This is a genomic window from Paraburkholderia sediminicola (genome assembly GCF_902859805.1).
Lineage (GTDB): Bacteria > Pseudomonadota > Gammaproteobacteria > Burkholderiales > Burkholderiaceae > Paraburkholderia > Paraburkholderia sediminicola.
Genome location: NZ_CADIKC010000014.1, coordinates 1 through 115,343 on the forward strand (window position 1 = coordinate 1; position 115,343 = coordinate 115,343).

Consider the following 115,343-nt stretch of genomic DNA (forward strand, 5'->3'; position numbering starts at 1 on the left):
GGCGTAGCCTGATCTCGAACACTCACGCTACAATCCATGCACCTCGCAGCACCGCCCTCCAGCTTGTTCGACTTCACCGAAACGAGCGTTCGCCTTCCCCGAAATCCGCACATTGAGCTGATGGGAGGGATCACGCGCGGTGTGGTGTTCTACCGATGGTCACTGCTCGAACAATGGCTGCTGCTCGTGGCGAATCCGAAAGGAATCGCCTTTTGCGATCTTGATGTTCCGTCCGCGCTTCTTGCGTTCGTGCGTGTCGTGGTGCGGGCCTCGTCCCAGCAACCCCTCGGTTTCCGCGAAGTAGCTTCTGGCATCAATGTCTGGCGGCATGACGAACGGCGTGTCGGCCTTTCGATTGTTGCCTTAGATTTTGATCGAGGGATGGGAATCCGATGCGCCGTGTCGCCGAAACGCATGCTTGTCTAGATGCCTAGAACTGGAAAACGCTGACCCCAGTGTGAAGCTTCGTGGCTTGATCGTCGAGTGACCGTGCAGTTGCGGCGGCCTGCTCCACCAGTGCCGCATTTCGCTGGGTCGCCTCGTCCATTTGCGTGACGGCTCGCCCGACCTGATCAATGCCCTTACTCTGTTCGTGAGAAGCGATCGCGATTTCGCCCATGATGTCCGTCACGCGCTTGATGCTGCCTACCACTTCGCCCATGGTTTTGCCCGCCCGATCGACGAGCTTCGTCCCGGCTTCGATCTGGCTTACGGAGTTCTCGATCAGCGCCTTGATTTCCTTGGCCGCGGCGGCCGCACGTTGCGCGAGCGTACGCACTTCGGCGGCGACGACGGCGAAGCCCCGGCCGTGCTCGCCCGCACGCGCGGCTTCCACCGCGGCGTTGAGGGCGAGAATGTTGGTCTGGAATGCGATGCCGTCGATGACGCCAATGATATCGGCGATCTTCTCGGAGCTCGCGTTGATCTGTTCCATCGTCGCGACCACCTCGCCTACCACGTTGCCTCCCTGCACGGCGACAGCGGCGGAGGACTGCGCGAGCCCGTTGGCTTGACGGGCGTTCTCCGCGTTCTGCCGCACTGTGCCGGCCAGTTCCTCCATGCTCGCGGCTGTTTGCTGAAGAGAAGCGGCTTGTTCTTCCGTGCGGCTCGATAAATCGACATTGCCTGCAGCAATCTGTTTTGATGCAATATTAACCGATTGGACAGAATCACGTACCGCGGTCATGACTTCACCGATCCGGTCGATCAAATGGTTGAAGGCGGTCGCCGCCTGGCTGATTTCGTCATTGCCCTGGATTGGTACTCGCATCGTCAGGTCCAGCGAATCGCTCGCCTGCTGCAGCGTTCCCTGGAAACTCACCAATGACCGATGGATCGAACGGGAGAGCAACACGATGCATCCGACGACGAGCACCATTACAATGACGAGCACGGAGATGACGATCTTGACGACATTCGCGCGGGTCTGCGCGGCATGTTGTTCGGCCCGCTCGCCGCGCTTGCCCACATCTGCGACGAGGGTCTCGATGGTCGCAATGAGCGGCTCGAAATCGGAATGATAGACTGCGACCACCTGATCGTTGGCGGCCTTCGCATCGGTGGCCGCGAGCTCAATCAGCTGATGTGAGTTCCGATCGTAAGCAATCCCTTGGGCTCGCAGCGCCGCCAACCGGGTCCGCTCATCGGCGGAGTCGAACAGGGGGCAATCGTCTCGCTCCACTTGCCGATGTTCTGCTCCGCATCGGCGAACATCTTCTTCGTATCGTTGGAGGTCGGATCGTGCTCGACCGTCGAAAGGGCGCTGGCCTTAATTTCAGTCAGGCCGCGTATCTGTTTCTCGCGGCGGTTCGAGTCTGCCTCCGCACTGCTTACGGCATTGAAGCCGAGGGCCGTCACGACGATGCCAACACCGGTGGCAATAAGTGTGGCCACTATCAGAATTCTGAGCCTTATCTTGATTGTCATAAATGCACCACTGCACATCGAAAAATTACAGAAAAAATCGGGGCGCATCGTGATACTCGTATCGACATGTACCGCCCCGCCCGATCAGCATCACGATGCATGGCGCACGTGCGTATTGCTGCGAACGGCGTTCGCGAGGCGCTTACTGTAGTCGGTAGACCTCGTTTTCCTCATTAGAAACGCAGCGAAAACACCGTCTCTTCGGGACGGGACAAGTGCGGTGGCTCGATAAGATCACGCTAACCGCACATGTGCGAGAGAATCTCCGGCTTCGTACCGATATTCGAAGAGGGCGACGCCTACTTCTGAGAGAACCGCCGAATATGTTCCAAGGACCGCATCAGGACTGATCGCGCCGGCGATCTCCGCCAAACGCAGGCGAGAACCTTCGGTCTGGGTCCGCGCCGTTCCGTCGATAGTGACATAGCTGCCTGCGGATTCCGCGTGCACCCATGGGTTCGCAACACAGGCGGAGAGCAGACCTCCGTGCGCGGAGAACTCCACGCTTCCTTTGAATCGCAGTAGTCCCGATTCCGATGCCTCAAGCGGGAACACGAAGCCTTCTCCGTCCTCGCCCGCAGGCTCAACAACGGTTACGCTGCCGAACCTTCGCACGTAGTCGACGAAGGTATCTTTAATCCGCCAAGTAAAAGATTTAATCATGGATAGAGGCAGTATCAGTCAGATGGGAATAGCGCGCGCGCATCATTCCACGAAATCCTTTCGGCAATCACACGTCGGTACTTCATAATCCGGCGTGGCTCGTTCAGCGTCGCTGCACCGATCAGCCGCTCCCCCGCCCGATACAGAGCGACCCATCGATCGCTGTCTTCGTGTCCGGACACCAACACGACCTCATCGCACTCGGCTTTGCCCACAACCTGGAGGCGCTGACCGTACCAATCGCTCCAGAAATATGGCACGGTGAAGTACGGTTTCGCAGTCTCGGGCGAAACCGCGTTCTGAGCGGCGTGGCGGCCCTGATCCGCCGCGTTCGTCCAATTCTCCAGACGCATCGTCGAATCCATGATCGAATTTGGCCAATGAACCACGTCCCCGGCAGCGTATACATCGGGCACCGATGTGCGGAGTTGGGCGTCGCAGACAATTCCGCCATCGAGCGGACTGAGCTCAACACCGCTTCCGATCAACCACGAAGTTGCGGGCGCTGCACCGATCCCAACTACCACGATGTCCGCTGGGATAATAGTTCCACCGGTAAGTCGGACACCACTAACCGCTTCCTTCCCTTCAAGACCTTCGATTCGGGCGGACAGATGCAGTTGCACGTCGTTTCGCGCGTGCAATCGAGAAACAACCTGCCCAACAACCTCGCCCAGTGCGCGCTTAAGTGGAGCTGGAGCCGCCTCAAGAATTATTACATCAGCTCCGGACGCCTTGGCAGAGGACGCGATCTCCGACCCTATGAACCCTGCGCCGATTACAACAATGCGCTTTCCTGGGGTAATGTGCTCGCGCAACGATTTGGCGTCGTCCAAGGTGCGTAGCGTCACAACCCCCCGTAGTGCGGGGACGTTCGGTAACGTGCGCGGACCCGCACCGGTAGCAACGATCAGTCGTCCATAGGTAACGGGCTCGCCGTTGACGGTTACAACGTGTGCCTGCGAATCCAGGGAAGTCGCAGTACTCGACAACCTGACTTCCACATCAAGTTCATTGCGAAGCTCTTCCTCGGCAGTCAGGAAGTCTGGCGAAGTGCCAGGCAGAAGAAACTGCTTCGACAGAGGCGGCCGATCGTAAGGCACGTGCCTTTCGGAGCCGATCAAAATGACTCGGCCAGTGTAGCCGCTAGCGCGCGCAGCTTGCACAGCGCGCAGCCCTGCCAGAGAAGCTCCGATAACGACCAGAGGGGCGTTGGCTACGGCAGTCATTGCTCGACCTTAAGCGAAAGGGCACGAGCAGGACAGCTTTGCACAGCTTCTCTTATCCTTTCGAACTCCTCCGGGGGCACTGATTCGCCCCGGATGAGAGTTAGCACGCCGTCATCACCGACTTCAAAGTAATCCTCTGCGATGGACTCACAAAGTCCAATTCCGGTACAGCGAGAACGGTCGACGATTATCTTCACGATTCCTTCTTGAGCGATCTTCATGATTCTTTCCTCTCGAGCACGCCACCCAGAACTGTGGGCGGCGCCTCACACTTACTTTATCGTACGTATTTATGCATTGCCGCTTCTCGGCCTTGTCAAGGGATATGTACCGGTAGACGGCGCGTGTAGTTGAATACCTCACTGACCAGGAACTCGGGCTCTCCCACCTCCATATTAGAGAGCTTTTCGAGGAACTGGCGGAATAAAGCACGCATTTGAGCCTTAGCAATGGCGTTACCAAGGCAGTAGTGAATACCGCCTCCGCCGAATCCAACGTGCGGATTTGGGGTTCGACTTAGATCAAATTTCCACGGATCTTTAAAGACCTCCTCGTCTCGGTTGCCCGAGCCGTAGTACATCACCACCTTGTCATGCTTGGCGATCTGCTTACCGCCAAGTTCGATATCTCCCGTTGCAGTGCGGGAGAACGTCTGTACCGGCGAAGTGTGGCGTACGAATTCTTCGATTGCGGCACCGATGCGATTGTCATAGTCCTCGGCAAGCCACTTTTTTTGCACCGGATCGTTCCACAATTGATGTACGGACCAGGATGTTGTCTGTTTCGTTGTGTCGTTCCCGGCGGTACTAAGTAGTAGGGTGACCGCTCCGATTTCTGCGTCGGTCAGCGCCCTGCCGTCGTGCCTGGCTTGACCGAGCGCCGTCGCCAGATCTTCTGCAGGGTTCTTGCGCCTGTAGTTGACAACCTCAACGCCAATCTCGTTGATAGCTGCGATTTGTTGACCAATAAACTCCATCGGGCCCATACCGTCCGGCCGCACTCGTGGGTCAAAGGCGGTTGCGAACTTATCTCCGGCCTGCGTAAACGATTCCACCAAGTGATCCGGGATGCCAAAGAGATCGGCGATCGTGAGCATGGGGAGACGGGACGAGACCTCGTGCACGAAATCAATGTTGCCAGCGCCTACGACACGGTCCACGATCTCGCCCGCCCTCTGCTCGATTTTCTCCACAAGCCGGCCAACCGCTTTCGGGGTGAAGGCCGCGCTGATCATCTGCCGATACCGCTCGTGTTCAGGGGGATCGGAAAGAAGCATGCTGGGATCGAACGGCGGCGTGGGCCGTGCGTGCAACGTTCGCGAGATAGCGGAACTGAAGAGTTCGTGGTTCTGACTGACGTAACGGATGTCGGCCGCCTTGGTCACCGCCCAAAAACCGGCCTCATTGTGCGGAAAGCCCTGCCCGTCCATCGGTCGATGCCAACTGACCGCAGCGTTCGCGCGCAACCAGGCAAAGGTCTCGTCACGTTCACGAAACGAACGCGCCCAGAATGCATCGCTCGATATGTCTTTGTCGGTATCGAACGGATGCTCTGTTGCAAAAAAAACTCTTTGATCTGTCATGTCTACTCCTTGAGAATCAGGTCGGCGGGCCGTCGTTATCCCTAACACTTCGTTGACGTCAATACGTCAGAGACGTAGAGCTTGCGACCTCGGTGGCCGTACTCTTTCAACTAAGACCGGATGTGATCACCACACGGGCGACACCGGGCTCCTTCAGCGCCGCGTAACCTTCGTTCACGGCGTCCAGCGCGATCTCGCGGCTGACGAGTCCGTCAAGTTCAAACCGACCCTGGAGGTACATTTCGACATACAGGGGAATGTCACGCTTCGCCGTCGCAGAGCCCATGTAGACCCCTTGAATCTTCTTTTGAGAAAGGACGAGATTGAGGTTGGAAACCTGGATGCTCGATGTCGGATCGGTAGCGCCAATCAGATAGAGCCCGCCTCCGATCCGAAGCATATCAAGGCCCGCTTGCGTAACAGAGGGAGCACCAACGAAATCGAACGCCGAGTCGGCACCCGCCCGACCTGTGATAGCGAGAACTTCAGCGACGGGATCAACTTTGCTCGAATTGATGGTGTGCGTGGCACCGAACTTCTTCGCCTTCTCGAGCTTGTCGTCACTGATGTCGACCGCGATGATAATCGACGCGCCCGCAACGACGGCGCCGTTGATTGCATTGAGACCGACACCACCAACACCGATGATAACGACGGAGTCTCCAGCCTGCGTGTTGGAAGTATTGATGACAGCGCCGGCACCGGTGACCACGCCACACCCCAGCAGCGCCGCCTGGGGAAACGGTACACGCTCGTCCACTTTAACAAGCTGGTTTTCATGGATGAGCGCTTTTTGCGCGAATCCACCAAGACCAAAGCCCTGCGTCACACAACAGCCCTTTACACTCAGGCGAGGCGGCTGATCAGCGTGGCGAAGAGTCTTTTCAGGGTGCCGGCATTGATACGAGCGCCCGGCTAGACAGTCGACGCAGTTGCCGCAAACTTGAAGCAGACAACCCACGACATGGTCTCCGACGGCGAACTCCGATACTTCCGGCCCTATCGCCGCAACGACTCCGGCCACCTCGTGACCTAGGGCCAGGGGAAGCGGCGTTCCCAGATCAAACTGCGACACGCTGAGGTCCGTGTGACATAAGCCCGACGCCTTAACGTCTACGAGTACCTCTCGCCCGAGGGGTGTGGCGATCTCGACTTCTTCTGTAACAAACCCTGCGCCGTATTTCCGTACTAGTGCAGCTTTCATGGTGTTTTCCTACGTAAGCCCCCGTTGACCGGAGGCAGTTATCAGCTTTGTCCTTGCGTGCCGGTTCAGCCGAAGGCTACTGCTCGACTATGTGAGAACTCACGAAAACCTGCGATGCCGTGATATCGACCCATCCCGCTGTCACCGATGCCGCCGAACGGCAGAGCGTCCTCCCAATAGTGGACCGCCCATCCGTTGACTGTGACCCCACCTGAAGAGGTATTCTCCAGAACCTGCTCAACGAACTGATTGTCTTTGGAGAAAATGAACATGGCGAGCGGGTTCGTCCCACCTCGGACGTGACTGATGATGTTGTCGACGTCGTCGTATCCGACGACAGGAACTATCGGTCCGAAGATTTCATTAGACAAGACATCAGCCTCGGCAGGGACATCGATCAAAATAGTTGGTTCAATGACTAGCGCGTCCTCATAGGCCTTGCCGCCGAATGCGACAGTCGCCCCTCGTTCTACGGCATCGTCAAGATAACCCTTCAATCGCTTGAAGTTAGCACCATTGACGATGCGAGAGTTTCGTGACGCCTGGTAGACACCGTCGGCGTAGAAGGTATTCTTGAAAAAGGCGCTGAGCCTGGTCACCAGTTCGTCGCGCAGTCTGTTTGGAACAAGAATGTAGTCGACGCTCAAGCACACTTGACCGCAGTTGACCATCGTTGCCACGCCCAGCTGATCGACCACCGCATCGAGATCTGCCGTTGTATCGATGATCGCCGGCGACTTCCCCCCAAGTTCCAACGTTACAGAGGAAAGATTCTTCGCCGCGGCAGCCATGACGGCGCGCCCAACTTTGGGGCTGCCCGTAAGGAAAATATGGTCAAACGGCAACTCGAGCAACGCTTCCGCGACATCGATCCCGCCCTCGATCGCCGCAACCTCCCGTTCCTCGAAGACGTCACGGATGATCTCCGCCGTAATACGACTCGAAGCGGGAGCGATCTCATTGGGCTTAACGACCGCAGTGTTGCCCGCAGCGAGAAGCGCGACGAGCGGTTCAAATACCAAAGAAATGGGGAAATTCCATGGACCAAAGAGCAACACGACACCCCGGGGCTCCCAGCGAATCGCAGCCGATGACGCCTGGACCAAATTAGACACAGGGGTGGGGGCCATCCAATCGTCAAGATGTTTGATAGTTTCATCAATCTTTCGGATGGGCTGGAACACTTCCATGGCAGCGACATCCGCAGGGCGCCCCATGTCATCCGCCAAAGCCTTGACAATGTCATCGGTACGCGCGGATAGGGCTTCTCGCAGTCGAAGCAAAGTCTGTTTGCGTTGCTCCGCAGTCGTCTTTCGCGCACTCCAACGGGTGCGGCGCTGCAAATCGAAAACTCGCTGAACCTCTTCGCGAGAAGCTGCGGCTTGACTGTCCGGCTGAATGGTCACTTGGAACCTCCCTGTCCCTATTGGTATTGGATTACCGCTATTCGAATAGAGCGGTGTTCTAGAAAATTCGCCTGGGCTCAAGCTTGGACGCTCGAGTCAGGCGGAGCCGCCACGTCTGCATCAGAAGTTATGCGAATAACCAATTCCAAGGTACTGCATATTGGCCTTGATGCTGGTGCCAGCAGATGGCCCCGTTCCGACAACAGTTTTCGGAATGACATAAGTAAAAGCCGCACTGACTTCGTCTTTTGGTGTAACGCGGTAGCTGACCCCAGCCGAGACGGAACGTCTGAGGATGACCGCAGGTCCCAGAATGTTGGCGACCGTGTTGTCTGTGCCGAATTGATTGGATGTTGCGTGGGCCCCGAGGCGCAGTGTCCACTTCGAATTTACGTCCCAGGAAAGCCCAACGCCAAGTACATTCTGAACTTTCCATCCGTAAGTCGCCGGGTCACTGAAAACAGCAACGGAGGACCAATAGATGCGTGAGCCGTCCACGGCGAGCGTGACGCTCGGCGTGACATGCACTGCAATGCCCACGTTTAGGCGGGAGGGTTGATCGATACGCCCCCCATAAGCTGCAAGTATGTCGTCGGAATATCCGCTTAGCCTCCCGTAGTTAACCTTGCTATAGTATGCGGCACCGAAACTCACCAAAGGAATAGGTTGCCACAGCAGACCCGTGCCGAAACCAATACCGAACGCACTTGAATTGCCGTGACTTGGAATGGCAATCGGCGCACCATCGGGCCCTGAGGCCACCAGCCCATTCGCGCGGAACTGCTCCCAACTCAGCACCATCGAAAGCCCCAGCGAAAGGCTCGGAATAGGCCGGTATGTAACAGTCGGCAAAACATTAAACGCCGTAAAACTAGCCTTCGCAACGCCGGCTTTCGTATTCGGCAGAAGAGTTTGGCCGTAGTTCGAAGCAAACCCGGCACCGTCGACCCCGACCCCGAGGGTCCACTTCGGAGCAACTTGCCAATTGAAACCGCCTTCCAGAGCGGGCGCAATAGGTGAAGCCGTCAGGTGGTTCTCCGGTGAAGCGAAGGTCGTATGTACCCGGCCTATGATGGCCTGGAAGTCTTCATCAAATCTTGTACCCAGTAACGCCATGCCCGCCGGGTTGCTCTCCGTTACGAGAACGTCCTGCGGAAATGCAACGGACGTGCCTCCCATACCCGCGGCATGGATACCGTAACCATCTAAATAGATCCCAGCCGTTGCGTGAGCATTGGGAGATACCATTAGCGCTCCGAGCGAGATCACCGGGATGAGCATGGATCTTTGTGGACAAACCCTAATCATTTGGGGACTCCTGTATGAGTACAGCTTTTAGTCAGTGTGTGACGCACAAGATTAGGTTGTCGCAAATCTGGTCCACGCGTCGGAGTGAACCCATACCGAGAGCGCCTTTTTTCGCTTCTGGCTGACGTCGGCATCACCCATATAACGAATATGAGTTCAGATTCAATTTTAGAGCATTCCGAGAAGCGTCGCCACCCAAGGTTCCTCGGGGTTTTCACGGACGGTGCCCCCAACGCATGCACGTCGGGTGGCCATCGACGAGCAGTCGGTCAAAGAGCTCGCCCCGCCCGCGCATGACGGTCTCACGTCGATTGTCGAAGACTAGCGAGTCGTTCTTCACAAGTATCCACCCTGGAGGGTGTAGCCGTAGAACTGGCTCTACTGCTCGACGATGGTTTTTATAGCAGTTTGAGCCTAGCATTGGGGCAGAAATTTATCATCGTGCAGCGCACCGACGCGGTTTCTCTCAGCGAACCCTAGGCGTACGTACTACCCCTAGGCAAATACGTGCGAATTCCTTATAAAGTCGGTGGTGGATGCCGCATCAGCGGGCCGGTATGTGACTAGGGAGTTCCGAGGCAATGCAAGAAACCACCGCAACAACTACATCTATCGCAAACGTCGATCGCAGCGAGTTATGGCGCGAAGTAGTGTGCAGCATGATTCACGACGTCGAAGTCGCTCAGATGGGACAAGAGGCCTTCGCAGCACAGATTCATGCGCGGCGACACAGCGGCATCGCCTGTGCCTCGTTCTGGAGCAGACCCCATGAATTGCGATGTGGCAGGGAGTATCCGGGCGACACCTCAGAAGGTGGATACCTGGTTAGCTGGCAACTCGCGGGGAATGCCCATGTCACTCAAGGGTATATGGAGTTCGAACAGCTTCCCGGAACGCTTGCCATCATTGATGGGCGACGCCCGATGCGTGTCGTCTTCCCCCATGAGGTGCGTCGAATCATCGCAAAGCTCCCGGCCCGCACGCTGGAAGACCGTATTCCTTCGCTGCTCGGCGGACATTGCATGGCGTTCACGCCGAGCGGCCCGTTCGCCAAGATTCTCAAGGAATATTTCGACGAATTATCACGCGGCCCTACGCCTCTGCTGTCATCCGAGATGGAGCTGCTCGTTGCGAACATCGCGAACTTACTCAAGATCACCGCTGGTCAAGAAAGCATCGCCGCATGTGAGTCCAAGGAGTTTCGACGACAGGCCATGTTGCGCTTTATCCGCCAAAACGCCTGCGACCCTCATCTGTCCGTGGAGAGTGTGGCAAGCCACCTTAACGTCTCGCGTCGTCTGGTGCAGCAGACGTTACGCGAGATCGAGACAAGCTTCACCAGCTTCATCACGGAAGAGCGGCTACAGTCGGCGGCGAGCAAGCTTGAGCACGCCCCCGACTTGCCCGTATCGCGCGTGGCGTATGCCTGCGGCTTCAACGACGTGTCTCATTTCAATCATCTCTTCAAGAGGCGCTTTGGCGTGCCCCCGTCTGACTACCGCCGCTCTCGGCGTTGAGCAGTCTACGGGCAGTTTAGCTTCCGCAGTGCTGTGAGAAACAGCCCATCGGGAGCGCGCAGTTGCGACAGAACACTGAAATGGTCCTCCGCGTCAACCGGCCAATAGCAGCTTACGTTACCGGAATCGCTCCATGCCCCCGACATCTCCCGACTTTGGCGCAAGAATTCCGGCGTCTCCGTACCGCCTACCAGAAAAACGGCCGGCGGCATATGCTGTTTCACGCGGCTGGCAGGTGAACACATCTGGGCCAACGAATCGTCAAGCCGCAATTTGTCGTTCAGCGATGTCTGCACGAGTGGCGCGAGGTCATAGATACCGCTGATCGCCACAATGCCGGCGATACGCTTGCCCTTCGGCGTATCCGTATCCTGCGAAAGTGCCAGTTCGATACTCAAGTGGCCGCCAGCGGAGTGACCGGAGACGATAAGCGGCACGTCATGCTGCGCCCTTGGCAATGCTTCCGATACCGCAGCGACTACATCACGGACACAGGTGGTCAGCTGCGGCAGAGTTACGTCAGGACAAAGAGGATAATTCACCATCGCTACGTTATAGCCCGCATCGTTCAGTGCCGGAGCAAGGAAGCGAAACTGCGCCTTATCACGCGACTGCCAGTAGCCCGCGTGGAAGTAGATAACAGTCCCGATGGGCTCATCACGCGCCAAGCATAAGTCGAAGGTCTGGCGAGTGTGCGCGCCATAGGGAAGGTCGAGACGCCACGTCCGCCCCCATAGCGCGCGCAAATTTTCGTCCTCGAACTGCGCAAACAGCGCTGCGAAACCAGGTCTGGCCTGGCCTGTAACATACTGGAATTCTGCAGTCGAATCGTCCATAGCCCGCCTCAAGGAGTAAGTCTGCCGCCATTGAGATGCAGCACCTGTCCGGTCATGTACGCAGCCCCCCTTCCAGCCAAAAATAGAATTGGCCCCGCAACATCCGACGGCGCGGCGACTCGGCCGAGCGGAACAGCCGACACGTATTTGTCGCTCATTGCGTCGAACCAGGTTCGGTCGTTACCGAGCTCTTCACGCCCAGTGCCGCCACCGAGGAACTCCGTCTCCACGGCACCGGGAGCCACCGCATTCACGCGTATCTTCGGCGCCAGCTCCATTGCCAGCGCCTTCGTCAGGCTTACTAGCGCACCCTTGGATGTAGCGTAGGCACCCATGCCTGGCATCACCTGGTAGCCCAGGCTTGACGCCACCGTCGTAATCGATGGCCACTCGCTTTCGCGCAACAGCGGCAGCAACGCATTAGTCAATAGATACGCGGATGTAAGGTTAACCTGCATCAAGTCATTCCATGCCGACAGAGAAACTTCGGACAGTGGACGCCGTGGCAGAATAGGGTAGCCACACAGGAATACAAAAGCATCCACGTGCTTCCACTGGTCGGCCACCTTCGATATGGCTGCGCCGATGGACGCCTCGTCGCGAGCATCGAAGCTAATATAGCGGGCGCCCTCAATGCAATGTGCCGGAACGATGCTGCCTGGGAGATCCAGCACCGTCACATCCACGCCATATGCGACGGCCTGTGCCACGAGTTCCCGGCCAATGCCGCCGCAGCCCCCGGCCACGATCATATGGGAGCCACGCGCAGGTCCCAGCCAATTCAGTTGTTGCTCCATCTTTCTGTTCCTTTTTCCTCTTAGTTCGAAAAACGAATGCCGTACTTTCCCGGGCTGATTACGCCGTTGGGGTCCAGCGCCTTTTTGATCGCTTCGCATGCGGCGCGAAACTCCGGGATCATCTGTTCCATATGGAGCTCGTAGTAATCGGCCGGTGCACGCCCCACTCCCACACCGCGCCGGGCAAATTCAACCGTCAATTCACGGTAGCAGGCATCGGCGCGGGCGTTCTCCTCTGGATCATCCTTGTTCCAGACCAGGACGTGGAGGCCACGCGCAAAGCGCGCCGAAGCCACATGCATGACGATGTAGTCCATGCCGTGCTTCGCGAAAATGGCGCGTCCTATGCGGTCGAGTTCCAGGGCCTGTCGCCCCACCATCGGCGTACCCGGCAGGAACCAGGAGTTCCCGCTACCAGGGCGCCATTGCAACATTCCCAATTCCGCTGCGCTCGGCTTGCCGTCCATCGAGTCGATAGCGATGCGCAGGGGTGCGATGTCGAGTGCTTCCTCATGGCTGATGAAGTGCGCCTTGCCGCTCCGTTCAAAATGTGCCCGAACGCGTTGGATCATCGGTTCGATGGCGGCATCGGATGCTCCATAGAACATTCCCGACACTTGCCACGCCCCGAGCGTATGCTTGCGTTGTAGCGCTAAACGGCCCTCATTTGAGAAACATTCCTTGCTGCCCGCGAGGTATTCGCCGTTGCGCTCCTCGGGCGCGATTGCGTAAAGATCGTTGGCGATTCGGAACAGCGATGGCACGAAGTTGGACAGCTTGAGCGGACGGCACAGGTCGATGATTTGCTCAATGTCGTCGTCATCGGGAAAGACGAAGTGGAACGACTTTGACACCGGCGGCCTCGGCATAAGCCAGATTCCAACGCGCGTAACGATGCCATAGTTCGATTGCGCGAACAGTCCGTCTAGCGCCGGCCCAGACGAAAATTTGGAGACGTGCCAGTTGATCGGCTTGTCGGTATTCAGGCTGCCGTCCCCAGTGCGGATGACATCGCCGTTCCCCAGCACGATTTCCATGCCGCATAGCATGCCGAAATGGTCGAAATACGGCCCATATCCCGCACCGCGGTCCATCGCGTTTCCGAGCACACCTCCGTGCGGCGGTCCGGAGGTGGCAGATACCATTAGCTTGTTACCGCGCCTGGCGAGCTCGTCGTGGAACATCTGGAAGCTTACCCCCGGCTCCACCTCGGCGTAACAGGTCTCTTCGTTGATCTCCAAGATGCGGTTCATGCGGTAGCCCAGGTCTACCACCACCTGCCCGGCGCTAGTCGGTGCGCGAGAACCAAGGCCGATGTTATTGCCGGTGCTGATAGGATACAGTTCGACGCGATACCGATTCGCCGCTAGTACTATTTGGCGCACTTGTTCCGTCGATTCCGGGAACAGCACAGCTGACGGAATCCGTGAAGCGGCGGGAAGAGTGTGCTCACCATAGCGAGCCAACGTCTCGTCGCGTACGTCTACCCATTGCTGACCGATAGCGTCACCGACATTCTTAAGGAATGCCTGCAATTCTTGATTCACGTCTCTCTCCAGTATCGATTATTACCAGACACCCACGTCACCTTCACGGGATGCGTTGTTGTTTACGAATCGGATCACCTGCGCACCGGCAGTCTCTTCCGGCGAAGCATCAATGGCTTGCTCTGCAGGAAGCGCCTCTAGCTCGTGGCCATTCAAGGCCTGGGGCAATGCTCCCCCGTATGCCCAGTCGAGCAGTTCGACCGTATGGACGATCGGCACTCGGGCGTATAAACCGATTTGCGTAATGCAGCCGATGTTTCCCGCTGCCACGATTTGCGGCAACGTGCTAGCGATATTTTCAGCCTTTCGCTCCCCAAGCTGGCGGGCCAATTCGGGTTGCAGCATGTTGTACGTGCCTGCCGACCCACAACAAAAATGCGACTCCGGCACGTCTACCACTTCGAATCCGGCTTTGCGCAACAGCTTGCGCGGCTGCGCCGTGACCTTTTGCGCATTGCGTAGCGAACACGCGTCGTGATACGCCACTCGATACCGTCGGGCTTGCTCGGGGGGCGGCAGTTCCATACGGACGAGCCATTCAGAAAAATCCATTGCCAGTGCTGCTACGCGCGCCGCTCCAGAAGCGACCTCCGTGTCTTCGCTCAGGAGGTGCGCATAGTCCTTCACCGTAGTTCCGCAGCCCGAGGCATTGATCAGGATCGCGTCGAGGCCCTCGCCATCTATCTCGTGCAACCACGATGCCACGTTAGCACGCGCAAACCCTCGGGCCGCATCGGTATCGCCCATGTGCAGATTCAGGGACCCGCAACAGCCAGCGGATCGCGGCACCACCACTTCACACCCAAAGCGCGTCAATAAGGCAATCGTTGCGACGTTAATGTGGGGCGACATGACCGGCTGCACGCACCCGGCCAACAGCGCGACACGCCATTTGCGTGGCCCCTGAGACGGGAAAACTGTCTGTTGTGTGGATGGTCCAGCCGCCGCACCCGGCGGGACCAGTCGAAGCATGTGTCGCATCTTCGCCGGGGCAAATCGCTCGAAAGGAGCCATCAGACGCCCCATGCCGAGCGCAAGGCGGAACATAGCTGGACGAGGCAACACGTAGCCCAAAGTTCGCCGCAGCAAGCGCTCAGCGAGCGGCCGTTTATACGTTGCCGCGATGTGCGCCCTCGCGGTATCGACGAGGTGCATGTAATCGACCTTCACGGCACATGTAGTCATGCAAGACATGCACGACAGACAACGGTCGATGTGCTCCACAGCTTTATCTGTCGGTGGCGCATCGGACTCCAACATCTCCTTGATCAGATCGATACGCCCGCGCGGACCGTCATTTTCGTCATGTAAAAGGACATATGTCGGACAGCCTGACGTGCAGAAGCCGAAGTGCTGACAGCTCCGCAGGATCTGATCCGCCTCCGCCAAATGCGGCTGGGCAAGTTGGGCCTCTGTGAAATCAGTTTTCATGTCTCTTACCTTGCATCCATTTCTATTGCATGCATTTTGGACCGGCGAGTGCCATCCGTCTTGGGCACCTGCGCATGCGTCTTGGGCTCAGTGTCATCGCACAGAAAAGCGCCATCCGCGCCCTGAAGAGACCGGCTTATGCAGCGGCTCTATCGGATCAATGGCGGCTAGCTAGCCGCGCGAATAATTTTCCCGCTGGGCTTGCCAACGAAGTTGACGCCGGCATTGCCACCAAAATCTGCCGGCGTGCCCAGTGCTCCCCGATAGGGACCCTTTGCAACCCGCGGAATGGCCCAAGTACTTCCCACGCCCGACTCGGGAAAATGGCAACGCCCAAGCCAGCCTGTGCCATCCGCACCATTGCATCCAAACTAGACACTTCGACTGAAGAGCGAAGGCGCAATCCGCGCCGACGGGCTTGGTCCGCAGTTAAACGCTGCGTTTCTGTACCTCGGGGCGTGGAAATGATTTCGAAGTCGGCAATGTCAGCAAGCCCCGCCGACTTACGCTTGGCGAGCGTATGGCTTTCGGGTACGAGTAACGCAAGGGAATCCTCCTCATACACCTTCGCCGTCAGTCCGTCCGGAACTTCCGGGGACGCGAATACGCCAACATCAATTTCGTTCTTAAGCAATGCAGCAATCACATCCCTGCTCGCTCGGCTACGCAATTCCAACGTCACCAGCGGGAACTCACGCCGAAAGGCAGCAAGGTCGTCAGAGAGGTGATCGATGAGTGCGAACACGGATCCCCCAAAGCGCACGGTTCCACGGGTCCCCCCAGCGAATGCCGAGAGTTCCTCGGCCAATGCATCAATTTCGCCAAGGATTCTTCTGCCGCGCGCCAAGACGCTTTTCCCAGCCGAAGTGAAGTCCACCCCTTGAGGCGTACGACGCAGGAGTTGTGTGCCAATCGTCGCCTCCAATTCAGCGATTCGTCGGCTGACCGCGGACGGCACCAGCCTTACCTGTGCCGCGGCGCGCGTCAGGCTTCCTTGCTCCTCAACCGCCAAGAGAATCTGCAGGGTCTGCGCATTGATATGGGAGCGGATGGTCTTAAGAGCAGGCCCTGACATACGTCTTCCTTTGCCACGGTGGATCCGCGATTTGCGCGTGACACAAGGCCGCCGGCCTCTAAGATCACGCATGGATTCGATGCCCATCTCATTATGGAGCCGTAGCATCTGGCAAGAATTCCCCCAACTGATGGGTGCAAGCTGCCGAGCTCTCGCAACTTCGCCGCCATTGGTTGGTCAAAAAGAAAAGTGTACGTGCACCCTTCTCCATGACCTCAGGCTCGCGGGTGCAGGAGGTGCATGCTTGCCCCCGCCGTCAGCCGCGCAATGGCAAAATGGACATGTCCGAGCTGCTATTGCGGTGTGCTCACGGCTTCGTATGGAATTGCACCTGCCGCGACAACACCGACTCCTTCAATTCCATGTTTAGCCAACGATTCTGCAATGAATCCGCTATTGACCAGGTCGCTCAGGATGCCCTCAATAAGTTCACGGGCTTCACACGAGCAGTCGCGAGGAAGCGCCACCGCCTGATTGATAGCCATAAAACTTCCGGGCAGCATGTGCAAGCCGCCCTCACGCTTCATGTCTTGAGACAGCGCCTGCTTAACTCCCGCTAAGATCTTGCGGCCAGGTCGGTCTTGCAACAGCGCGGAGAAGGCCTCTTCTCCTGTGGGGAACCGGCGCACACTTGCATGTTGGAGCGCGCGACTAAGATAGAGATCGTATGCACTAGTCTCAATGACAAGGACCTCGACCCCCTCTCGATCTACGTCGGTGATACGATGGAATTCCGAATCCTCCAGCGCCAGGTAGCCCGCTTCGATTTGTACATAAGGAGCAGTAAATTGGACTTTTTCTGCTCTCTTGGAATCCACAGCCAGGAAAGCGACATCTGCTTGCTGCTCCACCAACGCCTGAAAGGCGTCGCCAGGGTTGCCCCATTCACGAAATTCGGCCGAGACGCCAAGCCGGCGTGCGAACTCTCTCGACAAGTCGATCGTAACACCGGCCAGCTTCGCCGAATCAGTGTAGCTGAATGCCAGGACGGTGCTGGCCAAGTTGATCGAAGCACGCAAACGCCCAGTAGGCGCGATCTCTTCTACCAACGCGGGATTGATATTCATCGATTTCCAGAATTAGTTAACACAGCAAATGCTATTTTGGCCATACGAAAGAATGCAGTTTCTTTCCGAGCGGATCTTCGAAGTCCAAAAGGGAATCGAGAATATCGTAGTGGTTACGATCTTCGACGATCATATGCTCGACATCGTAGCTCCGCGATCGCAACGCAGCCGCAAAGTCCACGGTTTGCCTGACGTACTCGGCCGTCTCCTGGCTGCCAACGGCGAGCAGGTAGGGGATCCGACGGCTCGGAGTATTGTAGAAGCAGGAATTCCTTAGAGATTCTTCTTCACTTAGGCGAATGAACTCGTTGACGTACGACAGCCTTCTCGGCTCCTGATCGTACATTCCGCTAATCGCGATGGCCGCCTTGATGACATCGTGCGGAGTTCTATGAAAAAAACTCCAGTCGGTCTCGAGCATACGTGCGACGGTGTGCGCTCCGGAAGAATGTCCTGAGATCGTGATAGCGTTCGGGTTGCCTCCCATTATGCGTGCGTTGGCGTACACCCAGGCGATACTTGACCTTGTCTGCTGAATGATGTCATCGAGCCGAACCGACGGACATAGTCCATAGTTTGGAATGACAACAATGGCGCCGGCCTCCACTAATGGCTCGGCAACATAACTGAAATTCCATTTGTCTTGCGAACGGTATCCGCCCCCGTGAAAGAAGATATGGATAGGACAATTAGAACGGCTATTCGGGAAGAAGATGTCGAGGGTCTCGGCACTGGAAGTGCCGTAGGGAACGTCAAAGGACGCACCAACCTTTTCCCTTGTAGCTTTACTACGACTCAGGTACTGCACGAAGTATGACTGCACGCCCTCCACTGACGCTGCGACGTCATACTCTTTATTGAGCTCCTCGCGCGTGAAATTTTTGTACACTTTGGTCATGGGATTTCTCTCTTCCGTTTCCTTTAGCCTCGTCCGATAATTGCCTGCGGATCTACGATCTTGCCTCCATCGATAAACACTTCACCGTCGAAGGAGACCGTGCAATCAGTCATAGGCATGTCAATGTGGCCCTTCGTGCGACGATGCGGCCCAGGTCCAGTCGAGAATAGGAAGTTCCCCGCGTAGCCTCGCGCTGCCATTGTGAGGTCCGTGATGCTGTTACCGTAAGTGAGAATGTCATACCAGAAGGCATTGGGATGCAATCCAAAGCCCAAATGAGACACCGCATACGGATCCAGGTCGTCTGCTGACCGGCGGTTGCGATCAAGCCAATCCTGGAACGCCTTCGCGTCCAAGCCTCCTTGAATATTCCGGATGAAACCCTCGCGAACTTCAAGCCGGATCTCGCTTTCAATTGCCCGCACAAAAGGGAGAATCCAGAGATCACCCGGTTTGATAATTACTTGACCATCGGCAGTCCCCTCATCCGGGAAATCAGCGACCATTGCCAGGCCCCACTGATCGAAGCGGCCGGGCTCGTCAGCGTACCCATAGTATGCTCGAAGCTCCCCCCACCTTGGGTCACCGCGTCGGTACGTCAGATCAGTGCCCGCCTCGCTCGTGACACGAATAGTCGTAGCTTCGCTATACTTTCGGGCCGCGTAAAGAACAGCTTCCTTAGTCCCTTCGGGGGCTTGCAACCGCTTGAGTTGGTCCGGCTTGTCCGTAATCGACAAAACCCGAGTACCCTCTTTTCGACATTCCGCCAACCACGGTGATAGGTTGGGAGGAAAGAATGTGCAAAGCAAATCAGCCGACTGCAATGCTGACATCAAGCCCAGACCGCCACCTGGCCGGTCATGGCCTACTCGCTGCAAGTCGAACGTCCGCGAGAGCCCTACCTCGAAGACTTCAGCGCCGAGCGCTGTGGCCGCAACGAAGGCGGCCTGCACCACGTCGCGGCTGGTGTTGTGATCCGTCAGCAGCACTACAGTTTCGCCAGACTTGACTGCACACCTAGTGAACTGACGCTCAAAAAGAGATGGGAGTTCGGCGTTGGTAACCTGTGGAAGTGGCATTTTCTTGGTCCATTTAACTTATCGGGTGCCATGTCAGCGTAATTCAGCATCAGCCCGCATGCCAGCGACCATTGGTCAAAGCGTGCTTCTCATTCCGGCAAGGGCCCTGAGACTTGGTTCAGCGGTTTAGAAGCGATCGAATAGCTTGGGGTTAACTGAGTTCGAAAGCCACCTACATCATTGACCAGCGAGCTGTAAGAACAACCTACCCGCCGGCGTGGCAAGGGCAGTGGACGCCGGCATGGCCACCATTATTTGGCGGTGCGCCCAGTGCTCCTGGATCGGAAGGCTTCGCAAGCCATGAAATGGTCCGAATGCATCCCACGCGTGACCGGGAACAATGGCAATACCCAAGCCTGCCCGTGTCATCAACACCATTGCATCAAGGCTAGATACTTCGATTGAAGAACGAAGCCGCAAGCCGCGTCGGCGCGCTTGATCCGTAGTCAGCTGTCGCGTTTCGGTTCCCGGCGGCGATGACACCAACTCGTAGTCAGCAATGTCGTCAAGCCCCACAGATTCGCGCTCGGCGAGTGGATGGTGATCGGGGATCAACAAAGTCAGAACGTCCTCCTCGTACACCATTGCCCTCAGCCCCGGCGGAACTTCAGACGATGCAAAGACACCCACGTCAATATCGTCCTTCAGTAAACCGGCAACCACATCCCGGCTGGTACGAGTGTGGAACTCAAGCGATATTTGTGGGAAGGTACGTCGGAAGCTCGCAAGATCGCTCGGGAGTCGGTGAGTGAGCGAGAAGACGGATCCAGCAAAGCGCACTGCCCCGCGGGTGCCTTCCGCGAAGGACGCAAGTTCGTCGGCCAACGCGTCGATTTCACCGAGGATCGTCCGGGCATGGGACAGCACACTCCTGCCTGCCGCTGTAAACTCGGCGCCATGCGGGGTTCGGCGCAGAAGCTGAGTGCCGATCGTTGCCTCCAGCTCCGCAATACGGCGGCTCAGCGCGGAAGGAACTAACCTTACTTGTTCGGCCGCACGTGTAAGGCTTCCATGCTCTTCGACGGCCAACAGAATCTGAAGCGTCTGCGCATTGATCTGTGCCCGAACCGTCCCGAGGGAGAACCTCGACATACATCTTCCTTTATCAAGATAGCCGCCGCTTCTAAAGGAACGTGTTGCGGCGAGAGGAGAAACACTGTCGGAACACAGCAAGCGTCCGGCCAGCGCGGTCTGGCCGGAGTGCGCAAAGCGAGCGAAACGCGAGGCGTATCGTTACCGAGTTCGTTCGAGATCGCGAAAGTCATCCCGCGCAAAGAATTGCCTGCGTAGCCAGTCTCGACTCCAATTCAATAAAAACCAAGCACATGAAATGGCTGACCTCTACGACTACCGAATGTGCCGCTCATTGCTCGATCGCGAAATCGGCCTAGCTCTTTGTATTTGTAACTCGTGCGGCCAAAACCGCGCGTCGTAGCAGCGGCTCGGAGCTCATCAACGCAAAAGCCGAGAAATACCTTTTCGGGGGGGCTCGCGAAGAAGTCAAAAGGTGTCTGTTGCGCGACAAAAGACTACCTCTGCTCTTGTTCGGTTTGCGCGCCGGCGGTTTGCGTCCCATTGGGCAAGAGCGAAAACAATGCTGCTGCGAACCGCTCAAGTGCCTGCAACGAGCCGGTTACACTACTGTATTCCTCGCGGCCGATTCGGGCGTTCAGCATGACTTGCATACCCGACTCCTGCGCGATTTTCAGGATATCCATTTCGGTACTCCCGCTTCCCTTTGACTAACGAACTGGACTACTACACTGTCCGGCTCCCCAGCTTCCCATCCCACTAAACTGCGTAGTCAGGGACCGTTCCGGCACCTACTAGTCGGCGCTTCTTTGACTATTTATTGGTGCCACAACATGTTGAAATGGACAGCCGGGATGGGAACCACTAGCATCGCGGCCCCTGGATAGTATTCGTGCGCGTCGTTGAGCGTCTGCCCGCTTGATGTAGCGCGAAAGTGCCAGACGACGAGGAACACCGCAATACCAACGGCGCTCGCGATTCCAATGCTTCGTTTCACTATGCCCCCTCGTCACAAAGGTCTCGTTACATATGCCACTGTCTGGCGGGTCGATGGCGCACTCAAACCGTCAAGGCACGAAGCGGTAAGCTCGGCCTGCCGCCCCGCCGTTATTGGCCGAATCCGTCTACCGTGGATTGACATTCCGCGCGCATCGCCGGCCCACGAGGAGCAGGAGGAAAAACGCGCCAAGCTCCATCGTCATGTTGGAAGAAAAAGATCTTCAGTGACTGCGTCGGGCCGCACAACTGCCCGAGCACGCAACGCCTTTGGTTGGCGTTCGCTCGCCCGTATCGGGTCAGATGAAGAGGAGCGGCAGACGTCGGCCCCAGCCACTTGTCGATAACCCAGCGCAACGATTGCTCGCGAGATCCCATTTCCTGCTCCTCAACATCACCTCGGCCCCCAGCCAAGTCGGCCGGCCGAACCTCGACGTGCCGGACGTGGCGTCCTGAACCCCGAATAAGCTGCATATCAACACCGTCGTTTGACGCAATACTATCCGTCTATTGACTGAATGCTAGCCGTCAATTGACGTAATTTCAATGTGAAATTAGCTAGGGAAAATGCTAATCGATGCTTCGCTGTCAGGCAGAAGCTAGGCTAAGCTGTGGGTGAGCTGGCTTCCCGGCTTTATGTGGCGGGGATTTTGAAGTATTATGAATCCGTCAGCTGACGGCATTTATATGGTGCTCGGGCGGATATCGCCCATCGCGGGCGCATGTACCGTGCGAATTTGCAGCCGTCCCACCATGGAGACTGAGTACAGAATGCGAGAAATATCCATCACGTCTGCGCAGGTCCTGGGCATACCGTCCGAAGATTCGCCGAAGCGTCGAGGAAGGGCCACCCGAATACCTGAAATCCTTGAAGTGTCGATCCGCGTCTTTGCGATCCACGGCAACGCGGGATTCACGCAACGTCGGATCGCCAATGATGTCGGGATCCATCTTCGGAGCCTGCAGCATTACTTCAGTACACGGGAAGAACTGCTGAGAGCCACTGTTGAGGAAGTGGCCAGACGTTACCTTCAGCGGTACCGTACGATCGTCAAGGATAAGTTGCGGCCGCCGGAGGCTCGACTCGATGCTGTCGTCGATGAGATATTTACGACGCTAACGGCGACTACCAATATCCTGAGCGCTTTTGCGCTCGAAGCGTGGAGCTTGGCAGAGCGCGATGAGTTTGTGCGCGAGCTCCTTGTAAACACGACTCGGGAGTTCCAGGAAATGTTTGCGGGGCTGGTTGGGGAGATCAATCCGACGATGACAACGGGGGAATGTACTCTGCGCGGAGCATTGCTCGTCTCTCATCTGCAAGGGCTGATCGTCTATATTCGCCGCGCAGGTGAAAACCCACTTGATATGCACGCGTTCCAGCATGCCACCAAAGTCGCTTGGAAGGCTCTCAGCAAAGCCCCGGAATAGTTCCGGTGCAGCACACGCATCGGGCTTCGCATCCAAGCGAGTGAAGTGTCACATTCGGCGTCTACACGTGGTTGCTCTCAGACGCGCACGAACCGGGAAGGCTTCGCCCTAGTTCACACAACACCCGCAACCGCCAACACGCGATTTGACTGAGAGCTTCCGCAAGCCCAAACCGACGCCAGAAAACGGCGAAAGCGCGGTTGCAAAATCCAGCAAAAAATCGCATTTTTAACATCCTTCGAAATCGCGTTTCGTGGCCATTCACAGGTGGCGGGGCTGGGCACCAGAATCGGAGGGGGTTTTGAGCATGTGTGCGGCGGTCGATACCCGCGTGTCCACACCCCGGACCAATCCACCGACCGGCAACGGCGGGAATTGCGCAACTACGCGAAAGCCCGCGGCTGGAAGATCGTGCGAGAGATGCAGGAAACCGTCAGCGGCGCGTCACACAAGCGGCCGCTGCGCGAAGATGTCATGCAACTGGCGCGCACCCGCGCCGTCGATGTGATCCTGGTCGGGGCCCCGGACCGTTGGGGCCTCAGCGTGCAGGACCTGATCCTGACAATGGCGGAACTGGAAGCGCTTGGAGTGGCCTTCGTGGTACCTTGCCAGATCGACATGAGCACACCAGTGGGCCGGATGCAGGCGCATTTGCTCTCGGCGGTCGCGGAATTCGAAAGGGAGCTTATTCGGGAACGTGTCCGCTCGGGCTTGGCCAATTCGCGCTCCAGGGGCAAGCGCCTCGGCCGGCCCAACGCGACACCGCGCCTGGTGAACAAGGGCTTGTCGCTGATCAGGCAAGGAATGACCTACCAGCAAGCAGCCGAGCAATCGGGGGGAGCATTTCTACGCTACTGCGTGCCCGCAGGAAAGACACGGCCACGTGACAGTCGAAAAAGTCGGTCGATGACGCCAGCCCCCGGAATGGTTCACTCTCCGACTTCCAAGCTGCTATTAGTCAGCTAACGCTTTATCCAGCCGCGTCCTTCCGTCTGCGCAAACCTCATCCCCTGCCCGCTGGTTTGACGATACCTTCCAGTCGGTAAAGCTCGATCTTGCGATAGAGCGTGCTGCGCGAAACGCCCAGGGCGCGTGCGGCCTGCGCAAGGTTGCCGTGCGCATTGTGTACGGCGCGTGCAATGGCAATACGCTCCGTTTCCTCGAGACTCGCGCCCTCGTCCCGCAGCGAAGGCAGGACCCCGGACGTCGAGATTTCATCGAGCAACTCGGCAGGCAAATCGTCGAGCGACACAGCGGGCTCGCTGGACGTCAAAAGCATATTCTCGATCACGTTGCGCATTTCCCTTACGTTGCCGGGCCACGAATAGGCGCGCAGGACTGCCAGGATCTCGGCGCTCAGTTGTCGTTCGGGCACACCGTGGCGCAAGGCAAGCTTCCGGTTAAAGTGCTCGACGAGCAGATCGATATCAATGTCCCGCTCACGCAGCGGCGGAATACGTATACGCGTAACACTGATCCGGTAATACAGATCACGGCGAAAGCGACCGGACTCGACCTCTACGCGCAGGTTGCGGTTGGTCATCGCCAACAGGCGCACATCGACGCGGCGCGGCTGCGTGTCGCCAAGCCGGTAGATGATCCCCTCTTCCAGCACACGCAACAGAACGGGCTGAAGTTCGAGCGGCATCTCACCAATCTCGTCGAGACAAAGCGTCCCGCCATGCGCCAGTTCAAAACGGCCGGCCCGCCCTTCGTTTGTCGCGCCGGTAAAGGCGCCGCGTACGTGACCAAACAACTCGCTGGCAATCAGTTCTTTTGACGCCGCACCGCAGTTATACGCGACAAACGGGCCGGCGCCTCCTTCTTCACCATGAATCGCGCGCGCGAAGAGTTCCTTGCCAACCCCTGTTTCACCCTCGATCAGCACCGGTACGCGCCTGCTGGCAAGCTGGTGCCCGCGATTGACGGCGGCCAGCATCGCCGCGCTTTGCCCCTGAATTTGCGCGAAGCAGTTGCGCTGAGGATCCGCTTCTCCGTTGCGCTCCGCGACCCGCGCAGTGACGGGCCGGGTTCGTGTGGGCACGACCAGCATCGCCCCAATCGTGATGCCGTCAACGACGACAGGGTTGAACCATTCGGCGTTCAACCCCTCGGGCAAATGTCGCGCCCAGTCTTCCACCGCAGAGGTCTCTCCCATCCCCGGGAAACGCTCGCCGATGGCGACCGGCAAAGTGACTCTGCCTGTGGTGTGCACAAGGCGGCCACTACGATCTATGGCAACCATCCCGGTTGCATGCGACGAAGACATCCGCTGCAGGCAGAAAGCCAACAAACGCATATGCTCGCGAGCGGCCTGCTCGGCGAGCACCATTTCAATTTGCCGCGCAGCGGTCACGGCCAACGTGAGGTTATTGATCTGATAGGTGGTAGGCGGTCCGGAGATATCAAGTACACCGATCACTGCGCCGGTGCCCGGCTCGCAGATCGGCGCTGCCGCGCAACTCCACGACTTGATGCCTTCACAGAAATGCTCCGAAGCATGGATATAAGTGGGCTCACGGGTTGCAAGCGCGGTGCCGATACCATTGGTGCCCGCGCTGCCCTCGCCCCAGTCGCCGCCAATCGTCAAATGGATTTTTTCGCCTGCCGCCTGCGTGCGCAAGTCGCCGGCCGCTTTAAGGATTACGCCGTCCTGGTTCGTGAGCAGCAGGATTGAATGTGAATCGGCGAAAAGGTCCGCCGTGACAGCGAACAGGCGTTCGGCTGCTGCCAGCAGGTCGCGATGGCGCCAGAGCAGTGCCGCAACTGCGTCACCGTGCACCGCGATCGGCGCCGAAACCGCAGTCGGGCTGACGCCGGACTGCAAGCTACGCTGCCACGAGTCGATGAGCGCCGGGGGAGCAGACGTCGAAGGCTCGCCCGCCAGAAAGCGCTCCCATGCGAGCATCGTGCCCCGGTCGGAATGACGGAGGTTCGCGCGCTGCGCGTTGGCCACGATACCACGCATCGCGGCCTGATCACCTAGACCCAACATGCTGCCAAGCTGATGTCTCCTCGCCACAACTTTCCTCCAGGGCGATGGGTTAACGCGGAGCCGGGCTCTGCGGCTGGCTTCGTCTTGACTAGCTAGAATGTCATGGCTAGGCGCATCCTGTGGACGTCTATTTTTCGAACCCAGCAGCTAACGCGCGGTCAGTATATGCCTCAATTTTCAACAAGTCCTTTGGGGGAAACACGGTCAGTGCGCTGGATCGCATCCCTTAGCCAGCCGCCCCAGCCCCTTTTTTTAATCCCTTTGTCAGCTGGTTTGTCAGCCAGTCAGACCGGGAATACCAACACCAAATGTCTGCAGCACTAGCACGACGTTAAACCCTAAAACCGTCAGCGCGGCCAACGTCGCGATGACCGTCATCGAGGCGCGATTCGTGTAACCGCCCATCACCGCATCGCAACGCGTGAACCACAGCAAGGCTGCCATCGGAAACGGTAGCGCAAGACTCAATACCACCTGGCTCAAGATAAGCGCATGCGTCGCGTCGACACCAAGCGCCACCACGGCGAAAGCTGGCAACATTGTGACGGCCCTGCGCACCCAGAGCGGAATTCGAAAACCGACAAACCCCTGCATGATCATCTGGCCCGCCATCGTGCCCACCACGGAACTGGATATGCCCGAAGCGATCAGCGACAACAGAAAGATGCCTGCCGCGCCAACACCAAGTAGCGGCGCAAGCGTGTGATACGCCTCTTCGATTTCCGCGACCTCGGGACGACCGTGATGAAATGCACTCGCAGCCATGATGACCATGGCCATATTGATGACTCCGGCGATGCTCAGCGCGATAACCACTTCGATGTTTGAAAAATTCAGCAGCGTCCTGCGCTCCTTCACGGTCCGAGCGAACACGCGATTCTGCGTGAGTCCAGAATGCAGGAACAGCGTATGTGGCATAACCGTTGCGCCGACGATACCGACCGAGATTGTCAACGCATCCTTGTCTGGCAATCGTGGCGAAAACGTATGGAGCAGCACCTCCGGCCAGACCACCGGCGCGATGAACAGCTCGGCCAGATAGGACAGACCAATGATGCCCACCAGTGCGCCGATAGCCAGTTCAAGGGGCCGAAACCCAGCGCTCTCGAACAACAGCAGGCCATACGTTACCAACGCCGTGATCGTCATACCCGCCAGCAACGGCAGGTGAAATAGCAACGCGAGCCCGATCGCTCCGCCAAGAAACTCAGCTAGATCAGTGGCCATTGCTGCGATCTCGCTCCCCCCCCACATTAACAGCACAATCGGCTTCGGGAACCGTTCGCGGCACAATTGCGCGAGGTTTTTTCCGGTGACGATCCCGAGTTTCGCCGACATCACCTGAAACAGCATGGCTACAAGGTTCGCCAGCAACACCACCCACAGCAACGCGTAACCGTATCTGGCACCCGCCTGAATATTCGTCGCGAAATTGCCGGGGTCCATATAGGCAACGGAAACGACGACCGCCGGACCCGCAAACGGCAGCAGATTCAACGCACCGCGGCGGCGTCCTTCCAGTACCTCGCGCGCAGCGAGCGCCGCACGTGCGGTTCTTACCCCTGAATTCGCCAGGCCGGTTGGCCGAACACGATCATCCATGCGTGCGCTCCCCTTTTTCCCCCAATTCGCAGCAGCGGCCGCCCGGACAGGCATGCATGACGATCACGCGATTGCTTTAATGATCGCACCTGCGACGCTGTGCAAAAATGGAGCGATCGTTGCGCTTACATCGTTCATCAGGATAGACATCCCACATAGTGTGATGCTCCAACCCACTGTGACCCTGAACAGGCGCGTCGAAGGCATCGCGCCAAGATGCCGGACTGTCATCGTGACCACGCCGAAGTGGCGGCCGGTTCCAGTTACCATCGTTTGTCTCCCTCTAGCGGCGGCCGCCCGTTCGTGCCGTCAGCGGCCTTGCTGTGCCGGCCCGTGAATACGGAGGCCGGCCATGTCAATCTCACGCGTCTATGGCCGGCCGAGCAGTTCGGCGCCTGCGCCCAGCGCCGGTCCGGCGGTCGGATCGATCGTCTCCAGCTTCTTGGCGATCAGCGTCTGGGTGGTGAGAATCAGCCCTGCCACCGATGCCGCATTGCGCACCGCGCTGTAGCTGACCTTGACCGGATCGATGATGCCGGCCTCGACGAGATCGACGAATGCGCCGTTACGTGCGTCGAGACCCATGCCGGGCTTTGTCCGCACCGCCTCGCTTACGATGGCCGCGCCGTCGAGGCCGCAATTCGTCGCGATGTGAAAGAGCGGCTTCGCCAACGCGCGCTGCAAGAGCCGTGCGCCTTGCTGCACGCTGCCGTGGCTGCGGGCAATGACGCCCTCCAGTTCGGACGCAACGCGCAACAAGGCCATGCCGCCGCCCGGCACGACGCCTTCGGCAATCGCCGCGCGCGCCGCGTGAATCGCGTCGTCGATCAGATGCAGTCGACGCTTCTGTTCGACCGGCGTCGCGCCACCCGCGAGAATCAGCGCGGTGCCGCCCGACAGTTTGGCGAGGCGCACCTGAAACTTGTCGCGCTCGACATTCTCCGGCGCCATTTCATACTGGCGCGCCACCTGCTGACGGCGCGCCGCCACCGCCGCCGGATCGCCGCCGCCCGCCGTGATGATGGTCTGGTTCGACGAAATGCGGACCTGCCGCGCGCTACCGAGGTCGCGCAACTCAGTGGCTTCCAGCTTGCCGCCCAGGTCGCGGGCAACGACCTTGCCGCCTGTGACGATTGCGATGTCCTCGAGCATCGCCTTGCGCCAGTGTCCGTACTCCGGCGGATGAATCGCCGCCACAGGCATGCCGCCGTTGTCCCGCCATGCGAGCAGGGTCATGACACAGGCCGGCGCCACCTCCTCGGCAATGATCAGCAGCGGACGTTTACTCCGGGTCGCCAATGCCTGAAGCGCTGCGACTTCTTCCTGCGCTTGCAGCCGCTGGTCGGTCATCAGAATGAGCGGATTATCCAGCACCACCTGCATTCTCTCGATGTCCGTCACCATGTGGTGCGACAGGTAGCCGCGATCGAAAGCCATCCCGTCCACCACCTCCAGACGCGTTTCGACGGTGGTGCCGTATTCCACATCGACGATCCCATCGGCGCCCACCCGTTCCAATGCTTCGGCCACCAGCTTTCCTGTGAATTCGTCGTTGGCTGCCACCACTGCCACGGCGCGCACTTCGTCACCGCTGCGCAGGGGCGTCGCCGCGCGCTTGAGCGCGTCGATTGCTTCGCTGACCGCCAGTTCCAGACCTTGCACCAGTTCGACAGGGTTGGCGCCTTGCGCGAGGCAGGCGAGGCCGTCCTGCACCAGTGCGTCGGCCAGGACGGTCGCGGTGGTCGTGCCGTCCCCGGCAACTTCGTTGGTCTGCCTGGATACTTCGCGGACGACTTGCGCACCGATATTCTCGAATGGATCTTCGAGTTCGATCTCGCTGGCAATGCTGACACCGTCGCGCGAGATGATCGGCGTGCCGATTGGCCGGTCGATGATCGCGTTCATTCCGCGTGGACCGAGCGTGCCTCGCACTGCCTTGGCCAGTTTCGCAACGCCTCGACCCAGCGCCATGCGCGCGTCGTCGTCATGCAGCATGATATTCGGCATGATCCTGCTCCTCCTGATCCAGTTAGTTCGGATTGCTGTTTTTTACTCTGCCGCGCTGCGTGTCTCGCATGCTGGCGCGTACGTACCGCCGGGCTTCGAACCGCCAGTGCGGAAGAAATGCACCGGTTTGATCTCGACCGCCGGCGTCGCCGGGGTGCAGCTTTCGCCATAACGGGCAGCCAGAAGACCGCGGCATAGCGCGCCGTTGAATTCGGCATTGACGCCGACCCTTCGCAACGCGCGCAGGTATGCACCGAGCTCGTCAGGATTCAACGGTGCGCCTTGGGTGTCGATAAACGCCGGTTCATCCGTCTGCGCTGCTTCGTCAATGCCGCGCCCCACTACGAAACGCCGCTCGCGATATCGCGCGACGAGGCGCTGGGTTTTTCCGTCGTCCGTGCTCGCGCTTGCAAGCGCCGAGAGCTGCGCCATGGTCAGGCGCACCAGCGTCGCAGGCTCGTTGCCTTGCGCCAGCAGGCAGCTTAGAAGCGCTTCCTGTCGCCGCTGAAAAGCCTTGACGAGAAAAATGCGCCGCACGTCCTCCACATCGCCACTCGCTTCGCTGCCAAAGGTTTGCTGGAACGACCGTCCGGCGGCGACACCCCGATTGATCTCGGTGGCATACATATGCTCGTCGAGTGTGATCGCGATGTCCGTCACCCATGGCAAGGCCGCTAACGCCTCGCGCATGTCGTCGGCCATCAGGTAGGCGAAGTTGGCCGCGCACCAGTAGGTCGGCAGGCGGAAGCCGACCGACACGCAGCCGCCGTCGACCTCCACTGCGGTGACGAAACCCAACTCCGTCACCGGCTCATCGAGTTCCGGATCGTCGACCGAATCCAGCCGGGACCAGACCTCGGCGACCCGGTCGGAAGCGCTCTTCGACACGATGACAGCCGGTGCCTGCTCAGCGCGCACGGTGCTCATGCGCTGACCGCGGCCGGTTGCCGGACGTCCTCCAGCCGCGCCTTCTGCGCCTCGACGTCGATGCCGTACAACCGCGCCGCATTGAGCCCAAGGATCTTCTTCTTGGCCGTCAGCGACAACTGCACGCCGGTTTCCTTACTCACCGACTCGGGCAGCTCGAAGGCCATGAACTTCTCGATCAGCCATTTCGGCGACCAGATGCCATAGTCGCTGCCGTAGAGGAGCTTGTCCTCGCCGATCCAGAACAGCAGTTCCGAGATCACATGCGCGAAGTAATCAGGCCGCGTATGGATGAACGGCAGCACCACGGCGAGACCACCGTAGACATTCGTCTCCTGGGTCGCGATCCAGCAGAAATCGTCGAGCCGTGGCAAGCCACAGTGCTCAACGATGAAATTCAGGTTCTGAAAGCTGGTGGCGGCGTCGTCGACATCGGCCACGTCGAACGCGTCGCGATTCAGCGGCAGAATCGTCGGTCCCTTGTGAACGTGAATGTTCTTGATGCCCAGCTTCTCGCAGCGTTCGAAATAACGCCGCACGCCGGGGTCGGACAGCTTGTAGCCCTTGCTGTCGCCGCGCCATTCCGCCGTGTAAAGCTTGACGCCCTGAATCTTGTAGAGGGACGCAAGCTCCTCGAGACGATCGAGTCCTGCTTCCCCATCGCGCGGATCGAATGCGCCGTTGACGATAAAGCGGTTCGGATACTTCTGCTTCAGCACGTAGTTGGCTTCGGTCGTGTTGAAGCCGTTCTTGTAGAAGTCCGTCAGGTAGGTTGGCTGACAGATCGCCATGTCATCGTAACCCGTGACGAACAGGTCGTTGTACATCGCTTCTTCGCCGTACTTGTCGAACTTCTCCTTCGGCCACAAATACTCCTTGGGGCTCAGGTTCGAGTGATACGCGTAGAAGCAGTCAATGAATTGCTGACCGTGCACGTTTTTAAGGTTGGCCTTGCTGCCGTCCCATAGATGAACGTGTCCGTCGATGATGAAGATTTCCTCACCGTCCGTGGTTCGATACATGGCATTCGTCTCCTTGGTTGCATGGGCGGCCCGGCGCCCTTGAGAGCGCCCGGCCGCCCGATTAGCTGGCGGCGTGTTCGCTCACTCGTAAGCCATCGCATCGTCCATATTGCCGAACAGCACCACCGTCTCGTCGTCGATCATCACCATCCGCCCGTAGTGGGTCGAAGTGGAAATCTCGAACAGATGCGGCGTCATCTCGCGACCGAGCACTTCGCTGATCTCGCCCATCTTGAACTCGATCTTGCCCTGCCCGTCGATACGGATCATCGCGGGCAGATAGGTCACCGTGATACCGGGTTTGGCGGACATCAGTTCGGCAATCGCCCTGGCCTCGACACTGTCGTTCATCGTCACGCCGCATTGATGCGAAATGGTCTGCTCGAAGCGGACGTCCTTCATGGACTTGAAAATATTGTCGGTATGCACTGTCATTGCGTACTCCTCTTGGCGGTTGGTTCGATTGGTTCGAGAAGCGCTCACGCGCGGATCGACGACGGAAAGTGAACGCCGATTTCTCTCGCGATCATCTCCGCCCGCTCTATCGAACTGTTCAGACAGTCGTTGAAATGGGCCGTCTTCACATGCGGAATCGACCAGATCGACTGCAACTGCTTTGCTGCCGCTGAGGCCAGCGCGCCGTGCTTTTCCAGCCACTCGCCGAACAGCTTGCGATTGGGTTCGCCGTGCTGCGGGTCGTTAGCGAGCATATGGAACAGTTCGACGGCGTTGGCCAGATTGCGCTCATAGTCGCCTTCCGCCGCAGACACGACGGTCGGAGTCAGAAAATCGTTTTGCGAGGCAGCGACCTGCATGATAAATCCGCTGCGAAACAGATCCGCCACGAGCGGCTCGAATACGACGTTCACGGCGAAGTACTTCTCGAGAAAATCAGTCGCGCCGCCGATGGTCTCGATCGCCCTGCGCGTGTCCTGCCAGATTGGGTCGGTAAGCCAATGCTGCTTGCCGGCGTCGAGGTCGAGATTGGGCAGGTCCAACGCGATCTCGCCCAAATAAAGCGTCAGGTCCTGAGCAAAGCGCAGCTTGTACGACGCGTTCGTGAGGATGGCGCTATTGATCATCTGGGTGTAGCCGTAGCGTTGCGCATGCATCGTGGCCGTGCCCAAGCCGAACTCCGCATGCTTGTATGCGCCCAGATGCTGTTCCAGCACCTTGATCCAGGTCTTGTCGAAGCGCTTTACCGCCCCTGAGCGCCGCGCGTTCTGGATCGCACCCGTGATCATGCCGACAATGGTCGACTGACGCTGGTAATGGGTGCGCTCCCACTCTTCGTCCACAGCGCGGAACTGATGCCAGTCCGAGCTTTTGGCAGCCGTCCATGTTTTCGAATACGTTGGCGTGCCGTCAGCGAATGCGAGAATCCAGTCTTGCAGCAGATAACGATTCGGGTCCGGCTGTACATCCACGGTCATGTCTTCGTAGTGGCTCGCCTTGCGTCCCTTCGGCTCGAAGTAGTTGTACTTGCGGCTGTCCCAGCCGGAAAACTGGGCCGCGCCGGCCGCGCCCGACTTCACTGGCGACTGTTCTGTCAACGTACTCATGTTAGTCCTCCTTTGTGTTTCGGTTATAGGCACTTCGAATAGGCTTTCTGCCAGCTTCGATCAGCGAACCGCCTGCGTGAACTTGTCGAAATAGAGCCGCTCGGGCGCGACACCCGCCATCTGAAGAACCGGCATCACCGCCTCGATCATCGGGGTAGGACCGCATGTGTAGGCGTCGATCTCGCCAGCGAGCGCCTCCTTGCGCAAGGTGCGGCTGAGTACTTCGTGGATGAAGCCGGTCTCGCCCGTCCAGCCGTCATCCGGGTCGGCATTTGAGAGCGCCGGAATAAAGCGGAAATCCGGCAGTTTTTCTTCCAGCTCCGCGAACTCGTCGAGATAGAACAGATCACGACGACTGCGCGCGCCGTAGAAAAAACGGATCGGTCGCTCCTCACCGCTTTGCACGTGATCGCTGAGGATCGACCACAGCGGCGACATCCCGGACCCTCCGCCCACCAGCACCATCGGTCCAGGTTGGTCCTCGCGCCGGAAACAGGTACCATACGGCCCCTTCGCGACCAGCCTGTCGCCAGGGCTCAGACCACCGTCCAGTTGCGACGAAAACGCACCGTTGGGGTACTTCCTGATGATGAATTTCAGCGTCGATTCGCCGTCAGGCCTATTCGCCATCGAGAAAGATCGCGTGATGCCCGCTCCCGGAATCGTCAGGTCGACGTACTGCCCGGCCCCAAAGCGCAGCGGCCTCGACAACCTCACTTCCAGCAGCCTGATGTCGTGCGTGAGCGCGGTGATCTTCGTGAGCGTCGCATCATATTCGCTCACCGCAATCGAGCGGCGCATCAGGTCCTCGTCATAGTTCAGCAGCTCGACTGTCAGATCGCTATAGGCGAGCGTGCGGCAGAGCAGGATATGGCCGGATTCGCGTTCGTAGTCGGGCAGCGCGAACGTCGAGTATTTCTTGAGTTCGACCTCGCCTTCGACCAGCAGCGACTTGCAGCTGCTGCACTGCCCCTCCTTGCATCCATGCATCACTGCAATGCCCTGGCGAAATGCGGCATCGAGCACTGTCTCGCCTTCGGCCACCGACATCTGCACACCGACCGGCTCGAAGTAAACGGTATGGAATATTTTGTCGTCGCCTGTGTCCGCCATCTCGCGCCTCGTCTCTTGCGTGTCGCTCATCTTGTGCTCCTGATCCGTCCGGTGGCGATTCAGGCGCCGCCGGATCGGATGCCTTTCTCAATTCACCGGATTGATCTTGAAGCCTGCGCGATATTCCGCGATGTGTTTCTCGCGCTGTTCCGGCGTCATGCCCCGTAACAAGACGAGTGGGCTCTGGATCGTGTGGCCACGCACATGGTCGAGCGTCCACATCTGCCTGTCGTCAAAGCGTAGATGCGGTTGCGGCACGAGCGTCTTGCCGTCGCCGCGCACGAAGCCGAGATCCTTGATGCAATCGGCCAGATCCCAGCCGTGGTAGCACTCTTCCCATTGACGACGCCCGCTGAAGCGCCCCATTGCTGGAGTCGGTCTGCCTTCGTATTCCTCCGCGAACGCCACCTTATGCGTCCAGCGGCACAGCTCCGAGCAATACGTGTACAGTTGGCCGTTGACCTCGTCGACCACGAAGTCTTCACGGATTAGACAGGGCACCAGACAGCTCCAGCAACGGTGCGGATACACATAGCCGTTTTCCTGATCGAACAGCATGTTGGTTTCGCCCGGCACGCTCTTCTTCGCATACCACTTCCAGAAGTCGCCGAATTCCGCGTACCAGCCGGGGTACTTGTGTTCGAACCATTCGAAGTCTTTTTCGGTCTGCGCTTCGATGCGCCAGAAGTTGACAGGCCAGCCCACGGAGAAGAACTGCGCGACCTTGTGGACATAGTTTTTCTTGACAATGCGATCCCAAGCGGCGGCAACGTCGTCGTGGTGAATCTTGATGCCGTACTTTTCCAGCGGCAGCATGTAGGTGCGGTAGTAATCCTCGTAGATCCACCGGTGCCACAACTCGGCGTACGATTCCTTGTTCTTGTCGCGGTCCGTGGTGCCGTACTCGATGAACGTGCCAATAGCGGCGTCGACGATTGCGTGGTTCTGCCAGAACGCATAGCGCAGGTCGCGCTCGAGCAGCAGATGGTTGTCCGGATCGTTGATGATCGACATCACCAGCGAGTGGCCATTGCCGATATGGCGGCTTTCGTCCGACTGCACCGAAAGGAACACAGTTGGCAATGCGTAGTCGCCGTTGCGGGCGGCTTCCGACGGCATCGCGACAAACAGCGTATTCGTGAACGCCGTTTCCGCCACCACTTGCAGAAACACGTTGGCCGCCGTGACCGCATCGCCGGTGAGGAACCCCTCGGCGAACTGACGGCCGATCGTGGTGGCATAGCACTTGCCAAACGCCGCTTCAGTAATATCGAACCCGGCCGGATCGATATAGTTTTCCATGTACCACTTTTTCAGGTTCATCTGGATCGTGGAGTGCCGGAACTCGTCGACCATCTGCATCGTAAAACCGGTGCGTAACTCTTCACCGGGTGCGAGCCGGCCGAGCATCGCCATCGAACGCGCCGCCGAAATCTCGGGGAACGGAATGATGGCGAGGAACAGCTTCATCCATTCCACCCAGCGAGGCTGGACATTGCGGAACATGTCGCCGCGCAATGCCGCGTCGAGTGCGCCGTAGACGCGGTTGTCCTTTTCCTCCTGCATCGGAAAATAAGAGCGCAGCACCTGTTTCATCGGGTCACGTGGCGCCTTACTGATCTTGTAGTCCGTCGGGAAGGTCATGGCCTCCTGGACATAACTCGGAGTCCAGCCGAGATCGGCAACGCGGCGTGCCGCTTCGCCAATGCTGATCCCGCGCTGGGACGTGATCTTGTTGAGCGTTAATCCATCAGACATTGAGCTCTCCTAGTTCCATTTCGATAACTGTCGCAATGCGACGCTTCGGGCAGGGCCGGCTACCGCCAGGACCAGAGTCAACAACACGGGCGGGCCGTCTCGTTAGCAAGCGAAAAGTTCGGGAGAAGGAACGGAAGGACAAGCCCGCCGGGCCGGTCTTCATGATCGTGTCTCCTACTGTTTTCGTTTCGCGTTTTGTGACGTCGACGCTTTCGGTTTGACCTGCACTGATAGAGCGATAAGCGTGCCAAAGGAAGTCCTTTATTCCGCGCCAAGCCTGGTAACGAGCAAGGGCTTGCGGTAAAAATTCTTGCAGTGCGCCATGTTGTGTTCTGCGACAAATCCGTCTCAAGACGCTGTCCGATATTGGGACGTTTGAATCGAGAGATGGACGCCGGATCGAATGCCTATATTTATTCGGATACCTTATTTTCTACGACGAATAGCGCGGCTGCGCTGCTATGTTGCGACGCTGCCGTGGTTTTCACTCGTAAGAATCACGCTTCGAGCGGCGCCGTCTGGCTCTTTTCCTTCAGCAACAAAACGTGCCGTTAGAATTAGCGCGCCCAGTGCGAAGTCCTTGCCGTACACTTCGATCATCTCGTCTGCCACGGCGCCAAGGCGCTCGAAAAACTGCTCTTTGGGTGTGTGTCCATTATTCATGGTTGTCTCCGTTTTGACATGTGATGGGAGAATGGCCCGTTTATCCACGGCGTCCGAAGCGGAACAGCTCGTCCGGCAGAAACACCAGCGCCAGCTCGCCCGCCTCGGTTCCCAGAGCGAGCCGTCCACCGTCCGGCGACCAGGCCATCGCGCTGACCGCGCTGTTGCCGGAACCCTTGATGAACAGAATGTCGCTACTGCCTGGCTGACACAGCAACACCGCACCGCTGTGATAACCCACTGCAATCAGCGGATGAGCCGGATGGCAGGCCACCCGGCTTACCGGCGCCTTGCCGGGAACGCCGCATTCGTGTGGCTCATCGTTCGCGCCGGGCGGATCGAAGCGCCAGCACACTGCGCGCATGCCGCCGCTGGTGGCAAGAAAGCGGCCGTCAGCGGAAAACGATAACGAGCGCGGCTGCCCGGGATAGCCGCCCATCTCGATGTCTGCTCCGTCGGGCAGCCGCCAGCCATGCAGCGCGTTCTCCTCCATACCGCTCACGAGATAGCGGCCATCAGGGCTCCACGCCACGTTACGGTGATAGCCCGGCCACGCAAGCTGACGCTCCCGGAGCGTGTCGGCCGCCCAAAGCGTGACGCCACCATGATGCGAGATCGCCAGTTGTGTACCAGCCGTGTCGAAAGCCAGCGATGTTGCGGATCCGGGCAGCATCAGGCACGCGGGTTTGGCCCCAAGCCAATGAACCCGGTGGCCGCTTGCATAGGCTCGACCACCCGCCTGGCTGGTGGCCACGTGGTCGATCCATGCGCCGGCCGCGTGCGCGACGAGTTCGCTCGTGCCATCGCGGCGCAGATGGACAAGACGGCCGTCATCACCACCGCTTACGAATCCGCCCGCAGGGTCGGAGGCGAGGGCCAGGCACGTGCCCTCATGCACGCTGAAGCGTGCGAGCGGCGCGGGTGGCGCTTGCGCCTGCACGACCTCGACGCCGCCGCTCTCGCGTGGTTTGAGTCGAGGGCCGCCGTCCCAGACACCGGTGGCGAGCGCAAGCGTACCGTCGCCGAGGGCGAATCCAGCAGTTTGCCCCGCCGTGTCCCACACGACTTCGACGACGGACGCGTCGGTGACCCAACACGCCCCAAGCAGTTCGATCAGAACGGGGGGCGCGTTCATGAGTCGATCTCGCAGTACCGGATGCTCTCCCGCAACTCGCGCCGGTCGAGATTGCGGCCGATAAACACCAGGCGGCTGTCACGGTGTTCGCCGGCTCGCCAGGGCCGGTCGAAATCCGTATCCATCGTCGTGTGCACGCCCTGAAACACGAAGCGATGCTCCGATCCGGCGAGATCGACGATACCTTTTGCACGCAACAGGTTCTGGCCTTGCTCGACCACCAACTGCTGCAACCAGGAGAGAAAGCGCGTACGTTCGAGCGGGCGCTCGACGCGCAGCGATACGCTATCGATACCGTGGCTATGGCGACCCTGTTTGACGGGGGCGCCTGCGCGAAGCGGCACGTAGTGGTAAGTCCGCTCGCCGCGTGATGATTCACCGGCCTCACCCGCCGATGTGGCAAGCGCCATGCGCGTGAGATCGAACGCCCCGCGATCGAGCAGCGCGGCAAGCGATATTTCGCAACGCACGCTGGTCCGCCATTCCACAGTCGGGTTGATGCGCCGCACGGCGTCCTGAACCGAAGCGAGACCGGCCGGATCGACGAGGTCGATCTTGTTGATCAGTACGATGTCGGCCTGCGCGAGTTGCTCCGCGGCCTCGCGGCTGTCTGCGAGGCGCGCCTGCAAATGCGCAGCATCGGCCACGCAGATTATGCTGTCGAGCCGCGTGCGCTGCCGGATCTCATCATCGATAAAGAAGGTTTGCACTACCGGCGCGGGGTCAGCCAGACCGGAAGTTTCAATCAGGATCCCGTCGAAGCCAACCTTACGCTTGACCAGGGCCGCCACCACGCGAATCAGATCGCCGCGCACCTTGCAACAGACACAGCCGTTGTTCAATTCGATGACCTCGTCTTCCGCGCCGACGACAAGACCACCGTCAATGCCGATCGCGCCGAATTCGTTGACGATCACCGCATAGCGCCGGCCTTGCTGCTCGCGCAGAATACGATTGAGCAGCGTGGTCTTGCCAGCGCCTAGAAAGCCGGTGAGCACCGTAACCGGAATCCGATTCATTGCCAGCCCCCTTGTGTCTCAGACGACGCTCGACTGTCCAATCGGGCCAGCTCGTTCGCAAGCCGCTCCCGCTCGGATTCGATCGCCCGCAGCGCGCTTTCGACCTCGCCGAGGCGCTCGCGCAATTGCTCGATATGCGACGTTCCTTCTGGAGAGACACCGTCGCGCGCCTCGCAAGCCAGTTCGATCTCCGCGCCCGCGCGTCTGCTTTCTCCACGCAAGTGGCGGGAATTGACTTCGGTCAGTGCAATAACCAGACGCATGCGCTCGAAAAGCGAGGCTGCGTCACGCTCCACAGTCACGGCAATCTCCACGTCAAGGTCCGTCCGTCGAGGCGTCTACGGAATCAGCACCGCCCGGCCCTTGACCTGGCCGTGGTGCAGATCCTTGAGTGCCTGGTTCGCCTCGCTCAGACGGTATTCCCGTGTCGACAGATGGACGAGGCCACGGTCGGCGAGCGCCATCAGTTCCACGAGTTCGGGATAGGTGCCGACCAGGTTGCCGACGATGGTCTTCTCGCTGGTGATCATGTCGATGGTCGGCAACTCGATCTTTCCGCCATAGCCAACGATGTAGTAGAAACCCGCGTTGCGCGTCATGGCGAGGCCCTTTGCGATTGCGTCGCCTTCGCCGACAAAATCGATTACCGCTTCGGCGCCGTTGCCGCCTGTCAGCTCGAGTACGCGCTCGACTTCATGACCATCGCCCTTGACCGTGTGATGCGCGCCGCAATCCTTCGCAAGCTGCAGCGCGACATCGGAGCGGTCGACCACGATGATCTCAGCCGCGCAAAGCGCGTTAAGGACCTGAATGCCGATATGCCCCAGACCACCGGCGCCGATCACGACGGCAAATTGACCGGGGAGCAAATGGCGCGATGCTTTTTTTGCAGCGCGGTACGCGGTCAAGCCGGCGTCGGTATACGGTGCAACGTCCTTCGGCGCGAGCGATTTCGGCAACTGGATCAGCGAGCGTTCGCCCGTCAGCAGATATTGCGCGTAGCCGCCGTTGGCATTGATGCCGGGAAACCGGCTGTCCGTGGCATGCATATCGTCGCCACGCCGGCAGGCGAGGCAATGTCCGCTCGTCACGAGGGGATGGCAGATGACCGGGTCGCCCACTTTGACACTCTCCACACCACGGCCCACCTCTTCGACCCAGCCGGCGTTTTCATGGCCCATGATATAAGGCAATGCGACATCGACCTTGAAGCGCCAGATGCCTTCCACGACGTGCAGATCGGTGCGGCACACACCGGCGCCACCAATCCGGACGATTACATCGGTGGGCCGCACGATCTTTGGATCATCGACATCTTCGTAGCGCACGAATTCTTCGCGAGTCAAAGACTCGTCGTACTGATGCAGCACAGCAGCTTTCACTTTTACGTCTCCTCTGTTTATGTATGGCGACGAAATGCACGAGCCCTAGGACGAGCGTTTTTGCGCGCGGCGAACACTGCTCAGGCAATGTCCATGCCAAAGGCGACGAAAATGACCAAGCCGTCCTCCGTCGATGAGCAGGCATGAAGAAGAGGAGTTGTCTGCAGCGGCGAACTGGCACGCGTGCGGGCCTGATGTCGCAAAATCGGACGTTTAATGAGGATGAGAGTTGAAACGGTGTCTGAAAATGGGACGCGTCGAGCTGGCAGATCCCGTGTGCGTCTTCGGGGCGCTGTCAACTTGCTCAATTGGTTGTATATGAACGCGTCCCGATTGCGCCAGTGTTTCGTGTGTTCCGACATCGACAGGATGGGTTGCAGCTGTATACATGGCCTCGTCCCGTTTGCCAAACAATCTGTTCTACAGCGAGCAGGTGCGAGATTGCATATATACATTCGGCCTTTCTGTGGCACGCATGTGCCTGGCCCCAATGGATTTCGCCCGGCCACTCCTACTTATATCCACGGCTTCGAGAGCCCTAAGACTGCGCAGGTTTTGTCGCCGACGGTCCGACCTGTTTGCCATTGAATCAGATCATTTGTGCAACCAGTGAAGAGGTAAAGCGATTGCCGGCATGCGATCACGTGCTCCGTTCATGCCGGTGGTGCGTACTCCAGACCTCGTGCGAGCAGTACCCAGATTGTCCTGGCGATCTTGTTGGCAAGTGCCACGACCGCGATGTTTGTTCCGCGCCTCGCCTGAACCTCCAGTATCCATCGAGACAGGGTATCCGTATGCTTTATCGCCTGCTGAACTACGGATCTCGCGCCGTGTACCAGAAGCATTCGCAGATAGCCATTACCGCGCTTCGTGATACCGGACAGGCGATCCTTGCCGCCCGAGGAATGCTGGCGTGGGGTCAAGCCCAGCCATGCTGCAAACTGTCTCCCATTTGAGAATTCTGTGGCACTTCCCGCTGCGGCGATGACAGCGGTTGCGATCAGCGGCCCGACGCCGCGAATTTTCTCCAGTCGCTGACTGGCAGGGGATGCCTTGTGTACTTGATGGATCAACTCATCGTACCGGGAGATCTGCTTATCCAGCAGTACGAGTCGCTCGTACATATCGCGCATCATTGATCGACTCAGTTCGGTCAGCTCATTGTGTTCGTCGTCAATAATCGCCGGAAGCTGTTGCCGTACTTTCAATGCCGTTTGTGCAATGACCACACCGTATTCGGCCAGCAGGCCACGTATCTGGTTGATTTGCGCGATACGGTCACGCATGAGCAGGCTGCGGATTCGGTGCATGGACTGGATATCCTGCTGCTGAACGCTATTGACCGCAACGTAGCGCATGGTCGGACGAGATGCAGCCTCGACGATCGCCTCCGCATCGTTGCGATCGTTCTTCTGGGATTTGACGAACGGTTTGACGAATCGAGGCGCAATGATCTGCACATGGTGCCCCATCGCCGAGAACCGCCGCGCCCAGTAATGCGCTCCTCCACAGGCCTCCATCACGATTCGGCAACAGGGGAGACTGACAATGGATTCCAGAAGCTTGTTGCGGCTGACTCGCCGACTCAACAATGGGTGACCGCGTTCGTCCACGCCGTACAGCTGGAAAACGTTTTTGGCGAGGTCAATGCTCAGCAACGCGACTTTCATGACGGCCTCCGTTCAGTCGTGGACCAGGAATCGCCCATACTGCCATGTCTCCCAGCAATGAGCGTTCATGTATCGAAGGTGGGACGAGGCCATTCCACTATATCCGGCCTTGTTGCAGCCGATACCGCCGCTGCGGGCCCCGATGAAATCCGCCGACTCACACCTCATTGCGGGTACGAGCTCGAAGCTCGGCAACCAGTTCAGGTTTAGTGAGTCCCGGTCCGACCTGTCTTGTCATCTCACGCGATTGCCAACGCAACTTTTCGACATCCACCCTGTGTTAAACGTTAATCTTCTACGTTTCGGACGGCCGCTCAGACGGGCTTCATGCTCACGTACCCTTTTTCATACGATCGGTCATGAGCGAGCACCGCCCAGATAGTCCGCGCCATCTTGTTCGCCAAAGCAGTCACCACCACGTTGGGTGGTCGCCGTTTTTTCATCTGCTCAACCCACGGACCAGGCTCCTTCGCGCGCGTCAGCACGGCCCGCGCGCCGTGGATCAGTAGCGTGCGCAGGTAGGTGTCGCCCCTCTGATATGCCTTATTTTGTGGGGCCAAACTACAGTCTTACATTAGCGTAATATATGGACACGATTAGCGGTTTCTAAGGACTTCAACAGTAACGGCCCTCAATAAGTGACGTCGCTTCGCAAGTGGACCGGCGCCTCGAAATGCTTCCCCGTATGCTGACCGCAGGAGAAATCTTTTCTACCGCAACGCGAACTCACTGCCCGATGCGACTGACGAGGCGAAGAACGACACCGCCCTGACCAACATCCACACAAGGGGATGTTCAACGCCCCCGATGTAACATACAAAGTGCCGTACTGTATGGCGTTTTTGATCTGCGCACTGAGATGGGCACCTTCCGAAGATCAAAAAAAGGACCTCTGGTATTTGCACGTGCGGCCGCTTCAAGCGAATGCACCTGTCGGGCTCCTCTACAACCGCATTAGCCGAATTAGCGGACACGCCAAACGCGTTAGCAAAATCAACGGACATCCGAGCGTGCGTGCGTTGCTGAAACACAACGCCTAGAAAAGCGTGCGAAACCGCCGCTATGCCTTATTTCGCGGGGTCAAAATACAGTCTTACGTTAGCGTAATCTATGGACACGATTAGCAGTTACTACGAACGTCAACAGTTGCTTAAGGAATTCTTGCGCCAACACGCTTCTGCGCTCCTCGTCCGATCGCAAACTCCGACGCTGCCGCGCACCACAACAGTTGGTGCGCCGTCGGGCGCCGTGGCCTGCGCGGACAAGGACGAAAGGGACGATTTTTCGCCCTCCGTCAGTTTTGATAACTGCTAATAGCAAAACCGCATTTAATAGCCACAATTTGTCGAGGTATCAACGAATGTCCGCAAAGGAAGGGCATGAAAGCCGCAACTATCGCCCCCTTCATTTTCCTGCTCCACCCCATTGGTCAGACGGTGATAACCCGCGTTATCGCCGCAACCCGTCGGGCCAGTCTGGATAGCCGCACGACAGGGCAATAGCCTATGGCCCTCGTTGGACATATTCAGAGGTCCACACATTTCCGGCCGGCAAGCATGGGAACCGAATTTTTTCGAGCTCGTGCACGGTCGAGTGCGACCATCCTGGCATGCAATAGCACGATGCTAATTGTGCTTCAACGACACACAGCGCTTAACTGCTGTCTGTCGGCCGCACACGGCATGAAGTCATCGAACGAGGTGGTCGAAATCTGCCGCTTCGCTACGCGAAGCGGCTGCCAGCACCAGATCAGCGATCGCGTGCATGATTCGCGGCGTATACGGGACCGGCTGTGTGTGCAATTTCTGGTTCGTCGACTCGCGACGTCCAGTCAAACATGCCTGCATCGCTGGGCAGCGCCCTCACCCCGCGAGCGTAATCGGGTTGCCTTGGCCTGCAAAAGGTCCGTTTCCGCCCCCTCGCCTGTCCCTGCCGCAGATTGCAGGCTTAAGGTCATCTTGCAGCCGCGACAGCGCAAAGGAACGTCTCGGCGGAGTCGATCGCGTCGCTCGTGGTCATGTCCGGAACCGGTTTGATCATTCTGACCCGACACCTCGCTTTTGATGAAGCGCAGTACTTTTCCGGGTTCAGCACGTAGGACATCGGCCCTTCACATCGCCGCAACGAAAATGCTGCTTCGCCTGAGCAGCGTCCTGATTCAGGGATTGAGCGTAGCGGCAGAGGCGCGCGCCGTCGCGACTAAAGCGGCGCCCCGATGGCGGCGCCTCCAGCGCCGAACCCGCGAAACTATGGAATGCTCAGAATTCGTCCGTCCCGCGCCGGAATTCCGAAGCCCGGACAAGGTCCAGTGGAATGAACAACATCGATTCCTGTGTGCGAGCGCCACTTCGAACGAGTTCGCGCGACTCCTCCTGATACCGCCGCTTGGCCGCGCGAAGGATCTCGTCTTCAAGTGCATTGTCGGTCCGTTTTTCCATGAGGCACCTGGCGTCAGTGGCGCGCAACCGACTGGCCACGCGGATTCATTGCAGGCGAAAGCACGCAGGCTGTTTACGGCGTGTCTGGCGAGGGGGCGCGATCCATCATCGCATGGCGGTTTGCGCGCGCATCCACCAGCGCATGATGCCGGCCGTGATGCTCGCGGTAGTAATCCTCCTGGCGTCCCGGATCGAGTAGCTGACCCACGTGGTACGCCTGCCATCCTGCAGGCGGCCCATCGACCAGATCGCACAGCAGTTCCCAGTCACCGAAGTAATCGAAGCACAGCACACGTTCGGGTTCGTCCGCGAACTGGTCAAGCCACGCGACGAGTGCCGCGCGTAGCGTCTCGCGCGTAAATACGCGGTCAGGATATTGGCCGAGCTGGGACAGTACCGCCGCACGCACGAATTCACTGCAGCTCGTGCGATCGAAATCCGATCGCTCGCCGTAGAACTCGCGACCATCGTCGGCCACGAGCGCAACGCTCACGAGGTCGCACCCGATGAAATTGCTAAATTCCGTGTCGACAAAAACGCGCATGTTCAGGCTCCTGATGCCGGTTCGCGGGCCTGTTCCAGCTCGTCCAGGGCCGCGCTGAGCGTACGCTTCATGCTCCGCAGAAAGGCCTCCCAGCCCTCCCACGTGAGCGCCACGCGCCCGCTGTCGTCGTGCCGGGCAAAGTCTTCCGGCGACGCGTCGAGCCAGTGCCGCAGCGCGGCGCGCAGCTCCACGGGCGCGGCGTCGAGATACAGCACCGGTTCGTCGTGCAGTTCGCTGATCGGCGTGCGGGCGGCCATGCCCTCCCGCAACGCATGCGCCGCATCATGCGGGCCGCCCTGCCCCTCGCTGCCGGCATCGAGCTGCGCGCCCATCCAGTCGAGAAAGCGGCCCCACACCGCCCAGGTGATGCCCATCCGGCCACGGTCGTCAAAGCGCAGCGCACACGCGGCTGAATCCCGGAGCAGCAGATCGTCGTGCAGCAGCAGCCAGCGCGCGAGCGCGTCTTCGAGTTCGTACGGCACATGCCTGAACAGCAGCACCTTTTCTCCGGCCAGCTCGCACGCCGGCACGCCGGCAGCGAGGCCGAACGTGAACGCCCGGAACTTGTCCTGGAATGCCATGCTGTCGCTGCCTTTTCAGTTCAGAACCGTCTGTTGTGCCGGCGCTGAAGCTCGCTCAACCCGCGTCCTCATGAAATGAGCCGGACAGCGCCCCGGTTCCGGCTACGGGTCCGGCCGGCACCAGATGAAAAGCGCACCTTCACCCGCGCGGAAACCGGCCGTGCAGCCAGTCGGACCCGTCCCACGCCTACGCGCACTCGCCCCGGCCGTCGATCACCGGACAGGCCGACCCGCGCAGCGCCACGCGAAACGCGTCCTGCCACCGCGCGGGAATCTCACCCAGACACACGTAATACGGGCGGCCCCCCTGCGCATGCACGGGCACGGCCTGCCGCAGCGCGAGGCGTTCGGCGCCGGTCATGCAGTGCTGCCCAGTTCGTTAAGGCGCGCATGAAAGGCAATCCTGTGACCGCCGGCGGGCGCGGTGTCGCCCTCGCGCCAGTCCGGCATGCTCACGTGACCATGCCGCGCACCGGCCGCAAACATGCGCCCGGCCAGCTCGCACGGGTCAACGCATGCGATGGTCACGCCATCCTCGAACGTGCCGATGAGCAGGCCGCGTGCGGGATCAAACCGGACGTGTGCGGCCTTCACCGGTTGCGCGTCGCAGGTGGGCGTGCAGGTGAACTTGCAGGCTGCCGCGCAGGCCTGCGTCATGTCGTCGACCGACACGGGCTGGTCCGGCTGGCCGATGATCCCCTTGAGCGACTGGATGGGATGGCTGTCCGGTCTGTGGGTCACAGTTCACCTCCTCCGACTGGATGCAGCCGGTCTGGTGGGCCGCCCCTGGTAAAGGGGGGCGGCAGATCTTGCGTTAGCCGTACGCACCACTTTGCGCCGTGGCGAGCAGATTCGCGATCCGGTCGCGGCCGTCCTGGGTCGTCAGGTATCCGACGGGGCGCTGTCCGCCGAGGGCGGGGTTGGACTGCATGAGCCACGTGCAGGTCCAGCCTGACGCGTCAAACCCTGCCGGATTGCCGCTTTCGTCGACCATCGTCTGTACCTGCGCAACCAGCCCGCAGCCGTCGGCGAGCGCGCGCAGTGCCTGTTCGCCGGAACCGTCCTGCGCCGTGAGCGCTACCGCAACCAGCGTCTGAATCGTTGCGTCGTTCATGACGTGTTATCCCGCATCCTTGTCATCCGTGAGATCGAACGGCGCATCGAAGTCGGGCGCGATCGTGATGCGTCCCGCCAGTGCGCCAAAGCGCCGTGCCGGTATGCCTGCCTGCTGCGTCGTTGAGGATGGGTCGTTGAGCGGCCAGACAGGATCGGTCGGGCTGTCGTAACGCAGGACCGTGCCGCGTAGCTGCACCAGCGGCCTGGGCGTGCAGGCTTCGGCGCAGGCCTGCGTCCTGTCGTCGGGCAAAACGGGCCGGTCCGGCTGGCCGATGCGCCCCTTGAGCGACTGAACGGGATTGCTGTCCGCTTGTCTGGTCATAGTTTGCCTCCCTCGATTGAATGCAGTCCGTCTGGCGGGGCCGGTTCCGGTAAATGGGCGACATCAGGGCGACATCAGGGTGACACCAGGTTTTATGTCAAACGCCGCTCGCCAAACCCAGTCGGGCCGGCGGCGGCACATCACCGCAGCTATTCGGTTGGGCATTCGCATTCTTGCCGGCGGTGTATAACATCAGTCATGTATTCTTGACTTAGGCTCCTTTCACTACGTTTTGAAGACTCACTGGGAAACCATATGATTGTGGCTACGCTTCAGGTACCGGCAACAGTTTGGTTGTCTGCAGACGAGGACGTCGTCATTGCCTATGTTGAATCCCAGATCACCTCAGCGGAATTCGACATACTTGTTTTGCCACAGTGGGCATCACATCTGAGGCCGCATCAGGAGAGACCGGACGATCTTCTCACACGTCAAAAGACGCTTCGGTACTGGATCAGTCTGAGTGGTCGGAAGCACGCACTCGTGGTGGCGGGCGCAGCGGAAAAAGTGAGGCCCAGGAGCGGCCCAGACAAGTATTTTCTGACAACCCTGGCAGCGTTCGAGGGTGAACTGGTCGCACGTTATGCGAAGGTTCACCTCGAGATTGACGAAGCTGTGCATTTCAACCGCGGAAGTCATTACCGTTGCCACGTCGATTTGCCCTTCTTCACCGTCGCGGTGACCTCTGGTTCGGAGCTGCGCAACGCCCAATCCACGGCTGCCTTCGACGCACCGTTCGTCCCCATCGCCCTCGTCTCCTCGGCCGTGGCTGATACGAGCATGGCTCAGCATGCAAGGCTGATCGCGAGACAGTTCGGTCTATACGCGGTCTTCTCGAACGTGGTCGGCGACTACCGCGCAAATGGGAAAGCAATAAATTTCTCCGGGCAAAGTGCAATATACACCCGATATGGCGATGTGCTCGGGAGAATGGACGACGAGTCTGGGATCGGATTCGCCGAGATACCTGATATTCCGACCAGGCTGGAAGGTCTTGGAAATATACATTTTGGCGCGAAGCGAAGTACACTGCGCGCCCATCGCTGGTTGGCGCGAAACGATACCCTGAAGAAAGATGGATTTGCGGATTTAGTCTAGCCTTCGCCGAGCAACGGAGACATGCGGGATTGCCTGAACCGCGACCTGTCAAGTGATCGCTGACGGCGCTCTACCCAGCGGAAGAGTTCAAGTCCGTCCCGGACGTGTACCTGGGGATTTTCGAACCTTCCCAACGGTAGTCCTTCTATTTCTGGAAAGATCACGTTTCCGATCCAAGGCCACGTCTTGTCATAAATGAATCGCGCGATGATCGTATCGGCAGGAACGAAGTCCTTGCGAGTAGTCGATTGCAACCGTTTTATCAACCAGAAGAATGCGGCAAACTGCCCGAGTAAAACCGCTTGTGTGGAAAGATCGCTGTTATGCACGTTCCATCTCACGAAAGTGTCGGAGCGCTGCAAGGGACTGAAGGGAGTGGCTCGGAGCTGCAGTTCAGAATGTACCGTCAAGCTGTCGTCGCCTTCCCAGACATACCGGATCAGCGCGTATGCCAGTGCACTTGCTGGCCATTCACCGCGACGGAGCTCTCCTCCGCCATCGAAGAGTTGCCAACGCTTGACGCAGACGGACGGCAATTGTCCTTCGCTCACGATCCACTTTTTTATTTCACCGAGCAACGCCATGTACGTCAGAACGTCATCGCGGTTGCTGTTAAAGGCTGTGGGTCCCGTCACAGGCCAGCACAGCCACGTCATCGCTCTTCCCGGATTCTTGCCATCGTGCTCACAGCCGGGTGGCAGGTTGTCTATACGGCCGCTCATACGAAAATACATGTCGCTTGTGGGCCACCATCTCTCTATCCGCTGCGAGGGTGGCTGACCAAAGAAGGTAACCCGGCGAATTTGGTGTGTGAGCTGAAGGTGGCGTTTTCGCCACTTCTCCAAGGGAGCAAACGCTCGAACTATGGTATCTGGATCTTTTCTTAACGCGATGTGTGATGCGAGCGACGGGTCCTGGCTACAGACCCACTCCCGACACTTTGAACATCGATATGGGTGTTTCCCCGGTGACGAATCTGCAACACGATAACGGTGTAGAGGCCCACCACATCGTTCACACGAAAATCTAAGCCGGCACCTATGAATCGGGCATCGTTCGAGCCCTTTTAGTTGATGCCATCCACTGTGATAAAGGGCTGCGACACAGAGGGGGCAGAACCGCAAAGCTTCTTCGAAGTATCCGGTACCCCAACTATCCATTGATGAGATAGGATCGCGATGTCCGGCAATCTCTTTCAGGACTGGTGGAGTAAAGAACGGCGCAAGCTTCGCTGTCTCGCTCAAACGCCGTATGCCGCCTGTTTTCCGATTTTCCTGAGGGAAATGTGCGCAAAGGTGAATACTACCGATCGTTATCCTGTTGAGCACACATACCCGTCCGAAGATTGAGTATTCGGACTCGCAAGGCAGCGGACCCCAGTGCTGGCCGATGAACTTCGACTTATCAGCGACCATCCTTAGGCCCCATCAGGGGGATCTTCAAGCGAAAAAGTCAATTTGGTCGCTCGCACAACAAACAAGGCGTCTTCCCATGCTCGATCGACCAGCGCGAAATCACGGCTATCTCTGCGGGCGTTCATCACAAGGACCCACCGGATCGCATCGAAGAGGTTGTGGACTGTTACGTTCCGCGATGGAGTCTTGACGATAGCGGAGAGGAGAATCTCCGACTCGTTCTTCAATCTGAACCCACCTTGATAGGCTTCGGGTAAAAAAACCGCTCCCCAGCTTCGGGGGTCATCTCTTCCGAGGGGGGTGGTGTCTATGGCATCAAGGATGGTGGCCAGATCCTGTTCAGTGTTTAACGAGCGCAAGACGTAAGTCGATCCAAGGAGCAACTGTACGTCCTTAGCCGCCAGGTCGCCTGCATTGGCAAGATTCGCCGAGAATTGCGAAAGATTCCCACAACCGATCGTGAACAACTTGAATCCTCTCCTGCCCAATGCATCCGACACATCAAGGAGAATGTTTGTCATGCCGGGATCGAGATACTCGATGTTTCTTATAAATAAGGCGAGATGCCGGTGCGGTGAGCCATAAAGCCTTTCCTCAAGCATCCACAACACACGACGGCGCATTTCCTCGATCGAACCGCCCAGAACCCCGTGGCCGAGTTCTCCGAGCAGGGCCTGCCACCGAGCACGGCAGGTTTGGGGTGCATCCCTGCGCAAGACGATCTCGGCAACGGCGATAGAAGGGAAATCCTGCAACAGTTGCAACTTGAACGAGACAAGCGCCGACTTAAGCCCCATGCCCCGCTCACCTAGTAGTGAAAATCCATTGAATCCGAAGCACAGCCGTCGCTTGCCCTCCAGATATGCCTCGTTACACGGATCGGTCCGGATGACGGTGTGGTTAAGAAGTGGATGATTGAGGAGTTGTTCTTCGGCAGAAAGGCCAACCGACAACTCGTCAGCCACATCTCGTGGCGCACTCGGGTCACCCTGCACTTCTCGCAGGTCCAGAATCGATCTTGGCTTAGACACGCCGACCTCGCAGTGGTCTCGGCGAGAACAATCCAAACGGATCGCTCGCATTTGTCGGGTTTGAACTGTCACTCGGTGCGGAGCTTATACTGCCAAACCTATTGCCCGACGCTGAACGCGCGTCGACCGGGAGATCAGTCGAGGAATGCTTGGCGTCTTGCTCCGCCCCATGTCGCCGCTGGTCCTCCAGGCGTTTTGCCTCCCGCAACGCATCGGTGTCGGTCTTTTCGTGTTTTGCTCTACCTTGCCTTGTCTTCGCTGATGACGGGGACGCCCGCTCGGGATACCGGTTGGGATCACGGCTTCTAAGTCGCGCGCCCGCCGTGCTGATCAGCTTGTGGGCACGAATGGAGATGCATGCGTCACGCCAACGATCAGGACGTATCGCACCCAGTAACTCCGTCTTGCAATCGGAACCCGGCAGGCAGATCCGGTCCTGTGGATCCCAGATCGACGCAACTGCGTTTCTGAGATCAAACCGCTTGAAGTGGCAGAGCAACTGTTTGCCGATCAGTTCGGGATGGCTTCGAATCAGATCGTTCGTGTAATTGCGTCTGCAGAACTGCACGTACGGGCGCACTCCTTTGGACACATTGCCGTGTACGGTTGCGATTATCGTATGGTCAAGCAGCTTGCCCGCTCTTCGAGTCACTTCAGGCAACGGTTGCCGGAGTGGTCGACTTGTGGGATCCGCAAGCATAGTCTGCAGAGCTTCGACGGGTGATGAATAGTTCAAGCGTTCCGTAGCGGTGAGGTTGATACCCTTGGCCGCATTTAGAAACGAATTGACAAGGTCATCGACGGGTATGGCAACGTTGCGTTGATCGTCGGGCTTTGTACGTCGTGCCAGTTCCTCATTGGCACGCTCGACGACATTGCGTGAGACCCACGTGTAGGTGGGGCCAAAATGAACTGCACAGCCGAACGTGTAGATGGCGTTGCGAACGAATCCGTCAGCTATGTTGCCCCACGCGTTATCCAGACGCAGCACACAAAACGAATTACCCTTCAACAAGGCGACGATTTCGTATGCGAAAAAGGCAGCGTATTCGCCGTGCGCACTGCCGTAACTATTGGGGCGATATCGGACCGGATCAATGAAGCAGTCAAGCGCTTCCAGCCCACTGTCGGCACTCGGTGTTTTTTCGAGCGTTGCGACGCATGACAGGATCGCCGAATACATCTCCTCGACGAGCACGGAGAAGTACCATCTGGGTAGTTGCTTGACAAGCGTCTTTCCATATCCGTTTTCGATCGACACCTTCGTTGCCTGCGAGTGGCGGTGAAAATCGAGGATTGCGAATGAGCCGGGCCTGATTGGGCGTATCAGGCGCTGTGGCACGCCGCCCGTCATCCTCCATCGCTTTCCTACTGTGTCACCGCCGTAGATCGCCTGATAAGCATCTGCGTTCGCAGCGATGAGTGCTTTGGCGTGCTTGAGGAAGGGTCCCTTACCCTTGTCGCCATTCGATAGGGGATACTCGTCTTCGGTGATGCCACATTTTTCAATCTCGCTCAGGACTCGCATCCAGCTATCATCGATGCTAAATTCCTGCCCATCATGGCTCGGCGCACGTCCCAACAGTTCTTCATAGATCTTGTCGCGAATGTTGTCATGCTTCTCCAGAAATGCTGTCCAGGCACCCGCGAGTCCGCTCTGCAGGCCATCACTCGGAACTATCCCTTTGGTTCGATGATAAGGTTTCAGCCGTTGCCCCGGGATGAGTGCGTAATAGCCCAGACACGTACCGTCTATCTTGCGTTCGACACAACGTGTTACGAGCCGCCGCACTTCGTTTTCGCTTAGCTTTGTAATTACCCTAATGTACGAAAACGTCGCGCCCTGACGATACAGTTCCACTGCCGTTTTGCGATTCAGGTACTGATTCAGACAGTCGCCCAACGTGGCTTCATCCGGCGCTGGCCATTGAAGACCAGCAAGTTCGGCCGGGATAATGCTGCGGGGGCGCCCCCTTGCGCGAGCGCGATTCACCACGATCTCTGACGCACCGCGATCGGCGTTCACTGGCAATGCGGGGCGGTTCTCCCCGAGCACTGATGCAATGGACTGCTTTTGCGGCGTCGACGGCGACCATTGCGTGGGATGGGCCGTGCGTCTCAGAAGTGTCGCGTCCGAAAACAGATGCTGGCTAAGATCGGCGCACAGGACACCTTCGATCAACAGCCTCGCCACGGCGGCACGTAACAAAGCCGGATCGTGCCCTGGAATGTTCACAAGGTCGCCAACCGTCGCACTTTCTTTCTGCAAAAGGAAGGAACTCAAAGCCTGCCGCGCCGGGCCCAGATCGATGAACGTTGCTGCGTTTATCGCCTGGCAAAGCGTCAGCCCATTGTCGAATTCGATCCGGGCATTATCAATATCCTGACCGGTGACCAGCAAGACGTTGTTCTGGACGGACGGGTCGGCTTCAAGCGCTTCCCGCCGGCAAAGTACCAGTTGGGTGTCGCCGGTCCTATAGTTCACCCACAGGTCGGCACGTGCACCACCCGCGTGAGCGAGGTCAGCGCTGTCGACGGGGCCATAGGACAGGACCTCGGGACGAATTTCCAGAATTATTATGTAGGCAAATAACACATCACTTTCGATGGCCAGGAGCTTCCCCAGTTTTGGGGAGTGAAAGAACCAGAGATTCACCATCCGGCCCTTCCTGGCCTTGATTATCTGGGCTGTAGACTTTTCGTCCCGGAGAAATCCAGGCGAAAGGAAAGTTATTCGGCTCACGCGCGCCTCACGGGTGGGCACACCGCGGGCAAATAATTAGCCCTTGACTTTGGCTGAAAAACGCGCAAAATCAAATGCGGGTGCAACAAGAGGATGCGGACTCTGCAAAGTCCGTGTCACTGGGTTCCTGGAAAATCTGAGTTGATTTCTCCTGAAGATATATGAAAGCCGACTTTGCCGAGTCGGCTTTCTTTTTTGGATCAACGACATAGTGCAGTCTTGAAAATAGTCCAACTATGGATTGAATCCAAATAAAGTTCAATCTCATTTTGGCGGCAGCGTGTCAGTGGATAGAGTGGAAATGACAGCCGCGGCGGCTTTTCCGAATCAGTGAATGCGACAGCCCCATCGGCCTTGTGCGGTCTGCGTTTGCGTGGGACAGAGCCACTTGCCTGAATTTAGCCGAACTTGAATCTGAATATCAGGAAATTGTCATTACGTGTAATGTATCTTCATAATACCGCTGACCCACTGATTCTTAACACGTGCACATAATACAGATCGATTTTATTCCCCAACCTTTTTAACAGGAAGCTATTTTTTATTATGCATGCCATGTTGCAATCGTGAAACACACATGATTTGGCAAATAGTTCAGTGAACTAACCGATCATGCAATGAGTCGAGTATCCAGCGCAAATATTAGATATGGATGCAGGTGTGCGAAGGTAGGGGGGAGATAGCGATTAATACCCACGCGCGCAGAAGCGCACTGATTCGATTGTGGGTAGTCTGCTCCCGGGCGTACTACATTCCCGCGAGTATCAGCAGCTTTGACGGTGGGCACTGCAACGCATCGGCGATGCGGATAAGGTTGAGTATGGTCAGGTTGCGTTCACCACGCTCAATGCGCCCCATGTGACTGCGATCAATCCCAGTCGCGTATGCCAAGGCTTCCTGCGACCAGCCCAAGTCGTGCCGGTACTGGCGCAGGGCTGCGCCAACGGCCTTCAGGTGGCCTGCATCGTCGATTTTCCCGGAGACTCTTCCCATCCCGGGATGGTGCGGAAGTCAACATATTTTGACCACGGCATTTACGACCCATTTCGATTAGCGACCCGTTTGGATATCGATGCATGGTCGGGCGCTTTGCGATCGTGCCGCTGCGAAGGATCGCTACGATATTGCTCTCTCTCGGGATGTTGGCTACCGCGAATAGCCTCCCGGATCGAGTCGGACAACTGCGCGCGAGACGTCGCCCTCAGAAGTTGCTTCGTTGCTTCCGATCAAGCCGTCAGACCTTGTTGTCGGTGCGGCAGCGGATCAACCGGGTCGCCTTGTACAGCTTTAGTCCGGTGCAATCACGGTTCGCCCTGGTGGTCTGCCTTCAAGATCTCCGCCCCCAACAAGTTGCAGCCTGAATTCATGTCTTTTACCCGAACCCGTGGTTGGGATTTGCACGCAGTTTCCAAGTGCTTCTTTCAGGCAATGCTGGCAAAGGTTCCGCCCAGCGTCATCTCTCGGCCACAGCGGTCGCAAGAGACGCTTGCAAAGTCCAGTGCGATATTTGATTTGAAGTCCTTTGTACAGACTCGCACGAACTATCTGTAAGATTTTTGGACAGGTGCGGTTGGCACACTCAGGCGACCTGCGTACGCGGTCAGGCTCACAGCGCAAGGAGATCTTATGTGGTCGATGAATTTCACCGTGAAAACTGCGTCAGCATCGCAGTTCGCTGGCCCATTGATGCCCTTGGTCTTCTGAAAGCGCCTTCAGTGTCAGAATCAGATCGCGTCTAAGGCAGTGATCGGCAAGTGTCTGAAGTACTACAGGCCGAATCGTCCGCAGTTCGCTTACGAGATTTGTAGCGTGTTCAAGTTCCCCGCGGTCGCTATCCGCAAGCAACTCGATGATTGCCCTCTCACGATGTGAGACCATTACATCATGATGCTTCAGCGGAAGCGCTGATACGGCATAGCACGCGTCGAGGTCACTATCAAAAAGCGGCCGTTGCTCATACCGAAGTAACAATAGAGCTTTCGCCCAAACCGGAAAGATGAAGCTTCCAGTACCGCGAAGGTGCACACGCTCGCGTACGTATAGGAAATGGCGGATGCCCCTACGATCGAGCGCGCTCCGCCCTGCGATGTGCAGGTTCGGCACATGTCGTGACAGATAAGCTACCGTCCCTTCCACCGTCGGCTTATCCCCCCTGAGAAGATAGGCATTCTCGGAGAGTTCGTTCAGCCATCCATTCTTCACAAGCACCGGTAATTTCGCCGGCAGAACACCGATGCTCGCGACGTACCGGCGATCAAATGGCTGCCCCCGCACGGCCAGGTCCATCAACGTCTGCACATCGCGCGTGAGCTTCTGCAGCATCGGGTTGGGCTTGGTTAGAAAACTTCTTCCTTGTACCCGACAGCCGCCTCTGCAACTTGCCAGACAACTGTCTTCCGTATCGCGTGCGCGGGATCCGGTTGCGTAGGCTCACATTTCATGACCCGCCCCTCCCGGTCGGTATATGCAAAGTAGGCCATGGAAAGTCGCCCGCGCTCTGTGTAGGACCAAAACTCCTCAACAGCGACCAGTCGATCCCACTCGAGCGCGTACACTTTCACGGCATCCCTACCCACTCCCTCAAGGATGGATTTCAGAACGTGTGGGCCGAAGACGAGATATGAATAGCCGTCACCGTCGTCGCGATGGGCTTGAGCAGAGCGAACAACAAATACCGTCGAATAGTGTGTCACCCCTGCCATCTCCCAACGAGTGAACGCGTCCCCGGCAACTTTCATTGGAGACTGCCAGGAGGGCTTGGTGAAAAACATTTCGCAAACACAACAACGTAGAAGGGACAGGGGAAAATTTACGGCAAATCTTTGGGTCGTAAATGCCGTGGCCGTAAATGTATCACAGTTCCCGAACACGATAAAATGCTTTGCCATGGTTCGCGGGGCTGGCCGGAAACCCATCCTGCAAATCAGTCGAACCTCCCCACATGAGCATAGCTTCGACCAAGGAGCAAGACATCAAGCACAGTTCGGGGGCGAAAACAGGCTTGGTCAAACCATTCAGTTTCTCGCCGCTAACAGCAGGGAGTTGAGAATGGCGATTGTGTCCAGATCGACGCCGCAACGTAGCCCCAGCAAGTCACTCGTTACCCCTCCCGGATCGGCAACGATAGCTACCCCGCACTGAATGTCGTTGGTTTCAGCGACGACCAGAGACAACGCATCGGTAGGGATTTCACATGCCACTCTGTAGTCAAATACGCCAGACCTTATATATTGGCGTGCTGCCGCGACCAACGCCGCGAACCCTGAAATGAACACGGCACGGCAAGCCGGCGAATGCAGGAGATTGTTGGCCAGCGCATTCGTAAGCCGCGCCGTTTGCAGTGCCTCAACGCGATCAAGTTCATATCGCAACACGGATAACGATTCACAGTGACATCTCAGTAGCACAAACGCCAACTGCTCGGGCGTCCAGGTACCCCGCAGGACGCACCGGCCGTCGGAGAAATCGAGTGAGGGAGGACAATCATCCTCCCGACGCGAATCAATGGCAGTTTTTAGCTGGCGCAGCAACGCACAATATGTGTTCCACACTGTACCTGCTGAAAGAAGACGTGATCTCGCCGCCACCTCGAGGCTTTGCATCATCGGCCTGTAATGACGAACTTGCCATGCAAGCAGACGCGCATGCCGATGCTGCGACGCGCAGCCAGTCGGAAACCGATGAATTAGATTAACGGTTCCCCGCCATACATCGGCATCCGAGGGTGCAAAACGACGAACCGGCCACCTTCGACGGCGGCGCTTGGCTTCCGCAAGGAATAACAAATGACGTGTGGCTGAAAGGAGCCATTCCCGGTACCGAGTGGCCCTGACAAACAATTCAACAGCCTGCTCCCGAAACGCAGCATGAGCGTCAATGGTAAAGGCCACTCCCGCAATATCATCGCCACAACCTGAGCAACGAAAGCGATGCCCAATAAGTTGTGGCGTCAGCCTGTACTCGTCCAGCGTCGTGTTACAGCACATGCATCGCTTCCGCAATGGGCATGCATGAATCAAACAGACTTCGAGCGCAACAAATTGATGCCAGACGCTGTGGTAACCCGCCTCCATGCAGACAGGACAATACCTGAGCGTCTCCGACCAGAGTATTTCCTTCAGGGATGCAAGTTTTCTCAACGCAGGCGGATCGCCATATTTCAACTCCCAGCCCAGCAGTGAACGCAGGGACATCGTGTCAAGCGGTTCCGCGTCGTCACGTCCGTCTTTGAAAAAGAGATGACGAACGTCTCGCGCCGTCAGCTCGTTAATTCTGGAGATCCGCGTTAGCGACCCATACCACGACTCCTCGGGTAGAGGCGACAACTCGCGGCCGACAAGCAGAGCCACCAGACTGATCTTTTCCGCCATGTCTTGATCAACCCTGTGTGAGAGTCCCGGCAAGCACTGCCACATGCCGTCAGACGAGAGTCAACCGACCGTCATCGATTCAGGTCGGAATAATGGGTCGTAAATGCCGTGTGCATAAATGCATCATAGCAATGTCACGGAGAAAGAGGAAAGGGACAATGGAAAGGTATAGATTGGGGATCAGACGATTACAGGAAATCCGCGTGGCGGGCGGGTCTCTGTTTGGAAATTGAAAGTACGGCAAATGCTCGCGCCATGCGATCAGAGATGTCAGGGGACAAGCTGACGCTTGGCTTTTGGTGAAGAGAACGCCGATTCCGCGGACGCTAATCACACATGAACGCCTGTTATCCCCGCCCCACGGTGTTCCGCGATTTTCGACATGCCATTACTATGACTTGGATTATTACATACATTACGACGCACTATTGCTCGACTTTACGGTCCAGCGATGAATTTCGACATACCACGGATTGAGGCGATTTCATCCATGTTGAAAAGTCTCGTTCCGGCCGCTCGGCCTTGTCGCCATTGAGACGAATTACCGCATGCCTTTCTTCTCGAGCACTATATAAACTCCCCACATGCCCCCAGAAATCGACTACCTCAACCCAGCCCTTCCTTCCGGCCTCCGCCACGTGTCGATGCCCGTGGTCGACGCGACTCCAGAAACCCTCACCGGATTTGGCAAGCTTGTAACGGACCCAAGCGAGTGTTCGATCGAGATTGTCCAGTGGCCGGCGTTGGGGACAAGACCCATAGACCCCGGAACCGGTGATGAAGCAGGCACAACCGAAGGCACATTCGTGAGCGAATGGCGCGGGGACATTCTCTACGGTCGAAACGACGCTGTCGGTGGCAACTACATCCTTGCATACGCAAAGGAACCTGAAGCAGCCCACGACGACCACGCCAATGCACCCGAACGCATGCTGCTCTGGCACGCGAACTACCACCCGGACGGCGGACAGCTCTTCTTCCCTCTAGACCATCGCCCCTTCTACGTTCCATTGGCATTACCCGGTGACGACATCGCACCGGAGAAGTTCGTGTGCTTTCGCTTCGACGGACAGCAGGGTCTCTACATCCATCCAAACATCTGGCATGAAGGCGTGTTCACGCTTGGAGGGACACAGCGGTTCTTTGACAAGCAAGGCGCCGTCCACGCTCGCGTCTCTGTCGACTTTGCCCGCGAGTTTGGCTGCCTTCTCGAGGCGCCGATCTTCAGCGACGCCTAACCGTTTGGTCAAGAAACGGTCATCCGGCCATCGAGCAACCACTTCAAACCCTCAAATCAGCCAGAATCTGTTCAGCAAGAAAATCGCAGGGCGGTCGCCCGGACCGCGCACTGCGAGCCAGAACAACTTCCAGGTCATTCAGCGGCGGCAGCCCTTCGTTCTGCGATAGCTGAACGAGGTGCGCCGGCACGCTGCATCGTGCAAGAGGCGCTATCGCGAGCCCTGCTTCGACCATGCTGATCAGGCCCAACAAACTCGGGCTTTCGTAGGACATCCGGTATTTGATATTTTCCCGCTGGAGCGCGCTGACGGCATGGGCACGAGCAGTACTGCCATGTGCAAAAACGGCAATCGAAAGCGGGCGCTCTTTCCACACTTTTCTTGCGGGCGACCCGACCCACACCATTGGCTCGAACCGGATGAATTCGCCCGCAACGCCCCTTGTTTTCGTGAAGCAAGCCAGGTCGAGCGTGTTGTCTTTTAGCAATGGAACAAGCTCACTGCTTGGCAAACCGATCACCCGAATTTCTACACGCGGATGAGCAACCGCGAACTTTGCCAGAACCTGCGGCAGCAGCGATGAAGCGTAGTCGTCCGGAACACCGATGGTTACGCGCCCCTTGATCTCCGGGCGCACTACTGACGCCCACGCTTCCTCGCGCATCGCAAGCATTCGACGACCGTAGTCGAGGAGCGTCTTGCCCTCGGCGGTAATCGCTACGTTGCGGGTGCTTCGCACGAAGAGCGGTTTTCCCAGCGCTTCTTCAAGCGTCTTTATCTGCATGCTCACTGCCGACGGCGACCGGCGCACGGACTCCGCACCTCGAACAAACGATCCTGTATCAGCGACCGCCACCAGCATTTCAAGCACGTCCAGATCGAGTTTTTTCACTTTAGTCAGAAAATCTGATTAATACATTCAGTTTAATCCGTTTTACGGGTGTATTCATCAAAGCGATACTACGACCGATGATCACTTGGCGGAGCCCGGGAAAATGCACGGTACGGTTTCGATATACGGATTTCTGGCGGTCGGCGGAATGCTCGCTGTGACACCGGGGCCGAACATGATCTACGTGATGTCGCGCTCGATTGCGCAAGGACGCACGGCCGGGCTGATCTCGCTTGCAGGCGTCATGCTCGGCTACCTCTTCTATATGTTTGGTGCAGCGTTCGGTATCACGGCGTTTTTTGTGAGCGTGCCTTATGCAGCCAGCGTTCTGGGCGCGGGAGGTGCTGCGTATCTGTTCTATCTTGCGTGGCAGGCTGTGAAGCCTGGTGGCCGCTCTCCCCTGGAGGTTCGTGAGCTGCCCCGCGAACAGCCTCGCCGGCTCTTCGCGATGGGCGCGACGACTAGTCTGTTGAATCCCAAGCTCGCGATGATCTTTCTGTCACTGCTGCCGCAATTCATCAATTACCAGGACGGCAGCGTTCTCAGGCAATCGCTCGTGCTCGGCTCGTCGTTGATTGTTGCGTTTGCATCCGTGAATGGTTTCGTGGCGGTCTGCTCGGGCAGCATGGCGAAGTTTCTCTCCAGTCGCCCGGGACTTCTACAGGCTCAACGCTGGACGATGGGAGTTGTTCTAGTGGCCCTCGGTGCACATATGACCGTCGATGCATTGAAGCTGGCAGGCATCAACTGATGCAACCGCTACGCCCTGCTGTCACCGCCCTTCCCCTGAGACATATTGAACGCTGCGTCTGTATTGGCTGGGTGTCACGCCCTGCTGACGAACAAAGAAACGCGTGAAATTGCCCGGCGAGTCAAAGCCCAGATCGAGCGCGATATCCTGAAGCGCCATTTCCTGCTGCGAAGAAACACGCTCGATCGACAGATCCATCCTCAGCATGCTGCTGAAAGTCGCGGGCGTCATGCCGGTTTGCTTGTGAAATAGATGGAAGAAATGCGGACGCGATAGCCCAACCCTTTGCGCAAGATCGTCGAAGTCGGGTGTAAGGCCCCTCGCCTGTTTCATTGCTTCGATCGCACGACGAATCCTGATGTCATACGCGATACTGCCGACGAGTCCCGCTGCTGAAAGTACGTCCCCTCGGGGCGATTTACCGACGAGTTCGCCAGTCATGTCGGCGATCAGCCCTTGGACCGCCTGAAGCGACCGGCCCTCACGGTCGGTCAGAATGTCGAGCAGATCAGAATGGAGGCGGTTGAGCTTGCCCTGCAACAGCACGGACGAGCTCGGAAAGAACCGGGGATGAACACTGTACGCGAAACGCCGGTCAACATCCCTCAACCAATCCGGCTCCAGATAAAGTGCGAGCAACACTGTCGACTGCGATTGTGGGCGATGTTCATAAAAATGCGGCTCCCACGCATTCACGAGCAGCACGTTCTTGTCTGACAAAACATACTCGCGATTGCGGACCCCGAACTGAATGTCGGGACCACCTTCCTTGAAGATGACGTGGGAAACCCGATGCGCGTGGAGGACCATGCTTTGATCAAGCAGCAGCAACGCCACTCTTCCGAACGGCCCGTGAATGATTCGTAAAGGCTCGGACATGTAATTACCTCCTGCCGCCCTGATGAATTCAAAGCGTTCGCCGTGTCTCGGCCGCATCGCGCCAAAAAGTCACCATACGGAATGATAAATCGGCATCGTCCGTGACAAGTCTGCATACGGCCGGAGCCACGACAAGTGGGACATTCGCCTACTCTGCGTACAGGCCCTCTTGCACCGCAGCTATCGAAGTACGGCCTGAAGGCGGCCAACACGTTTTGAACTCCGAACGTGAATGGCGCGTGCTGCAATGCAGGATGCCCCTCGCTACATTCGCACACTCAAGGAGACGATCATGGCTGGTGTCGGCAGTGAAAAGGTATTTGAGAATGACAAAGTGATTGTATGGAACTTCGTTCTCGCACCGGGCGAGGAAACGCCGGTACATACCCACACGCTTTCATACATGTGGTACGCGATCGAAGGTGCGCCCTTGCATATCTTTGATGAAAACGGCGGAGACCTCGGCATCTTCGAAGTACCGACGGGTGCGATTTACTCACTCAAATGCGAGAACGGGTATCTGGAAGTGCTGTCCGAAATCGGCAAGGGCGCCAAGGTTCCCGCGACGCACAAGGCGCGCAACGAGGGTAGCAATCCATACCGCGAAGTACTGGTCGAGTACAAATAGCCGCGCCTGACTGAGTCTGAGTTGGCACCTTGGCAGTACCCCCGAACGCCCCGCGATGTGAGGCGGCGGCGTTCGGGCGATCCGACAGACAACAATGACTTAAGCGCGACGCTGCAGCAATGCGGTTATGTTGCGCGTCTCGATCTCCGTGAACTGTTCCACGGCATCGGCACCCTCCAGCAACAGATCCGGGTCAAGCCCGTCTGCCAGACGTTCGAGTTGCATGTTATTCCACGGCAGAAGATGAAACGGATGGAGCGCAGCTTCGGGACTAGGCGCACGATCAACTTCACCGGCGAGAATGCGCTTCGGGATCTCAGGATCGGCAATGATCGGACGACCGAGCCCGATGACATCCAGTTCACCGCGCTCCAGCGATTCGATCATGGCTGCCGTCGTGCGAAATCCACCGACCACCATCACGGGCATCTTCGCTGCGGCACGAACGGAGGCCGCAAAATCCACGAAAAAGGCTTCGCGCTTGACGGTGCTTTCGCGCGGTGCGTCTTCTCCCTCGTCCATTAACGTAAGGCCGGCAATCTTCGGCTGCTCGAGCGAACCGCCCGATAGCTCGAGCAGATCGAGCGAAGAATCGTTGAGTTTCTTCACGAGTTCGACGCACTCGGCATTGGTGAATCCGCCCTTCTGAAAATCAGAAGAATTGAGCTTCAGCGCAACCGGAAAGTCCGGACCAACGGCTGAGCGAACCGCAGCCACCACCTCGAGCACGAAACGGGAGCGGTTTTCAAGCGAACCTCCCCATCTGTCTGCGCGCTTGTTCGCGAGCGGGCTAAGGAACTGCGAAATCAGGTAACCATGGGCCCCATGCAACGAGACACCGGTGAAACCGGCCTCGCGCACTTTCCTGGCTGCGAAGGCGAATTGCCCGACGGCCTGCATGATCTGCTCTTCCGTCATTTTGCGCGGCGTGGCGAACGAAAAGCCGGCGCCCCTCATCACGTCGATATCCACTGAAGACGGCGCAAGGGGTGACGTGTTGATCACGTCTTGCACCTGCCGTCCGGTATGACTGAGTTGAGCCCAGAAATGCGCGCCTTCCGACGTTCCCGCAGCGGCGAGCCGTGCGAGTTGCTCCTGTCCACTGTCGTCGTCGATCACGATATTGCCTGGGCGCTCGAGATGCCACCGGTCCACCTGGATATTGCCGGAGAGAAGCAGCCCGGCGCCGGAACGCGCCCAACGCCGATACAACGCTTCGAGGCGCGGTGTCGAATGATTGTTAGCGTCGGCCATGCCTTCGCTCATGGCCGCCTTGACGAGACGGTTTGCGAGAATCGCGCCACTGGGTAGACGCAACGATTGTGAAAGAGGATTGCTCATCTGAATGTCCATCTGGAAACGGTCACATGTAAGCCAAGCCCTTGCCCACAAAGGCAAAATCGACCCGGCACAGTAACGACAGTGGTCGCTGTCGTTTGTAGTATAGTGATCGCTGTCGTATCATTCGTCAAGCAGATAAAAGAGGGACACTTATGGTCAAGACCTGGTCGGACGACAATCCGAAAGCCGCGTTGATGTCGCGCAAGCGAACGATGATCGTCGACGCTGCGCTGCGGGCGTTCCTTGAAAGCGGCTATGCCGAAAGCTCGGTCAATCGCATCGCGGCGGACGCCGGTGTGTCCATCAAGACGCTGTACCGTCACTTCGAGAGCAAAGACGATCTGTTCAGTGCAGTGATGCAGGCGGCCTGCTCGCCGTCCGCCGCACAGTCGGCTGACGCCTCAGAACCCGCGGAACCGGGCGAACCAACCTGGTTTAGCGAACCGCCGGCAGTCGCATTGCCAATTGCGGGCAGCGATTACTTACGACACGCTCTTTCGAAAGAGCAGTTGGACCTTTATCGCGTCGTCACACGGGACGCACCTCGCTTCCCCGAGCTGGCGCGCCGCTATCGCGAGGAGGTGACGGGTACGCGTGACGCATTGTTCACGAGCTACCTTGATCGATGGCTACCTGTCACGGGCTGGGAAGTAAGAGATAAGTACGGCGCGGCGGCAACCTTCGCGGCACTCCTGAAAGCCAGGCTTTTCGACGATGCGTTGCTTGGTTTAAAAAGTCCCAGCGAAGAAGATATCGCCGGATGTGCAGCCGATGCCGCCATCCAGATGCTCACGCTCATGGAAACCGGCCGGCTTTAATCTACCCAACCGTCCTCACCAATTAGCGGTACGAAGCTCACTTCGCCCAACCAGCACTCGTGATACTCCTGTTCGCCGTGACGCATCAGTTTGATCAATCGCTGATGATGACGCTCACGCCCTACCGGCATGACGATCCGGCCACCGATCGACAGCTGCGAACGCCATGCCTGTGGGATACGCGGTCCGCCAGCCCCGGCGATGATCGCGTCGTACGGCGCATAGGCAGTCAAACCGACCGTGCCGTCGCCAAGATGAACAGTCACGTTGAATATGCCCAACCGCGCCAGCGTCTCGCGAGCGGAGTCGGCGAGCACCGGATCGCGTTCAACGGAATGGACGTGCGCCACGATTGCCGCCGCAATTGCGGCGGCATACCCCGACCCCGTGCCGACGTCGAGAACCTGGTCGCTCGGACCCAGTTCGGCCGCCTCCATCATCTGCGCGACAATGGCGGGCTGCGAAATCGCTTGCTGGTGCGCGATAGGCAACGCGCCATCGTCGTACGCGAACTCACGCAGTTGCGCAGGTACGAATTCCTCGCGCGGCACACGGCGCATGGCGGATAGCACGTTGACGTCGCGGATACCCCGCGCAACGATTTGCCGTACAACCATCCGCTCCCGGGCTTCCCTGAAATCGATCACTGTGGCCTCCGTCTGAGGGTCGCGCAGGCTTTGCAGCAGCCTGCGGATAACTTCCACCGGACGATTCAATTTTGCGCCTCGTTCGATGTCGGCGAACTCGCATCGACCCTGCGCTCAACGCATCCCGACGAATCAGGTATTCGATGACCGGAGTTTAAGGGTCAGCACTGATCGCGTCGTATGGCACAGCGGCCCGTTTTCGCCAATAATGGCCCCACATCCACTACTGGACGAGGGCGGCCATGCATTACAGCCCCGACGCCATCCGCACCATCGCTCTGGTCGGCCATGCAGGATGTGGCAAGACATCGCTTGTCGAAGCCCTACTCCACCAGGGTGGCGAGTTACGCGCGCCCGGCAGCGTGGAGCGCGGCACCACGGTCTGCGATTTCGACCCGCTCGAGCGCAAATATCACCACTCCCTGAACTCCGCTGTCGCCCACCTGCACTACCGTGATACACGCATTTATCTGCTGGATACGCCCGGCTACCCGGACTTTTCCGGGCTGTCGATCAGCGCCCTGCCGGCTGTAGAAACCGTCGCCATTGTCATCAACGCACAAACCGGCATCGAAATGACCACCCGGCGCATGATGGCTTGGGCGGAAAAACGCAAGCTCTGCAGAATGATCATCGTGAACGGTATCGATCGCGACAAGGTCGATCTTCCGGGGCTTCTGACGCAAATCCAGGAGGCGTTCGGCAAGGAATGCCTACCCATCAACCTGCCGGCGCAAAACGGCAGCCAGGTGGTGGATTGCTTTTTCAACCCGGCCGGCGAGGCCGACTTCCTGTCTGTTGCGGCGGCGCACAACGCGCTGGTCGATCAAGTGGTCGAGATCGATCCCGCCTTGATGGAGCTATACCTGGAACAAGGCGAAGCCATCAGCCCGGAGCAGTTGCATGAACCCTTCGAGCGGGCGCTGCGCGAAGCTCATCTGGTGCCGATCTGCTTCACGTCAGCGGCCAACGGCGCCGGCATTGTGGAATTGCTCGACGTGTTCGTCCGGCTCCTGCCCAATCCGATGGAAGGTAATCCGCCCCTCTTCTACCGCGACGCCCGCGGCCGCCAGGAAGTCGTACGTGCCGAACCAGTCGCCGACAAGCATGTATTGGCCCACGCCTTCAAGATCGTCATGGACCCTTACATCGGCAAGATGGCCGTGTTTCGCATCCATCAGGGCACGATCAGGCGGGACAGCCAGCTCTATATCGGCGACGCACGCCAACCGTTCAAAGTCGCCCATCTGATGATGCTGCAGGGCAAGGAACACGTAGATGTCCCGCAAGCCGGCCCAGGCGATATCTGCGCCACCGCGAAGATCGACGAGATCGGTTTCGATGCCGTACTGCACGACGCCCCCGAGGACGGCAATATCCACCTGACCCCGCTCGACTTCCCCACGCCCATCTATGGACTGGCGATCGAGCCTGCGCGCCGCGGCAACGAGCAGCGTCTCTGGGAGATTCTGCAAAAGCTGAGTGCGGAAGACCCATGTCTGCGCATCGACCACCCGGTCGGCACCAACGAGACGGTGGTGCGCGGTCTGGGCGAGCTGCACCTGCGCCTCATGCTGGAGCGACTCTCCGAGCAATACAAGCTCGAGGTCGTGACGCGGCCGCCGAAAATCGCCTATCGGGAAACCATCGGCGGTAAAGCCGAGGGGCATCATCGCCACAAGAAGCAAACCGGCGGCGCCGGGCAATTCGGCGAAGTGATGTTGCGCGTGGAGCCACTGCCGCGCGGCGCGGGGTTCGAGTTCGTCGACGCCGTCAAGGGCGGCGCCATCCCTGGGCAGTTCATGCCCGCCGTGGAAAAAGGCATTCTTCAGGTCATCGATAGCGGGCCGCTGGCCGGCTTCCCGATGCAGGACGTACGCGTCACCGTCTTCGACGGCAAGAGCCATTCAGTCGACTCCAAGGAGGTGGCATTCGTTTCCGCCGGGCGCAAGGCCTTTATCGACGCGGTACTGAAAGCTCAGCCCGTCCTGCTCGAACCGATCGTGGACATCGAGGTGATGACGCCGGAAGGCGCAATGGGCGACATTATCGGCGACCTGTCCGCCAAGCGCGGGCAAGTCCATGGCACGCGCGCGGCTGCGGGTAATGCCGTGGTCGTGGCGGGCCAGGTGCCGTTGTCCGAACTCAACGACTATCAGTCGCGGCTGAACGCCATCGCAGGTGGGCACGGCAACTACAGCATCCAGCTCAGCCACTACGATCCGGTACCTCCCGCCCAACAGGAACGGATGGCGTCGCAACACAAGAAACAGGGCGACAGCGCGGCGCAGTGAGTGTTGCACCGACACCCCCGCGCTGGCTGGCACTCAAGCGCCAGCCCCGCCACAGTTACCTCAGAACGAATGCCGCATCCCGATCCGCACATCCGACTGCGTATTCGAGGACGACGGCGTAAAGCTGTAGCCGATCACCGCATTCACGCCGTTCGACGCACGTAGATAGTCGCCGGAAACGTACACGTCGGTACGTTTGGACAACAGATAGTGCAGTCCGAGCGAACCCTGATTCCAGTGATTGCCTTCGAAGGCCGTGTGTTGATACCCGCCGTACAGCGACAACGCAGGCGTGAAGTTATACGACGCGCCCCCTTCATAGACCTGCATGTGCGAGGTCTGCCCGAAGCCCTTGATCGTCGTGTACGTGAAATCGCCGGTGAGCATCAGGTTGCCGATCGTATACGCGGCGCCGATCGCGAACGCGCCTTGCTTATCCACCGGGAATGCGGACGAACCATACAGATCGGTCACCGCGCCAGTGGCCGGATCGACGGAAACGGTCGGCTGGCCGAGGAAGGTGTGTGTGCCGATCATTGCGTACGGGTCGAACGCATAGATACCGAACGGATTGTTCAACTGGGTATACGCAACACCCATGTTGAACGGGCCGTGGTCGTAATGCGCACCCACGCTCCAAGCGCTCTTCTGATGGAAGTCACCGGCGGTATTGCCGAACGAATACATGCCGCCGAAGGTGAAGCCGGCAAAATCGTTCGACAGGAACTTCACCGAGTTCGGCAGACGGTCGCCGTTCATCCGGTCGAAGTCGCCCTGGTGAATCGCGTAGCCGCTTGCCCATGCGGAGATGTTGTACAGAAAGACAAACTCTTCGGTCATATCGAGCTGGTTACCGAACGAGAAAGTCCCCCACGAGTTCTTGATGCCGACATAAGCCTGGCGCCCGAATTCAGCGCCACCGAATGCGTATTGCCCATTGCCCAGGTGAAAACCCGATTCGAGCACGAAGACCGCTTGCAAGCCGCCGCCGAGATCTTCCACGCCTTTGAAGCCGATCCGGTTGCCGTACGAAATGCCGTCGTCGAATTTGAACTGGTGTGCGCCACCGGCGTTGTTCACGTAGGTGATACCGGCGTCCAGAATCCCGTACAAGGTGACGCTGCTTTGCGCATGGACCGCCGTCGGTGCGCATACCGCGCTTGCCGCGAGGGCGAGTCCCGAAAGACTAACGGCATTTTTCTTCTTCATCTAGTTCTCCCCTGCTCTTTGCCTGCGTATTTCGTTAGATAAAGCGATCCCTGCTGCGTGTTGTCTTCCAACGCGCGGCGCTTCTCGCATGACGGGCAGTTCGAAATCGGCTGAGACTGATTGAAACGGATTGAAGCTCACTAACGCTGACCTAGCCGACTAAACCTCAATTAGTCGGCCGGGCTGTTTGAAGCTATCGGCACTGCATACGATGATCTGTATGCCTGCATCGACGGGTCAAGAATAAGTGTCCAGATTTAAGAGGATTCGACCGGATGCGACATGAATCTGTCGAGTAGCGACCTCGCGTCACGAATGCCGGCGTTATTTCACACCGAGTGCGGTCTGCACTGCTTGCAAACCGTTGGCGCCGCTAGCGGTGTTCACGCCGTCGAGCCATGATTTCAGCAATTCGGGGTGGCGCTTGAGCGCTTCGGTGGCGGCCGTGTCGACACCGGTCTTCTTCTCGAGCACCTCGGTGATCACGCCGTTCTCCAGATCGACATTGAACGTGAGTTGCCTGAACAGGCGTCCGACATTCGGACACTGCTCGGCATACCCGCTACGCGCGACGGTGTTGACCGTGGCGCCGCCATAGTTCGGCCCGAAGTACCTGTCACCGCCGTCGAGGTACGTCAGCTTGAACTTCGTGTTCATCAGATGCGGCTCCCAAGCAAGGAACACGATCCATTTCTTCTCACGTACCGCGCGCTCGACTTGCGTGAGCATGCCGGTCTCGCTCGACTCGACGAGCTTCCAGCTGCCGAGCCCGTATGCCTTGTCGTCAACCATCTTCTTGATGTTCTGATTGGCCGGCGCGCCCGGCTCGATGCCGTAGATCTTGCTGTCGAACTTGTCGGCGTTCTTCGCAAGGTCCGCGAATGAATGCACGCCGGCCGCCGCCACGTAGTCAGGCACCGCGAGCGTGAACTTCGCGTTGCTCAAATTCGGATGCACAACCTCGATTGACTTCTCATCCTCGAAGGGCTTCACGACCGGTGCTTGCGCCGGCATCCAGTTGCCGAGAAACACGTCGATCTGGCCTTTCTTCAGGCCTTGGTAGGTAATCGGCACCGACAGGTTCGACACGTTCTGATGGTAGCCGAGCGCCTTCAACAGCACGCCGGTCATTGCATTGGTCGCGTCGATGTCTGTCCAGCCGGGACCCGCCATGTTGACCTGCGTGCAGGACTGCGGTTCGGCCGCTGCAGCAAAGGTGGCCGCCGCGCACAGCAGCGCAACGCCGGATACAGCCTGTTTGAAGAGCTTTTTCATCATGTCGGCTTCCTGTGGGTAGGTTGAATCTTGAGCGGAGACTTCACCGCGTTACGGCGGGAAAACGCGCCATCGCTTCGAGCGTGTCGAGGTCGATGTGATTGCGCATATAGCGCTGACTCGCATCGACATGCGGCTGCCAGTCCCATGACGCAACCGTGCCTTGTGTTGTGGCCTCAAAATGGAAGCGGCGGCGGCGCTGGCTTTTCAGTACTTCGTTGTGCAGCGCGGCGAGGTTCCAGCGTCGGGCGACCTCCTCGCGAAATGCCGCGATTTGTGATTCGTATTCGGCGTACGTCGCAAGGTTCTCGCGTTCGAGTGGGTCCGATGTTACGTCGTACAGCTGGTCAGGATCGGCCGGTGTGTGAATGAATTTGAAGCGCCCGCGGCGCAGCATCACTATTGGCGCTATAGCGCCTTCCGCCAGGTATTCGCCGATCGCTTCGTCGTGGCCGCCGTGCGCACCTTGTTTGGCTTGTATGCCACGCAGATGCGGTACGAGGCTTTGACCATCGAGCGAATCCGGCCAGCTTGCGGGTTGTTCGCCACGCGCCAATTCCACTAACGTGGGCAGCAGATCGAGATGCGAGACCGACTCGTGCACGCGATGCGCGTCGAACTGCTGCGGGGCATGAACAATCAAGGGCACGCGGCAGCCCCCTTCGAAGAACGTCATCTTGTACCAGAGCCCACGCTCGCCGAGCATCTCACCATGATCGGACGTCACCACGATAACGGTGTCTTTCGCGAGCCCTGACTGTTCGAGCGCCTCGAGGATCGCACCGAACTGGTCATCGACATAAGAGATTGCGCCGTAATAAGCGCGTCTCGCATTGCGGATTTGCTGGTCGGTCGGCGGCGTGCGGTCGGTTTCGCAGACGTGGCGCAGGCGCTTCGAGTGCGGATCGGCTTCATCGAGCGAATCACGATGCGCGGGCAAATCGATGTCCTCATCCGTATACATGTCCCAGTACTTCCGTGGAATCGCGTACGGGTCATGCGGATGCGTCAGCGAGGCGACCATGCAGAACGGCCTTGCATCTTTGCCGGCATGCCGCTCACGCGCGATATCGAAGAGCTTCTGCCGCGTGGTGAACGTGACTTCATCGTCGAAGTCCAGTTGGTTCGTGCGCACGCACGGACCTGCGTCGATTACCGAACTCATGTTGTGGTACCACGTGGGACGCGTTTCGAAATCGTCCCAGTTCGGGGTCCAACCGAAGTCAGCGGGATAGATGTCGGTTGTGAGCCGCTCTTCAAATCCGTGCAGTTGATCGGCGCCGCAGAAATGCATTTTGCCGGACAGGATCGTGCGATATCCTTCGGCGCGCAGATAATGCGCGAACGTCAGCGTTTGCGACGGAAATTCTGCTGCATTGTCATAGGCACCGATCGCGGACGGCAGCTTGCCCGACAAAAAAGAAAAGCGCGACGGCGCGCACAGTGGACTCGCGCAGTACGCCGAGTCGAATACCACGCCCTGCTTCGCAAGGCGATCGAGATTGGGGGTCTTGGTTAGACGATGTCCGTATGCAGCAAGCGCAAACGGCGTCATCTGGTCGGCCATCAGAATAAGGATATTCTGTTTCGTGTCATGCATTGGAGCGTGCCTCGAATAGAATCGCAAGTAGGGGTGCGGGTGTCGCTGCAAGCGGGATAACCGGTGTGCCGGTCCTCGCGTGAACACCACTATTGCCGTCCAATTCGCCGCTGTGAAGACGGCAATTCGTTATGTGCCTATAAGGGGGGCTTATGTCGAGGCAGGATCGCTTGCCGCCAATGCAGGCGCTGACGATGTTCGAATCCGCAGCGCGTCTCGCGAGCTTCACGGCGGCTGCACGCGAGCTGGGCTCGACGCAGCCGGCGGTTAGTCAGCGCGTAGTGCAACTCGAAGAAGCACTCGGTGTGCCGTTGTTCGAACGCGGCCATCGCGGCGTCACGTTGACGGAAGATGGTGTGCGCCTCTTCGAAGCAGTGCGCAACGCCCTCGACACCATCCGCCTCGCCACCGCCGAGATCCGCGCGCGGCGCACGCCGCAAACCCTTACGCTCTCCACCGACTTCGGTTTCGCGACCTACTGGCTGATGCCGCGGCTTTCGCAATTCAAGGCGCTGATGCCGGACGTCGACGTCAAGATCATCACGTCGCAGAGCGTATTCGATCCAGCGCGCGATCCATCGCACGATCAGACGGACATTGCGATTGCGTTCGGCGATGAAGATGCGGACTTGAGCGCGCGAGGCGCGCTCAAGCTATTTCCTGAGCGCGTCACGCCGGTGTGCAGTCCGGTTTTTCTCGCGGCGCACCCGCAATTGCGCGCGCCGTCAGACCTGTTGAGCTTGCCGCTGCTGCATCTGGAACCGACCCAGCCGGCACGCTGGCTGTCGTGGGCCGACTGGTTCGCGGCTCAAGGTCTGGATGCACCGGCCGCACATCGCGGCATCACGTTCAACAGCTTTACGCTCGTAGCCCACGCGGCGATCATGGGCCAGGGCATCGCGCTTGGGTGGGCGCCACTGGTCGACGAACTGCTTGCCACGGGGCAGCTCGTCGAACTGTTTGACACGCCTGTCGTGACCGGGCGCGGCTATCTGCTCGTCACGCAGCGCGCGGCAACACCGGCGGTCAGCGCCTTTCGCCAATGGCTGCTCGGCGAATGTGGGTTCGATGCCGAGTGAGCACGGCAAGCCGTCAATGCCGTGCGCCACCGCCCCACCCTCCCCTGACGCTCCCATTCCAGCGCGACGGCGGTTAGCTTCTATCCCCCTGCACCGCTGATTTGCTCTACTGCGATGATGCATGCCGCGCCCCGCGGCGTCGCCCTATTGCCTAAGTGGAGAGCGCATGTCCGCCGATTCCCGTCCCGATCAACTGGTTCTCACCGTCGCCTGTCCGAGCGCAGCGGGCCAGGTTGCCGCCGTCGTCGGCTTTCTCGACCGGCATCATTGCTATATCGACGAACTGACCGTTTTCGACGACGACCTCAGCGAACGCTTTTTCGTACGCTGCGTGTTTCATGGCGTCGACACCAACGAGACCCTGCACATCGCGGCACTCAAGCGCGAATTCCAGTCGATCGCCGAACGCTTTCAGATGACATGGGCGATGCATGACGTCGGCACACGGCCGAAAGTGCTGATCATGGTGTCGAAACTCGAACACTGTCTCGCCGATCTGCTGTTCCGCTGGCGCATGGGCGAGCTGAAAATGGATATTGTCGGCATCGGCTCGAATCATCGCGATCTGGAGCCACTCGCGCAGCAGCACGGCTTGCCGTTCCACCATCTGCCGATCAGCGCCGATACCAAGCCCCAACAGGAAGCGCGTTTGCTCGATCTGTTCGAGACCTCAGGCGCCGAGCTGATGATTCTTGCGCGCTACATGCAGATTCTCTCGGGCGAAACGAGCCGTGCGCTAGCGGCACGTGCGATCAACATCCACCATTCGTTTTTGCCCGGCTTCAAAGGCGCCAAGCCTTACCACCAGGCGCATACGCGCGGCGTAAAACTGATCGGCGCAACCGCGCACTTCGTCACTGACGATCTCGACGAAGGTCCGATCATCGAACAGGTCGTGGAGCGCGTCGATCACTCGTACAGCCCCGACCGGCTGCTGGCGACGGGACGTGACGTCGAATGCATCACGCTTGCGCGGGCCGTGAAGGCGTTTATCGAGCGACGCGTATTTATCAACGGCGATCGGACAGTCGTGCTGCAATAAAAAAACGCCGCTGAAAAGCGGCGTTCTCTGTCGTACGTGTCGTACGAGTTGCCGCTCAAAACAAGCGGCAACTCACCCACGTGAAATACGAAATCACTTCACCCAGCTATCCACACGATCTCCGTGCGCGCTGATCCACGCATCGGCAGCAGCCGTCGGCTTCTCGCCGTTCTGCGTCGCCAGCATCACGCTGTCGATCTCGCCTGGTTTCCATTGAAACTTCTTGAGGAACGCGACGACCGTGGGCGCCTTCGTCGCCAGTTCGGGATTCACGACGCTATCCACGTGCTCCGCTTCGCCGAACACCTTCTTCGGATCCTCGAGGAATTTGAGCTTGTACTTCGCGAACATCCAGTGCGGCTTCCAGCCGGTGACGATGATCGGCTTGCTCGCCGCTTCCGAACGCGCCAGTTCAGCGGTCATCGCGCTGCCCGAACTCGGCATCAGCTGATAGTCGAGCCCGTAGGCCTTGATCGCCTCGCTGGTTTTCTGCATCACACCTGCGCCGGCATCGATACCGACAATACGCGAGCCGAATTCCGTTTTCTTCGCTTCGAGATCTCCGACGCTCTTCACGTCGGCGTTGTCCGGCACAATCAGGCCGATCTTCGCATCATTGAAGTTGGGACCCAGGTCGACGACTTTATCCTTGAAGTTGTTCCAGTACGCGCCGTGCGTGACCGGCAGCCATGCGGACAGCGTCGCGTCGAGGTCGCCGCGCGCCACGCCTTGCCACATCACACCGGCCGCGACCGGCACGAGCTGCACCTGATAGCCGAGGCGCTTTTCGATCACGCGCGCGGCGACATTTGTGGTTGCAACGCTGTCGTCCCAACCCTCCACATAGCCGATCTTGATGGTCGGCTTGGTATCGGCCGACACACTCACGCTGCTTGCCGTCAGCGCCGCACTCAATGCGGTCAACACGAATATCTTTCTGATCAGTCTCATCGCCCTTCTCCCGTTCGCCGTCCAAAACTACCCATTGAGCATTTAGAATCGCTAACCAGAATTGCCGGGTAGCGTTGTTTTCCGACATCCAGTTGTCCGCAGGCGACTTCGACAGAAAGTAGCGGCCCCGCTCTTGTCTTACTTATCGACGACGAGATCGCTCAACGGCTTGCTGCAGCACAGCAGCACCATGCCCTGATCGACTTCGCGCTGACGAATCCCGCCAGCGTGTTTCATTGCGACTTCACCGGACACCAGCTTCACCTTGCAAGTGCCACACATGCCCTGGGTGCATGAGGATGGGAGCCGTATGCCGGCTTTCTTCGCCGCATCGAGTACATGCTGGCCGCTGCCGCATTCGATTTCGCGATTGCTTTTGGCGAAGCTCACCTTGAATGTCGTTTCAATTTCCGCCGGCGTGACTGGCACCTGCGCGGGTGCAAATCCCGCCGCGTGATCACGCGCTTCAATAAAGCTCTCCGCGCTAGCTGTGGGAGCCTGCAACGCATCGCCGACATGCGCGGTAGTCAATTGCGCAGCTACTTCACTGATCGTCTCGAACGAGAAGCTTTCCTCGTGGTAGTGGCTGCGATCGAAGCCGCCTTCGTCCAGCAGGTGACGGACCGCCTGCATATACGGCGCCGGACCGCAGGTGAAGATCTCACGATCGAGAAAATCCGGCGCGATGAGCTTAAGCAGCGGCAACGTCAGAAAACCGGTGACACCTGGCCAGTTCGTGCGCGCACCGACCCGCTCACAGACAAACGCTGTGCGGAAATTGGCCTGATTCGATGCAATCAGATCGAGTTCGCGCGCGAAGATAATGTCGTCCGGCGTGCGCGCGCTGTGCACAAAGACGATGTCGCTATCATCGCCAAGCTCGTGATGCGCGCGGCTCATCGACATCAGCGGCGTAACCCCAGAGCCCGCGGACAGGAACAGAAACTTGCGCGCCGGATGGCGCGCACAGGTGAACTCGCCGGACGGCCCCAGCACACGAACCTGCGTACCCGCGTGCAGATTGTCGTGCAGCCAGTTCGACACCTTGCCACCCGGCACGCGCTTCACGGTGATGGAGATGGTGTGCGGACGCGTGGGCGGCGAGGAGATCGTATAGCAACGATTCACGGCTTCGCCATCGATCTCCAACTCCAGCGTGATGAACTGCCCTGGCTCGAACACGAACGCCCGCTCGGACGGTGCGCGAAAGAAAAAGCTCTTGACGTCGTGCGTTTCCTGGCGGACCTGGCAGCACACCAGCGTCTCGTCGGTATCGCTGTTCCAACGCGCCGGCAACGTCTCCCAGAACCGCGGTTGCGTCACCCGGCTCGAAGTTTCGCGGCTCGACACCTCGCGGTTTGGAGCCTGCTCGGGGCTGAGCTGAAGCGTCGCCTGATCGCGCATCATTATTTTCTCCCGCTCCTGGTTGCGGTATCGCGCTCAGCGCATGAACGACACGACTTTTTCGCCGTGGGAAACCGGCGTGTCGCCGGCATCATGGGTTTGGGGCGTATTGCTGTATTCCGCCATACGGCCGATGTACCACTCGCAGAACTTCTCGACGAGACCTTCGGTGAACGGCGAATACGGACCCGGTTCGTAAGCGCTGCTGGTTGCGCCGCGTTGCGAGTACTCCACCAGCGCCCGATCCTGATCATTGGTGGCGCGCCACACGGCCGTGAGGTTGTTCACGTCGTAATCGATGCCTTCGCGTGCATCCTTGTGGACAAGCCACTTGGTGCGCACCAGTGTCTTACCCGCCGACAACGGAATCACCGAAAAGCTGACGATATGATCGCTCATGAAGTGGTGCCACGAATTCGGCTGCGTCCAGAACGAGAGGCCACCGAGGTCGGCCTGCTCGAAACCACCGAGCAACTTCTTCGAGGCCACCTTCGCATCCATGGTCTGCGATTCGCCGTCGCGATCGAGCGGCAGGCGTTGCGTGCGAAAGCCCGTCACCAGATCCGCCAGGCGGTCGATTTCCGCCGACGGCAGTTTCATCGCCTCCCATTGCGCGGTACGGCGCGCCACGGTCTCCTCGAACGCGGCCATGCCTTCTTCGTTGGCGGGCGTACGTTGATAGCCGAAGCCGTATTCGTAAAGCGAAATCGTCAGTTCAGGATGGTTCGCAACGCAGTGGTAGCACTCGCGATTGTTCTCCATCGTGAGCTTCCAGTTGCCCTCTTCGATGATGTCGATCGACGCCGCGACCTTGCAGCCCGCGAGATCGTGCGGCAATAGATACGGTTCCATCGCGGCGCGCATTACGGCGAAGTCGGCGGGCGGTTCGTCCGCGAGACAGATGAAGATCAGACCGGCGAGATTCTGGAGGTGCACCGCTTTCAGGCTGTGTTTGCAGCGGTCGAACTGATCGCCCATATGCTCGGCGAACATCAGATCGCCGTTCAGGTTGTAGGTCCAGCTGTGATACGGGCAGACGATATTGCCAAGCGAACCCTTGTCCGTATTACACAAACGCGCGCCACGATGCCGGCAAACGTTATGGAACGCCCGCACCTGCATGTCGTCGTCGCGTACGATCAGAATCGAATCGTTACCGATTTCCACCGTGATGTAGTCGCCCGGCTCGGGAACGTCCGGTTCCACCGCCACCTGAATCCAGTGCTTGCGGAAAATCGCCTCCATGTCGAGCGCGAAAATTTCCTCGCCCGTATAGAACGGCGCTTCCAGCGTGTGATTCTTTTTGCGGCGTTCGATCATTGCGCGAACGTCTGCCGAAACTTTCATTGTGTGCTCCGTTGCATGTCACGTCTGGCGCTGCGCCAGGCCCTCCTGGTCGCATGCTGGCCCGAACCGGAAATCAGTAATCCACGAGTTGATGCTCGCGCAAATACGCGAGGATCACTTGTGCTTTTTCGACGGAACTCCCTTCAATTACGACGCTGCCGCCACGGCTTTCGGTCGTCGTCGCCGAGAGCATGCGAGCATGCCCTGAGCGCTTTTCGGCGGCGGCGAGACGCACCGGCTTGGCGGTCGCGGGACGGGTGGTCCACGCGGGTTCGTCGGGGTTGGCGGCGGGCGGCCTTCCGGGCGTTGTTGTGGCAACCGGACGGATCGTGCCTTCGCGCAGCCTTGCATAGGCGTAGCTCGGCGCCGTATTGGCCATCGGATGCACCGCAATCAAGGCCGGTAACCGCACTTCGACACGGCGGCGTAAGCCTTTCGGCATGAATTGCCGGACTTCGGCGCAGCCGTCGCGAATCGTCAGATCAACCGCTGCGCCGACCAGTGGCATCTCGAGCGCACTCGCTACTTGATACGGCAGCATGCCGCTATCGAAGGCGCCTTCCGCGCGGGTGCCGGTCAATACGAGGTCGTAGCCTTGCAAACGCGTGCCGAGCGGCGCTATCGCATCGCCCTGGAATTCAGGCGTTGCCGGAACCTCCAGCACCTCGACAGTGCGCGCGCCGAGTGCCAGATATTCCTTGAGCGCGGGGTTCGACGGGTCGCCCGCGTGCAGCACGTCGAGCGTCGCGCCGTGCGTTTTGGCGAGCGCGAGCGCGATCGTCAGCGCCGCGGCGTCGTTACGGCTGTAGCGCGCCGTGCCGCTGACCGGGTGCCGCCCCACGGAGACCAGTACGGCGATTTTCATGCAAGCGCTCCTTCCGCAACAGCCGTTGAATTCAATAACGCAGCCCCCGTGCCGCGAGCCGTGCGTGCAGCCGCCGCGGCTTCATTCAGCGCCGCAATGGTTTCCTGCGCGTCGGCGATGACGGTCAGATTCGCGCGTTTGGCGATTGGCGCGCTGGCGTCGAGATTCACCGCGATCACGTGCCGGCAATCCTTGATGCCCTGCAAATGCTGAACGGCGCCGGAAATGCCGAACGCGATATAAACGCTCGCTTCAACGGTCTTGCCGGTGGCGCCAATCTGCTTGTCACGGGTGAACTTACCGTCGTCCACCGCGACGCGGCTTGCACCGATCGCAGCGCCTAGCGTGGTCGCAAGACGTTCGAACGCGGGCACATCGCTAACGCCATTGCCCGCCGAAACGATGAAATCCGCTTCTTCGAGCGCGAGCTGGGCGGCGTCGATTTCCTCGATGCCAAGATCGCGCACGACGCCTTTGGACGATGCCGGCTCGCCATCGAAACGCCACACCACTCGCTCGCCCGCGCCCACGAACGGCAGCTTCGGATCGACCGCATTCGGTGCAAGCAACACAACCTCCGGCAGCGCGCGTACGGCGAACGCTGTATTCGTCTGAATATAAACAGCGACATGGGCCGCATCGATCTCGATGACATGCGTCGCGACGCTCGCGTTCGCGGCTGCCGCATAACGGCGGCCGAGGTCGCCGTCACCGGTGGCGTTGTCGGGCAGGAAAATGTGAGCCGGCGCATAGGCGGCGACGCACGCAGCCAGTGCGTTCAGCTCGTCCAGCGGCGCGAAAACACGGCGGTCGAACATTGGCAACTCGATCAGCTTGTCGGCGCCGAGTGCGGCGGCGTCGCCGCTGAACTCACCGAATACGAGCAGTACGACTTCGGTTGTCGCGTCCGCGATCAACGCGGCGGCGGCCAGAGTCTGGCGCGCGTGATCGTCGAGCGCGCCGCGGTCCGCGTGAGCGGCTACCAGCAGAACACGCTGCGCCGCAGCCGTCGTGCGGCGCGGTTTTGCGTGCTCGCGATGCGTCGACCCCGTCGAACCATGCGCTGCCAGTTCCGTCGAGCCGGCAACAGCCGTCGCGCCGAGCGTAATGCGCCTGAGCCCTTCAGCCGTAATCGTGAACGGCCGGCGCGGATCGATTCGTTTGAGATTGTTCATGGCCTTACTCCAGCGCCGCTGCAACCAGTTCGGCGACGTCCAGTACTTCCGGACGCGGGCCGACCACGCCTTCGAGCATCGCCGTGCAATTCGGGCAACCCACCGCGACGATTTCGGCGTTGATCGCGCGGGCGTCGTCGATACGGATGTCAGGAATGCGTTTTTTCCCGGGGATGTCAGTCAATGGCGCGCCGCCGCCACCGCCGCAGCAACGTCCACGCATGCCATTGCGTTCCATCTCGACCACCTTGATGCCGATGGATTTCAGCAACCGGCGCGGCGCTTCCGTTTCACCGTTATAGCGGCCCAGATAGCACGGATCGTGATACGTGATCTTGCGGTCCGCGAACGCAGCGACGGCCTTCGGCGACAGCTTGCCGCTCGATACCAGTTCTTCGATCAACGCCGTGTGATGCTGGACCTTGTAGAAGCCGCCGAGCGCGCGATATTCGTTGCGCAGGCTATGCAGCACATGCGGATCTGCGGTAACGATCTTGCGGAACGAGTACTGAGACAGCGTGTCGATCAGCCGTTGTGCGAGTTGCTGGAAAGTCGCTTCGTCGCCGAGACGCCGTGCCGTATCGCCGGTATCGGTTTCGACACCACCGAGCACCGCGTAGTCGATTCCGGCCCGATTCAGGACCTTGATCAGTGCACGCAGCGTGCGCTGATAGCGCATGTCGAACGCACCTTCACCGGCAATCAACAGCACGTCCACCTGCCGACCCGGTTGCGCGACCTGTACCTGCAGATCAACCGCCCAGTCGTAACGCGCCCTGATGTCGTAACCATTCGAACTGCCAGTCTCACGAAGATTGGCGAGCGTGATCGGGCCTTTGCCGGGTACCGTGCCTTCAACCAGCGTCTGGTTGCGGCGCATATCCACGATCGCGTCGACGTGTTCGATCAACATCGGGCATTCCTGCACACACGCGCGGCAGGTGGTGCACGACCACAGCGTGTCTGCTTCGATCAGACTCGACACAAGTGGCTTGCCCGGCGCGCCACTATGCTTGCCGACCGGAATGCCTGGCGTCGGGCTGCCTGCGTAAGCCTCGTCCGTGCCACCTACCATGCCCGTGACGAGATCCTGAATCAGTTTCTTCGGATTGAGCGGCTGCCCGGCGGCAAACGCAGGGCACGCCGCTTCGCACTTGCCGCATTGCACGCACGCGTCGAAACTCAGCAACTGGTTCCAGCGAAACTCGACCGGCTTGCCGACACCGTATTCCTTCGCGTCGAGCAGTGGCGCCTTCAGCGCGGTCGGCGGCACCATGTCGTTGTCGTTACGCTCTGCAAAGCGCTCCTGACGCGGATGAAACGCGAGGTGCAGCAGCCCGGCGAGCGCATGTTTCATCGGACCGCCGCGAGCCGCGCCGAAGGTCATCGTGAACGCGCCGACTGCGATCAGCAACGCGACGATAATCGCCAAAGCACCCGACATCGCCGCCGCCGGCAGTGCAATAAACAGCGCCAACCCGAGCGCGAACGACCCAAGCAGCAGCGGCAGATGATCCCACGGCCCACGCGAAAGCCGCGCCGGCACCGCCTTCGCGCCATGCCGCCGACGCCAGACGAACACTGCGCCGACCAGCATCACCAGCGCGGCCAGAAAGATCAGCTTGTCGAGCCACGGGGAGTAGATCGCGAGACCATAGTTGACGAACACCAGCGCCATCGCGAGGATCGCGCCGCCCGCCGTCGCCACGTGTGTCTTCGCGATGTACGGGTCGCGTGCAACCACGTGGTGCAGGTCGACGAAATAGCGCTTCGGGATCGCCAGCAGATTGGTCCAGCCGTACGCACCCGCCGCCGTGGCGCGGCCTTCACGCCAGTAGGCAGCGCGTTTGGCGAGCGCAAATGCGAGGCCCGCCACCGACAACCACAGCAGGACGGTGATGACAAACGCGGGGCTCATCGTCAGAAATCCTTGCAAAGGCGCAGCGCGTCATAGATCGCGCCGTGAATGTTGTGCATGGAAATGCAGTCGCCGACGCGGAACAGCAGGAAGCGACCGTTGCCGAGTTCTTCGCTGAGCGACGGTTGCGGCTCGGACGCGAAGAGCTTGTGCACGTCCACCTGGCCGCGATTCACCGATTCCGGCTTGAGCGCCCAGTAAAGCTGGTCGTTCGGCGTGCTGCCGTTTTCGATCACCACCTGATCGACCGCCCGCTCTTCCTGCTCTTCCGTGTACTCGTTGCGGATCACGGCGATCTTCTTGCCGTCTTCCTCGTACACCTTGTCGAGCCAGTAGTTCGGCGTGTGAATCACGCCTTGCGCATAGAGGCGTCGATAGAAAATCGGGAACGTGGTGCCGCCCACATCGTCGGCGACCTTCACGTCGGGCGTGACGATCTCGACGTTCGAGCCGCGGCTCGACATGAAATCCGCGACGCCCGCGCCGGCATGCGTGCTGACGCCGTCATACACCAGCACGTTCTTGCCCGGTTCGACCTTGCCCGACAACACATCCCATGAACTGACCGCGAGCCCTTCTTCGACGCCCCACGCCGCGACTTGCGACGTGAACGATGAACCACCCGTGGCCAGCACGACGATGTCCGGCTTCTCGGCCATGATGGTTTTTTCGTCGGCGGCGACACCGAGACGGCGATCGACACCGAGGCGTTTCGTTTCCATATCGAACCAGCGCACGATGCCCGCCATCTGCTCGCGTTGCGGCGCTTTCGCGGCCAGCATGATCTGGCCGCCGACATAGTCGTTCTTCTCGAACAGCACCACGTCATGACCGCGCGACTTCGCCACGCGCGCTGCTTCCAGCCCTGCCGGACCGGCACCGACCACGACCACCTTGCGTTTCGGCCCACGTGTCTTCGCGATCACGTGCGGCATGGTTTCTTCACGCGATGTCGCGGCGTTCTGCACGCACAGCACATCCAGACCGTTGTACTGGCGGTCGATGCAATAGTTCGCGCCGACGCATTGCTTGATTTCGTCCTCGCGGCCGTCGCGGATCTTGATGACCATATGCGGATCGGCGATCTGCGCGCGCGTCATACCGACCAGATCGACCATGCCGCTCGCGAGCAGACGTTCCGCCTGCCCCGCATCGCGAATGCTTTGCGCATGCATGACCGGCAGCTTCACGACCGACTTGATGCCGGCGGCCAGATGGACAAACGGCTCGGGTGGCAACGCCATCGGCGGCATGCAGTTCGCCAGGGTGTTGTGCGTATCCGCGCCGGAACCGATCACGCCGAGATAATCGATCAGGCCGCTTTCGCTCATCGCCTGCGCGATCTCTTTCAACTGTTCGTGATCGAGACCGTCTTCATGGAATTCGTCGCCACACATGCGCAAACCAACGCAGAAATCCGCACCCACCGCTTCGCGCACGGCCTTCAACACTTCCGTGCCGAAGCGCAGGCGATTCTCGAGCGATCCGCCCCATTCGTCGGTACGGAAATTCGTGCGCGGGCTCCAGAATTGATCGATCAGATGCTGGTGCGCCGCCGAAATCTCGATGCCGTCCATGCCGGCATCCTTCACACGCTTCGCGGCCGCCGCAAAGTCCGTGATGATGCGGCGAATCTCTTCCACTTCGATGATCTTCGCATTGCCGCGGTGCACCGGCTCACGCACGCCTGACGGCGACATCAGATGCGGCCAATGCTCGCCATGAAACGCCGAACGGCGGCCCATGTGGGTGGCCTGAATCATGATCTTCGCGCCGTGCTGATGCATGGCTTCGGCGAGCCGCGCGAGCGGATCGATGATCTTGTCGGTCGAGAGATTCACCGACTTCCACCAGCCTTGCGGGCTGTCGATCGATACCGGGCTCGAGCCGCCGCACACGGCGAGGCCGACGCCGCCCTTGGCCTTCTCTTCGTAGTAACGGATATAACGGTCGCCGGGCAGACCGCCCGGTTCCGCATACACCTCGGCGTGCGCGGTGCTGACGATGCGGTTGCGCAACGTCAGTTTGTTCAGCGTGAGAGGCTTGAAAAGGTTCGGGTAACGCATCGCGATCGACCTCGGAATGGATAGGCTTTGTGCGTTTTTACGACGCGAGCGGCGAGACTTCGAACACGCAGTAATCGTGGCCTTCGGCCGCGCAGCGCGCTTCCTGCGAATGGGACGGCGGACCCTTACGCTGTCCATCCGGCGCCGTGTCGTTGACCCAGTCCATCGCGCCCGCGAACCAGCCGGCGAACATGTAGCAAAGCTTGCCTTCCTTGCCCGGCTGCGCCAGCACGAACGACGAGTGATGCAGCTCAATGCGGGCACGCGAGCTGGACGGATCGGCTTCCGTAATCGTGAAGAGGCCCCAGCCACGTTGCGACAGGCGGTTCAGGTAATGCTCGAACACCGCCATGCCGGCAATACCGTGCTGTTTTGCTTCCTTGTCGCACCAGAAATACGCGGACTTGTAGCCGGCTTTGTAGAGAATCTCGGCATACGTGTCGATGCCGAGCGCTTCCTCGACAGCGGTGTGGTTGTTCGTGAAGAAGTGACGCGGCACGTAAAGCATCGGCAGCGCGTCGGTGGTCCAGACGCCGGTATTCGGATCGACGTCGATAGGCAGTTGGGGTTGCATGTGGGGCTCCGTCTTTATAGATTCAGGTTCGGTTTCAGTGAGTAGGGAATCAGACCTTCCACACTTCGCCGAACACACGTACCCAGTTTTCGCCCATGATCTTCTTGATGCGCGTCTCGCTCCAGCCGGCGCGTTCCATCGCGGCCGTCAGGTTCGGAAACTCGCCGATCGTGCGAATGCCTTCCGGATTCACCACCTTGCCGAAGTTCGTCAACTGGCGATAACGGCCCTTGTCGTGCGTGATCCAGTCGAAGAACTCGGTGCTATAGCCTTGCGTGAAGTCCGTGCCGATGCCGACCTGGTCTTCACCGATCAGATTCACCACGTATTCGATTGCTTCGATATAGTCTTCGACGGTCGCGTCCGGGCCGCGCTTAAGGAACGGCGCGAACATCGTCACGCCGACGAAACCGCCTGCGTCCGCGATCTCTTTCAGTTGCTCATCGCTCTTGTTGCGCGGATGCTCTTTCAGCCCCGACGGACAGCAATGCGAGTAGCACACCGGCTTGTTCGACGCAGCAATCGCTTCGGATGACGTCTTGCCACCCACGTGCGAGAGATCGACCATGATGCCGACGCGGTTCATCTCCTGAATCACTTCACGGCCATAGCCCGACAGACCGCCGTCGCGCTCATAGCAGCCCGTGCCGACCAGATTCTGCGTGTTGTAGCAAAGCTGGACCACGTTCACGCCGAGGTCCTTGAAGGCCTCGATATAACCGAGGTTGTCCTCAAACGCATGCGCGTTCTGGAAACCGAAAATAATGCCGGTCTTGTTCTCTTTCTTCGCGCGCAAGATGTCGTCGGTGGTGCGCACGAGCGTCAGAATCTCGCCGTACTCACGGATCTGCTGCTTCATTTCAGCGATGTTGTCGACGGTCTTCTGGAAACTTTCCCAGACCGACACCGTGCAGTTCACCGCGGTTACGCCGCCCTTGCGCATGTCTTCGAACACCGAGCGCTCGAACTTCGAAATGTTCAGACCGTCGATGATGATGCTGTTGTCGTGCAGAGTGCTCATCGTTTGCTCCAGGCGTGCTTAGTAGATGGGAAAGCGTTCGCACAGCGCGAAAATCTCGCGGCGCACGCGTTGTTCGGTTGCGGCATGACCTTCCGGGTGATCGCGCAGCGCGTCGAGCACCTCGACGATCAGCCGCCCGACTTCGCGGAATTCGCTCACGCCGAAGCCGCGCGTCGTGCCCGCCGGTGTGCCGAGGCGAACGCCGGACGTCACCGTCGGCTTCTCGGTATCGAAAGGAATGCCGTTCTTATTGCAGGTGATGCCCGCGCGTTCCAGCGCCTGCTCGACCTGGTTGCCTTTGAGGCCCTTCGGACGCAGATCGACCAGCAACAGATGGTTATCCGTGCCGCCCGTGACCAGATCGACGCCCCCTGCTTTCAGCACTTCGCCGAGTGCCTGCGCATTCGCAAGCACGTTGTCGATGTAGGTTTTGAAACCAGGTTGCAGCGCCTCGCCAAAGGCAACGGCCTTGCCGGCGATCACATGCATCAGCGGGCCGCCCTGCAAGCCCGGGAACACGGCGGAGTTGATTTTCTTGGCGATGTCTTCGTCATTCGTCAGTACAAAGCCGCCGCGCGGGCCGCGCAAGGTCTTGTGCGTGGTCGACGTAACGACGTGCGCATGTTCGACCGGATTCTGATGACGCCCGGCCGCGATAATCCCGGCGATGTGCGCCATATCCACCATCAGCTTCGCGCCCACGCCATCGGCGATTGCGCGCAGCCGCTCGAAGTCCAACGCGCGCGGATAAGCCGAGAAACCGGCGATCAGCAGCGCCGGTTTGTGCTGCTGCGCGAGTTCTTCGATCTGCTCGTAGTCGATCAGCATCGTGTCGCGATTCACGCCGTATTGGACCGCGTTGAACCACTTGCCCGACATCGCCGGCTTGGCGCCGTGAGTCAGGTGGCCGCCCGCGTCGAGCGACATGCCGAGCACCGTGTCGCCCGGCTTCACGAGGGCGAGCATCACCGCGCCGTTGGCCTGCGCGCCGGAATGCGGCTGCACGTTGGCGAACTTCGCGTTGAAAATCTGCTTGATGCGATCGAGCGCCAGCGTTTCGATCACGTCGGCGTATTCACACCCGCCGTAATAGCGCTTGCCCGGATACCCTTCCGCGTACTTGTTGGTCAGCACCGAGCCTTGCGCTTCGAGCACCGCGCGCGACACGATGTTTTCCGACGCGATCAATTCGACTTGCGACTGCTGGCGCTCCAGCTCTTTCAAAATGGCGCCGCGCACCGCCGCGTCACGCGTGGCGAGCGATTCTTCGAAGAAAGGATTCGGGTTCGACATGGAAGGTCCGTGGGGTGGTTGGCGAAGGACCGGAAGCGGGCTGCTGATCGGGCTCTGAAGCCCTGCTGCCACCGGTCTGCATTGGGTCTATTCTTGACTCTCACCCCGCGCGCCAATTTACGAATTCAGACGCGTTCTTTGCCTTTTCCGCCATGAGCGACCTTTTTCGACAAGTCGCGATGGCAGGTTTCGAACGATCGTTTGCAGTTCGCGCTTTTGCTGCACTGCAGCTGATCGTTTTGCGCAGTTCGGGTGCGCGTGTGGACCCGGATAGCTCCGTTCTGGTGCCGTTCGTTTAGCGATCCGACTGTATTGATGCGCAACCGAGGGTTTAGCCTGATGGCACGTTAGTTGCGCTAGTACTCAAAATTGCAGGAGTCGCTGCTCCCCACGGCGACGCGACATTACAGATTCGAAGGAATCATTTCCCCCATGTCCACCGATCGCACGGCGTCGTTGTCGCACTTTGCATTCATGCCGGTGCCGAACTTCACGATGATCGCGTTCACCAACGCGATCGAAGTTCTCCGCATGGCGAACTACCTGACTGGACAAACGCTTTACCGCTGGTCGATCGTGAGCCCCGAAGGCGGCCCGGTGACGGCAAGCAACGGTCTCTCGGTCGATACGGGTCCGGTCGAATGTGTCGGCCAGCCGGATATCGTGTTCGTGGTCGGCGGCATCGACGTGCAGCGCGCCACCACGCCTGCCCACCTTGTCGCGCTGCGCCGCTTCGCCCGCATGGGCAGCGTGCTCGGCAGCCTGTGCACCGGCACCTACGCGCTGGCGCGCGCCGGCTTGCTGGCCGGTTATGCGTGTGCGATTCACTGGGAGAACATGTCGGCACTCAAGGAAGAGTTTCCCGACACGCGCTTTCTGAAAGAGCTGTTCGTGATCGATCGCGATCGCGTTACGTGCACGGGTGGCGTAGCGCCGCTCGACATGATGCTCAATCTGATCACGCCGCGGGTCGGCACGGCACGGGTCACGCAGATCGCGGAGCAGTTCATCGTTGAACATGTGCGCGATAACAGCGCACAACAGAAAATGCCGCTGGTGGCGCGGCTCGGTTCGGCCAACAAGTCGCTCTTCGAAGTGATCTCGCTGATGGAGAACAACATCGAAGAGCCGCTTTCGCGCGAAGAGCTCGCACGGCTTGCCGGCATGTCGCAGCGGCAATTGCAGCGCCTGTTCCGCGAACATCTCGGGATGACGCCAACGCATTACTATCTGACACTGCGCTTGCGGCGCGCCCGCGAATTGCTGCTGCAGACCGACATGTCGATCATGCACATCACCATGGCTTGTGGCTTCCAGTCGGCTTGCCACTTCTCGAAGAGCTATCGCGACGCCTTCGGCACCGCGCCGACGCGCGAACGGCGCAAGCAGGCGCCGTCGCTGGCCTCAATGCCGGTGCTGGCGGCTTGAGTCGCTTGCTTGAGTCGATTACCGCATCGATTGATAGCTTCACCGCCTGAAAACAAAACACAACGCGTTGAACGGAAACCCGCTCAACGCGTTGTGTTGTGATCGATCAGGCTTTTCAGCCTTGCGTCACCGTCTCAGACAGGACCGCGAACGCGGTCCCTTTCCGCGCCGTCAGGCCGCTTTCAGCAACCCGTGCGGGTCGATCACAAACTTCTTCGGCGCTCCGCCATCGAACTGGCGGTAACCGTCAGGGGCCTGGTCGAGCGAGACAACCGTCACGTTCACGATATCCGCAATCGGCAACCGGTCCCACAGGATCGCCTGCATCAGATTGTGGTTGTACTTCATCACTGGCGTCTGCCCGGTGTGGAACGAGTGCGACTTGGCCCAGCCGAGACCGAAGCGGATGCTCAGGCTGCCTTTGCGGGCGGCGGCATCGGTGGCGCCCGGATCATCCGTCACGTACAAGCCCGGAATACCGATCGCGCCCGCGGCGCGCGTGATTTCCATCAGCGAATTAAGTACCGTGGCCGGCGCTTCCTCGTGCGAGCCGCTGCTGCCGTGACCGTGCGCCTCAAAACCGACGCAGTCCACCGCGCAATCCACTTCGGGCTTGCCGAGAATCTGTTCGATCTGCTCGCCGAGCGTCGCGTCCTTCGATAGGTCGATGGTCTGGAAACCCATCTTGCGAGCGTGCGCGAGACGCGCCTCATTCATATCGCCGACGATCGTGCAGGCCGCGCCCAGCAAGCGTGCGGATGCGGCCGCCGCCATCCCCACCGGCCCCGCGCCCGCAATGTAGACGGTAGCGCCCGGCTTCACGCCGGCCATCACCGCGCCGTGATAGCCGGTCGGCAGAATGTCGGACAGACACGTCAGGTCGCGGATTTTAGACATCGCCTGCGCGTAGTCGGGGAATTTCAGCAGATTGAAGTCGGCGTACGGCACCAGCACGTACTCGGCCTGGCCGCCGATCCAGCCGCCCATGTCGACGTAGCCATAAGCCCCGCCGGCGCGCGACGGATTCACGTTCAGGCACACGCCGGTGTGCTGCGCCTTGCAGGTCGGACAGCGTCCGCAAGCGACGTTGAACGGCACCGACACCAGGTCGCCGACCTTCAACGTTTCAACGTCGCGGCCCACCTCGATCACCTCGCCGGTAATCTCGTGGCCGAGTACCAGGCCGACCTCGGCGGTCGTGCGGCCACGCACCATGTGCTGATCCGAGCCGCAAATATTCGTGCTTACCACCTTCAGGATCACACCGTGGCCGATTGACCGGCCACGCGGATCGACCATCTTCGGAAAATCGATCGACTGCACTTCCACCTTGCCCTGCCCTAGATACACGACGCCGCGATTGCTGCTCATTTGTCTGTCTCCATGTCTCGTGAGCGGCGCGTCTGACTCTACGTGACGCGCCGTTCAACGAGCGTAGCGCCCGCTGAAACAAAGGACATGTACCGAACACGACACCGGTTTGGCAGGAACCGACACGCCGTGCGCAACCCATGCCCACACTGATGCAACCCATTTTTTATTGATTGACCGTTCAATATAAAAAAACTAACATTCCCCATCGAATATTTGGGCGGCCGGCCTGCGCCTGCCGTCTCCAGCACCATGCCCAAACTTGGAATGCGCGAAATCCGCCGCGCCCAGCTGATCGACGCAACCCTGCTGACCATCGACCAGACAGGCCTCGCCGGTGCGACGCTCGCCTCGGTCGCGCAGCGCGCGAGCATTTCCACCGGCATCGTCAGCCACTATTTCGGCGACAAGGACGGTTTGCTCGAAGCCACCATGCGCCACGTGCTGCGCGACTTGTGGCAAGCCACGTCGAGACGCCGCCGTGCGGCGAAAGCGGATCCGCGCTCGAAGCTACGCGCGGTCGTCGCAGCGAATTTCGATGCTGAGCAGACCAGCGGCCCGGTCATGAAAACGTGGCTGGCGTTCTGGTCCGAGAGCATGCACAAGCCGCAATTACGACGGCTGCAATACGTGAACACGCGGCGCCTGAACTCGAACCTGTGCGCGGATTTTTCTAAAGCGCTGCCACGTCCGGCGGCGCGCCGTGCGGCGAGCGGTCTCGCGGCGCTAATCGACGGGCTGTGGCTGCGTGGCGCTTTGTCCGGCGAGCCGTTCGATACCAAGGCCGCACTGCGCGTCGCGAACGAATACATCGATCTGATGCTGGAAGCACGTAACTAGACCGGCGAACATTTCCGAAAAAAGGAGCAACTCATGGCGGTATTCGAAACGCAACGTCTCTATATAGGCGGCGCCTACGTCGACGCGACCAGTGGTGAGACCTTCGATACGCTCGACCCCGCCACGGGCGAAACGCTCGCCGCCGTGCAACAAGCCTCAGCGGCGGACGTGGATCGCGCGGTGCAATCCGCACGCGACGGTCAACGCGAATGGGCCGCGCTCACAGCAATGCAGCGCTCGCGTATTCTGCGCCGCGCAGTCGAGATCCTGCGAGAACGCAATGACGAACTCGCCGCGCTCGAAACGCGCGACACCGGCAAGGCGATTGCGGAGACGCGCGCGGTCGATATCGTTACCGGCGCGGACGTGATCGAGTACTACGCAGGGTTGGCGACCGCCATCGAAGGTCAGCAGATTCCGCTGCGGCCTTCGTCGTTTGTCTATACGCGACGTGAACCACTGGGCGTGTGTGCTGGAATTGGTGCATGGAATTACCCAATCCAGATTGCGTGCTGGAAATCGGCGCCCGCCTTGGCAGCCGGCAACGCAATGATCTTCAAGCCGAGCGAAGTCACGCCGCTGTCTGCTTTGAAACTCGCCGAAATTTATACCGAAGCCGGTATACCGGCCGGTGTGTTCAACGTCGTGCAAGGCGATGGCCGCGTGGGGGCGATGCTCGCCGCACATCCCGACATCGAAAAGATTTCATTCACCGGCGGCGTTGAAACGGGCAAGAAGGTGATGTCGCTGGCAGGCGCCTCGTCGCTGAAAGAAGTGACGATGGAGCTGGGCGGCAAGTCCCCCCTGCTCGTATTCGACGACGCCAACCTCGAGCGCGCCGCCGACATCGCGATGAGCGCCAACTTCTTCAGCTCCGGCCAGGTTTGCACAAACGGTACTCGTGTATTCGTGCAGCGTAGCGTGCTGGAACGGTTCGAAGCGCTGGTACAGGAACGTGTAAAGCGGGTTCGCGTCGGCGCGCCCACGGACGCCGACACCAACTTCGGCCCGCTGGTCAGCGCCGCGCAACTGCAGAAAGTGCTTGGCTACATCGAAAGCGGCGTACAGGACGGTGCGCGGCTCCTCGCAGGCGGCAAGCGGCTGACTGAGGGCCACTTCGGCAATGGCCAGTACGTCGAACCGACGGTTTTCACCGGCTGCCGTGACGACATGCGCATCGTGCGCGAAGAAATCTTCGGCCCAGTGATGAGCATCCTCGTTTTCGACGACGAAGACGAAGCGATCTCGCGCGCCAACAACACCGCTTTCGGTCTTGCCGCGGGCGTTGTCACCGAGAATCTGGCGCGTGCGCATCGCGTGATTCATCGACTCGAAGCAGGTATCTGCTGGATCAACACCTGGGGCGAGTCGCCTGCGGAAATGCCGGTGGGTGGCTACAAGCAATCGGGCGTCGGCCGTGAGAATGGCATCACCACGCTCGAACACTACACGCGCATCAAGTCCGTGCAGGTCGAACTCGGCCCGTATCAACCGGTGTTTTAAGGAGGGCTGGCGATGGCTTCGAACGAATACGACTACATCATCGTCGGCGCGGGTTCTGCGGGCAATGTGCTCGCCTCGCGCCTCACCGAAGACGCGGACGTGACTGTGCTGCTCCTCGAAGCAGGCGGCCCCGACTACCGTTTCGACTTCCGTACGCAGATGCCGGCAGCCCTCGCCTATCCGTTGCAAGGACGCCGATATAACTGGGCGTACGAAACCGATCCCGAGCCGCATATGAACAACCGTCGCATGGAGTGCGGACGCGGCAAAGGGCTCGGTGGTTCGTCGCTGATCAACGGCATGTGCTACATCCGCGGCAATGCGCTCGATTACGACGGCTGGGCAACGCGTCAGGGACTGGAAAACTGGACCTATCTGGATTGCCTGCCGTACTTCCGCAAAGCCGAAACACGCGATGTCGGCGCGAACGCGTATCACGGCGGCGACGGCCCGGTTCATGTGACAACCAGCAAGCCCGGCAACAATCCCTTGTTCGCGGCGATGGTCGAGGCCGGCGTGCAGGCAGGTTTTCCGCGTACCGACGACCTGAATGGCTATCAGCAGGAAGGCTTTGGCCCAATGGATCGCACGGTTACGGCGAACGGCCGACGCGCCAGCACCGCGCGCGGCTATCTGGATCGCGCGAAGAAGCGCCCGAATCTGACCATCGTGACCCATGCGATGACCGATCGCGTGCTGTTCCTCGGCAAGCGTGCGATAGGCGTCACGTATCTGCATCACGGTAGTGCTGAAACTGCGCATGCTCGCCGCGAAGTGCTGGTGTGCAGCGGCGCGATTGCCTCGCCCCAATTGTTGCAACGCTCAGGCGTGGGCCGTTCGACGTGGCTGCGCGAACTCGACGTGCCGCTCGTGCACGATCTGCCGGGTGTCGGCGAAAACTTGCAGGACCATCTGGAGATGTACATCCAGTACGAATGCAAGGAGCCGGTTTCGCTGTATCCCGCGTTGCAATGGTGGAATCAACCTGCCATTGGACTTGAATGGATGTTTAACGGCACCGGTATTGGCGCAAGCAATCAGTTCGAAGCGGGCGGCTTCATCCGTACCCGAGATGAAGACCTGTGGCCGAACATCCAGTATCACTTCCTGCCCGTCGCGATCAACTACAACGGGTCCAACGCGATCAGGATGCACGGTTTCCAGGCGCATGTCGGCTCGATGCGTTCGCCGAGCCGTGGACGCGTGAAGCTCACGTCACGCGATCCTGCCGCGCATCCGAGCATCCTGTTCAATTACATGGCCGATCCGCTCGACTGGCGCGAATTCCGCGACGGGATCCGTATTACGCGCGAGATCATGCAGCAGCCGGCTCTGGATCGCTATCGCGGCCGGGAGTTGAATCCGGGCGCGGAGTTGACCACCGATGAGCAACTCGATGCGTTTGTGCGCATGCGTGCGGAGACGGCGTTTCATCCGTCGTGCTCGTGCAAGATGGGTTATGACGATATGGCTGTGGTGGATAACGAGGGACGCGTGCATGGGCTCGATGCGTTGCGCGTGGTCGATGCATCGATCATGCCGCAAATCACAACCGGCAATCTGAACGCGCCGACGATCATGCTCGCGGAGAAGATTGCTGATCGGATTCGCGGGCGGGACGCGCTGGCGCGGGTGGAGACGCCTTACTTTGTGGCGAATGGAGCGGTTTCACGGAAGCGGGAAGTAGCGGCGGTTTGATTCTCGTCGACACCAGCTTTCGAACCCACCGCCAGTAAAAAGGCCGCGAATATTTCGCGGCCTTTTTCGTGTTCCGTCGCAGCGTAAGCAATCATTCTCGAAGCGGACGGGATACTCGGTCAGCGTCACTCCCGCGCAGGGCTCAACACTCCCTGCGCGTCCGACTCGACCGCTTCCGACACCAAGGTTTCCAACGCCAGCCCACGCGTCTCAATCCCCATGATCCACACCGCCGCAGCCGCGATCACAAAACACATCGCACCGAGCGAAAACACGCCGCCTTGCCCAAACATCGGCAGCACCACGCCGACCACATAAGGGCCGATCAACGAGCCCACACGGCCAATCGCCGATGCAAACCCTGATCCGGTAGCTCGCGCACCTGTGCCATAAAGCTCAGGCGTGTAGGTGTAAAGCACCGCCCACATCGCAAACATAAAAAACTGCATCGCGAGCCCAGCGCAGATCAACAGCGTCGGCGTTTGCGCGTGCAGCGCGGTTTGCCCGTAGACATAAGCCATTACCGCGCTGCCGGCCAACGACGCGACGCAGGTCGGCTTACGTCCCCAGCGCTCGACCAGCCACGCAGCGCAGATAAAACCCGGAATCCCGCCGAGCGAAATCAACACGGTATACAGCACCGATTTCGTCACCGCAAAGCCCGCTTGCTGCATCAACGCGCCGAGCCACGACGTCAGTCCATAAAACCCCAGCAACGCGAAGAACCACAGCGTCCACACCATGATCGTGCGACGCCGGTAGGCCACACTCCAGATCTCACGGAACGCACTCGTGCCCTTCGCTGCCGGTGGCTCCTGCAGCATCACCGGTGCGCGCAACTGGCTCAGTCCAGCCGCTTTCATCACCTTCACTTCGACTTCTGCGAGGATTTTGTCCGCCTCGGCGAAGCGTCCCCGATGTTCCAGCCAACGCGGCGATTCCGGCACAACGCGACGCACGATCAGCACGAACACGGCGGGAATCGCCAGCAACGCGAACTCCGTGCGCCACCCAAATGCCGGCAACACGAAATACGACACCACGCCCGCCGTGATAAACCCAAGCGGCCAGAAACCATCCATCAACGCGATCAGTCGTCCACGCGACCTGGCAGGCACGAATTCGGACAGGAGCGTCTGCGCAATGGGAAACTCCATGCCCATGCCAAAACCAAGCAGGACACGATAGAAAATCAGCGCCTCGACGCTCTGCGCGGTCGAGCACAAATACGACGCAAGCCCCCACAGCACCATGCTCCACTGAAACACGGGGCGCCGTCCGAAGCGATCGGCCAGCAATCCGGCAACCGCCGCGCCGATCACCATGCCGAAGAAGCTCGCACTCGCAACCAACCCAGCCGTCGCGCTCGACAGATGAAACTCGCTCTTGATCGAACCGAGCACGAAAGTCATTGTGCCGAGATCGACCGAGTCGAAAAAGAACGCGATCGCGATGATGATGAAAATGGTCCGGTGATATCCGGAGAACGGCAGTCGTTCGAGTCTGGCGGCTGCGCTCGCGCGAGGCTGAAAAACGGTAGACATATCATGCCCTCGTTGATGCGGCGGCTGCCGCGTGGACGTTCCTATCAGTGCGTATTCAGTAGACGCCGACATAAATCGGCCACATAGAAGGAATACGTCATCGGGATGGAACGAGGGCGTCGTTAGGGGCGCAACCGTGCACGCGCAGCACCGGCAATCCGCGCAAGCGCATCCGCACTCAAGCGAGCGGCGATTTTCTCGACGTATTCGTGATGCCGCGACTGCAGCGGTGCGCCCAACTGCTGTGCAAGGAGATAGCGGATCAACGCGATGCGCCGATGCCGCAATACGATGCTCTGATCGAGCAGCGCGAGCGCGGCATAGGCATCGCCCTGTTGGCACGCGCGTTCGGTGAGACGCGCGGTGGCTAGACGTGTCGACGTCATGTCAGTCGGTGCTCAGGTGAGCCGCGAGCAGTGCCTCGCCAGCAGGACACCGCTCGCCGTGCTTCACGACATCAGCGGCTCGGCCGCATCGAGCATCATCTTGACGAAGTAGTCCGCAAAGCTACGGCGCACGACGATATCGAAACTGTCCGCGCCGGTGGGCAATAGCGTCATCGACGCCTTGAAGTAATGACTCTGCGCGCACTGCCCTTCGCCGAACAGTTTCGGGTGCAGATCGAGCGGACAACCGCGCGCCAGCACCTCACGCGTACGCGTACCGCTGATCTCGAGCACCGTATAGCCGCTGCCGATATCCACCGCCGACGCGAACACGCCCGCAAATACCGCACCGAGCTTCGTCTGCAACGGCGCGGTACGCGTCGCGTCGTGCGCCATGGTCGAGCGCACCAGCCACTCGTCAGGGCCGAGCCACAGCATGTCGTAGCCATTGCCGCGCGCAATGGTGTTCGCCTTTTCTGGCGGCCGGCAGCCGACCACGCTTTCCACCGCACTCACGAACGCCGCGTCGCGCGTATCGCCGCGCACGTTCACCAGTTCCAGAAACGGCCGCTCGCTCAAGCGGAATGCCGCCGAGGCGCTCGCCTGATGCTTCTTCAGCAGCGCGTCCGTCCCCACCAGCGGCGACTCCTGCCACACGCCCGTTTGCTGGCCGACAGCGCGATCCACCGCCGACACCGTCCCTCTTGTTTCATTCCACATGTTGACGTGCTCCTTCGCTGTCGTAGAACACCGAGCTGGTGACCTTGGCTGCAATCTGCCTGCCGCTCGCGAGCGGAATCGTGACCGTTTCGCCGATCTTGTCGAGACCGCCCTTCACTACCGCCATTGCAATCGAACGCTTCAGGATCGGGCTGTAATAGCTCGACGTGACATGGCCGAGCATCGGTGCGGTATCGCCTTGGAACGGACCCGCGACGATCTGCGAGCCTTCTGGGATCACGAACGACGGATCGTCCGCGAGCAGCCCGACCAGTTGCTTACGCCCCGCCTTCGCCGTATCCGAACGCGTCAATGAACGCTTGCCGAGAAAGTCTTTCGACTTCGCGACCAGGCCGCCCATGCCGAGATCGTACGGCGTCATCGACCCATCTGTGTCCTGGCCGACGATGATGTATCCCTTCTCAGCACGCAGCACGTGCATGGTTTCCGTGCCATACGGCGTGATGTCGAATTCCGCGCCTGCGGCCATCAACGCTTCCCACACCGCGCGCCCTACGTTCGCGGGCACGTTCACTTCATAGGCGAGCTCGCCCGAGAAGCTGATGCGCATCACGCGCGACGCCGCGCCTGCCACGGTGCCTTCGCGATAGCTCATGAACGGGAACGTCGCGTTTGCAAAGTCGATGTCGTGGCAGACCTTCTGCAAGACCTTGCGGCTGTTCGGACCGACCACCGCAAACGTCGCCCAATGATCCGTCACGGAAGCAAGCCGCACCCGCATGTCCGGCCACTCGGTTTGCAGCCAGCGTTCGAGCCACGTCAGCACGCGTGCCGCGCCGCCCGTGGTGGTCGTCATCATGTAGTGCTGGTCGGCAAGACGCACGGTCACGCCGTCGTCGAAGATCATGCCGTTTTCGTCGAGCATCAGGCCATAACGGCACTTGCCGACTTCCAGCTTGCTCCATGGATTCGTGTAGACCCAGTTCAGCAGCTTCGCCGCATCGGGGCCCTGGATGTCGATCTTGCCGAGCGTCGAGGCGTCGAGAATGCCGACGCTCGTACGCACCGCCAGAGACTCACGCGCGACAGCGGCGTGCATATCCTCGCCCGGCTTCGCGAAATACCAGGGGCGTTTCCAGTTGCCGACGTCCTCGAATGCCGCGCCGTTTTCCACATGCCATTCGTGCACTGCGGTCTTGCGCACCGGATCGAGAAACTCACCCAGCTCGCGGCCGGCAAACGTGCCGAACGTCACCGGCGTGTAGTTCGGACGGAACGTCGTCGTGCCGGTTTCGGGAATCGTCTTACCGAGCGCCTGCGCCAGAATCGCCATGCCGTTGATGTTGCCGAGCTTGCCCTGATCGGTGCCGAAACCCATCGCCGTATAGCGCTTTACGTGCTCGACCGATTCGAAACCTTCGCGCGCCGCGAGAAAAATATCCGCTGCCGACACGTCGTTCTGGAAGTCGACGAACTGCTTCGGCCCGCGCGTTGCAAGTTCGCGGCCGCCGACGAGCCACAGCGGCTGCATCTTCGTTTCGCTAACCTCGGCCACGTGCACCGGATTCGGCCGCGCAACGATGTGACCCGCTGCACGCGCCGCCTCGACACCGGCGTCGACTGCGAAGCGAATCCCCTGTCCCAGCGTGAAATCCCCGGCACACGCGCCAACGCTCGTCTCGGCTTGCATCGCCTTGCCCGGCACGAAACAGGCCTTGTCGTCATGCCAGTGCGCCTTGCCGCCCGATTGCGCGAACAGATGCAGCACCGGGCTCCAGCCGCCGGACATCGCGAGCAGATCGCAGGGCAGCTCGCCCTGCTTCGCCCCGACCTGTCCGTTCGAATACGACGCGACTTCGACCGAGGCAACCCGCAGCTTGCCGTGCGCTGCCGTCACAACCACACCGTTCATGACCTTGACGCCATAGCGCCGCGCGAGGGCGGGCAGCGTGCCTCTCGATTCGCCCGCGCGCGGATCGATGACCGTCACCTGGGCACCGGCTGATTTCAGATCGAGCGCGCATTGATAGCCATCGTCGTTGTTCGTGAACACGACAGCATTGCGGCCCGGCAGCACCGCATAGCGATGCAGATAAGTCGAAACAGCCGAGGCCAGCATCACACCCGGCAGGTCGTTGTTGCCGAACACGATCGGCCGCTCATGCGCGCCGGTTGCGAGAATCACGCGTTTCGCGCGGATCTTCCACATCAGTTCGCGCGTACCCTTTCTCTGCGACACCGGCAGATGTTCGGTGAGCCGCTGCGTGACCGTGACGAGGTTGTGGTCCTGATAACCGAATGCGGTGCTGCGGCACAGGATCTTCACATCCGGCATCTGCCGCAGTTCGTCCTCGATCTTGTGGACCCATTGCAGTGCCGGTTTGCCGTCAACCTCCGCGCGGCACGAGAGCAGCGAACCGCCGAGTTCCGGCTGATCGTCGATCAGCGTCACGCGTGCGCCGGACAATGCTGCCGCATGCGCGGCCGCCAGCCCCGTCGGGCCACCGCCGACCACCAGCACGTCGCAATGCGCAAAGCACTTGTCGTAGCGGTCCGCATCGGTTTGCTCCGGCGCCTTGCCGAGGCCGGCAGCGTCGCGAATCACTTCCTCATATTTCGGCCAGAATTTGCGCGGCCACATGAAGGTCTTGTAGTAGAAGCCGGCCGGAATAAAGCGGGCGAACTTCTGGTTGATCGCCATGCGGTCTTTTTCGATGCTCGGCTGCGCGTTCACGCTGGTCGCGACGAGTCCCTGGTACAACTCCACTTCAGTCGCACGCGCGTTCGGTACCGTGTACGCGCCGGTTTCGAGCTGCACGACTGCATTCGGCTCTTCCACGCCCGCCGTCACGATGCCGCGCGGCCGGTGGTACTTCCAGCTGCGCGCCACGAAGTGTTCGCCGTTCGCGAGCAACGCGGACGCGAGCGTGTCGCCCTGATAGCCCTGCAACTTGCGCCCGTTGAACGTGAAATTCAGTACGATCGCGCGATTGATGCGCCCGCCGCTGGGGAGTCGATCTTTCTGGCTCATGGTGCCTTGCCCTCGTGTGCCTTGTCTTGTGCATTAGCCTCGATGCTGTCCATCGCGAGCAGCGGACGTTCGAACGTCTCGTAGCCCTGGATCTCGTAGCTCACGGTGTCGCGCTGGGCCTTGAACCAGCGGCGGCATCCTTGCGCATGCATCCATTGCTCGCGATGCACGCCGCGCGAATTCTTGCGCATGAACAGGTAGTCACCCCATTCCTTGTCGGTGAGCTTGTCGGTGTCGAGCGGACGTGCAATATCCGCTTCGCCGCCGCAGGAAAATTCGGTTTCGGCGCGTGGCCCGCACCATGGGCATTCGATCAGCAGCATCTGGTTTTTCTCCCGTGTCGACCAGAGTTGGCGCTTTAACGCCTTACTCTGGTCCCATGCAACTTGTTGCAAAGAGCGTTAGTGGGCAACAGCAGCAGCGCCGTGCTCGTCGATCAGATGGCCGGTATAAAACCGGTCCAGCGAGAACGGCGCGTTCAGCGGATGCGGCTCGTCCTTCGCGATCGTGTGCGCATAGGCCCAACCCGAACCTGGCGTCGCCTTGAAGCCGCCCGTACCCCAGCCGCAATTGAAATAAAGCCCTTTCACATCGGTCTTGCTGATGATCGGGCACGCATCCGGTGATACGTCCACAATGCCGCCCCACTGGCGGTTCATCCGCACCCGCGAGAACACCGGGAACATTTCGACAATCGCTTCGAGCGTGCCTTCGATGATCTGGAAACTGCCGCGCTGGCCGAATCCCGTGTACTGATCGACGCCCGCGCCGATCACCAGATCGCCCTTGTCGGACTGGCTGATGTACGCGTGCACCGCGTTCGACATCACCACCGTGTTGACGACCGGTTTGATCGGCTCAGAGACCAACGCCTGCAACGGATGGCTCTCCAAAGGCAATCGGATACCCGCCATGTCAGCGAGCGACGACGTATTCCCCGCCGCGACCACCGCGACTTTCTTCGCCTTGATGAAACCCTTGGTGGTATCCACGCCCACCACCTGACTGCCGTCGCGGCGAATCCCCGTGACCTGGCAGTTCTGCACGATATCGACACCATGTTGATCCGCGCCGCGTGCGAAGCCCCACGCCACCGCATCGTGGCGAGCCACACCGCCGCGGCGTTGAATCGACGCCCCGAGCACCGGGTAGCGGCTGTTCAGATTGATGGTCGGCTCGATTTCCTTGATCTGCTCCGGCGTGAGGAACTCCGCATCCACGCCGTTCAGCCGGTTTGCATTCACGCGGCGTTCGGTGTCGCGCACGTCCTGCAATGTGTGCGCGAGGTTCATCACGCCGCGCTGGCTGAACATCACGTTGTAGTTCAGGTCTTGCGAGAGACCTTCCCACAGCTTCATCGCCTTCTCGTAGAGCGCGGCCGATTCGTCCCACAGGTAATTCGAGCGCACGATGGTCGTATTGCGCGCGGTATTGCCGCCGCCGATCCAGCCCTTCTCCAGCACGGCGATATTGCGCACGCCATGCTCTTTCGCGAGGTAATAGGCAGTGGCGAGGCCATGCCCGCCGCCCCCGACGATCACGACGTCGTATTCACGCTTAGGCTCCGGGCTCTTCCACTGACGCTCCCAGTTCTCGTGATACGACATCCCGTTGCGCAACAGGCTGAATATCGAATAGCGGCTCATTGTTGGTCCTTTGGGTCCTGTTGTTACTCTTTGATTCTCAACTTGTTCAACACTCGATGACGTTCACGGCGAGGCCGCCGCGCGACGTCTCCTTGTATTTGGTCTTCATATCCGCGCCGGTTTCGCGCATCGTCTTGATCACGTTGTCGAGCGACACGTAGTGCTGGCCGTCGCCCTTCATCGCCATGCGGGCGGCGTTCAGCGCCTTGATCGCGCCCATCGCGTTGCGTTCGATGCAGGGAATCTGCACGAGGCCGCCGACCGGATCGCAGGTCATGCCGAGGTTGTGTTCCATGCCGATTTCAGCGGCGTTTTCCACTTGCGTCGGCGTGCCGCCCATCACGGCGGCGAGCGCCGCGGCGGCCATCGAGCACGCAACGCCGACCTCGCCCTGGCAGCCCACTTCAGCGCCGGAGATCGAGGCGGTTTCCTTGTAGATGATGCCGATCGCCGCGGCCGTCAGCAGGAACGTGACGATGCCCTCGTCGTTCGACGCATGCATGAACTTCACGTAGTAATGCAGCACCGCGGGAATTACGCCGGCCGCGCCATTAGTCGGCGCCGTGACGACACGCCCGCCCGCGGCGTTTTCTTCGTTCACGGCCATCGCGTAGAGGTTGACCCAGTCGAGCATCGACAGCGGATCGCGCAGCGATTCTTCCGAGCGCGAGCGCAATTGCGCGCACAAGTCGGCGGCGCGGCGCTTCACGTGCATCGGGCCGGGCAACTCGCCACGCACCTTGCAGCCGCGTTCAACGCAGGCGGACATGGCACGCCAGATCGTCAGCAGCCCTTCGCGCACTTCCTGTTCGGGACGCGACGCGCATTCGTTGCGCAGCGTGATCTCGGCGATCGACAAACCCGTTTCGCGGCAGACGCGCATCAGATCGTCGCCGGTGCGAAACGGGTACGGCACGTCCGCGCCGGCGCGCAGACCATTGACGCGGTCGCCTTCGCGGTTGATCACAAAGCCGCCGCCGATCGAGTAATACTCCTTCTCCACCAGCAGCTGGCCGTTTTCGTCGAAGGCCTGAAAACGCATGCCGTTCGGATGCACGATGCTCGAGCCCGGCGCGCCCGGCATCAGCTTGCGAAAGAAGCCGAGCTGCTCGCGCTCGTCGAATTTGACCGGATGCTTGCCGAGCAGCACTAGTTGCTTCGTTTCACGAATCGCCTGCAGGCGCGGTTCGATCACGTCCGGGTCGATCAGATCGGGCAGATTGCCTTCGAGGCCGAGCAGCACCGCCTTGTCCGTGCCATGCCCTTTGCCAGTCGCGCCGAGCGAGCCGAACAGCTCGACCTTGACGCGGCGCACGAAGCCCAGCAGATTGGCGTCTTCGATATGCGAGGCGAAGCGGCACGCAGCGATCATCGGCCCGACGGTGTGCGAGCTGGAGGGACCGATGCCGATCTTGAACAGATCGAAGACGCTGACGTTCATGACGTGCCTTATACGTTGCTGCGATACCAGGATTAGCTGGATTAGCTGGGTTGGCGGGTTTGGCTTGAACTAGTCCCTATTGCACCGCACGTCAAATTGAACCGATAGAATAAAAACGGCATGACAGTGGGATAGTGGCGTCAAGCGGGCCGCCGGCCAAGCGCGGCGGCGCATTTGCGATGAGTTCTGACGCATTTGCGACAGGCGCGGACGTTGCGGCTGGCGATGCTGATGTCACGGCTGAATGCCCCCCGCGAATGACCCGGTCATTCGCCTGATGAAGCGGCCGTCATCCCCGGTGCTATGCTTGTTTCAACCCTTTTCCCTTGCTGGCTGCATGCATGAATTCCGCTGAACCGCTTCCCCTTCAATCGATCGACGGCACCTCGAAGCAACGCATCCGCTTCGGCATCATCCTGCTGCCGAACTTCACGCTGACGGCGTTCTCGGGTTTCGTCGACCTGTTGCGCCTGTCCGCGGACGAAGGCGACTTCAGCAAACCCGTGCGCTGTTCGTGGAGCGTGATAGGGGAAACCCTCGCTCCTGTGCGCGCCAGTTGCGGGATCCAGATCACGCCGTGGGAAACGTTCGACAACGCTGAACCGTTCGACTACGTCGTGGTGGTTGGCGGCCTGCTGCATTCGGGGCCGGCCGCCAACGATGCGACGCTGGCCTTCATCCGCCGCGCCGCCGCCACCGATGCAACGCTCGTCGGCATGTGCACCGGCGTGTTCTCGCTGATGCGCGCAGGCGTGCTGGAAGGCCACCGCATCTGCGTGAGCTGGTTTCACTACTGGGATTTCATCGAGCGTTTTCCGGCGGTCAACGAGGAGGCCTTGGTGGCGGATCGGCTATTTGTGATCGACCGTCGGCGCATTACGTGTTCCGGTGGGCGGGCGTCGATCGACGTGGCGGCCGCGATTCTGCTGCGCCACTTTGAAACCGCCACGGTGCAGAAGGCGTTGCGGATTCTGCTGGTGGACGATATGCAGAAGGGCAATGCGCCGCAGCCGCATCCCCCGGGGTTGGCGCCTGCCGCGCATCCGAAGGTGAAGCGCGCGATTCTGCTGATGGAGCAGCATGTGGGGCGATCGCTATCGCTCGATGAACTGGCGCGCAAACTTGATCTGTCGCCGCGTCAGCTCGAAAGGCTGTTCAAGGCGCAAACCGGTAAGGCGCCGCAGGCCTATGCGAAGCAGGTGCGTTTGCGCACTGCCGCCTGGCTGCTGACGAGTTCGGATAAAACGGTGGCGGATATCGCGTCGAGTTGCGGCTTTTCCGATGCCTCGCATCTGGGCCGCGAATTCCGCAAGCAGTTCGGTTTGCCGCCGATGATGTACCGCGAGCAACGCGGTACGGCGGCTGAAGTGGATGACGGCTCAGGCTATGACGAAACCTTTCCGGGGCGGGCTCAGGCGATCTGAGCGCGCTGTTTGTTGATTCGTTGTCCGGGTCTGGCAGTCCCGCATTCGCGCCGCCGGAGCGGCGCGAACGCTAAACCAAACTCTCAACCTTCAACCTTCATTTCCCCGCAACATAGGCCTTCACCGCAGGCAACCCATCCTTCCCATCAAAGGTCTTCACGCCGGCAAGCCACTTGTCGAGCACAGCCGGATTCGCCTTCAGCCAATCCTTCGCTGCTTTGTTCGGATCCGTCTTGTTCATGATCGGCAGCATCACGTGGTTCTCGATATCCGTCGTGAACTGCAGGTTCGACACCAGCTTCGCGACGTTCGGGCAACGCGCCGAGTAATCGTTCGGTGTAACCGTCAGTACTTTGGCTTCGCCGTAGTTCGGGCCGAACACGTCGTCACCGCCGGAGAGGTAATCGATCTTCATCTGCACGTTCATCGGATGCGGTTCCCAACCGAGGAACACGATCGGCTTCTTGTCGCGAACCGCGCGATTCACTTCGACCAGCATACCCGCCTCGCTCGACTCCACCAGCTTGAACTTGCCAAGACCGTACTGGTTGCTGTCGATCATCTTCTTGATCAGCGCATTGCCGTCGTTACCAGGTTCGATGCCATAGATTTTGCCGTCGAGCTTGTCGTAGTTCTTCGCAATGTCGGCGAAGGTTTTAATACCCGCCTGATACGCGTAGTCCGGCACGGCCAGCGTGTATTTCGCTCCCGTCAGGTTCGGCGTAGGCAGCACGGTGAGCTGGCCGGCCTTCCTGAACGGATCGATCATCGGGTCCATGGTCGGCGACCAGTAGCCGAGGAACACGTCGATCTGCTTGCTCTTCACACCCGCAAAGGTGATCGGCACCGAAGCGATGGTTTTGGTCGGCTTGTAGCCGAGTCCTTCCAGCACGGTCGAAGCGAGACCGGTCGTCGCCGCGATATCGGTCCAGCCGACATCGGCGAACCGGACGTCCCGGCAGGTGGCAGGTTCCGCTGCAAGGACAGATGACACCGACAGCGCGCACAACGACGCAGCCCACAAACGTTTCATGGCGTTCCCTTTGGGTGATTGATGCTTTACTGGTTTTAATAATCGGATTTTCAAAGTACGACTTCTTGCGCCGACTTCATTGACGTCAACTCACTCATGCAGATTCACTCATGCAGACAAGCGTCGCTCCACACTCGGTGCGTGACCGAACTGCGCGCGGTAGGCCTTACTGAAATGGCACGGCGAATGAAAGCCGCACACGGCCGTCACTCGCGCAATCGACGCATCCGTATTGCGCAGCAATTCACGCGCACGACGCAAACGTAGCGTCAGGTAGTAGTGCGTCGGCGATACGCTCAGAAACATCTTGAACATGCGCTGCAAATGACGTTGCGACAGATGCACGAGCCGCGCGAGTTCATCGAGCGACAACGGCTCTTCGATATTCGCTTCCATCAAACGCACGACTTCGATCAGTTCCGCTCGCGAGAAACCGACCCGCGCGTCGACGGGAATATGCTGATAATCCGTCGAACCACGAATCCGTTCGACGATGAACTGCTCGGACACTTGCGCCGCGACCGCGTGACCCAGGCGCATGCCGACCAGGTTCAGCATCAGATCGAGTGGCGCGGTGCCGCCGGTGCAGGTCATCCGGTCACGATCGATCACGAACAGTTCATCGGCAAAACGCACATGCGGATAACTCTTGTGCAACGGCGACATGTCTTCCCAATGCACCGTACAGCGATAACCGTCGAGCAGATTCGCAGCCAGCAGCGCGTACGGTCCGGTGCAAATGCCGCCAAGTGGAATGCCCTTCGAGGCAACATCCTGTAGCAAGGCGATGATCGTATCGTCCACGTAGTCACGCACATGCCAGCCGGCGCAGACGATCAGCACGTCCGGCATGCCCGCTTCGGCCAGCGTCGTGGTCGGCTTCACGGTGATGCCGTTACTCGCTCGCGCCGGCTCGCCGTCCGGCGTAATCACCGACCACGTGTAGTGCTGCGCGCGGCCCACGTAGTTGGCCATGCGCAGCACCTCGACCGCGCTCGTGAACGCGATCATCGAAAAGTTCGGCAGCGTCAGAAAGCCGAAGTGCGCGAGCCCGGACAGCGGCGAATCGGATGGGGCCTCAACAACAGAAGAGATCGCGTCGCGCTTCATAGGCAGCTCAGCCGTGCTGCGCCGCCGGCGCCCGGCGAACCTTCATGACGCTGCGCAAGCCCGACAACAGAGGCGCCCGCGCCGCACCAGGCGAGCGGCCGAAGCTTTCCGTGATGCGGTCGAGAATGATGGCCAGCATCACCACCGAGAGGCCGCTTTCAAAACCGAGGCCGATATCGAGCCGCTGAATACTCGCCAGCACGTCGTTGCCGAGACCGCCCGCGCCCACCATCGAGGCGATGATCACCATCGAGAGCGCCATCATGATGGTCTGGTTGACGCCCGTCATGATCGACGGCAGCGCGTTCGGAAACTGCACCTTGTAGAGCAATTGCAAGGGCGTGCAGCCAAATGCCTGCCCTGCTTCGACGATTTCCCGATTCACATGCTTGATACCGAGCGACGTGAGACGCACCGCAGGCGGCATCGCGAAGATCACCGTGGAAAGAATCCCCGGCACGCGGCCGAGACCGAACAGCATCGCCGCCGGAATCAGGTAGACGAACGCCGGCATGGTCTGCATCAGATCGAGCACGGGACGCACCATCATTTCGACGGTGCGGCTCTTCGCGGTCCAGATGCCGAGCGGCACGCCGAGCAGCAGGCTGATCAAGGTCGACGAGAGCGTGAGACCGAGCGTGATCACCATCTGATCCCAGAAGCCGGTGCCGTAGATCAGCAGCATCGCGAGCAACGTGAACAGCGCGAAACGCCAGCCCACGCGCCACAAACCAACACCCACGAAAAATGCCATCAGCGCCCACATCGGTACCGCTTGCAGGCCGTGCTCGATCAGCGCGGCAAAACTCTCGATGACCTTGCCTATGGAATCGAAGGTCTTTGCGTCGTGGTCGAGCAGGTAGTGAACGCCGTGATCGACCCAGGCGCCAAGTGGAATGACTTCAGACATGGGAACCTCGATGGCGCGTGAGAACGTTCAGCACGTTCGTCTTGTTGACCGAACCGCAGTAGGAGCCGTCCGCTTCGACGACCGGCAGCGGCGCACGGCTCGCCACCACGCGTTCGACGACGTCGTCCAGCGGCGTCGTGCGGCGGATGCACTCGATATGGTTGAGCTGCGGCGACGCGCTGCCCATCGCATCGCGGCACACGAAACCGCGGAACTTGCGCTCGCTGTCGAGCACGAACGCGTATTCGGCGCTGCCGTTGAGCGTCGCGGCGACGCTCGATGCGTCGATCTGCGGGGAATGCTGCATGAGCGGCACGGCGTCTGTCTGCATCAGGTCGCCGGCCGTCAGATAGCGGCTGGTGTCGATGCCTTCGAAGAACGCGCGCACGTAGTCGTCGGCGGGATTGGTGATGATTTGCTGCGGCGTGCCGACCTGGACGACCTTGCCGCCTTCCATGATCGCGATCCGGGTGCCGATGCGCATCGCCTCTTCCAGATCGTGCGAGACGAACAGGATGGTGCGCTGCTGCTCGCGTTGCAGATCGAGCAGCACGTTCTGCATTTCCTTGCGTTTGAGCGGATCGAGCGCGGAGAACGCCTCGTCCATGATCATCAGCGACGGGTTGACCGCCAGCGCTCGCGCCAGACCCACACGTTGCTGCATACCGCCGGACAGCTGGGCCGGCAGCTTTTGCGCGAACGGTGCAAGGCCGACCTGCTCGAGCACGGTCATAGCGCGCTTTTCGCGCTCCTTCTTGCCGATGCCCGCCACTTCCAGCCCGAACGCGGCGTTAGACAGCACTGTGCGTTGCGGCATCAGCGCGAAGGACTGGAACACCATGCTCATGTCCTTGCGGCGCAGCGCCGTCAATTCCGCGCGCGGCACGCTGGCCACGTCGCGGCCGTCGATCAGCACCTTGCCGGCCGTCGGCTCGACAAGACGGTTGATCAGGCGAATCAGCGTCGACTTGCCGGAGCCCGAGAGGCCCATTAGCACGAAGATCTCGCCTTCCTTGACTTCGAACGAAACGTTGTGGACGCCGACTATCTGACCGGTGCGCGCAAACACTTCCTCTTTGGTTGCGCCGCCTGCCAGCATGCCGATCGCCTGTTTCGGGTTGGTGCCGAACACTTTGCACAACCCTTCGACCACGACCTTGGGGGAATTCATTGAATGCTCTCCTCGCGTGGCGGACGTCCGTCCGCGCTGTGCATACATAGTTGCCAGAAAAAAGTACGCCTAGCCGACTATTTGCGACAACCACATGTGGAAATGCGACACCGCCGGTGCGCGGGCTCTGGCTGGCGGTAGACGAAGCCCTGCTGGGCAACGGTTTGCGGGGTGTTGGAGCGGTTGGCCGCCCGTGTCGCGCCAGAGCAAGTGAAGGTGGTCTGGCGGAAAAAAAGCTATGCGGACGACGCGGCAGGCGCATTTTGCCGCAACGCAGCAAGCGCACCGTTGCTCAAAGAGCCACTATGCGCGTTCGCGAGGTGGGCGCCGTGATCAGGAATCGACGCTCAATGACGGGCGCGAACCACCTGCAGCAGACGGTCCGCCCGCGAAAAATACCAGATCGCAAGGCCGCCCAGCACAGGGTACATGCAACACAGGCGCGCTAACGCCCAAACCTCAGCAGAAAAGCCCATTGCGATCCCCTGCCCATCGTGGATGCCATTCGGCAAAATTTGAAACGGCACGACCTGGCTATTGATTGCTGGTTCGAACCGAAAACGGCGCCGCTGGTCGCCCGCAGAGGAGGAAAACCGAAGGTCCAGCCGGTTTATCGTGCACGGAATTCATTAGGGCAACCTTAAGGCTGCGCACCGTTACTCCGTGTTACCAATCTCGCATCCCTCTTGCACCTGCAACCCGCCGCCCTGCCTAAACTGCGCACCATCTTCACTGCCATCGCCTGCAATCATCGGGCGAAAAGAAAAACATGCGCAAGAACCTATTATCAGTGATTCTCGGCGGCGCGATATTGGTGGCTTCCACAGTCGCGTCCGCACACGTCGACGTAGGCATTGGCATCGGCATTCCCGGGCCGGTTTTCGTGCCTGCCCAGCCCGCCTACATTGCGCCTCCACCGGTCGTTTATGGCCCTCCGCCGGTGGTCGAATATGGCTACGGCTACGGCGACGACTGGCGCGCCCGCGAGTGGCATGAGCGTCAGGAGTGGCGCGAACGGCAGTGGCGCCACCACGAGCACGAGGAGCACGAACGTGAATGGCGTGAACGCCATGGTTGGGGTGATGGGGATTGAAAACCCGGAGGAACGTTGTTTGAGCTCCCCTAAGGGGAAATTAAGGAAAACTTCTTATTCTGTGAATACGCGTCGACCGGAATGGCCGGTGCGGCACCATCACACTATTGGAGAACCATCATGAAAGCACTCAAACACATCATGCTCGTTGCGTCGATCGTCGCGATCCCTACTCTGTCGTTTGCCCAGCAGACAAACACACCGATGAACGACACAACGACAGCACCCGCCGTCTCGATGCAAGACACACAGAACAATCAGACGGGTACGCACTATCAGCAACCCTCGCACAAGACGTCGGGCTATGGTGACAACTCAGGTTACGGCGCACCCGCGACAAGCGCTTCACAATCTTCGACGATGCATTTCGTGGGTAAGGACTCGCGACTATTCAAGCATTGAACACGCGCGATGATGGCGTGCACTTCGGCGCCGTCTCCGCGCTAACCATTGTTCGCACCACGTCAGCGGACAACAATTAGCGCGGGAGCGAGGCACATCGTCAATTGGGAAACCGATCAGAAATCCAGCGAGATCATTGCGGCGCAGGCGCCGCCCGATATCCTCGCCGGCCGATAGCCAACGCGAGCATGGCTGATACCGCAAGACTTGCCGCTACGACATAAAGTCCCGCAGCGTATCCGCCCGTCACACTCTTCAGCCAGCCGATCGCAAACGGCCCGACGAAACCGCCGAGGTTGCCGATCGAGTTGATCATGGCAATACCGGCCGCGGCGCCGGCGCCAGAGAGAAAGGTACTCGGCATGGCCCACAGCGGCGCCTTGGCGGCGCTAATGCCCACATTCACGAGAATCAGCGCGAGCACCACCGCAAGAACGGTATCCGCAAAGCCGGCCCACGCGAGCCCGATACCGGCTGCGACGCACGGAAGCACCACATGCCACGTGCGCTCGCCAGTGCGATCCGAATGGCGCGCCCACATCACCATGCCGATCACAGCCAGCACGCTGGGAATCGCGTTCAACGCACCTGTACCGAGCGCGCTAAAGCCGAATTGACGAATGATCAACGGCGCCCACAGTCCGAGCGTATAAAGTCCCGCGGAGGTGCCGAAGTAAATCATCGACATGATCCACACGCGCGGGTCGCGCAGCGCGGCGAGCGCACCTGCCGCATGGCCTGCCTGTGATTCGCGTCCCGCGCGTTCTTCGCGTAAGGTCGCCACGAGCCACGCTTTCTCATCCGCGGCAAGCCACGTCGCCTTTTCCGGCGAATCGGTGAGCGCTTTCAGAACCACGAACCCGAGTACGACGGCAGGAATCGCCTCGATGAGGAAAAGCCATTGCCAGTCCTTCAAACCGAACAGGGCCGGCATCTGCATGATGGCGCCTGAAATCGGCGACCCGATTGCCGTCGACAAAGGCGCGGCCGCCATGAACGCGGCCGCCGCGACTGCGCGCTGCCGTGCAGGAAACCACTGGCTGAGATAAAGAATGATGCCGGGGAAGAAACCGGCTTCGGCCACGCCGAGCAGGAAGCGCAGCGTATAGAACGAATTCGGCCCGACGACAAACGCCGAAGCCGCCGACACCAGTCCCCACGTCACCATCACACGTGCGATCCAGATGCGTGCACCGACCTTGTTCAGAATGAGGTTCGAAGGCACTTCGAACAGGAAGTACCCTAGAAAGAAGATGCCGCCGCCGAGCCCGAACATGGTCGGCGAGAGGCCGAGGTCCTTGTTCATCGTGAGCGCGGCGAAGCCGACGTTCACACGATCGAGAAAGCTCACAAAATAAAGCAGCATGACGAAGGGCAAAATACGCCACGTCAGCTTGCGAACCACTCGGGCTTGCAATTCATTGGCCATGCCAGTCTCCAGTCTTTAAATCGCCCGTGACGCATTCGTCCGGGCGTTTTGTTTTTGTCTGATGCGTGCGTTGTGTATTGCGTATTACGTCTTGCATGCTCAGGCGGCTTTGAACTCCGCCGCTGGTTTCGCGGCGAGGATCGCGCAGACGGCGTCGGTCACCTGCACGGTCGTGGCCGTTCCGCCGAGGTCGCCCGTGTGCAGCGACGGGTCGGCCGTGATGCGTTCGATCGCGCTCATCAATTGCTGGGCAGCGGCCATCTCGCCGAGATGCTCAAGCATCATCACAACCGACCAGAACGTGCCGACCGGATTGGCAAGACCTTTACCCATGATGTCGAAAGCGGAGCCGTGAATTGGTTCGAACATCGACGGATAGCGGCGCTCGGGGTCGAGATTCGCGGTCGGTGCGATGCCGAGGCTGCCGGCCAGCGCCGCTGCCAGATCGCTGAGAATGTCGGCGTGAAGATTGGTCGCGACGATCGTGTCAAGCGTGGCCGGACGGTTGACCATGCGCGCGGTGGCAGCGTCGACGAGTTCCTTGTCCCATTTGACGTCGGGAAATTCCTTCGAGACTTCCAGGGCGATCTCGTCCCACATCACCATGGCGTGACGTTGCGCATTGCTCTTGGTGATCACCGTCAGCAGCTTGCGCGGCCGCGACTGGGCGAGGCGGAACGCGAATCGAAGAATACGCTCGACGCCCGCGCGGGTCATCATCGAAACATCGGTGGCGACTTCGATCGGATGGCCCTGGTGTGCACGTCCGCCTACGCCGGAATACTCACCCTCCGAGTTCTCGCGAACGATGACCCAGTCGAGATCCTTCGGTCCACAGCGTTTCAACGGCGCGTCGATGCCAGGAAGGATGCGCGTGGGACGCACGTTCGCATACTGATCGAAGCCCTGACAGATCTTCAGGCGCAAACCCCAAAGCGTCACGTGATCGGGAATATGCGGGTCACCCGCCGAACCGAACAGAATCGCATCCTTGTTGCGGATGGCATCGAGCCCATCGGCCGGCATCATCACACCGTGCTGGCGATAGAAATCGCCGCCCCAGTCGAAATTCTCGAACTCGAACTGGAAGGCGTCGCTTCGCGCGGCGATGGCTTCAAGAACCCGTTGGCCCGCAGGCACGACTTCCTTGCCGATGCCGTCGCCGGGAATGGTTGCGATGCGATAGGTCTTCACTGCCGTCTCCTTGGTGTTGAACGTATGGCTGCATCCTAGAACGGCGACCGCCCGCGAAAACGCTGCTAGACTCAAAGCATCCTTAACCTGAAGTTAATAATGAGCCGCTCGGCGGCCTGCTCGTTGACCCACTCAATATGACTTCGTCGATACAACCGGAAGACCTTGCCTTCTTCTCCACGCTCGCCGCAAGCGGCAGCCTGACCGCGACTGCGCGCGAACTCGGCTTGAGCACGGCGGCCGTGAGCAAGCATCTGGCGCAGATGGAAGTGCGCGCGGGTGTGTCGCTGGTCAACCGCACAACGCGGCGCATGAGCCTCACGCCGGAGGGCGAGCTCTATCTCACCCGGGCACGGCGCATCCTGAGCGAAATGGACGACCTGGCCCAGTTGCTCGGCGGCTCGCAAGCGGCGCCGAAGGGCCTGTTGCGCGTGAACGCGACACTTGGCTTCGGCCGCAGTCACGTGGCGCCGCTGATTTCCCGATTTGTGCGGCGCTTTCCCGAGGTTGACGTGCAGTTGCAACTCTCAGTCGACCCACCACCGATTAGCGACGACGCCTTCGACGTGTGCGTGCGTTTCGGCGAACCACCGGATGCGCGCGTGATTGCGCGCCGGGTCGCGTCGAACCGTCGATTGCTTTGTGCATCGCCCGCGTATTTCGCCAAACGACGCGCGCCGCGCAGTCCGGCGGAGCTATCGCAACACAATTGCATCGGCATTCGTCAGGGCGACGACGGCTATGGGCTATGGCGCTTGACCAGCGGACGCGGCTCGGCCGAAAAGACCGAGACCGTTCGCGTGCGCGGCAACCTCACCACCAACGACGGCGAGATCGCGGTGAAGTGGGCACTAGACGGTCACGGCATTCTGATGCGGGCGGAATGGGACATCGCGGAGTACCTCGCCGATGGCCGCCTGATCCACGTATTGCCGGAATACCGCACGCCGGATGCCGATATTTACGCGGTGTACCCGCAACAGCTGCAGATGACCGCGCGGGTCAAGGCATTCGTCGACATGCTGATCGAGACGCTCGGCGCGCGCTGAGTCCGTTCTTTGACAGTTCTGCAATGCAGAACTGTCAAATCAAACACCCGTCTTGCAATTCAAACCGGATAATTCCGGCAATCTCTTTGTATTACATAGCCTTACGTCGCACTTCAAGCGCCCCTTCAGCGCCAGGTGTTTTCCCTATTTTGGCCTGCATTGCAGTCCAAACGAGCGGTTTCCCCCGTTGACACAGAACGAACGGTCGTGCCAAATTGCGCCTGCATCCTGTGCGCAAGCACGCGATCAATGAGCTCCTAGCAGCGCCGAGCCGCCCCAGCACCCAGGAGACAAACAGCCGGCACCGGACTCGAGACGCATACCAGCAGACCCACTATTTCGCATCCCTTATCAGATCGCGAGGGCTTTTTATCGCCTGTAGAAATCGTATCGCGCAACAGATCGCCCGAATCTTGCAGCACAAGCACTACTTCGCCAGTTCAATTGATTCCAATAAACAAGGAGACACGAAGCATGCCGGCAAGTCATCGCAATCGAGTTGGAGCCATTCTTGGATTAGTCGGAGCATGCGCCCTGGGCACGGCCCAGAGCGCCCATGCGCAAAGCAGTGTCACGCTGTACGGTATCGTCGACGGCTCGATCCTCTACACCAGCAAAACGCTTAACGCGACCACCGGTCAGAACGCAGGCCATCAATACTCGTTCACCGACAGCGGCCTTTCCGGCTCGCGCTTCGGCCTGCGTGGCGCCGAAGATCTCGGCGGCAGCATGCGTGCGATCTTCGAACTCGAAAGCGGCATCAGCATCGCCAACGGCGCGTTCAGCAATTCGAACGGCAACGCGTTCGGGCGGCAGGCGTGGGTCGGTGTGGACAGCCGCTACGGTACGGTGAAGGCCGGCTTGCAGTTCTCGCCTTTCTTCCTCGCGGTGTACGACTTCGATCCGCGCGAGATGTCGTACTTCGGCAGCGGTCTCATCACCTATCTCAACAACGTCTATGTGACCGGCCTGTTCAACCCGAACGGCATTTCGTACACGTCGCCGGAAATCGCCGGCTTGCAAGGCAGCGCGATGATGGCGCTGGGCGGCACGGCTGGAAACTTTCAGGCGGGACGGCAGTACTCGGCGAGCCTGCGCTACCACCTCGGCACGCTGACCGTCGATGCCGCACTCTATAGCGGCAACGCCGGCGGCAGCGCTGCATCGATCGCGATTCCGAGCGTGGTCGAATTCGACGGCCGTGCGCTCGGCGCCAGTTACGTGTTCAATAACCTGACCGTTAAAGCTTCCTACGTGCAGTACAAGGTGGCAGGCTCGTTCAACGATCGTGTCTATTCAGGCGGCGCCAGCTATCGCATCACACCGGCGCTGAACGTCGACGCAGGCGTATGGGTCACGCGCGACGGGAACAACTCGTCGAACAATTCGATACTGGCGTCCGCCGGGGTCGATTACTCCCTCTCGAAGGCTACCGTGGTGTATGGGCAGGCCGGTTTCGTAACCAATCACGGCGCCATGCACACCGGACTGTCCGTCAACAATGCACTGAACGAAGTGACCGGCACAACGGCCGGCGTGAATATCGGCATGCGGCACATGTTCTAACTGCAGCAGAGCGCGAGACACGGGCGTACCGCGGAAGCGGTGCGCCGGCTCATGCGAATGGGCGACTTGATGCGCGCTATCTAAGTGACTTCCCTAATAATCTGCAATGCAGAACAATCAAATGGAAAAATTGATTGACGCAAAGCGAACGCTCGTGCCAAATTTCTCTAACGCCGCCACACATCACCATTTCCAGTTTGCGCCGATGCGCGCGTGTTTTAAGCGTCGACAACCGTCGATAACGGTCGCCGGATTCGAGAAAGCGGCTGTTGTCCCGTCCGTAGTCAGGCGTGCGGCGATGCGTTCCCGGCTGCAAGGGTAACGATTGCACAGCGCGCCTCCGTTGGAGGGTGTCAAAGCGTGGACATGTTTTTGCAGCAGCTTCTCAACGGCCTGACGCTGGGCGGCATTTACAGCCTCGTTGCGCTCGGACTCACGCTGGTCTACGGCATTCTCGCCGTGCCGAATTTCGCCCACGGCGCGTTCTACATGGTCGGCGCGTTCGTCTCGTTCTACCTGATGAGCCGGCTCGGCTGGAACTACTGGCTCGCGATGATCGGCTCCGGCCTCGCGGTCGCAGTCCTCGCGATCCTCGCCGAGCGGCTGGTGTTCCATCCACTGCGCAAATCTTCCGAATTGCATCCCATGATCGCCGCGATCGGCCTCCTGCTGTTTCTCGAAGCCGGCGCACAGGCGATCTGGGGCGCGGACTTTCATCGTATGGCGACGCCCTACGCCGGAGTCCTCGATCTGGGCGGCGTGACCGCGCCGGTGCAGCGCTTGCTGATCATCGGCGCCGCGTTCGCGCTGGTGGTGCTGCTGCAACTCTTCCTCAAATACACGGTGATCGGCTCGAGCATCATCGCGATGGCGCAGGACCGCGAAGGCGCCTCGCTGATGGGCATCGATGCCAACAAGGTGACGATGCTGACTTTCGGCATCTCCGGCCTCCTCGCCGCCGTGGCCGCGACGCTGTACGCGCCGATCAACCTCGTCTATCCGGCCATGGGGCAGCTGGTGATCCTGAAGGCCTTCGTGATCATCATTCTCGGCGGCATGGGCAGCGTGCCGGGTGCGATCGTCGGCGGATTGATCATCGGCATGGCGGAGAGCTTCGGCGCCTTCTACATTTCGACCGACTACAAGGACATCATCGCCTTCGTGCTGCTGGTGGTGATTCTGTCGGTTCGTCCTCAAGGACTGTTCACCAGGGAACTGCGCGCATCGTGAAACCGGTCATGAAATTATTCGAGGGCAAGCTGGGCTGGACACTGCTGTTCGTGCTCGGTCTCGTGTTTCCGTTTCTGGCCACCAACGACTACATGCTCACCGTGATGTCCACCGCGTACGTCTTCGCGCTGGCCACCGTCGGGCTGAATCTGATCACCGGCTACACGGGGCAGTTCAATCTCGCGCACGGCAGCTTCATGGCGGTGGGCGCGTACACGGTGGGCATTCTCACGGTCGATCATCAGGTGCCGTTCTGGATCGCGTTCATTGCGTCGGGCGTTGTCGTCGCGATACTGGGTGCGCTGGTCGGCCTTGTGTCGCT

Annotated in this window: 102 protein-coding genes and 2 pseudogenes (1 of these 104 running past the window's edge); 23 read left to right on the forward strand and 81 right to left on the reverse strand. The window is 59.6% G+C overall.

Annotated features, from left to right (window positions below; genetic code table 11):
* The first annotated feature begins 36 nt into the window (after positions 1 to 36).
* A complete protein-coding gene (locus R8871_RS33160; protein ID WP_175054177.1) occupies positions 37 to 426 on the forward strand; it encodes a hypothetical protein in 390 nt (129 codons plus the stop codon).
* Between the two features lie 4 nt (positions 427 to 430).
* Here the strand turns inward: R8871_RS33160 and R8871_RS33165 are convergent, their stop codons facing one another.
* The 9 genes from R8871_RS33165 to R8871_RS33205 all read right to left on the reverse strand — a co-directional run bounded on the left by R8871_RS33165 (position 431) and on the right by R8871_RS33205 (position 9,258).
* Positions 431 to 1,630, reverse strand: a complete 1,200-nt coding sequence (locus R8871_RS33165) for a methyl-accepting chemotaxis protein (protein WP_281370266.1) — start codon at positions 1,628 to 1,630, stop codon at positions 431 to 433.
* The gene (locus R8871_RS33170) at positions 1,576 to 1,974 is read right to left on the reverse strand and encodes a hypothetical protein (RefSeq protein ID WP_175054178.1); all 399 of its coding nucleotides are present in this window, start codon (positions 1,972 to 1,974) and stop codon (positions 1,576 to 1,578) included. The genes R8871_RS33165 and R8871_RS33170 overlap by 55 nt, the downstream gene beginning before the upstream one ends.
* 186 nt (positions 1,975 to 2,160) lie before the next feature.
* The gene (locus R8871_RS33175) at positions 2,161 to 2,589 is read right to left on the reverse strand and encodes an HtaA domain-containing protein (protein WP_175054179.1); all 429 of its coding nucleotides are present in this window, start codon (positions 2,587 to 2,589) and stop codon (positions 2,161 to 2,163) included.
* 14 nt (positions 2,590 to 2,603) lie between these two features.
* Positions 2,604 to 3,818 (reverse strand): NAD(P)/FAD-dependent oxidoreductase, encoded by a 1,215-nt coding sequence (locus tag R8871_RS33180; protein WP_175054180.1) that lies wholly within the window; start codon positions 3,816 to 3,818, stop codon positions 2,604 to 2,606.
* A complete protein-coding gene (locus R8871_RS33185; RefSeq protein ID WP_217468931.1) occupies positions 3,815 to 4,039 on the reverse strand; it encodes a ferredoxin in 225 nt (74 codons plus the stop codon). Before R8871_RS33185 ends, R8871_RS33180 begins: the two co-directional genes overlap by 4 nt.
* 95 nt (positions 4,040 to 4,134) lie before the next feature.
* The gene (locus tag R8871_RS33190; protein ID WP_175054181.1) at positions 4,135 to 5,400 is read right to left on the reverse strand and encodes a cytochrome P450; all 1,266 of its coding nucleotides are present in this window, start codon (positions 5,398 to 5,400) and stop codon (positions 4,135 to 4,137) included.
* 106 nt (positions 5,401 to 5,506) lie between these two features.
* Complete coding sequence (locus R8871_RS33195; protein ID WP_175054182.1) at positions 5,507 to 6,604, reverse strand: zinc-binding dehydrogenase; 1,098 nt, start codon at positions 6,602 to 6,604, stop codon at positions 5,507 to 5,509.
* A gap of 65 nt (positions 6,605 to 6,669) precedes the next feature.
* Positions 6,670 to 8,010, reverse strand: a complete 1,341-nt coding sequence (locus R8871_RS33200; RefSeq protein ID WP_246287927.1) for an aldehyde dehydrogenase family protein — start codon at positions 8,008 to 8,010, stop codon at positions 6,670 to 6,672.
* Between the two features lie 120 nt (positions 8,011 to 8,130).
* Entirely contained in the window at positions 8,131 to 9,258 is a 1,128-nt protein-coding gene (locus R8871_RS33205; protein WP_175054183.1) for an OmpP1/FadL family transporter, read from the reverse strand.
* Between the two features lie 641 nt (positions 9,259 to 9,899).
* Here R8871_RS33205 and R8871_RS33210 point away from each other — a divergent pair.
* Positions 9,900 to 10,835, forward strand: coding sequence for an AraC family transcriptional regulator (locus R8871_RS33210; protein WP_175054184.1), 936 nt, complete (start codon positions 9,900 to 9,902; stop codon positions 10,833 to 10,835).
* Positions 10,836 to 10,840: 5 nt separating this feature from the next.
* On the opposite strand, the gene R8871_RS33215 is transcribed toward R8871_RS33210, so the two are convergent.
* The 10 genes from R8871_RS33215 to R8871_RS33260 all read right to left on the reverse strand — a co-directional run bounded on the left by R8871_RS33215 (position 10,841) and on the right by R8871_RS33260 (position 21,283).
* Entirely contained in the window at positions 10,841 to 11,671 is an 831-nt protein-coding gene (locus R8871_RS33215; protein WP_175054185.1) for an alpha/beta hydrolase, read from the reverse strand.
* An 8-nt stretch (positions 11,672 to 11,679) separates the two neighbouring features.
* A complete protein-coding gene (locus tag R8871_RS33220) occupies positions 11,680 to 12,468 on the reverse strand; it encodes an SDR family NAD(P)-dependent oxidoreductase (protein WP_175054186.1) in 789 nt (262 codons plus the stop codon).
* 20 nt (positions 12,469 to 12,488) lie between these two features.
* Complete coding sequence (locus R8871_RS33225; RefSeq protein WP_175054187.1) at positions 12,489 to 14,015, reverse strand: FAD-binding oxidoreductase; 1,527 nt, start codon at positions 14,013 to 14,015, stop codon at positions 12,489 to 12,491.
* Positions 14,016 to 14,036: 21 nt separating this feature from the next.
* Positions 14,037 to 15,446: a glycolate oxidase subunit GlcF gene (gene glcF, locus R8871_RS33230; RefSeq protein WP_175054188.1), complete on the reverse strand. Its 1,410-nt coding sequence runs from the start codon at positions 15,444 to 15,446 to the stop codon at positions 14,037 to 14,039.
* 157 nt (positions 15,447 to 15,603) lie between these two features.
* Complete coding sequence (locus R8871_RS33235) at positions 15,604 to 16,521, reverse strand: LysR family transcriptional regulator (RefSeq protein WP_175054189.1); 918 nt, start codon at positions 16,519 to 16,521, stop codon at positions 15,604 to 15,606.
* A gap of 293 nt (positions 16,522 to 16,814) precedes the next feature.
* Positions 16,815 to 17,588, reverse strand: a complete 774-nt coding sequence (locus R8871_RS33240) for a transporter substrate-binding domain-containing protein (RefSeq protein ID WP_175054190.1) — start codon at positions 17,586 to 17,588, stop codon at positions 16,815 to 16,817.
* A 31-nt stretch (positions 17,589 to 17,619) separates the two neighbouring features.
* The gene (locus R8871_RS33245; RefSeq protein ID WP_175054191.1) at positions 17,620 to 18,486 is read right to left on the reverse strand and encodes an alpha/beta hydrolase; all 867 of its coding nucleotides are present in this window, start codon (positions 18,484 to 18,486) and stop codon (positions 17,620 to 17,622) included.
* A 23-nt stretch (positions 18,487 to 18,509) separates the two neighbouring features.
* Positions 18,510 to 19,565, reverse strand: a complete 1,056-nt coding sequence (locus R8871_RS33250) for a hypothetical protein (protein WP_175054192.1) — start codon at positions 19,563 to 19,565, stop codon at positions 18,510 to 18,512.
* Positions 19,566 to 19,742: 177 nt separating this feature from the next.
* The gene (locus tag R8871_RS33255) at positions 19,743 to 20,657 is read right to left on the reverse strand and encodes a LysR family transcriptional regulator (protein ID WP_175054193.1); all 915 of its coding nucleotides are present in this window, start codon (positions 20,655 to 20,657) and stop codon (positions 19,743 to 19,745) included.
* 437 nt (positions 20,658 to 21,094) lie between these two features.
* Positions 21,095 to 21,283, reverse strand: coding sequence for a hypothetical protein (locus R8871_RS33260; protein WP_175054176.1), 189 nt, complete (start codon positions 21,281 to 21,283; stop codon positions 21,095 to 21,097).
* Positions 21,284 to 22,364: 1,081 nt separating this feature from the next.
* On the opposite strand from R8871_RS33260, the gene R8871_RS33265 reads away from it, so the two are divergent.
* Positions 22,365 to 23,021: a TetR/AcrR family transcriptional regulator gene (locus tag R8871_RS33265; RefSeq protein WP_175054194.1), complete on the forward strand. Its 657-nt coding sequence runs from the start codon at positions 22,365 to 22,367 to the stop codon at positions 23,019 to 23,021.
* A 309-nt stretch (positions 23,022 to 23,330) separates the two neighbouring features.
* The gene (locus R8871_RS33270) at positions 23,331 to 23,987 is read left to right on the forward strand and encodes a recombinase family protein (RefSeq protein ID WP_281370268.1); all 657 of its coding nucleotides are present in this window, start codon (positions 23,331 to 23,333) and stop codon (positions 23,985 to 23,987) included.
* 37 nt (positions 23,988 to 24,024) lie between these two features.
* Here the strand turns inward: R8871_RS33270 and R8871_RS33275 are convergent, their stop codons facing one another.
* The 23 genes and pseudogenes from R8871_RS33275 to R8871_RS33385 all read right to left on the reverse strand — a co-directional run bounded on the left by R8871_RS33275 (position 24,025) and on the right by R8871_RS33385 (position 46,877).
* Positions 24,025 to 25,977, reverse strand: coding sequence for a sigma-54-dependent Fis family transcriptional regulator (locus R8871_RS33275; RefSeq protein ID WP_322789531.1), 1,953 nt, complete (start codon positions 25,975 to 25,977; stop codon positions 24,025 to 24,027).
* Positions 25,978 to 26,292: 315 nt separating this feature from the next.
* Positions 26,293 to 27,618 carry an Nramp family divalent metal transporter gene (locus tag R8871_RS33280; protein WP_175054197.1) on the reverse strand — a complete coding sequence of 442 codons (1,326 nt, stop codon included), beginning with the start codon at positions 27,616 to 27,618 and terminating at the stop codon, positions 26,293 to 26,295.
* 63 nt (positions 27,619 to 27,681) lie between these two features.
* Positions 27,682 to 27,888 (reverse strand): hypothetical protein, encoded by a 207-nt coding sequence (locus R8871_RS33285; RefSeq protein ID WP_175054198.1) that lies wholly within the window; start codon positions 27,886 to 27,888, stop codon positions 27,682 to 27,684.
* Between the two features lie 99 nt (positions 27,889 to 27,987).
* Positions 27,988 to 29,625 carry a molecular chaperone GroEL gene (gene groEL / locus R8871_RS33290; RefSeq protein ID WP_175054199.1) on the reverse strand — a complete coding sequence of 546 codons (1,638 nt, stop codon included), beginning with the start codon at positions 29,623 to 29,625 and terminating at the stop codon, positions 27,988 to 27,990.
* 42 nt (positions 29,626 to 29,667) lie between these two features.
* A complete protein-coding gene (locus R8871_RS33295) occupies positions 29,668 to 30,552 on the reverse strand; it encodes an iron-sulfur cluster assembly protein (protein ID WP_175054200.1) in 885 nt (294 codons plus the stop codon).
* Positions 30,549 to 31,574 (reverse strand): amidohydrolase family protein, encoded by a 1,026-nt coding sequence (locus tag R8871_RS33300; protein ID WP_175054201.1) that lies wholly within the window; start codon positions 31,572 to 31,574, stop codon positions 30,549 to 30,551. Before R8871_RS33300 ends, R8871_RS33295 begins: the two co-directional genes overlap by 4 nt.
* An 81-nt stretch (positions 31,575 to 31,655) precedes the next feature.
* Positions 31,656 to 32,009 carry an MmoB/DmpM family protein gene (locus R8871_RS33305; RefSeq protein WP_175054202.1) on the reverse strand — a complete coding sequence of 118 codons (354 nt, stop codon included), beginning with the start codon at positions 32,007 to 32,009 and terminating at the stop codon, positions 31,656 to 31,658.
* 44 nt (positions 32,010 to 32,053) lie between these two features.
* Positions 32,054 to 33,136, reverse strand: a complete 1,083-nt coding sequence (locus tag R8871_RS33310; protein ID WP_175054203.1) for an aromatic/alkene monooxygenase hydroxylase subunit beta — start codon at positions 33,134 to 33,136, stop codon at positions 32,054 to 32,056.
* A gap of 60 nt (positions 33,137 to 33,196) precedes the next feature.
* Positions 33,197 to 34,279 carry an NADH:ubiquinone reductase (Na(+)-transporting) subunit F gene (locus R8871_RS33315; RefSeq protein WP_246287931.1) on the reverse strand — a complete coding sequence of 361 codons (1,083 nt, stop codon included), beginning with the start codon at positions 34,277 to 34,279 and terminating at the stop codon, positions 33,197 to 33,199.
* Between the two features lie 57 nt (positions 34,280 to 34,336).
* Positions 34,337 to 36,007, reverse strand: a complete 1,671-nt coding sequence (locus tag R8871_RS33320) for an aromatic/alkene/methane monooxygenase hydroxylase/oxygenase subunit alpha (RefSeq protein WP_175054204.1) — start codon at positions 36,005 to 36,007, stop codon at positions 34,337 to 34,339.
* Between the two features lie 459 nt (positions 36,008 to 36,466).
* Complete coding sequence (locus R8871_RS33325) at positions 36,467 to 36,670, reverse strand: hypothetical protein (RefSeq protein ID WP_175054205.1); 204 nt, start codon at positions 36,668 to 36,670, stop codon at positions 36,467 to 36,469.
* Positions 36,671 to 36,710: 40 nt separating this feature from the next.
* Entirely contained in the window at positions 36,711 to 37,805 is a 1,095-nt protein-coding gene (locus R8871_RS33330; protein ID WP_175054206.1) for a WD40 repeat domain-containing protein, read from the reverse strand.
* On the reverse strand, positions 37,802 to 38,824 hold the full coding sequence (locus R8871_RS33335) for a CobW family GTP-binding protein (protein WP_175054207.1): 1,023 nt from the start codon (positions 38,822 to 38,824) through the stop codon (positions 37,802 to 37,804). The genes R8871_RS33330 and R8871_RS33335 overlap by 4 nt, the downstream gene beginning before the upstream one ends.
* Entirely contained in the window at positions 38,821 to 39,126 is a 306-nt protein-coding gene (locus R8871_RS33340; RefSeq protein ID WP_175054208.1) for a hypothetical protein, read from the reverse strand. The genes R8871_RS33335 and R8871_RS33340 overlap by 4 nt, the downstream gene beginning before the upstream one ends.
* A gap of 36 nt (positions 39,127 to 39,162) precedes the next feature.
* A complete protein-coding gene (locus R8871_RS33345; protein WP_175054209.1) occupies positions 39,163 to 40,206 on the reverse strand; it encodes an NAD(P)-dependent alcohol dehydrogenase in 1,044 nt (347 codons plus the stop codon).
* Positions 40,207 to 40,859: 653 nt separating this feature from the next.
* The gene (locus tag R8871_RS33350) at positions 40,860 to 41,876 is read right to left on the reverse strand and encodes an IS110 family RNA-guided transposase (RefSeq protein WP_175054210.1); all 1,017 of its coding nucleotides are present in this window, start codon (positions 41,874 to 41,876) and stop codon (positions 40,860 to 40,862) included.
* A 314-nt stretch (positions 41,877 to 42,190) separates the two neighbouring features.
* Positions 42,191 to 42,412 (reverse strand): annotated as a pseudogene (locus R8871_RS33355) (IS110 family transposase); the annotation flags it as partial.
* A 1,975-nt stretch (positions 42,413 to 44,387) separates the two neighbouring features.
* On the reverse strand, positions 44,388 to 44,858 hold the full coding sequence (locus R8871_RS33360) for a 3'-5' exonuclease family protein (protein ID WP_175054211.1): 471 nt from the start codon (positions 44,856 to 44,858) through the stop codon (positions 44,388 to 44,390).
* A gap of 2 nt (positions 44,859 to 44,860) precedes the next feature.
* On the reverse strand, positions 44,861 to 45,439 hold the full coding sequence (locus tag R8871_RS33365) for a hypothetical protein (protein WP_175054212.1): 579 nt from the start codon (positions 45,437 to 45,439) through the stop codon (positions 44,861 to 44,863).
* Between the two features lie 187 nt (positions 45,440 to 45,626).
* Positions 45,627 to 45,800 (reverse strand): hypothetical protein, encoded by a 174-nt coding sequence (locus tag R8871_RS33370; RefSeq protein WP_175054213.1) that lies wholly within the window; start codon positions 45,798 to 45,800, stop codon positions 45,627 to 45,629.
* Entirely contained in the window at positions 45,797 to 46,180 is a 384-nt protein-coding gene (locus R8871_RS33375) for a hypothetical protein (RefSeq protein WP_175054214.1), read from the reverse strand. The genes R8871_RS33370 and R8871_RS33375 overlap by 4 nt, the downstream gene beginning before the upstream one ends.
* Before the next feature lie 73 nt (positions 46,181 to 46,253).
* Positions 46,254 to 46,553 (reverse strand): antitoxin Xre/MbcA/ParS toxin-binding domain-containing protein, encoded by a 300-nt coding sequence (locus R8871_RS33380; protein WP_175054215.1) that lies wholly within the window; start codon positions 46,551 to 46,553, stop codon positions 46,254 to 46,256.
* Positions 46,554 to 46,559: 6 nt separating this feature from the next.
* Positions 46,560 to 46,877, reverse strand: coding sequence for a hypothetical protein (locus R8871_RS33385; protein WP_175054216.1), 318 nt, complete (start codon positions 46,875 to 46,877; stop codon positions 46,560 to 46,562).
* Positions 46,878 to 47,132: 255 nt separating this feature from the next.
* Here R8871_RS33385 and R8871_RS33390 point away from each other — a divergent pair, with 255 nt between their 5' ends.
* Complete coding sequence (locus R8871_RS33390) at positions 47,133 to 47,975, forward strand: carbon-nitrogen hydrolase family protein (protein ID WP_175054217.1); 843 nt, start codon at positions 47,133 to 47,135, stop codon at positions 47,973 to 47,975.
* Here R8871_RS33390 and R8871_RS38565 read toward each other — a convergent pair.
* The 8 genes and pseudogenes from R8871_RS38565 to R8871_RS33425 all read right to left on the reverse strand — a co-directional run bounded on the left by R8871_RS38565 (position 47,972) and on the right by R8871_RS33425 (position 57,534).
* Positions 47,972 to 48,709 carry a hypothetical protein gene (locus R8871_RS38565; protein ID WP_246287933.1) on the reverse strand — a complete coding sequence of 246 codons (738 nt, stop codon included), beginning with the start codon at positions 48,707 to 48,709 and terminating at the stop codon, positions 47,972 to 47,974. The genes R8871_RS33390 and R8871_RS38565 overlap by 4 nt on opposite strands.
* Before the next feature lie 306 nt (positions 48,710 to 49,015).
* A pseudogene (locus R8871_RS38890) lies at positions 49,016 to 49,390 on the reverse strand (TniQ family protein); the annotation flags it as partial.
* 2 nt (positions 49,391 to 49,392) lie between these two features.
* A complete protein-coding gene (locus R8871_RS33400; RefSeq protein ID WP_175054219.1) occupies positions 49,393 to 50,355 on the reverse strand; it encodes a hypothetical protein in 963 nt (320 codons plus the stop codon).
* 58 nt (positions 50,356 to 50,413) lie between these two features.
* Complete coding sequence (locus R8871_RS33405; RefSeq protein WP_175054220.1) at positions 50,414 to 53,080, reverse strand: hypothetical protein; 2,667 nt, start codon at positions 53,078 to 53,080, stop codon at positions 50,414 to 50,416.
* 831 nt (positions 53,081 to 53,911) lie between these two features.
* Positions 53,912 to 54,157, reverse strand: coding sequence for a helix-turn-helix domain-containing protein (locus R8871_RS33410; RefSeq protein WP_175054221.1), 246 nt, complete (start codon positions 54,155 to 54,157; stop codon positions 53,912 to 53,914).
* Between the two features lie 666 nt (positions 54,158 to 54,823).
* Complete coding sequence (locus tag R8871_RS33415; protein WP_175054222.1) at positions 54,824 to 55,486, reverse strand: AbiEi antitoxin N-terminal domain-containing protein; 663 nt, start codon at positions 55,484 to 55,486, stop codon at positions 54,824 to 54,826.
* Positions 55,487 to 55,500: 14 nt separating this feature from the next.
* Positions 55,501 to 56,052, reverse strand: a complete 552-nt coding sequence (locus tag R8871_RS33420; RefSeq protein WP_175054223.1) for a hypothetical protein — start codon at positions 56,050 to 56,052, stop codon at positions 55,501 to 55,503.
* Between the two features lie 126 nt (positions 56,053 to 56,178).
* On the reverse strand, positions 56,179 to 57,534 hold the full coding sequence (locus R8871_RS33425) for a TniQ family protein (protein WP_175054224.1): 1,356 nt from the start codon (positions 57,532 to 57,534) through the stop codon (positions 56,179 to 56,181).
* A 584-nt stretch (positions 57,535 to 58,118) separates the two neighbouring features.
* Here R8871_RS33425 and R8871_RS33430 point away from each other — a divergent pair.
* Entirely contained in the window at positions 58,119 to 58,772 is a 654-nt protein-coding gene (locus R8871_RS33430; protein WP_175054225.1) for an ureidoglycolate lyase, read from the forward strand.
* A gap of 43 nt (positions 58,773 to 58,815) precedes the next feature.
* Here R8871_RS33430 and R8871_RS33435 read toward each other — a convergent pair whose 3' ends face one another.
* Complete coding sequence (locus R8871_RS33435; RefSeq protein WP_175054226.1) at positions 58,816 to 59,664, reverse strand: LysR substrate-binding domain-containing protein; 849 nt, start codon at positions 59,662 to 59,664, stop codon at positions 58,816 to 58,818.
* Positions 59,665 to 59,767: 103 nt separating this feature from the next.
* Between R8871_RS33435 and R8871_RS33440 the strand changes: the two genes are divergently transcribed.
* The gene (locus tag R8871_RS33440) at positions 59,768 to 60,415 is read left to right on the forward strand and encodes a LysE family translocator (RefSeq protein WP_175054227.1); all 648 of its coding nucleotides are present in this window, start codon (positions 59,768 to 59,770) and stop codon (positions 60,413 to 60,415) included.
* Positions 60,416 to 60,436: 21 nt separating this feature from the next.
* Here the strand turns inward: R8871_RS33440 and R8871_RS33445 are convergent, their stop codons facing one another.
* A complete protein-coding gene (locus tag R8871_RS33445; RefSeq protein ID WP_175054228.1) occupies positions 60,437 to 61,294 on the reverse strand; it encodes a helix-turn-helix domain-containing protein in 858 nt (285 codons plus the stop codon).
* 292 nt (positions 61,295 to 61,586) lie between these two features.
* Between R8871_RS33445 and R8871_RS33450 the strand changes: the two genes are divergently transcribed.
* On the forward strand, positions 61,587 to 61,922 hold the full coding sequence (locus R8871_RS33450; protein WP_171927203.1) for a cupin domain-containing protein: 336 nt from the start codon (positions 61,587 to 61,589) through the stop codon (positions 61,920 to 61,922).
* A gap of 99 nt (positions 61,923 to 62,021) precedes the next feature.
* Here R8871_RS33450 and R8871_RS33455 read toward each other — a convergent pair whose 3' ends face one another.
* Positions 62,022 to 63,263: an NADH:flavin oxidoreductase/NADH oxidase family protein gene (locus tag R8871_RS33455; protein ID WP_175054229.1), complete on the reverse strand. Its 1,242-nt coding sequence runs from the start codon at positions 63,261 to 63,263 to the stop codon at positions 62,022 to 62,024.
* A gap of 212 nt (positions 63,264 to 63,475) precedes the next feature.
* Here R8871_RS33455 and R8871_RS33460 point away from each other — a divergent pair, with 212 nt between their 5' ends.
* Entirely contained in the window at positions 63,476 to 64,081 is a 606-nt protein-coding gene (locus R8871_RS33460; protein WP_175054230.1) for a TetR/AcrR family transcriptional regulator, read from the forward strand.
* On the opposite strand, the gene R8871_RS33465 is transcribed toward R8871_RS33460, so the two are convergent.
* A complete protein-coding gene (locus R8871_RS33465) occupies positions 64,078 to 64,728 on the reverse strand; it encodes a protein-L-isoaspartate(D-aspartate) O-methyltransferase (RefSeq protein WP_175054231.1) in 651 nt (216 codons plus the stop codon). The two genes, R8871_RS33460 and R8871_RS33465, sit on opposite strands and share 4 nt — an antisense overlap.
* 242 nt (positions 64,729 to 64,970) lie before the next feature.
* On the opposite strand from R8871_RS33465, the gene fusA reads away from it, so the two are divergent.
* The gene (fusA, locus tag R8871_RS33470) at positions 64,971 to 67,022 is read left to right on the forward strand and encodes an elongation factor G (RefSeq protein WP_175054232.1); all 2,052 of its coding nucleotides are present in this window, start codon (positions 64,971 to 64,973) and stop codon (positions 67,020 to 67,022) included.
* A 60-nt stretch (positions 67,023 to 67,082) separates the two neighbouring features.
* Here the strand turns inward: fusA and R8871_RS33475 are convergent, their stop codons facing one another.
* From R8871_RS33475 to betC, 3 genes are all read right to left on the reverse strand, one after another.
* On the reverse strand, positions 67,083 to 68,231 hold the full coding sequence (locus R8871_RS33475) for a porin (RefSeq protein ID WP_175054233.1): 1,149 nt from the start codon (positions 68,229 to 68,231) through the stop codon (positions 67,083 to 67,085).
* 324 nt (positions 68,232 to 68,555) lie between these two features.
* A complete protein-coding gene (locus tag R8871_RS33480; RefSeq protein WP_175054234.1) occupies positions 68,556 to 69,509 on the reverse strand; it encodes a choline ABC transporter substrate-binding protein in 954 nt (317 codons plus the stop codon).
* 40 nt (positions 69,510 to 69,549) lie between these two features.
* Positions 69,550 to 71,106 (reverse strand): choline-sulfatase, encoded by a 1,557-nt coding sequence (gene betC / locus R8871_RS33485; RefSeq protein ID WP_175054235.1) that lies wholly within the window; start codon positions 71,104 to 71,106, stop codon positions 69,550 to 69,552.
* A 152-nt stretch (positions 71,107 to 71,258) separates the two neighbouring features.
* On the opposite strand from betC, the gene R8871_RS33490 reads away from it, so the two are divergent.
* Positions 71,259 to 72,185: a choline sulfate utilization transcriptional regulator gene (locus R8871_RS33490; protein ID WP_175054236.1), complete on the forward strand. Its 927-nt coding sequence runs from the start codon at positions 71,259 to 71,261 to the stop codon at positions 72,183 to 72,185.
* Between the two features lie 166 nt (positions 72,186 to 72,351).
* Positions 72,352 to 73,227, forward strand: coding sequence for a formyltetrahydrofolate deformylase (gene purU / locus R8871_RS33495; protein ID WP_175054237.1), 876 nt, complete (start codon positions 72,352 to 72,354; stop codon positions 73,225 to 73,227).
* Positions 73,228 to 73,320: 93 nt separating this feature from the next.
* On the opposite strand, the gene R8871_RS33500 is transcribed toward purU, so the two are convergent.
* The 10 genes from R8871_RS33500 to R8871_RS33545 all read right to left on the reverse strand — a co-directional run bounded on the left by R8871_RS33500 (position 73,321) and on the right by R8871_RS33545 (position 85,841).
* Entirely contained in the window at positions 73,321 to 74,178 is an 858-nt protein-coding gene (locus tag R8871_RS33500) for a glycine betaine ABC transporter substrate-binding protein (protein WP_175054238.1), read from the reverse strand.
* Positions 74,179 to 74,316: 138 nt separating this feature from the next.
* Positions 74,317 to 75,585 carry an FAD-binding oxidoreductase gene (locus R8871_RS33505; protein WP_407673243.1) on the reverse strand — a complete coding sequence of 423 codons (1,269 nt, stop codon included), beginning with the start codon at positions 75,583 to 75,585 and terminating at the stop codon, positions 74,317 to 74,319.
* Between the two features lie 33 nt (positions 75,586 to 75,618).
* Positions 75,619 to 76,929, reverse strand: a complete 1,311-nt coding sequence (locus R8871_RS33510; protein ID WP_175054239.1) for an aromatic ring-hydroxylating oxygenase subunit alpha — start codon at positions 76,927 to 76,929, stop codon at positions 75,619 to 75,621.
* Positions 76,930 to 77,002: 73 nt separating this feature from the next.
* Positions 77,003 to 77,794 (reverse strand): electron transfer flavoprotein subunit beta/FixA family protein, encoded by a 792-nt coding sequence (locus R8871_RS33515; RefSeq protein ID WP_175054240.1) that lies wholly within the window; start codon positions 77,792 to 77,794, stop codon positions 77,003 to 77,005.
* A complete protein-coding gene (locus R8871_RS33520; RefSeq protein WP_175054241.1) occupies positions 77,791 to 78,969 on the reverse strand; it encodes an electron transfer flavoprotein subunit alpha/FixB family protein in 1,179 nt (392 codons plus the stop codon). Before R8871_RS33520 ends, R8871_RS33515 begins: the two co-directional genes overlap by 4 nt.
* A gap of 4 nt (positions 78,970 to 78,973) precedes the next feature.
* A complete protein-coding gene (locus R8871_RS33525; protein WP_175054242.1) occupies positions 78,974 to 80,887 on the reverse strand; it encodes a (Fe-S)-binding protein in 1,914 nt (637 codons plus the stop codon).
* 2 nt (positions 80,888 to 80,889) lie between these two features.
* Positions 80,890 to 82,953: an NADH:flavin oxidoreductase gene (locus tag R8871_RS33530; RefSeq protein ID WP_171927166.1), complete on the reverse strand. Its 2,064-nt coding sequence runs from the start codon at positions 82,951 to 82,953 to the stop codon at positions 80,890 to 80,892.
* 37 nt (positions 82,954 to 82,990) lie between these two features.
* A complete protein-coding gene (locus tag R8871_RS33535) occupies positions 82,991 to 83,527 on the reverse strand; it encodes a DUF5943 domain-containing protein (RefSeq protein ID WP_175054243.1) in 537 nt (178 codons plus the stop codon).
* A gap of 49 nt (positions 83,528 to 83,576) precedes the next feature.
* Positions 83,577 to 84,548, reverse strand: coding sequence for a dipeptidase (locus tag R8871_RS33540; protein WP_007177107.1), 972 nt, complete (start codon positions 84,546 to 84,548; stop codon positions 83,577 to 83,579).
* Positions 84,549 to 84,566: 18 nt separating this feature from the next.
* A complete protein-coding gene (locus R8871_RS33545) occupies positions 84,567 to 85,841 on the reverse strand; it encodes a serine hydroxymethyltransferase (RefSeq protein ID WP_175054244.1) in 1,275 nt (424 codons plus the stop codon).
* 432 nt (positions 85,842 to 86,273) lie between these two features.
* Here R8871_RS33545 and R8871_RS33550 point away from each other — a divergent pair, with 432 nt between their 5' ends.
* Positions 86,274 to 87,269: a GlxA family transcriptional regulator gene (locus R8871_RS33550; protein WP_175054245.1), complete on the forward strand. Its 996-nt coding sequence runs from the start codon at positions 86,274 to 86,276 to the stop codon at positions 87,267 to 87,269.
* 171 nt (positions 87,270 to 87,440) lie between these two features.
* Here R8871_RS33550 and fdhA read toward each other — a convergent pair whose 3' ends face one another.
* The gene (gene fdhA, locus R8871_RS33555) at positions 87,441 to 88,640 is read right to left on the reverse strand and encodes a formaldehyde dehydrogenase, glutathione-independent (protein ID WP_093644447.1); all 1,200 of its coding nucleotides are present in this window, start codon (positions 88,638 to 88,640) and stop codon (positions 87,441 to 87,443) included.
* A gap of 252 nt (positions 88,641 to 88,892) precedes the next feature.
* Here fdhA and betI point away from each other — a divergent pair, with 252 nt between their 5' ends.
* Genes betI through betA form a run of 3 tightly spaced genes read left to right on the forward strand, consistent with a single transcriptional unit; the run spans position 88,893 to position 92,681 of the window.
* Positions 88,893 to 89,480, forward strand: coding sequence for a transcriptional regulator BetI (betI, locus tag R8871_RS33560; protein WP_175054246.1), 588 nt, complete (start codon positions 88,893 to 88,895; stop codon positions 89,478 to 89,480).
* A 33-nt stretch (positions 89,481 to 89,513) separates the two neighbouring features.
* Positions 89,514 to 90,983 (forward strand): betaine-aldehyde dehydrogenase, encoded by a 1,470-nt coding sequence (gene betB / locus R8871_RS33565; RefSeq protein ID WP_175054247.1) that lies wholly within the window; start codon positions 89,514 to 89,516, stop codon positions 90,981 to 90,983.
* 12 nt (positions 90,984 to 90,995) lie between these two features.
* Positions 90,996 to 92,681: a choline dehydrogenase gene (betA, locus tag R8871_RS33570; RefSeq protein WP_175054248.1), complete on the forward strand. Its 1,686-nt coding sequence runs from the start codon at positions 90,996 to 90,998 to the stop codon at positions 92,679 to 92,681.
* Between the two features lie 125 nt (positions 92,682 to 92,806).
* On the opposite strand, the gene R8871_RS33575 is transcribed toward betA, so the two are convergent.
* From R8871_RS33575 to R8871_RS33605, 7 genes are all read right to left on the reverse strand, one after another.
* Positions 92,807 to 94,225, reverse strand: coding sequence for an MFS transporter (locus tag R8871_RS33575; RefSeq protein WP_175054249.1), 1,419 nt, complete (start codon positions 94,223 to 94,225; stop codon positions 92,807 to 92,809).
* Between the two features lie 122 nt (positions 94,226 to 94,347).
* Positions 94,348 to 94,611, reverse strand: a complete 264-nt coding sequence (locus R8871_RS33580; protein WP_175054250.1) for a hypothetical protein — start codon at positions 94,609 to 94,611, stop codon at positions 94,348 to 94,350.
* 63 nt (positions 94,612 to 94,674) lie between these two features.
* Entirely contained in the window at positions 94,675 to 95,331 is a 657-nt protein-coding gene (locus tag R8871_RS33585; protein WP_175054251.1) for a sarcosine oxidase subunit gamma, read from the reverse strand.
* Complete coding sequence (locus R8871_RS33590) at positions 95,321 to 98,323, reverse strand: sarcosine oxidase subunit alpha family protein (protein WP_175054252.1); 3,003 nt, start codon at positions 98,321 to 98,323, stop codon at positions 95,321 to 95,323. The genes R8871_RS33585 and R8871_RS33590 overlap by 11 nt, the downstream gene beginning before the upstream one ends.
* Entirely contained in the window at positions 98,320 to 98,646 is a 327-nt protein-coding gene (locus tag R8871_RS33595) for a sarcosine oxidase subunit delta (RefSeq protein ID WP_175054253.1), read from the reverse strand. Before R8871_RS33595 ends, R8871_RS33590 begins: the two co-directional genes overlap by 4 nt.
* Before the next feature lie 78 nt (positions 98,647 to 98,724).
* Positions 98,725 to 99,969 carry a sarcosine oxidase subunit beta family protein gene (locus R8871_RS33600; protein ID WP_054038698.1) on the reverse strand — a complete coding sequence of 415 codons (1,245 nt, stop codon included), beginning with the start codon at positions 99,967 to 99,969 and terminating at the stop codon, positions 98,725 to 98,727.
* 46 nt (positions 99,970 to 100,015) lie between these two features.
* Positions 100,016 to 101,410 carry an L-serine ammonia-lyase gene (locus tag R8871_RS33605; protein ID WP_175054254.1) on the reverse strand — a complete coding sequence of 465 codons (1,395 nt, stop codon included), beginning with the start codon at positions 101,408 to 101,410 and terminating at the stop codon, positions 100,016 to 100,018.
* A gap of 341 nt (positions 101,411 to 101,751) precedes the next feature.
* On the opposite strand from R8871_RS33605, the gene R8871_RS33610 reads away from it, so the two are divergent.
* The gene (locus R8871_RS33610; protein ID WP_093644465.1) at positions 101,752 to 102,834 is read left to right on the forward strand and encodes a GlxA family transcriptional regulator; all 1,083 of its coding nucleotides are present in this window, start codon (positions 101,752 to 101,754) and stop codon (positions 102,832 to 102,834) included.
* Positions 102,835 to 102,931: 97 nt separating this feature from the next.
* Here the strand turns inward: R8871_RS33610 and R8871_RS33615 are convergent, their stop codons facing one another.
* From R8871_RS33615 to R8871_RS33630, 4 genes are all read right to left on the reverse strand, one after another.
* Complete coding sequence (locus R8871_RS33615; RefSeq protein ID WP_175054255.1) at positions 102,932 to 103,867, reverse strand: choline ABC transporter substrate-binding protein; 936 nt, start codon at positions 103,865 to 103,867, stop codon at positions 102,932 to 102,934.
* A gap of 108 nt (positions 103,868 to 103,975) precedes the next feature.
* Positions 103,976 to 104,977, reverse strand: a complete 1,002-nt coding sequence (locus R8871_RS33620; RefSeq protein WP_175054256.1) for a GlxA family transcriptional regulator — start codon at positions 104,975 to 104,977, stop codon at positions 103,976 to 103,978.
* 7 nt (positions 104,978 to 104,984) lie between these two features.
* Positions 104,985 to 105,887, reverse strand: a complete 903-nt coding sequence (gene choW / locus R8871_RS33625) for a choline ABC transporter permease subunit (protein WP_054038682.1) — start codon at positions 105,885 to 105,887, stop codon at positions 104,985 to 104,987.
* Positions 105,880 to 107,058, reverse strand: coding sequence for a quaternary amine ABC transporter ATP-binding protein (locus R8871_RS33630; RefSeq protein ID WP_093644473.1), 1,179 nt, complete (start codon positions 107,056 to 107,058; stop codon positions 105,880 to 105,882). Before R8871_RS33630 ends, choW begins: the two co-directional genes overlap by 8 nt.
* 769 nt (positions 107,059 to 107,827) lie before the next feature.
* On the opposite strand from R8871_RS33630, the gene R8871_RS33635 reads away from it, so the two are divergent.
* Positions 107,828 to 108,151 carry a hypothetical protein gene (locus R8871_RS33635; protein ID WP_175054257.1) on the forward strand — a complete coding sequence of 108 codons (324 nt, stop codon included), beginning with the start codon at positions 107,828 to 107,830 and terminating at the stop codon, positions 108,149 to 108,151.
* 120 nt (positions 108,152 to 108,271) lie between these two features.
* A complete protein-coding gene (locus R8871_RS33640; protein ID WP_175054258.1) occupies positions 108,272 to 108,553 on the forward strand; it encodes a hypothetical protein in 282 nt (93 codons plus the stop codon).
* Positions 108,554 to 108,686: 133 nt separating this feature from the next.
* Here the strand turns inward: R8871_RS33640 and R8871_RS33645 are convergent, their stop codons facing one another.
* Entirely contained in the window at positions 108,687 to 109,982 is a 1,296-nt protein-coding gene (locus tag R8871_RS33645) for an MFS transporter (RefSeq protein ID WP_175054259.1), read from the reverse strand.
* Positions 109,983 to 110,081: 99 nt separating this feature from the next.
* Complete coding sequence (locus R8871_RS33650) at positions 110,082 to 111,176, reverse strand: tartrate dehydrogenase (RefSeq protein WP_175054260.1); 1,095 nt, start codon at positions 111,174 to 111,176, stop codon at positions 110,082 to 110,084.
* Between the two features lie 137 nt (positions 111,177 to 111,313).
* Here R8871_RS33650 and R8871_RS33655 point away from each other — a divergent pair, with 137 nt between their 5' ends.
* The 4 genes from R8871_RS33655 to R8871_RS33670 form a co-directional block, all read left to right on the forward strand.
* The gene (locus R8871_RS33655) at positions 111,314 to 112,225 is read left to right on the forward strand and encodes a LysR family transcriptional regulator (RefSeq protein WP_175054261.1); all 912 of its coding nucleotides are present in this window, start codon (positions 111,314 to 111,316) and stop codon (positions 112,223 to 112,225) included.
* Between the two features lie 474 nt (positions 112,226 to 112,699).
* Entirely contained in the window at positions 112,700 to 113,791 is a 1,092-nt protein-coding gene (locus tag R8871_RS33660; RefSeq protein WP_175054262.1) for a porin, read from the forward strand.
* A gap of 366 nt (positions 113,792 to 114,157) precedes the next feature.
* Positions 114,158 to 115,021, forward strand: a complete 864-nt coding sequence (locus R8871_RS33665) for a branched-chain amino acid ABC transporter permease (RefSeq protein WP_407673245.1) — start codon at positions 114,158 to 114,160, stop codon at positions 115,019 to 115,021.
* Positions 115,022 to 115,029: 8 nt separating this feature from the next.
* Positions 115,030 to 115,343, forward strand: the 5' portion of a protein-coding gene (locus R8871_RS33670; protein ID WP_175054264.1) for a branched-chain amino acid ABC transporter permease. The gene runs 697 nt beyond the window's last position; 314 of the gene's 1,011 nt are visible here — the first part of the coding sequence; the start codon lies at positions 115,030 to 115,032; its stop codon lies off the right edge, out of view.

Excerpts from the sequence above, each read along its gene's own strand:
- R8871_RS33180 (WP_175054180.1), bottom strand. The coding sequence starts at position 3,818 with ATGACTGCCGTAGCCAACGCCCCTCTGGTCGTTATCGGAGCTTCTCTG.
- R8871_RS33515 (WP_175054240.1), bottom strand. The coding sequence starts at position 77,794 with ATGAAAATCGCCGTACTGGTCTCCGTGGGGCGGCACCCGGTCAGCGGC.
- R8871_RS33450 (WP_171927203.1), top strand. The coding sequence starts at position 61,587 with ATGGCTGGTGTCGGCAGTGAAAAGGTATTTGAGAATGACAAAGTGATT.
- R8871_RS33330 (WP_175054206.1), bottom strand. The coding sequence starts at position 37,805 with ATGAACGCGCCCCCCGTTCTGATCGAACTGCTTGGGGCGTGTTGGGTC.
- R8871_RS33370 (WP_175054213.1), bottom strand. The coding sequence starts at position 45,800 with ATGACCGGCGCCGAACGCCTCGCGCTGCGGCAGGCCGTGCCCGTGCAT.
- R8871_RS33175 (WP_175054179.1), bottom strand. The coding sequence starts at position 2,589 with ATGATTAAATCTTTTACTTGGCGGATTAAAGATACCTTCGTCGACTAC.
- R8871_RS33445 (WP_175054228.1), bottom strand. The coding sequence starts at position 61,294 with ATGTCCGAGCCTTTACGAATCATTCACGGGCCGTTCGGAAGAGTGGCG.
- R8871_RS33315 (WP_246287931.1), bottom strand. The coding sequence starts at position 34,279 with ATGAGCGACACGCAAGAGACGAGGCGCGAGATGGCGGACACAGGCGAC.
- R8871_RS33335 (WP_175054207.1), bottom strand. The coding sequence starts at position 38,824 with ATGAATCGGATTCCGGTTACGGTGCTCACCGGCTTTCTAGGCGCTGGC.
- R8871_RS33210 (WP_175054184.1), top strand. The coding sequence starts at position 9,900 with ATGCAAGAAACCACCGCAACAACTACATCTATCGCAAACGTCGATCGC.
- R8871_RS33185 (WP_217468931.1), bottom strand. The coding sequence starts at position 4,039 with ATGAAGATCGCTCAAGAAGGAATCGTGAAGATAATCGTCGACCGTTCT.
- R8871_RS33235 (WP_175054189.1), bottom strand. The coding sequence starts at position 16,521 with ATGTCAGGGCCTGCTCTTAAGACCATCCGCTCCCATATCAATGCGCAG.
- R8871_RS33530 (WP_171927166.1), bottom strand. The coding sequence starts at position 82,953 with ATGCGTTACCCGAACCTTTTCAAGCCTCTCACGCTGAACAAACTGACG.
- R8871_RS33525 (WP_175054242.1), bottom strand. The coding sequence starts at position 80,887 with ATGAGCCCCGCGTTTGTCATCACCGTCCTGCTGTGGTTGTCGGTGGCG.
- R8871_RS33170 (WP_175054178.1), bottom strand. The coding sequence starts at position 1,974 with ATGCGCCCCGATTTTTTCTGTAATTTTTCGATGTGCAGTGGTGCATTT.
- R8871_RS33250 (WP_175054192.1), bottom strand. The coding sequence starts at position 19,565 with ATGCCACTTCCACAGGTTACCAACGCCGAACTCCCATCTCTTTTTGAG.
- purU (WP_175054237.1), top strand. The coding sequence starts at position 72,352 with ATGTCCGCCGATTCCCGTCCCGATCAACTGGTTCTCACCGTCGCCTGT.
- R8871_RS33410 (WP_175054221.1), bottom strand. The coding sequence starts at position 54,157 with ATGGGAAGAGTCTCCGGGAAAATCGACGATGCAGGCCACCTGAAGGCC.
- R8871_RS33365 (WP_175054212.1), bottom strand. The coding sequence starts at position 45,439 with ATGGCATTCCAGGACAAGTTCCGGGCGTTCACGTTCGGCCTCGCTGCC.
- R8871_RS33535 (WP_175054243.1), bottom strand. The coding sequence starts at position 83,527 with ATGCAACCCCAACTGCCTATCGACGTCGATCCGAATACCGGCGTCTGG.
- fusA (WP_175054232.1), top strand. The coding sequence starts at position 64,971 with ATGCATTACAGCCCCGACGCCATCCGCACCATCGCTCTGGTCGGCCAT.
- R8871_RS33430 (WP_175054225.1), top strand. The coding sequence starts at position 58,119 with ATGCCCCCAGAAATCGACTACCTCAACCCAGCCCTTCCTTCCGGCCTC.
- R8871_RS33615 (WP_175054255.1), bottom strand. The coding sequence starts at position 103,867 with ATGAAACGTTTGTGGGCTGCGTCGTTGTGCGCGCTGTCGGTGTCATCT.
- R8871_RS33575 (WP_175054249.1), bottom strand. The coding sequence starts at position 94,225 with ATGTCTACCGTTTTTCAGCCTCGCGCGAGCGCAGCCGCCAGACTCGAA.
- R8871_RS33295 (WP_175054200.1), bottom strand. The coding sequence starts at position 30,552 with ATGAGCACCGTGCGCGCTGAGCAGGCACCGGCTGTCATCGTGTCGAAG.
- R8871_RS33545 (WP_175054244.1), bottom strand. The coding sequence starts at position 85,841 with ATGTCGAACCCGAATCCTTTCTTCGAAGAATCGCTCGCCACGCGTGAC.
- R8871_RS38565 (WP_246287933.1), bottom strand. The coding sequence starts at position 48,709 with ATGTATTTTCGTATGAGCGGCCGTATAGACAACCTGCCACCCGGCTGT.
- R8871_RS33550 (WP_175054245.1), top strand. The coding sequence starts at position 86,274 with ATGTCCACCGATCGCACGGCGTCGTTGTCGCACTTTGCATTCATGCCG.
- R8871_RS33385 (WP_175054216.1), bottom strand. The coding sequence starts at position 46,877 with ATGACCAGACAAGCGGACAGCAATCCCGTTCAGTCGCTCAAGGGGCGC.
- R8871_RS33475 (WP_175054233.1), bottom strand. The coding sequence starts at position 68,231 with ATGAAGAAGAAAAATGCCGTTAGTCTTTCGGGACTCGCCCTCGCGGCA.
- R8871_RS33220 (WP_175054186.1), bottom strand. The coding sequence starts at position 12,468 with ATGGAGCAACAACTGAATTGGCTGGGACCTGCGCGTGGCTCCCATATG.
- R8871_RS33500 (WP_175054238.1), bottom strand. The coding sequence starts at position 74,178 with ATGAGACTGATCAGAAAGATATTCGTGTTGACCGCATTGAGTGCGGCG.
- betC (WP_175054235.1), bottom strand. The coding sequence starts at position 71,106 with ATGCATGACACGAAACAGAATATCCTTATTCTGATGGCCGACCAGATG.
- R8871_RS33620 (WP_175054256.1), bottom strand. The coding sequence starts at position 104,977 with ATGAAGCGCGACGCGATCTCTTCTGTTGTTGAGGCCCCATCCGATTCG.
- betI (WP_175054246.1), top strand. The coding sequence starts at position 88,893 with ATGCCCAAACTTGGAATGCGCGAAATCCGCCGCGCCCAGCTGATCGAC.
- R8871_RS33645 (WP_175054259.1), bottom strand. The coding sequence starts at position 109,982 with ATGGCCAATGAATTGCAAGCCCGAGTGGTTCGCAAGCTGACGTGGCGT.
- R8871_RS33640 (WP_175054258.1), top strand. The coding sequence starts at position 108,272 with ATGAAAGCACTCAAACACATCATGCTCGTTGCGTCGATCGTCGCGATC.
- R8871_RS33380 (WP_175054215.1), bottom strand. The coding sequence starts at position 46,553 with ATGAACGACGCAACGATTCAGACGCTGGTTGCGGTAGCGCTCACGGCG.
- R8871_RS33590 (WP_175054252.1), bottom strand. The coding sequence starts at position 98,323 with ATGAGCCAGAAAGATCGACTCCCCAGCGGCGGGCGCATCAATCGCGCG.
- R8871_RS33505 (WP_407673243.1), bottom strand. The coding sequence starts at position 75,585 with ATGATGCGCGATCAGGCGACGCTTCAGCTCAGCCCCGAGCAGGCTCCA.
- R8871_RS33440 (WP_175054227.1), top strand. The coding sequence starts at position 59,768 with ATGCACGGTACGGTTTCGATATACGGATTTCTGGCGGTCGGCGGAATG.
- R8871_RS33655 (WP_175054261.1), top strand. The coding sequence starts at position 111,314 with ATGACTTCGTCGATACAACCGGAAGACCTTGCCTTCTTCTCCACGCTC.
- fdhA (WP_093644447.1), bottom strand. The coding sequence starts at position 88,640 with ATGAGCAGCAATCGCGGCGTCGTGTATCTAGGGCAGGGCAAGGTGGAA.
- R8871_RS33660 (WP_175054262.1), top strand. The coding sequence starts at position 112,700 with ATGCCGGCAAGTCATCGCAATCGAGTTGGAGCCATTCTTGGATTAGTC.
- groEL (WP_175054199.1), bottom strand. The coding sequence starts at position 29,625 with ATGCCGAATATCATGCTGCATGACGACGACGCGCGCATGGCGCTGGGT.
- R8871_RS33480 (WP_175054234.1), bottom strand. The coding sequence starts at position 69,509 with ATGATGAAAAAGCTCTTCAAACAGGCTGTATCCGGCGTTGCGCTGCTG.
- R8871_RS33605 (WP_175054254.1), bottom strand. The coding sequence starts at position 101,410 with ATGAACGTCAGCGTCTTCGATCTGTTCAAGATCGGCATCGGTCCCTCC.
- R8871_RS33260 (WP_175054176.1), bottom strand. The coding sequence starts at position 21,283 with ATGGATATCCTGAAAATCGCGCAGGAGTCGGGTATGCAAGTCATGCTG.
- R8871_RS33240 (WP_175054190.1), bottom strand. The coding sequence starts at position 17,588 with ATGAATATCAATCCCGCGTTGGTAGAAGAGATCGCGCCTACTGGGCGT.
- R8871_RS33215 (WP_175054185.1), bottom strand. The coding sequence starts at position 11,671 with ATGGACGATTCGACTGCAGAATTCCAGTATGTTACAGGCCAGGCCAGA.
- R8871_RS33540 (WP_007177107.1), bottom strand. The coding sequence starts at position 84,548 with ATGAGCACTCTGCACGACAACAGCATCATCATCGACGGTCTGAACATT.
- betB (WP_175054247.1), top strand. The coding sequence starts at position 89,514 with ATGGCGGTATTCGAAACGCAACGTCTCTATATAGGCGGCGCCTACGTC.
- R8871_RS33350 (WP_175054210.1), bottom strand. The coding sequence starts at position 41,876 with ATGAAAGTCGCGTTGCTGAGCATTGACCTCGCCAAAAACGTTTTCCAG.
- R8871_RS33635 (WP_175054257.1), top strand. The coding sequence starts at position 107,828 with ATGCGCAAGAACCTATTATCAGTGATTCTCGGCGGCGCGATATTGGTG.
- R8871_RS33425 (WP_175054224.1), bottom strand. The coding sequence starts at position 57,534 with ATGGCGGAAAAGATCAGTCTGGTGGCTCTGCTTGTCGGCCGCGAGTTG.
- R8871_RS33360 (WP_175054211.1), bottom strand. The coding sequence starts at position 44,858 with ATGCGCGTTTTTGTCGACACGGAATTTAGCAATTTCATCGGGTGCGAC.
- R8871_RS33325 (WP_175054205.1), bottom strand. The coding sequence starts at position 36,670 with ATGAATAATGGACACACACCCAAAGAGCAGTTTTTCGAGCGCCTTGGC.
- R8871_RS33280 (WP_175054197.1), bottom strand. The coding sequence starts at position 27,618 with ATGGATGATCGTGTTCGGCCAACCGGCCTGGCGAATTCAGGGGTAAGA.
- betA (WP_175054248.1), top strand. The coding sequence starts at position 90,996 with ATGGCTTCGAACGAATACGACTACATCATCGTCGGCGCGGGTTCTGCG.
- choW (WP_054038682.1), bottom strand. The coding sequence starts at position 105,887 with ATGTCTGAAGTCATTCCACTTGGCGCCTGGGTCGATCACGGCGTTCAC.
- R8871_RS33245 (WP_175054191.1), bottom strand. The coding sequence starts at position 18,486 with ATGACCAAAGTGTACAAAAATTTCACGCGCGAGGAGCTCAATAAAGAG.
- R8871_RS33190 (WP_175054181.1), bottom strand. The coding sequence starts at position 5,400 with ATGACAGATCAAAGAGTTTTTTTTGCAACAGAGCATCCGTTCGATACC.
- R8871_RS33285 (WP_175054198.1), bottom strand. The coding sequence starts at position 27,888 with ATGGTAACTGGAACCGGCCGCCACTTCGGCGTGGTCACGATGACAGTC.
- R8871_RS33160 (WP_175054177.1), top strand. The coding sequence starts at position 37 with ATGCACCTCGCAGCACCGCCCTCCAGCTTGTTCGACTTCACCGAAACG.
- R8871_RS33600 (WP_054038698.1), bottom strand. The coding sequence starts at position 99,969 with ATGAGCCGCTATTCGATATTCAGCCTGTTGCGCAACGGGATGTCGTAT.
- R8871_RS33195 (WP_175054182.1), bottom strand. The coding sequence starts at position 6,604 with ATGAAAGCTGCACTAGTACGGAAATACGGCGCAGGGTTTGTTACAGAA.
- R8871_RS33415 (WP_175054222.1), bottom strand. The coding sequence starts at position 55,486 with ATGCTGCAGAAGCTCACGCGCGATGTGCAGACGTTGATGGACCTGGCC.
- glcF (WP_175054188.1), bottom strand. The coding sequence starts at position 15,446 with ATGAAAACTGATTTCACAGAGGCCCAACTTGCCCAGCCGCATTTGGCG.
- R8871_RS33630 (WP_093644473.1), bottom strand. The coding sequence starts at position 107,058 with ATGAATTCCCCCAAGGTCGTGGTCGAAGGGTTGTGCAAAGTGTTCGGC.
- R8871_RS33420 (WP_175054223.1), bottom strand. The coding sequence starts at position 56,052 with ATGGCAAAGCATTTTATCGTGTTCGGGAACTGTGATACATTTACGGCC.
- R8871_RS33205 (WP_175054183.1), bottom strand. The coding sequence starts at position 9,258 with ATGGTATCTCCCAATGCTCACGCAACGGCTGGGATCTATTTAGATGGT.
- R8871_RS33300 (WP_175054201.1), bottom strand. The coding sequence starts at position 31,574 with ATGTATCGAACCACGGACGGTGAGGAAATCTTCATCATCGACGGACAC.
- R8871_RS33510 (WP_175054239.1), bottom strand. The coding sequence starts at position 76,929 with ATGAAAGTTTCGGCAGACGTTCGCGCAATGATCGAACGCCGCAAAAAG.
- R8871_RS33320 (WP_175054204.1), bottom strand. The coding sequence starts at position 36,007 with ATGTCTGATGGATTAACGCTCAACAAGATCACGTCCCAGCGCGGGATC.
- R8871_RS33255 (WP_175054193.1), bottom strand. The coding sequence starts at position 20,657 with ATGTCGAGGTTCTCCCTCGGGACGGTTCGGGCACAGATCAATGCGCAG.
- R8871_RS33305 (WP_175054202.1), bottom strand. The coding sequence starts at position 32,009 with ATGACAGTGCATACCGACAATATTTTCAAGTCCATGAAGGACGTCCGC.
- R8871_RS33585 (WP_175054251.1), bottom strand. The coding sequence starts at position 95,331 with ATGTGGAATGAAACAAGAGGGACGGTGTCGGCGGTGGATCGCGCTGTC.
- R8871_RS33265 (WP_175054194.1), top strand. The coding sequence starts at position 22,365 with ATGCGAGAAATATCCATCACGTCTGCGCAGGTCCTGGGCATACCGTCC.
- R8871_RS33460 (WP_175054230.1), top strand. The coding sequence starts at position 63,476 with ATGATCGTCGACGCTGCGCTGCGGGCGTTCCTTGAAAGCGGCTATGCC.
- R8871_RS33310 (WP_175054203.1), bottom strand. The coding sequence starts at position 33,136 with ATGAGTACGTTGACAGAACAGTCGCCAGTGAAGTCGGGCGCGGCCGGC.
- R8871_RS33490 (WP_175054236.1), top strand. The coding sequence starts at position 71,259 with ATGTCGAGGCAGGATCGCTTGCCGCCAATGCAGGCGCTGACGATGTTC.
- R8871_RS33610 (WP_093644465.1), top strand. The coding sequence starts at position 101,752 with ATGAATTCCGCTGAACCGCTTCCCCTTCAATCGATCGACGGCACCTCG.
- R8871_RS33390 (WP_175054217.1), top strand. The coding sequence starts at position 47,133 with ATGATTGTGGCTACGCTTCAGGTACCGGCAACAGTTTGGTTGTCTGCA.
- R8871_RS33595 (WP_175054253.1), bottom strand. The coding sequence starts at position 98,646 with ATGCTGCTGATCGAATGCCCATGGTGCGGGCCACGCGCCGAAACCGAA.
- R8871_RS33580 (WP_175054250.1), bottom strand. The coding sequence starts at position 94,611 with ATGACGTCGACACGTCTAGCCACCGCGCGTCTCACCGAACGCGCGTGC.
- R8871_RS33665 (WP_407673245.1), top strand. The coding sequence starts at position 114,158 with ATGTTTTTGCAGCAGCTTCTCAACGGCCTGACGCTGGGCGGCATTTAC.
- R8871_RS33455 (WP_175054229.1), bottom strand. The coding sequence starts at position 63,263 with ATGAGCAATCCTCTTTCACAATCGTTGCGTCTACCCAGTGGCGCGATT.
- R8871_RS33405 (WP_175054220.1), bottom strand. The coding sequence starts at position 53,080 with ATGGTGAATCTCTGGTTCTTTCACTCCCCAAAACTGGGGAAGCTCCTG.
- R8871_RS33520 (WP_175054241.1), bottom strand. The coding sequence starts at position 78,969 with ATGAACAATCTCAAACGAATCGATCCGCGCCGGCCGTTCACGATTACG.